Source organism: Olsenella sp. DNF00959, from assembly GCF_001553055.1.
In the GTDB taxonomy this organism is placed as follows: Bacteria; Actinomycetota; Coriobacteriia; order Coriobacteriales; family Atopobiaceae; genus Olsenella_I; species Olsenella_I phocaeensis.
Genome location: NZ_KQ960123.1, coordinates 1 through 115,343, shown reverse-complemented (window position 1 = coordinate 115,343; position 115,343 = coordinate 1). Strand labels below are relative to the sequence as shown.

The window sequence follows — 115,343 nt, the reverse complement described above, 5'->3', positions numbered from 1 at the left end:
AGACGGAGAAATACTCCGAACTGCTCGACGAGTACTGCGCGGAAATACGCGATGCCTCGGAAGCGATTGACGATGAAGATGCCAAGAAGGCGTTGGCAAGCGTCACCTCACTCGGTGACTTTCCCGCAGCGCATGAGGCTCTCGCCTCTTTCATCGAGAAGCGCAAGGAGCAGGTGAAGAAGACGGTCGACGCCGCGAAGCCACGTGAGCGCAAGCTCCTTCGCGAGAGCCTTGCGGAGGAAATCTCCCAGCTTGAGGAGCGTCTCACCGTCATAGACGAGGTCCTGTGGCTCACAGAGAAGTTCGGTGCGGGGACGTATGCAGACGTACCTGGCCTGTGCAAGATTGCCACGCAAGAGGAGATTGAGGAGAAGAACTGGAGCCTGACGCCCGGCGCGCACGTTGGGGTGCCGCCCCAAGAGGATGACGGCGTGGACTTTCACGAGCGCATGGGCGAGATTCACGTCGAGCTCAAGCAGCTTCAAGCAGAGAGCAACGAGCTCATGGATACTATCTCTCGCAACTTCGAGGAGTTTGGGCTATGAGTTGGTCACGGGTTGAGCTTGGAAAGGTTTGCTCCAAAATTGGCAGTGGTGCGACGCCAAAGGGCGGGAAGTCCGTCTACATCGATTTTGGTGTACACCAGATACGAAGTCAAAACATACATAACCTGCAGTTCGATTACGGTGGTTTAGCATGCATTACCAATGACGCGGCCAATAAATTGTCAAGCGTAACGGTAGAGCCCAGAGATGTTCTATTGAATATTACGGGTGACTCTGTTGCTCGCGTATGTCAAGTGCCAGAAAACGTATTGCCTGCACGCGTTAATCAGCACGTGGCAATTGTTAGGCCAGAGAATAATCAAATCAGACCCGAGTTTCTTGTTTACTATTTAGCTTCGCCCTTGATGCAGTCATGCATGCTTCAACTTGCTAATGGCAAGGGTGCATCAAGAAATGCATTGACAAAAGAAATGATAGCTGCCTTCGAGGTACCGTGCCCGCCTTTAGAAATCCAAGATGCAATTGTTGATGTCCTTTCCGTGTACGACAACCTCATCGAGAACAACCGAAGGCAGATAAAGCTGCTTGAGGAGGCCGCGCAGCGTCTCTACAGGGAATGGTTTGTTTTCAATAGCGAAGTTAACAGCTGGCCAACGAAGAGCTTGCTCAGTGTGACCGATATTGTACGTGGACGCTCCTATACCTCTGCGAATCTCGTTGATAATGGAAGTCTGCATCTCGTTAACCTCAATAACATACGTGCTTATGGTGGTTGGACTGATGGGGCAGATAAGCCTTATAACGGCGATTTCAAACCTGATCAGATCATTCATTCCGGCGACATTTTGATGGCCGTAACTGACATGACAAAGGAACGCAGACTTGTTGGCCACGTTGCCATTACGCCGAGCTCAGTTGATGGAGCCTTGATTTCCATGGACCTTATTAAACTTGTACCGAAAAAGATTTCAAACCTCTACCTTTACGCGACCTTGCGATTCTCAGGCTTGTCTCATTACGCTGCAATGCTTGCTAACGGAACAAACGTGCTGCATTTGAAGCCGGAAGCGCTTGTATCTGTCGATATCCCGATTCCTTCCGACGAGCTCCAGAATAAGTTTGCGGGAATTGCTGAAGCCATCCTTACCAAAGTTGAGACTCTGCGCAGTCAAATCAATATGGCTCAAGAGGCGCGCAATCGTCTCCTTCCCAAGCTCATGTCTGGCGAAATCGAGGCCTAAGTATGAATGCAACTAAGACTTTTCAGATACACCTCGACCCGGATCTTATTGAAGAGTTTAACGCGACACTGGATGCACACGAACACATCTCCGAACAGGTTTCGTTCGTAGAGAAGGCGTTTACTAACAAGAAGTATCGAGGGGTACCTGCATGGGACTGCATCTGCACTTGCGTGCACCGAATACGAGATACCGTAGGCTACCTAAATGACCAGACGCTTGGTGTAATGGAACATGGAAGTGCTTTCAACTTCATAAACTTCATCAACAACGCCTCCGTTGTGCTCAACAGCATCGACATGCTGGCAGATGTTTTTGGCGTGGATTTGAGCAAGGAGAACGCACGTACCGACGCCTTCCACATGCCTGGCAGCGATGGCAAAGGTACGGACAGGAAGTACTTTGAGTTCCTGCGCTCGCTCTGTGCCGTGCACCCCACGGAAACGAACCGCTACAAGGGCATGTACCATAATGCCGATATCGTCACTTGCCCCTACGTAACGTGGGTTAGAGGGCCCCTTCTTGAATTTGCATGGAACTGTGACTTGCATGGGCATGCATTCACCAACGACGCGAACAGCTGGGGCGAGGACATCTTCATCCACATGGATCAGGTGTTTGCGCATATCAAATACCGCTATAGCCTTCTCAACAAGATCGGCACGGCACTAGAGCGATTTCAGGAAAGCAAGATTCAGGAGTTCCGAGATACGCCCGTTCCTGATCGAGCGGAAGACGAACCAGAAGCCGAATTCATCGAACGTCTCAAGCAAGTCGAGGCGGAACGTTTCGGTACGAACAATGATTTCGTATACGACTTCGCAAAGAGGGCGGTTGCGTTCGAGCCATCCAACCCTGCAAACCATGGACCCGCAGAAAGGTATGCAAATGCCTGGAGATTTGCTCTGGGCTTGCAGTTGAACGTGCTGCGAGACATGTCCCGCGAGGGCCCAGAGCACGGGGGCATCGAAGATGACGATAGTGGTTGGGTGCTGTTTGAGAACCTCGGTTACGCAGACAGGCGTTGCAACGAACTCGACGGATTTGACTACCAACTTGAGAAAATCGGCTATCTGGATGGAACGAGCGGGCCAAGCGATGCTGCGTGGGGCAGGCTCAAGCTCAAAGAGATCGAGCCTGTATTCCGCCCGTATGTGACTATGGATTTGGCCAACGACAGCGATGAGGAGCTGTACATGCTCTCTCGCATTGCGCTATATGAGATTGCGCTCCGTCATGATGGCTGGATTAGCCAGATGATTCCGCAGGACAGGGCATATAGAGGAAGCGTTTAGGGTGCTGTCATGGGAAAGAATCGCTATTCAGAGGAAGAAGCCGTACAGAAGCCTGCCGGCGAGCTGCTCCACAAGATGGGTTGGGAGCTCGTCTATGCCTACGACAACGAGGAGCTGGGACAGTACGGCACGCTCGGGCGCAACAGCTACCACGAGGTGGTGCTGCGTCGCTATCTGGTCGATGCGCTCGTTGAGTTGAACGAGTGGCTCGAGGTCGAGGAATGTGAGCAAGCTGCCGATGCCCTCATGGCAACGCTTGCCACGGATACGCTGCTTCAGACCAACGAGAAGAAGTACACGCTCCTCCGCAACGGTATCCCCGTCGAACGCGAGATGCCAGATGGAACCAAACAGACTGAGTATGCAGCCATCTTCGACTTCGAGCACCCCGACGCCAACCGCTTCATCGCGGTTGAGGAGCTCTGGGTGGACGGGCCGCTGCACCGTCGCCGCTGCGACCTCGTGGGCTTCGTGAACGGTATTCCGCTCATGTTCATCGAGTTCAAGAGGCACGACAAGGACGTGCGTCGTGCCTTCGAGGACAACTACACCGACTACCAGGATACCATCCCCCAGATCTTCTACTTCAACGCGTTCGTGATGCTCTCGAACGGTCTCGAGGCGAAGGTCGGCACGCTCGGCAGCCCCTATGAGTTCTTCAACGAGTGGAAGCGCCTCGCAGAGGGCGAGCCGGGTAGCATCGACCTGGAGACCATGCTGCGCGGCATGTGCAACAAGGCAACCTTCATGGACCTGTTCGAGAACTTCATCCTGTTCGACCACTCGTCAAGTACGACGGACAAGATTCTTGCACGCAACCACCAGTACCTCGGCGTTAACCGGGCGGCGGAGGCCTATAGAAACCGCGAGCTCAAGGAAGGGAAGCTCGGCGTCTTCTGGCATACGCAGGGCTCCGGCAAGAGCTACTCCATGGTGTTTCTGGCGCGGAAGATTCTGCGCAAGTTCACGGGGTCTCCCACGTTCGTCGTGGTGACGGACCGTAACGAGCTCGACAAGCAGATCGCGGGCACCTTCGCCAACTGCGGCTGCATGGAGACGTCCGACCCGGGAAGCTACGTCGCCACGAGCAGCGAGGACCTGGTTCGCAAGCTCAAGGGCAACCCGAGCTTCATCTTCACCCTCATCCAGAAGTTCAACAACCCCGACGTCAAGCCCATAGCGCCTGACCACGACGTCGTGATCCTCTGCGACGAGGCTCACCGAACCAACAACGGGGTCCTCGCGGCGAACATGTGCCGCCTCTTGCCGACAGCATCCAGAATCGGGTTCACGGGCACGCCGCTCTTCGCCAACGACAACATCACGGCACGGACGTTCGGCGGGTACATCTCCGTATACGACTTCGCGACGGCGGTGGAGGACGGCGCAACGGTTCCCCTGTACTACGAGAACCGCAGTGACCTACTGCACATCGAGAACCCCGAGATAAACGAGGAACTGGCAAATGCCGTTGAGGCTGCCGACCTCGACGACGCGCAGCAAGACAAGCTCGAGCGCGATCTCTCCCGCGAGTACCACATCGTCACCAGCAGCAAGCGTTTGGACACCATCGCGAAGGACTTCGTCGAGCACTACTCGGGGCTCTGGGAGTCCGGCAAGGCGATGTTTATCAGCATCGACAAGGTGACGGCGGTGCGCATGCACGATCTCGTACAGAAGTACTGGTCGGAGGCTATCGAAAAGGAAAAACGAGCGCTTAAGGGAGACTCGCAGCAGGAGGCACTCGAGCGGCAGCGCAAGATTGACTGGATGCGCGAGACCGAGATGGCCGTGGTCGTGAGCCAGGAGCAGAACGAGATCGCCCGCTTTGAGAAATGGGGCATCGACATTAGACCCCATCGCGAGAAGATGGAGACGCGCGAGCTCGACAAGGACTTTCGCGACCCTGATAACCCGTTTCGCATCGTCTTTGTTTGCGCCATGTGGCTGACCGGCTTCGACGTGAAGCCGCTATCCATCATGTACTTCGACAAGCCTATGAAGGCGCATTCGCTCATGCAGGCAATCGCGCGTGCCAACCGCGTGGCAAAAGGCAAGAGCAACGGCCTCATTGTCGACTACATCGGCGTCGTGAAGGCGCTGCGGCAGGCGCTTGCCGACTACACGCGTGACCCGTGGGGTACGCTTGGGGATTCTCCCGTTCTGGACAAGAGCGAGCTTATTGAGAGCGTCTTACAGTTGCTTGCCGATATCGAGGGCTTCCTCGCCGAGTGCGGCTTCGAGCTCGAGTCTTTGCTGACGGCCGATGGCTTCGAAAAGCTCAACATGATAAAGTGCGCCGCCGATACAGTCTCCGCTGGAGACGAGATCAAGAAGCGCTTTGGGATCATGGCGCGATCGCTTTTCAAGTTCTTCAAGTTCATCGAGCGTGGCGATGTATCGCGCGATACATGGGCGCATCGCGATGCGATAGACGCCATCTACCGGGAAGTCATGAAGCGCCGCGACGTCGCGGATACGGGCGACGTGATGGTCCAGCTGCAGGCGATCATCGACGAGCACATAGAGGTGAACGAGGTCGACAAGTCTGAGCCAGCGAAGTTCGATATCAGCGCCATCGACTTCGACCTTCTACACCGCGAGTTCGAGAAGAAGACCGAGAAGAACCTCCTCTTGAGCGACATGCGCGCGGTGATAGAGCGCAGGCTCGAAATTGCGCTGCAGCAGAACCCTACCAGATCCGACTTCTTCAAACGGTACGAGAGCATCATCGATCAGTACAACAAGGAGCAAGACCGAGCGACTATCGAGGCAACGTTCGAGGCTCTGATGAAGCTCTCCCAGGACCTCGACGACGAGCAGAAGCGCTATGTGCGTGAAGGGTTCACCAGCGAGGAACAGCTTGCGGTGTTCGACATGCTCTACAAGGACACGCTTTCGAAAGAGGACATCAAGAAGGTGAAGAGCCTCTGCGTGGAGCTGGTCGAGAGCGTCCGGAAGCGTCTTTCTCAGATGTCGCATTGGACCGAGAAGCCCGAGACCTTGGCCGAGGTGGACACGCTCATACGCGACGAGCTCTATAAGCTTCCAGAACAAAGCTATCCGGACGACTCCATCACCGAATATCGTACGCGGATTTTCGATTACTTCTATTCAAGGGCGGCGTGATTGATATGGGAACAAATCTGACATGGGGTATCGCACTCAAGGGGTTTGGATTATTCGAGGAACAGTTGAATGCTGAGCTCAAGCTCAGTGCTTCAAAGGTTGCTATTTATGCAGGAAATGGTCAAGGCAAAACTTGTATCAGTCGACTATTTCGCATTGCAAATCAAGACTGCACAACCAGTGTTAGCGACACGATTATTAATCGTGCTGCCTCAAGTGGCGAGTTTGAGTTCTCATTTACCAGAAAAAACACCTCTGGATCACTGTGTATTAAGAAAACCCGTAGAACTAATCTATCTGTAAAGAATGGTACAGGATATATATTTCATGTTTTTAATACCGACTACGTTAGGGATAACCTTCAGTCCCAACATTACGCAATCAATGGTGATGCGTTTTCTGGCTATATTGTTGGCAGGGAAAATATCGATGTGTCAGACAAAAAGAAGCTCTTGAACGAGCTTGGCGAAGAGGACAAGCGCAAGCGAGATGCGATAGATAGCGCAGTTGTTCAAGTGCAGTCTGAACTCAAGGGTTATAAACTGTCCCGTCTAAGCGAATATAAGACACTGACGACAGAAAACATTCTCACCTTAGAGAACCGTGCCAATCGATATAACGATGCGCTTGCGAAATTTAACGCTCTGGCGAACCTACCCGATGACATCCCGACGCTTGCTGGGCTTGTTCTCGACGACAGTGCGATATCGTTTGATGCGCTTGAGGAAATTCTGGCGACTTCGTACACAAGGGAGAACTTCGCAGAAGATTTTGCTGACTCTATGCGTCGTAAGAGGGCTTTTATCGAACGGGGCCTGACATATATAAAAGAGGCTGAGGCGAATGATTGTCCATTTTGTGGCAGAAGCTTTAATGATAATGCCCTTCAGCTCATTCATACGTATGAGGAGTATTTGAAGGGCCAAGAAGCTAAGACTGTAGCTGCTATAGATGACCAAATTAATGCATTGAAAGAGTTCTTGGGCACCTATAAATCTTTCTTTCTCGACTATCAGGCGAGGGCGGCTAAATACGATTCTCTAAAGAGCGCGTTTGATGACGTTGCGCAAGTCTCACTAGAGAAACTTCCCGAATGCTCTGCTGTGGAGAATTCAATAAACACAATCAATGACGCTCTGAGCAAGAAGAAAGAGGATATCTCAATAGTTCTCTCATCGGACGGCGTAGCGTCCTTAAGAACTTTGCTCGACAGCATACGAGAGCACGTTTCGAATGCGGAAGAGGTTTTCAATTGGTTCGATGTGGCTGCAAGTAATCTCAAGAAAGAGATGTCTGATGCTAAAAATAAGCTATGCATCGAGGGAAAATATAAGGTACGCAATGAATGTGACAAGCTCATTTTGGAACGTGCGAAAATTCTAGACCAATACAAAGCACTTGACGCGGAAATAAAGGAAGCCGAGTCTAAAGGACGGCGCCCCAAAAGGCAGGTTGTCGCCGATATGCTCGCCAACCTTGTTCACAGCGTATTTGGCACAAGATATGTCTTCAATCCAGATGGCTTCACTATTTCTCTCGGCGACGCGGAGCTCGGGGATGACGCGGAAGACATAATGAGCGATGGCGAGAAGTTTGTTCTTGCGTTCTGCCACTATGTGGCCTCGACATGGAGCCTGCTTGAAAGCAATGATGACGCGAAGAAATTGTTCTTCGTAATCGACGACCCGATTTCGAGCCTCGACTATCGTTATGTTTATAGTGTTGTCCAGGTCATTAGAGATTTTAATGTGCTATTTGATAAATCCGGTAATCTGAGAGTGCGGTTCCTTCTGCTGACTCACAACAGCGCCTTCTTTAACATGCTGGCGAGGAATAAAATCGTCCAAGATCTCTATACACTACATGACGGCAAGATAAGCAAATGCGACAAGCGCTATATCACTCCTTATAGTGAGCATCTGCAAGATTTGTATGATGTCGCAATTGAAGGTAGCAGCCCGACACATACTACGGGCAATTCGATTCGGCAGGTTATCGAAACTCTTTGGCGTTTTGACAATCCCGCAGAGCCCGATTTGCTCCATTACCTCAATGCGAAAGAATGCAGCGACCTTCGTAAGTGTGAGTTTATCTATACGGTGTGCAATGACCAGTCACATGGTGCATCGATATTCGATAGAGATCAACCGCCCGACGATAAAGCAATAAAGCGCGCTTGTCTAGCTGTGCTGAACCATTTGCAGGATCGTTATCCTGGTCAGCTCATCGCTTCAGGCCTGGAGTTCAAGACGGGTAACAACAAGTAGAAGGACAGTCATCATAGCTTGCAACTTACCCTGCCCCGAGCCCGAAGACCCGGGGCAGCCGCTTTAGGCCCTACCTTCTGTCGTTGAGGACTTTCTTGTGATGGCGCAGAAATACCTTCTCGGAGCCGATTACTAGAAGGCTCACAATGTCGTAACGGATGCTGGTGAGGCCCTCCACCTCGCCGAGGCCGAGGTGGAGGGCCTCACCAGCAGTCGGACCTATAATTATATTCTTTTTTCTTCGCTTGCGGTCGTTGGGGCACGACATCAGATGCCCGACCTGGTCGCGTCGAAGGCGTACGCCATCTCACCCTGCTTGTCAGGGAAGGGGTGCACGTAGCGGAAGGTCACGTCCAAGCTCTCGTGGCTCAGTCGCTCGACTATGACCACGGCAGAGAAGCCTATCTCTATGAGAAATGATGCGTGGTTGTAGTGCAAGTCGTGGATACGGATGCGCTTGACGTGCGAGCTAGCAGTCGCGCTTGATCTTGTGCCGCGAGTCACCGTTGTAGTCGCGGCACCGCACCTGCGTCGTCCACGTTCCGTTGGGCTTCATCCTCACCGACATACGCCGCTCCTCATAATCATTCCATAGGAACAGCACATGTTCGTGCTGTCAATCGATTACGCACGGAAGCGTGCTGCAATATCCTGTACACATACGTTTTCAGGAGGAAAGATGACGATAGGCGCGCGCATACGCAGGTACCGCAACGAGGGCGGCATGACGCAGAGAGAGCTCGCTAACGAGATGGGCCTCACCGAGTCCGCCATACGCAACTACGAGCGGAACATCAGGACGCCCAGCGACCAGCAGATAGAGCGCATAGCCGAGGCCCTGGACGTCTCCGCCGACTCCATACGCGAGATAGGCGTGAGCGGCGCCCGTGGTGCCCTCGAGGTGCTGTTCCGCTACGAGAAGGAGCTGGGCCTCGTGCCCGTCGTCACCGAAGACGGAGTGGCCGTGGCGCCCGACCCCGCGAAGGAAGGCTCACGGAAGGCGGCGCAGGCCCTCAAAGCATGGAAGCGCATGAGGGACCAGCTTGCCGCCGGCGAGATAGACGAGGACGACTACGAGACCTGGAAAGCCCGTTTCATGGGCTAGGGCAGGGCATATAGCTCTTCAGGGGACGCTTCGACGTCCCTTTTCTTTGCCCGGAATCGTCACTCTCGCATTACTATTGCCGGTTTTTAGGGCCGAAAAAGGGCCCGAAATCGCCTATTGCACACGGTGTTGAGAGTGACAGACGGCCTTCCGAATACCCCGAAAGCGGCCCGGAATTGCCGGAAAACGCGGATTTTAGCGATTTGTCACTCTTCACTCCTACCTGCGGTTTTGCAAAAAGGAAGGCCGAAAAGGCGGGGTGCCTACAAAGTGACTACATGGGTCGGGTCAAAATAGGCTTGCGACTAAAAAACGCGATGAAAATACTCTTCTCGCTTTGGCATGTTTTTGCATCTAGTCGCTTCTCCTTGCAACGGGTCGCAACGTGTCACCCCTACGCGGTGGAGTGAAGAGTATTTCCGCAGGTAACCACACATGAGATAAGCCCCGAAATCCGAGGATTTCAGAGCTCATTTGCTTTTGTCACTCCCCGAAAGTCCCGGTGGCTTTGTCCAATACAAAGCACTAGTTGCAAGCCACTGCGACTAGACGCGCAGGATGAGACTAGATGAAATGGGCTATTTCCCTATTCCCACTCGATTGTTGCAGTTGTCCGTGCGGTCTTATCTGATTCCATCTCGTGTTACCTCGTCCGCCTCGTACCGCTTCGTCCAAATCATTCTCGAATCAGCCGTTGATCTGTACGAAAAAGAATAATTGCACCTTTGTTGGGAAAACGCGGTTCTCGGACTTGATTATTCCCCGAAATCCCAGCGAGAGAAATAACGTGTGGCTTAAAAACCGGCCTCTTTTCCCGAATCAACCTCTAGTCCGCCAGCGTGCGAATCGGGCGCAAGGGGCAATCCGCACTGCAGGCAGGAATCCGAGTCCCTAACTCTCGAAGGGCTTCCTCGCCGGCACGAAGCGGTACGCGCCCCTTCCACGCCCGTCTGCGCTATTCACGAGCCCTGTCTCCTTGAGCTTCTTGATAAGCTCGAAGGAAGATCGCCTCGACAGCCCTGTCGCCTTGGACACGTTGCCCCAGTTGAACTCCTGCTGGCCGAAGACCACCGAGTACAGCATCACGGCCCTTCGCTTTGTGACCGGGGCCAAGCCGGACTGGGCAAGCGCGCTTTCGAAGGGCAGCAACGCGTTTTCGTTAGAGTGCGAGTTGTCGGTCGAAAGTGTGGGTTTTTCCGGGCTATAGTGCGGGTTTCGACCTTCGGTGCGGCTTCTGCACTCCCTGGTGAGGCATTGCCCTCAGCGTCGACTCCGGTGAATGCGTTGTTGCGGTGGAACACGAGCGTGGTGCCGTTGGCCAATGAGCGCCTCGTACACGGCGTCGCGCGGTATCTCGGGGATCTCGTCGCGCGGCCCTGCCTTTTTGACGAAGCGCCTCCGCGTGTTGTTCAGGACGTAGAGCTCCGCCTTGCGAACGAGATCGAAGACAGTGCCCTGCTCCTGCTGAAGGTCGAGAATCTCAGCGCGCGTGGGTCGCGAGCACGCCCATCTTCAGCTGCACGTTCCTGGACGGGCAGAAGAGCACATCCGCCGCGTTCGTCATCCGTCCGCCCGCCATGAGCTCGAGCCTCTGGAGGACGTCTTCCACGTCGGTGAACTCGAGGGATATCCGCCCCGCGTCATTTTCGCGTTTCACGTATGCGCGAAGGGTGGGCTCGTCGACGTCGGCTATGTCGCGGCGGGACGAGCGCTCTCGTCCCAGGTGCCCCGCTTGTCTTCCTGCCTTCTAATCACGGAACGTACCTGGTCGGGGTCCATCTTCGTGTCCTCGTCAGCGACGCGGATGAAGAACACCTTGTTGGATGCATACGGGGCGTTGTCGCCCGAGAACTCGACTCTGACGCACGGTCTGCCGTCGAAAACGGCCTTGTCAACGGAAAGGTCGAACGAGGGGCTCACGCGCTCGCGTATGACCTGGCTGACCTTCCGCAGCGTCTTGTCGTTCACGTCCTGTCCGACCACGGTGCCGTCGGAGAGCGTTCCGAACCAGAGGACGCCATGCTTGTTGAGGATCGAGGCGACCGAGTCGGCGCCCGCCTTGAGCTCCGCGGTGGTTTCCCTGCGCTCGATGTATTCGTTCTCTGCTTCTAGCTTTAAAGCTGATCCGACCTCTTCCGGCCCGCTCTCGACCATATGTCTTACTATCGTATTATCCGCCATTGGACACGGCCTTCCAACGTGATGTTTTATGACGGATGCATTAGTTGTCTAGAATCCGCCTCTTTTCCTGAATCGACTATGCGAAGTCAGTCGAGGAGGCTATGCCTGCTGAGGCAGCTTGGGCACATAGCGGGGCCCTGTTCGCCTTTACCTCCCTCGACACCGCCGACGTGCTGACGCCTATCGCCCTGGCCATCGCCGCGAAGCTCTCCCCGGCTTCGAACCCCTGTTGAATCCCGATTCTGTCCTCGATATCCATGTGCTTGTTCTTTTCCCTTGGCATGACTTCCTCCTTCTCCCGCGCCTGGGGATGCTCGGAGAATATGCCATGGCCTCGGTCAGGAAAAGGCGGCAGCGAAACCGCTGCCGCTGAAGAGGCGAGCGCAAAGAGTGTTGCGTTCAGTTATTCAATTAACGCGGGGAATTCAGTGCGTAGGTGATTACTTCTTACCCGCGAGAAGCTGTCGTGAGAAAATTTGGGAAAGCCAACATCTTGATTGACCGTCTTGATCGAATCGGAGCATAGCAATGCCTATCGACTTCAATGAAAACCGAGCTGAATACTTTCCTGCGCCCGATCTTGCAGCGTCGTACTACTTCGAACGGGCTGGCGAGGTTCTGGAAAAGTGGACCATACGGGATATTGTGACCGTAAACGATGCCATAGAGGTGCATCAGTGCAAGTTAATTGTAGAGACATATGGTAATTTTCTTGAAAGCACGAATCCCACAGCACTAGTCGAGTCAGCTGGAAGGCTTTTTGCCATTGCTTGCGAAGTGGTTTCGGGCCTTATCGAAAGCAAGGGCCTTACGACAGTCTTTGATGGTGTTGAGTTGCAGTACACGGAACATTTCTGGGAGTTTCTCGCCGCGGCAAACCTATGGGGCAATGTGCCGGACAAGAGCTTTGGTATTCTGCTCAATGCTTTCCCGAATCAGATCCCACGTCTTCTGGGATATCAGCAGGTGGTGAATCGGTATGATGCATTGCTGACAGGGGCCATGCTAACCAATGCCCGCATTTCAGCAGAGGCCATCATCGGCGCTTTCGCCGTGAAAGACAATGAGGGCAAATGTCTCTACCTGCCGCAGTCGTTCTCAAACGCCGGAATTGACCAAATAATGCTGTCATATCTCGGCGGCACTCCTCCAGAGATAAACCTCAACCATGTTCGCGTCCTTGCCAGCTGGCCCTCAGGCGCAAACGGAAAATACAACCCATCTCCCGAGGTGAGAGTTACGGCGCAGAGGCGTGCCAGATCCTTGGAGAAGGAAATATTTCCCGACCCAAATGCCGGCGTGCACTTTGGTTCGGGGGTGCAGTTCTCGCCAGAACAGAGAGCGTGCAAGAAAGCGACGTACGAGGATGGCATTCTCAATCGCACGTTTGGTCTGGAATGGCTTCAGAAATATACAGACCATGCAACCGTGCTCAACAACTTCCTCTATGTCTTCGACTTCGTAGGAAGAGACGGCATACTGAATTGTTCTTCCCATAAGCGGACCGCATCCACACTGCAAAAGATCATGGGCCTGCATCCCCATGACGAGTACCAGATGACACTTGAGGCGAGAATGGAGAACATGGCCGTTCCAGGAGAGATCCTCTTGTACGAAAAGCTCTTGCTCGAAAATGAAACAAGGCTCGAAAACGCAATCGAGTGGTTCTTCAACGACTACATCAAGGACGAGTTCGAAGTCGAGGGCTTCAGCATCAGTCTTCCGACCGAGGAAACATCTTGGCTGGACAAGTGCAAAGCAATCGGCCCCGAAATCGAACGCGCGCTCAAGGCGTTTAAGTTATATGCTGAGAATGGGGCTATAGATACTGGCTATTTCCCGTACGTGACCATCAAAGACTTCAGGGAGGTTCCCTCGCTGCTTGACAGGAAATACCTTGTCGAAGGCGAGGAATTCGGGCGTCCCGCCAACTTACTCCTCAGCGACAAGTCGCCGCTCGCACACTCTCCCACGCATCCAAAAGATGGCAGCGGGTTCTACAGGCTGGTGACGCGTTCACACCTTACGGAAAATGATTTCCATGAGATTTATCATCCCCAACTAATGCATTTAATCAACAACGGATTCGCGGAAACCGACAACGACGGTGTGCTGCACCTGACCCTGCGGGCGCATCTTATCGCACTGATGTGGAGACGAGGGGCGGCAAGGCTTTGCGATTTCGCTCACTATTCTGAGCAGGTCGAGAAGCTGGCATCAGAAAAGGTTATAGCATACTCGGACACCCTGTTCTCGCCAGATGAAGCGGACTACCTGAGCTACCTGCTCAATAACGCGAAGTTTAGCAACGCCCTGGCACTGAGGAATAAATACGACCATGGGTCCGGCTCTGTATCAGACTTATCCGAGAAAGAGATGATATCAGACTACTGTCTCATGCTGGCAGCGTTGATAGGCCTTGTACTTAAAATCAATGAGGAGCTGTCGTATACAACCGGTAAGGGTGGTCTTGACACTCACGACCTGGTCGACTGGCCATTGCTAGAAGAATGAAGGTCGGACGAGGAAAGAAAGCCGCGCCGAAAACTAAACATAGGCCAGGGACGTGTTAGTCGGTGGCAACGCGTCGCATAGCCACTTGAAGTGAGTATTTTTGCAAGGCCGAAGGTAGATACATCTGAACAGCGGAAACCCTGAGCTCAACGTACTACTGACCATATGGTCACTGTCGCAGGCGTCTTCCTTGTGTTGTGGTTTGACACTTGCAGATTTGCAGTCTATATCTTCTATTGCCACCACACATTCTCTCATCGGTTGGGTAACCGCTACTGTCAACACACGGGCTCGACTACACACGAGCTGAAACGCTGTATTGAAGAAGCGGCTTTCACATGCCGATTTTCATTTGGGGGAAGCTCGAGGAGATGCGTCATCTCGAGTGATTTACTGGGTTATCGCCTAGTCTTTGCATGTTTTTCTACCGTTTTCACAATTCGCTTTGCACCGTCCAAGGACGAAAGCTATTTGCGGAGCGCTTGCACTCTTTCGATTTTTGCCCATATCTTTACACTGGTGCAAACAAAGAATTTCCAAATTATCTTGATCGCATATCCCCTTGGACCTTTAATACAAATGTGAATGCGTTTCTGGTTATTGACGAAGGTGGGATTTCCCCGCAACAACATATAAAAAGTCGGTACCGATGAAAAAGTCTCGTCACTCCTCTAAGCAGACTTCTTGTTGGACCCAATGTAGTCATCAATGTCATTTACGGTCAGACGAAGCAAATCGCCTTCTGCGATTCCATGCTTTAATCCCATGTCTTTTCTGAGTTGTATCAGGACTTTTTCCATTCCGAACAACAGATCATTGGGGTTGCTAGGCCCCTAGATGAAGCGACTCGCCAATTCCCCCAAACCTTAATCGCTTTGGAAGAGCCCCAAAGGGTCAACTCCTTAGTAAACTGATTAAATAAATTGATTAACTCTTCTTGGGTAAATTCTTTTCCTGTTTTGGTTTGGGTCTGGAAATCGTAGAACATCGAGATGAGTTGCATATAGGGTTTTTCACGATGCATGCGCAAATACTCATTTCTTTTCATGATGCTGTTTGCGATGCTGCCTGAGACATACGTGATCACGGACACCGTAGCCGTTATCAGCGCAACTACAATCGCAGAGTCGAGAGCCGAAAGAGACGAGAAAAAGGCTGTGACTCCAGGGGCTGCAAGGGAAATCAAGACCGCGATGCCACATACGACGATAAGCACAATTGCAAGTAGAACCAGCAGACCTTTTATTATCGGCAATACTTGGGAAGTCATATTTTTCCCGTCATCGACATGACTCATCCGCTTATTCCCACTCAATAGTCGCGGGCGGTTTGGGCGTCACGTCGTAGACGACCCTGTTCACACCGGCGACCTCTCCCACGATGCGGCTGCTAATCTTGCCCAGCACCTCGTAGGGCAGCTTCGCCCAGTCTGCGGTCATGGCGTCGCTGGACTCCACGGCACGCACGATGATCGGCCTCGCGTAGGTGCGCTCGTCTCCCATGACCCCGACGCTCTTGATGTCGGGCAGCACGGCGAAGTACTGCCAGCAGCTGTGCTCGCTGTTCCTCTCGCCCGTCTCCTCGAAGAGTCGTGCATTGTACGCGTCCAGCTCCTCGCGCACGATGGCGTCGGCCTCGCGCAGGATGTCCAGCTTCTCGGGCGTGACGTCGCCGATGATGCGGATGGCAAGGCCGGGGCCAGGGAACGGCTGCCGGTACACCATGCCCGCCGGCAGGCCCAGGCTCACGCCCAGCTCGCGGACCTCGTCCTTGAAGAAGTGGTCCAGGGGCTCGATGAGGTCGAAGTGCACGCCCTCGGGGAAGGGGATCAGGTTGTGGTGGCTCTTGATGGTCGAAGCCTTGCCGCCCGTCTTGCGCGCGCCGCTCTCGATGATGTCAGGGTAGATCGTACCCTGGGCCAGCATCTCAACGCCACCAATCTTCTGGGCCTCCTCGAAGAAGACCTTCCAGAACTCGGTGCCGATCAGGCGCCTCTTCTGCTCGGGCTCGGTGACGCCGGCCAGCATCCTGGCGTAGCGCTCCTCGGCGTGCACGTGCACCAGGGGCACGTTGAACTGCTCGCGGAACACCTGCTCCACCATCTCGGGCTCGCCCTTGCGCAGCAGGCCGTGGTTGACGAAGACGCAGGTGAGCTGGTCACCGATGGCGCGGTGCACGAGGGCCGCGACCACCGAGGAGTCGACGCCGCCAGAGAGCGCCAGGATCACCTTGCGCTCCCCCACCGCCTCGCGGATCTCTGCCATCTTCTGCTCGACGATGTTGTCCATGGTCCAGCTGGCCTCAAGCCCGCAGACGCCAAAGAGGAAGTTCCTCAGCATGTCCTGGCCGTGCTCGGTGTGGCGCACTTCGGGGTGGAACTGCGTGGCATAGAGGTTGCGCTCGGGGCACTCCATGGCGGCGATGGGGCAGGTCTCGGTGCTGGCGGTAACCACGAAGCCCTCGGGCACCTGGCTCACGGCGTCGCGGTGGCTCATCCACACGGTCTGCCCGCCCTCGGGCGTGCCGTCGAGGATGTGCGCCTCGCCCTTGCGCACCAGCGTCGCGGGACCATACTCGCCCTTCTCGGTGTGGCCGACCTTCCCACCCAGCTTGACGGCCATGATCTGCTGGCCGTAGCAAAAGCCCAGGATGGGGATGCCCAGCTCGAAGACGGCGGCGTCCATGTCAGGCGCGTCGTCCGCATACACGGAGGCGGGGCCACCGGACAGGATGATGGCGGAGGGGGCCATCTGTCTCAGCTCGTCGGCGGAGATGTCGCAGGGAACGATCTCTGAGTAGACGTGCAGGTCACGCACCCTACGTGCGATCAGCTGGCCGTACTGGGCGCCAAAGTCGAAGACCGCGACGAACTGTCCTGGCCTGGTAGCCTTCATTGCTGCTCCTGTTCTGTGCATGGGTTCGTGCCGCGACGCCGGACGGTGCGACGTCGCCATCGGTGCTGCTTTTTTCCGGTTCATTGTAGACCAGCGCAAAGGCCGCATAGGACGCCCGCGCGCGTTTGTGTGCTTCATGCGCGGGCAGGCCGCTGCGTCTATTATTAGGTGGTTACATGGAGGAATTCATACCCGGATTCCCTGCCCAAAGAAGCACGGTCAACGGTAAAGGAGCCCCCTTGGCCAAGAGCAGGAGTTCGCTGCCAGAGCAGCTTGGCGCCCAGGAGCTCTCGCGCGAGGGGTCTCTGGAGCACTACTCCCGGATGCGCCGCTCGCGTCGCCGCCATGCCGCCGTGCGCGTCGTGCTCGTGACCCTGCTCGTCGCCATGGTCGCGCTGGGAACCACTGCCTGGGCCTACGTCAGCAACATCAATGCCCAGCTCAACAAGGGCGTGAACAAGACCCTCTCGTCCGTGCTCAGCGACCACGAGGCCGGCGACCCCTTCTACATGCTGCTCCTGGGCATCGACAAGGACGAGTCGCGTGCCGGAGGCTCCGAGTATGGCAGCTCCGACAACGCGTATCGCTCCGACTCCATCATGCTGGTGCGCATCGACCCCCAGAACAAGAAGGTCACGCTCGTCTCCATCCACCGAGACACCCAGGTCAAGCTCGGCTCCAACGGCACCCAGAAGATCAACGCCGCCTACTCCATCGGCGGGGCGGCCTACGCCACCCAGGTCATATCGGACTTCGCGGGCGTGCCCATCTCGCACTACGCCGAGGTCGACATGGACGGCCTCGCTGCGGTCGTGGACCAGGTGGGTGGCGTCACCGTCGATCTGCCCGTGGACGTGAAGGACCCCGACTACACCGGCCTCGACCTCAAGGCAGGCCAGAACACCCTGGACGGCAGGACCGCGGCCCTTCTCTGTCGCGCCCGCCACGCCTACGACGTCTACGGCGACGGGGACCGCTATCGTGCCGCCAACCAGCGCATCGTGATCAGCGCCGTGGTCCAGAAGGTGCTGGCGAGCAACCCCCTGACGCTCGCGTCCACGGTGTCGACCCTCGCCGGCTACGTCACCACCGACATGGACGTGTCATCGATCGCCAGCCTCTCGACCCAGTTCCTTGGCATGGACGTCAACAGCGACATCATGAGCGGCATGGAACCCACGACGCCGGAGTACGTCAACGACACCTGGTACGAAATCTGCGACACTGCCGCCTGGAAGAAGATGATGGACCGCGTCAACAGGGGCCTCAGCCCCTACGAGGACGGCGACCAAGACCTGGCGAGCGACGCCTCGGCGCGGATCGGCGACAACAGCTCCAACGCAAGTTCGACCGCCGCGACCACCCAGGGTGATTCGACAGGCGAGAAGAACGCCTCTACATCCTCCGACGTCGAGCCCAGCTACTCGGGCGACGTGCTCGTGCTCAACGGCACCCACACCGACGGCCTTGCGGGCAAGACTGCGGATAAGCTGGACGGGGCGGGCTTTGGCGCCAGCTCCGGTAACGCCGGGGCGAGCGTTCAGACCACGACCATCACCTACACGACGGGCCACGAGGCAGAGGCGGCGGGAGTCGCGCGGACGCTCGGGCTCAAGGTCACATACAAGGAGAGCAACGACAGCCAGTACGACGGCTACGATGTCGTGGTCACCCTTGGGGTCGACTACGAGTAGATAGCGATGCGGAGCTAGCCCATGCGACATCTGAGGAACAGCGACCAGGAGCAGGCCGAGGGACGCGCCAGCAGGGGAAGGCGCTTCGCCGGCGGGCCTTCCGCAGACATCCTCTCGAGGCGCAACGCCCTTCCCTACTACGCCAAGAAGCGCGCCTCCGCCCGCAGAGGCAAGGTGCTGCGCGGCGTCCTCGCCAGCGTGGCCGTTCTGCTCGTGGCTGCCGCCGTCAGCGTCTGGGGCTACGTCATCAGCATCAACGGCAAGCTGGGCGCCGGCGTGACCAGCGAGCTTCGCTCCGTCCTCACCGAGACCAAGTACAACGAGCCCTTCTACATGCTGCTCCTGGGCGTCGACAAGGACGAGGAGCGCACCCAGGACTCGCAGTACGGGGCCGACAGCAGCAACTACCGCACCGACACGATCATCCTTGCCCGCGTGGACCCCCAAAACAAGAAGGTGACGCTGGTCTCCATTCCCCGCGACACCTACGTCGACCTGGGGGTCAACGGCAAGCAGAAGATCAACGCCGCCTACTCCTATGGCGGCGCGGCCTACGCGACGAAGGTCGTCTCCGAGTTCGCCGGAGTCTCGATCTCCCACTATGCCGAGGTGGACATGGACGGATTCGCGGCCATCGTCGACCAAGTGGGAGGCGTCACCGTCGACCTGCCCGTGGACGTCAAGGACCCCGACTACACCGGTCTCGACCTCCCCGCGGGCGAGAACACCCTGGACGGCCAGACGGCCGCCCTCCTGGGACGTACCCGCCACGCCTACGACAACTACGGGGGCGGCGACTTCTACCGCGCCGCCAACCAGCGCATGCTCATTGGCGCCGTCACCAAGAAGGTGCTCTCCAGCGACCCCATCACCATGGCCAACACGGTCTCGACCATGGCGGGATACGTCACCACCGACCTCGACGTCTCGTCCATCGCGGGCCTTGCCTCGCAGCTCATCGGCATGGACGTGGACGAGGACATCTACTCCGGACTCTGTCCCACGACCGCCAAGTACATGAACGACCTCTGGTACGAGATCTGCGACACTGCAGCATGGAAGGTGATGATGGACCGCGTCGACCAGGGTCTTCCACCCTACAGCGACGCCTCGCAGGACACCACCGCAGGCGTGGCGGGGTCGGTTGGCAAGAGCTCGGGCGGCGACTCCGTCACCGCCTCGAGCGCAAGCGAGGAGCCCGTCTACTCTGGGAACGTGAGCGTGCTCAACGCGAGCGGCAAGAACGGCGCTGCGGGCAACGCCGCCAACAAGCTCGTAGGCGCGGGCTTCTCGGCCATGGCGGGCAACGCGGACTCCAACTCGGACACCACGCGCGTCATCTACAACGCCTCGTCGTCGGCAAAGGCCCGTGGCGCGGCAAGGACGCTGGGCTTGGACGACTCCATCATCGAGGAGAACGACGGCAGCTGGAACAGCAGCGTCGACGTGGTCGTGGTGCTGGGAAGCGACTACAAGTCCTAGTGCCGCGGTCAAGGAGGACTGGTGCCCCCCAGGGATGGCGGTTCTCTTACCCGCTGTGACACGGGGAGTCTCTTGGTCTCCGCAGCAAGCTAGGACGAGCCGGGGGTTAGCCGGCTGGGGTCAGCTGCGGAGTTTTTCTCTTTCAGGGGCCGCGACCGATCCAGTCGCGGCCCCTCTCCACCGCCCAAGCGTCGAGTGCGCAGTCTGAAGGCTTCAGCTTGCGCACTCGGCTTCCGGCCACCTGGCCCTTCGTGGCGAGAGGGGCGGTCTTCGCCGTCGAGTGCGCAATTCCGGCCTTTAAGCTTGCGCACTCGCGAAGCAGGGACGAAGTACAGGCGAATCATAGGTCACTCTTTTTTATACTAATTGCCAGTTAGTATAAATAAGAGTGACTATCAGACGCCACTAGTTATACTCCCAACGTCCGGAGGCGCAGACCATGTCATACCGCTCCCTTGAGAAGATCTTCTATGCGGATGCTTCCTCCGACAGGTTCGCGCACAACGCGCGTCTTGCACGGGAGCGACTCGAAGCCGACTCGACCTTTCGCACAAGCTTGCTGACCCCGAACGGAGAACTGTTCCTTGTTACCCCGAGAGAGCTCTCCGTGCTCAACGAACGCGTCATGCGCAACGAGCGCGCCGTCTCGGCGGCCATGGGCGCACTGCCCCCCGTGGCAAGCGCCGCCCTCGTGCGCAGCCTCGTCATCGACGAGGTCGTCAGCACGAACGAGCTGGAGGGCGTTCACAGCACGCGCAGGCAGGTGAGCGATGCCCTCGACCTGGAACTTTCTATGGACGATCCGTCACGGGACCGCCGCTTCAGGGAATTCGCAAGGCTCTACCTGGACCTCAGCGACCATGACCGAGGGTACCCAAGCAGCCCAGAAGACGTGCGCAGAGTCTACGACCTCGTCATGAGGGGCGAAGATATGCATGGCGTCGTGCCTGACGGAAGGCTATTCCGAGCAGGTGGGGTTGAGATCATCGGAGCGAATCAGAAGGTCCTTCATGTGGGAATCGAGCCGGAGGAGAAGATCATCGAGGCCATTGCCCGCATGATCGAGCTCGCGGACAGGAAGGACATGCCCCAGACCTTCAGCGCGATCATCGCGCATTACTACTTCGAATACATCCACCCCTTTTACGACGGGAACGGACGCACGGGGCGCTATCTGCTCGCACTCTACCTCAGCCGGCCGCTCTCCACACTCACATCGCTCTCGCTTTCTAGGGTCATCGCAGAGAACCGAGCCGCTTATTACAAGTCGTTCAAGCAGGCAGAAAGCCCCCTCAACCACGGGGAGCTCACCTTCTTCGTCTGGAACCTCCTCGAGAACATCCTTGTCGCTCAAGAGCAGATCGTCGACGACCTAACCCAGAAGCGAACGGCGCTCGAAGAGGCCTCGAAGCTCCTATCGCAGGTCGTAAGCGAGCGGGGACTGTCCGAACAGGAGGCAAACGTCCTGTTTATGCTCATCCAGCTCCAACTCTTCGCCACGTTCCCCGGAACCAGCCTTGCCGAGGTCGCCTCGCATTCCAATGTCTCACAGCAGCAGGCACGCAAGTACACCAAAAGGCTCGAGGAACTCGGGCTGATGGTGACGACGCGCAGGCGTCCCCTCAGGTTCGAGCTGAGCGAGAAAGTAAAGAGCCTGCTGTAGACATCTTAGAACGAAGCCTCTCTCCCCCACAGACAAGCGTCGAGTGCGCAGTCTGAAGGCTTCAGCTTGCGCACTCGGCTTCCGGCCACCTGGCCCTTCGTGGCGAGAGGGGCGGTCTTCGCCGTCGAGTGCGCAATTCCGGCCTTTAAGCTTGCGCACTCGCGAAGCAGCAAGGCTTAAGCTTGCGCACTCGCGAAGTAGCAAGGCTTAAGCTTGCGCACTCGACGAGCAAATTCGCAGGGCGAGAGGGGTTGCGAGGGTCGCACGGCCCGCAGGCTCAGCAACCCAGCTCGCTACACGTTGAACATGAACTCCATCACGTCGCCGTCCTGGACGACGTAGTCCTTGCCCTCCATGCGTAGGCGGCCAGCCTCACGCGCGCCGGCCTCGCCGCCCAGCTCGACGTAGTCCTCGTAGCTGATGGTCTTGGCCTTGATGAAGCCGCGCTCGAAGTCGGAGTGGATCACGCCGGCGGCCTCGGGTGCCTTGGCACCGATGCGGACCGTCCAGGCCTTGACCTCCTTCTCGCCCGCCGTGAAGTAGCTCTGCAGTCCTAGCAGGTGATAGGCGGCCTGTGCCAGGGTCTCGAGCCCGCTGTGCTCCAAGCCCAGGGATTCGAGGTACTCGGCCGCCTCTTCGGCGTCGAGCTCGGCGAGCTCCGCCTCGACCTCAGCGCAGATGGGAATGGGCGTCTGGCCGTTGATGGGAGCGGGCACCTCGGAGACCTTGTCCTCGTCGACGTTGGCCACATAGAGCATGGGCTTCATGGTGAGGAGGAAGAGGTCGTGGGCCGCCGCGCGCTCGTCGTCGCTCATGTCGAGCTCGGCCGCACGCTTGCCCTCGTTGAGCCAGTCTTGGAGCCTCTTGGCGATGGCCAGGTTGGGGGCCTTCTCCTTGTCGCGCTTGGCCTCCTTCTCGAGCTTGGGGATGGCGCGCTCGAGCGTGCCGAGGTCCGCCAGGACGAGCTCGGTCTGGATGGTGTCGGCGTCGGAGCCAGGGTCGACGCGCCCGTCCACATGCACCACGTCGGGGTCGGAAAAGTAGCGCACGACCTCGCAGATAGCGTCGGTGTTACGAATGTTGGACAGGAACTGGTTGCCCAGCCCCTCTCCCTCGTTTGCGCCCTTCACCAGGCCGGCAATGTCCACGAACTCGACCGTCGCCGGAACGATGCGTGCGGGATGCACGATGTCTGTCAGCCTCTGCAAGCGTGCGTCCGGCACGTCCACGATGCCCACGTTGGGGTCGATCGTCGCGAAGGGGTAGTTGGCCGCGAGACCGCCCTTGCGCGTGAGCGCGGTGAACAGGGTCGACTTGCCCACGTTGGGAAGGCCCACGATGCCGATGGAAAGTGCCACGTCCTCAACTCCTATTCCATGCGAGGGACGCCCGCGTCCCCCGCCCTTGCTGGTCTCTAGTCGTCCGCCAGGCGCTCGAGGATGTCGAGACCGCGCTTGAGCTGCCTCTTGCCCTCCTCCTTGGCCTTCTGGACCTGTTCCCGCTGCTTGGCCGCCGCCCTGGCACGGCGCTCCGCCTCCTCGTCGCGCACCACGAGCTGTTGCGGGTCGCCCGCCACCATGGTCAGGGCCCCCTCGGGGCACACCTTCGCGCAGGCCCCACAGTTGAGGCAATAGGCTGCCTCAACGGAGAAGCGCCCTCCCGCGTCGAGGTCGCAGGCATGCACGGGACAGGCCTTGACGCAGTCCCCGCACATGGTGCAACGGCTTGGATCGCAGCTGGGGACGTCCAGGACGATGGGCCGCGCGAGACGGGGCCGGCCCTGGAGGGTGGTGAGCAGGGTCTTGCGCTTCTGCGTGAGCACGCGACGTCGGTTGGCCGTGGTCTTGTCGCCCACCATGTGCTCGAGCTCGCGCTGCATGCTGGTGATCTTGCGCGAGTGGTCCTGGATGCGCTGGGCCACCGCCTTGGCACCCAGGAGCGAGGGGTTACCGGCAAGGAGGGCCGTCTGGCCCGCCTGGACCATGCTGTTCACGAACTGGCCGCGCTTGTAGGCGCGCGTCTGCTCGTGGGTCATTTGTCCCTCGTCGACCTCAAGGCCCACCGAGCCGCCGCTCCACTCCTCGGCCTGCCCAATCTGGTCAACATACGCCGCTTCGCCCGTGGTGGTGCGGCAGCGGTCGCAGATGCCCAGGGGCAGGTAGACGCTCACGTTGTCGAACTCGCTCAGGAGGGCGTGCCAGACCTCGGTAGGCATGGCGCCCACGCAGGGCAGCACCACCTCGTTGTCCTTGGGCAGGCGACCGATGGCGCGGGTGCAGGTCACGTAGCATTGTTCGTAGGCGCTGGCCACGCGGACGATCTTGTCATAGAGCTGCTTGGCCATGATCCTCTGGACCAGGAATGCCTCGGTGGGGCAGGCCATGGTGCAGAGCCCGCATTTGCGGCAGCTGTCCAGCACCTTTATGGCAGCGCCCTTGATCTGGATGGCATCCACGGGGCACACGTCCAGGCAGCGGCTGCAGACGTCATCCCTGCCGGACGAGACGCGCAGGCAGAAGATCGAGTTGACGCGCGGCCGCTCCTTGAACTCGGAGGGGTCGAACTGCCTCACCTTGGACGGGTCGGCGGCAAGGGTGTCGGCGATGCCACCCAGGGGGTTCGAGACGCTTGCCCAGTCCTGCTGTATGTCGATGAGGTCATCGAGCAGGTCACGCTTCTCGGCCACGTCTAACCTCCCCCTCTAGCTGCGGCGTCCGCCTTTTGCAGTCTGGCATTTTACCACGGCAGAGAGGAGCGCGGCCCTCCCAGCGGAGGCGGCGAGCCAGGCACGGACGGCACGCAACCCGAGGCCAGCGGCTCCTCTCGCCCGTGACCACATTGAGCCTATAAACTGATGCTTAGTGGATTGGAGCCGCCATGATCACCGACAGGGAACGCCAGATCCTGGGATGGATACGAGAGAACCCCTCCATCACCCAGAAGGAGCTTGCCGAGAAGGCGCGCATCTCGCGCTCGTCGGTGGCCGTGCACGTGTCGAACCTCACACGCAAGGGCGCTATCCTTGGCAGGCGCTACATACTGCAGGAGAGTCCCTACATCGCCGTGGTGGGAGCCGCGTGCATCGACGTCATCGGCTGGCCCGAGCGCGATGCCGATGGCACGGAGCAGCTCGAAGGCACGGTGCGCAGCGTCGCCAGCGGATCGGCACGCAGCGTGGCACAGTTCCTGGCCCACCTGGACCGCCAGGTGAGGCTCGTGTCCGTCTTTGGCGATGACGCAAACGCCGAGCGACTCATGGATGGCTGCCGACGCGACGGGGTGGACATCAGCGACTCCCTCGTGTCGCGCGGACTCGAGACCGCATCCAACGTCTACATGACCCGTCCCAACGGAACCCGCCGACTCGTCTTGAGGGACGCCAAGGCCTTCGAGCTCCTGACGGCAGACTACCTGGCTGCGCACCTGGACGTGATTGACCGAGCGGCCGTCTGCGTCGTGGACTCCAGCGTCCCGCCCGAGTCGCGCTCCTTCCTCTGGCAGAACGTGCATGCGCCACTCTTCTTCGCGCCCTCCGCCACCGACAGGCGCCAGCCCCTGGAGGACGACCTACAGCGACCCGAGCTCGTCAAGTTGGACGTCAGGCTGCTGGGGGAGGTGCTGGACCGCGAGCTGCGCGACAGGGCATCGATTCGCACGGCAGCGGACGAGCTTCTCTCGCGCGGCCCACTCGCGCTGTTCATCCCTTTGGACGAGGGCGGAATGTACTGCGCCAGTCAGTCCGAGCGCGCCTTCCTGCCCTGGGCTGGTGGCCCCATCCCCCAGTCCAACGAGTTTTCGGACGCAATGACCGCAGGCATCGCCTGGGGTTGGGTGCAGGACCTGGGCGTGCGCCGCAGCGCACAAGCAGGCCTGGTGGCGGCATCGGCCTGCGCCAACGCCCGCGGAGCCACGCGCGTCTCGCTCAACGACCGCAGCATGAGGATGCGCCTGGGCATGTCCGTGCGGGAGCCAGGGGAGTAGGCGTTGCTTTTGCGAGCTTGAGACGGTGGAAAGTCTATCGTGCGAAAAGGTCATCTGCGTTTGTGCAGATAGGGTTTCTACAATGACTCGCAGGGCGACGTCCTGGCTCACGTGCGTCCGAAAACAGGCATTCTGCCCTAGGCATGTTCGCGAGGCGGGCCCCCAAGCCAGCCGGCCCTCGCCCATGGGCGACCCGGCATCAGGCCTTGGTCAGCCCAATAAGAACGCCGCCAAAGGTGACCAGAGCCATGCCCGTGACGACGAAGGCAAGGCCTCGGGCCGACCTGTGCTCGTGGAGCAGGACCAGGCCACCAACGGTCGACACGATGACGTTCATCTGGGCAAGGGTCCAACCCACGGCGAGGCCGTTCATCTGGTTGGACAGCAGAACACATGCGTTCGCGATGGCGAAAAGCGCTCCCGCGAGCATGTTCTCCCAAGTCTTGCGTCCGAGAACCGCCTCAGGGCTGCCGACCAGCCTGCCCTTGGATGAGACGAGCCCTACCGCGAACGAGCTTGCGACCATGAACAGTGACTGCGGCAGCAGGAGGTCCAGGGCATCGACGGCAAAGATGCTGCTCGTCGAGGCATAGGCGACGCTCAGACCGGCGGACAGCATGACGCAGGCCATGCCTCGTGCGTTCGCCGACCAGCCCTCGTGCCCAGGACGAGATGCGGCGGACTCGATGGCGGATGCGTCCTCGCGAGAGCAGAGAACCACGCCCGCAGCCACGAGCACGAGGGCGAGCAGGCCCAAGGCCAGCTGGGACTGCCCCCGCCACTCACCAAGGAACAGCACGCCAATCGCCGACGTGCCCAGGAGCTGGACGCCAGTAGACACGGGCACCGAGCGCGACACGCCCAGGATGCCAAAGCTATAGAGAAGCAGGGCCTCCGACGCGCTCCAGGCAATACCATCGATGGCGGCCGCCACGACAAGCCCCGACGACCAGGCGACCGGACGGACCAGCGACATGACAAGGGCGAGAGGCAGCGTAGGGAGGGCAAGCCCCAGTTGCTTGTTTGCGACGCTGCCGCCCACCAACTGCGAAACGCAGCCCATGAGGCCAAAGCCGAACGCGGGCACAAGACCCACCAGAATCGCCAGCATCCCTCTCCCCCGTCCATGTCGCAGACGACGCGCGACGACGTCGTGCAGCGGACCGCATGCGTACGGGGGACGCGACGGCATTCCCGCACCGCCCGCATCCCCCGTGCCCACAGAAATCGTCGTAACCCGGCAGGACTATCGCCTATGCATCCAAGCGCTCGACCCCGTCGCGCGTAACGCGCGCGTGGAACAGCGGGATGGCCGTGGGCTCCTCCGTGCGAATGTCCAGCGCGGAGAGAAGGATGCGCTCCCCCTCGTCGCACAGCGCCTCGTCGGCGGCATACAGCGTTGCGAGCAGGTCCCCCTCAGCGACGGCGTCACCACTCTTCTTGGCCAGGACGATGCCCGCGGAGTAGTCTATCGCGTCCTCCTTGCGCGCACGACCGGCACCCAGCGCCACCGACGCTATGCCACAGCGCTCGGTGTCCATCGCATAGAGCCAGCCAGAGCGCTGCGCGCACACCTCACGGGCCACGCGCGGCTGCACGAGACTGCCGAAGGCGTCGTCGAGCAGGGAGGCGTCACCGCCCTGGGCGGCAACCATCTCCTTGAGCTTCGCGAAGCCCTCTCCGTTGGAGATCTGCTCGCGCGCCAGGCGACGGCAGTCGTCCATCTGGCCCTTGCCCGCCAGGAAGAGCATGTTGCCCGCCAGCTCGACGCAGATGTCGGTCAGGTCCTTGGGACCCCTGCCCTGCAGAGTCGCCGCAGCCTCGGCCACCTCCAGGGCATTACCTATGCAGTTGCCCAGAGGCCTGCCCATGTCGGTGATCATCGCGACGGTGGTGCGGCCGACGTGCTCGCCGATCTCGACCATTGACCGAGCCAGCTCTATGGCGTCGTCGACGGTCTTCATGAACGCCCCGCTGCCGCACTTGACATCGAGGAGGATCTTGTCGGAACCAGCCGCTATCTTCTTGCTCATGATGCTGGAGGCAATGAGCGGCAGGCTGTCGACGGTGGCGGTAACGTCGCGCAGGGCATAGAGCTTCTTGTCAGCCGGGACGAGGTTGCCCGTCTGGCCGATGATGGCCACGCCGACCTCGCTCACGATCCTCACGAAGCGGTCGCGCTCAACCGAGGTGGAGAGGCCGGGAATGGACTCGAGCTTGTCAAGGGTGCCGCCCGTGTGTCCCAGCCCACGGCCGCTCATCTTGGCGGTCTTCACTCCAAGCGAGGCAACGATGGGCGCGACGACCAGCGAGGTCTTGTCGCCCACGCCACCGGTGGAATGCTTGTCTACCTTGATGCCGGGAATGGGAGAGAGGTCCACCACGTCGCCCGACGCGACCATGTCCATGGTGAGCGTCGCAGTCTCGCGAGCGCTCATCCCCCTGAAGTAGATGGCCATGCACAGGGCAGAGGCCTGATAGTCGGGTATCTGGCCCGAGACATAGCCGTCGACGAAGAACTTGATCTGCTCGTCGCTCAGCTCCCCGCCATTGCGCTTGGTCTCGATGACGTCGTACATCCTCATTGGCCATCAGCCTCCCTTTGCGCCGCCTCGAGGTCATGGGGGCCAAAGCCCAGCGGCAGCAGGTCTTCCAACAGATAGGTCCTGATCTGGCGCGGCGAGGCGGCCAGCACCACCCTGAAGCTCCGAGGGTCGCAGAACTCCTCCATCACCTGGCGGCACACGCCACAGGGCGCACACCAGTTGCTGATGGGAAGCCCCTCGGCCCCACCGACGATGGCGATGGCCTCGAATTCCCTCGCCCCCTCGCTCACCGCCTTGAAGAACGCGGTACGCTCCGCGCAGTTCGTGGGCGTGTAGGACGCATTTTCGATGTTGCAGCCACGCCACACCCTGCCCTCCGAGTCGAGAAGGGCGGCACCCACGGAGAAGTGCGAGTACGGGGCGTATGCCTCCTCTCGCGCGGCGATGGCCTCCCGAACGAGCGCTACCTCGTCCATCATGCCTCCCTTGACGGGGCGCTCGGCTGGCTGCGAGGTGCCCCGACGGTCTTCCTTCGGACTCCCGTAGCCCGAGAGGTCCCCGTACCGCACGACATGCTAGCGCGCACCCTTCCTGTAGGGCACGCCATCGGCCTTGGGTGCCACGGAGCGACCCACGAAGAGCACCAGCACGATGATGGTCAGGATGTAGGGCAGCATCGCCATGAGCTGGCTGGGGATTGCGATGTCACCACCGCCCAGTATCACGGTGAGGGCCTGGGCCAGGCCAAACAGCAGGCAGGCACCGTAGGCTCCATGCGGCCTCCACTTGCCGAAGATGACGGCGGCGAGCGCGATGAAGCCCTGGCCGCTGATGGCCGTCTGGGTGAACTGCGAGACGATGGCCAGCGTGACCGAAGCGCCGCCGAAACCCGCCAGCATGCCCGAGACGATCACGCAGACGTAGCGCGTGCGCTCGACGTTTATGCCCAGGGTGTCGGCGGCAGCAGGGTGCTCGCCCACGGCGCGGACGCGCAGGCCCCACTTGGTCTTGTAGAGGACGAACCACATGATCACCGCGGCAACTAGGCCCAGGGCAACCGTCACGTCCACGTTGAGGCTCGCGTACGGCGTGCCGGCAAGGGCCTTGTCGCCGAAGAGCTTGGGCAGCGTGGTGTAGACGGGTGTCATTGCCGCGTTGTCAAAGAGGCGGCGGCAGAAGAAGAGGGCGAGCCCGGGCGCCAGGAGGTTGATTGCGACGCCCGAGACCGTCTGGTCAGCCCTGAAGGTGATGGACGCGAAGGCATGGAGGAGGGCAATGATCGCACCGGTGAGGCCTGCGGCCAGAAAGCCCAGCCAAGGGTTCCCGGTGAAGTACGAGACGGCAGAGGCCGTGAAGGCTCCGACCATCATCATGCCCTCTATGCCGATGTTCACGACGCCCGAGCGCTCCGAGATGACGCCCGAGAGGGCGCCGAACACGAGCGGCGTCGAGTACATGAGGGTGATGCCGATGAGTAGAAACAGGCTGCTAGGCATTTGCGACCCCCTTCTCCCTGCGCTCAAGCCAATCGGCAACCATGGGAACAACCTGCGAGAGGGCCATGAGGAACACGATGGTGCCGATCATGATGTTGATGATGTCGGATGGCGCCCCCATGACCTGCTGGACGCTCTGCCCGCCATAGATGAGGCCGCTGAACAGGAACCCGGCGAAGATGCACCCTATGGGCGAGGAGCCGGCAATGAAGGCCACCGAGAGGCCGTTGAAGCCATTGTTCTCGAATGCGGCCAGGGTGGATATGTTATGCGGCTCCAAGCCGGTCACTGCCAGAGCGCCCGCCAGGCCGCAGAGGGAACCCGAGATGAGCATGCAGGTGACTATGTTGCGGTTCACGTTGATACCGGCGAACTGGGCCGCCTCGCGGTTGAGGCCCACGGCGCGCATCTCGTAGCCCATCTTGGTGCGCTTCAGCAGCACTGCGATGAGTATGGCACAGGCCACCGCGATGAGGATGCCCACGTTGACGTCAGTCTTCACGAGCACCTCGTAGAGCCAGGGGGTCCCCTTGAGGGTGGCGAGCCCCTCCTCCGAGAGCTTCCACTTGGGGAGGATCATGGTGTAGCTGGAAGGATTGACGGCATAGGTGCTCGTCGACTCCGGCTGGTGGAAGGCGGGCACGTTGACCACGAAGTTGCAGGCGTAGAGGCTGATCCAGTTGAGCATGATGCTGGTGATGACCTCGTTTATCCCGAACTTCGCCTTGAGCCAGCCAACGAGGGCGCCACATGCGGCCCCGCCGAGCGTCCCCGCGAGAATGACGAGGGGGACCTGCAAGACGGGCGGGAAGTCGCAGCTGATGCCAACGATCGCCGCGCAGATGGTGCCAGTCACGTACTGGCCTTCGGCACCGATGTTGAAGAGGCCCGTCTTGAAGGCGAAGGCCACGGCCGTGCCGGTCAGAATCAGGGGGGTTGCCTTGATGACGACGTTGGAGATGTACTTGGGCTTGCCGATCATGCCGTTAAACAGGGCCGCGAAGGACGGTCCGGGCGCATAGCCCGCGATCGCGAGCACTATGGCTGCGATCAGGAAGCCTACGGCGATTGCCAGTATCGATGCCGCGATGGGCTTCCTCAATAGCTTGACGATGGTTTTCATTTGCTCCCTCCTCCTGCCATCAGGAGGCCGATCTGCTCCTCGGTGACCGTTCCCTGCTCGAAGCTGCCAACGATCTGCCCGTCGTGTATGACGGCGATTGTGTCGGACACGTCCATGACCTCGTCGAGCTCGAGCGAGACGAGGAGGATGGCGGCGCCGCGGTCGCGCTCGCGAATCAACGACTTGTGCACGAACTCGATGGCGCCGACGTCCAGGCCTCGCGTGGGCTGGACGGCCACGAGCAGGTCAGGCTCACCAGAGACCTCGCGGGCGATGATGACCTTCTGCTGGTTGCCTCCAGACAGGCCTGCGGCCGGCTGGGACTCGCAGCCCTCGGGACGGATGTCATACTCCTCGATGAGGCCGCGAGCGAACTCCTCGACCTTTGCCAGGTCGAGCATGATGCCCTTGCCGAAGCGCTCTTCGTTGTGACGCTCGAGAACCGAGTTCTCGGCGACGCTGAAGGGCAGGACGAGACCCCAGCGATGGCGGTCTGAGGGCACGGTGGCCACGCCAGTCTCGATGGTGTTCCTGGGCGTGGTGTTCTGAATCTGCTTGCCCTTTACCTCGATCGTTCCCGACTCCGCATGCACGAGGTTGTCTATGGCGTCCACGAACTCGCGCTGTCCGTTGCCGTCGATGCCGGCGATGCCCACGATCTCGCCCGCATGCACGTCGAGCGAGAGGCCCTTCACGACCTCGATCCCACGGTCGTCCTTGACGTGCAGGTCGCGTATCGAGAGCACGGTCTCGCCCGGCCTGGCGGGCGACTTCTCGACGTGGAGGTTGACGTGGCGACCGACCATCTTGGAGGCGAGCTCCGCCTCGTTGGTCTGCGCCACGTCCACGGTTCCCATGTAGCGACCGCGGCGAATGATGGTGCACTCGTCGGCGGACGACATGATCTCCTTGAGCTTGTGCGTGATGATGATGATCGTCTTGCCCTTGCTGACGAGGTCGCGCATGATCTTGATCAGCTGGCCGATCTCCTGGGGCGTGAGGACTGCGGTCGGTTCGTCTAGGATGAGGGTGTCTGCCCCGCGGTAGAGTGCCTTGAGTATCTCGACGCGCTGCTGCATGCCCACGGTGATGTCCTCGATGAGCGCGTCCGGGTCTACCTCGAGGCCGTACTCCTCGACGATCTTGACGACCTCCTGTCGAGCCTTGGCCATGTCGAGGACGCCCGCCGTGCCGCACACCTCCTCCCCCAAGACGATGTTCTCGGTCACGGTGAAGTTCTCCACCAGCATGAAGTGCTGGTGGACCATGCCGATCCCATGTTTGATGGCCTCGGTCGGGCTGTTTATGCTTACCTTCTCGCCGTTGAGGAAGAGCTCTCCGCCGTCGGCCTGGTACAGACCGTACAGGACGTTCATGAGCGTGGACTTTCCCGCCCCGTTCTCGCCCAGGATGGCGTGGATGGACTGCTTCCTGACGTCGAGGTCAACCCCGTCAAGCGCTCGGAACGAGCCGAACGTCTTGACTATGCCATGCATCTGCACGGCGTATTCCGGACTGACTTCCATGTTTTCTGCTCCCCTGGCGTCGCATCCAAGGGATGAGGCACCCCGCCATCAGGCCAGGGCGCCCCATCCCTGCGTGCTTCTTGACTTGCGGACTAGAGGCTCGCCACGTACTTGTCGTAGGAGTCCTTGTTCATGGGTGGTACGATGCTGCCATCCTTGATCTTCTCGGAGAGCGCGAGCGCGGCCTGATAGACGTCATCGGCAATGAGGTCGTGCTTCTCGGGGATGCCGACGCAGTCCTCCTTGAAGCCCAGCTCGATGTTGGAGCCGCCCTTGAGGGTGCCCGCCTCGATCTGGGTCGAGACCTCGATGATGGCCTTGTCGACCCTCTTCAGGGCCGAGGTGATGACGTTGTCGGGAGCGAGGTAGTTCTGGTCACGGTCAACGCCGATCGCGTACTGGTTTGCCTCCTTGGCCGCCTCGATGACGCCCGCACCCGCACCACCGGCGGCATGGAACACGATGTCGCACCCGTCGGAGAACATCTTGGAAGCGATCGCCTTGCCCTTGGCCGCATCGGAGAAGCTGTCGGCGTACTGGCCCTGGACCTCGACGCTGGTGCCAGCCTCCTTGTTCGCGTAGTCGACGCCAGCCCGGTATCCGTAGTCGAACTGGTCGATGACCACGCCGGTGATGCCACCGACGAAGCCGATCTTGTTGGTCTTCGTGGTACGTGCGGCGATGTAGCCAACCAGGAAGGAGGGCTCCTGCGCACGGAAGGTCACGCCGGTGAGGTTGGACTGGGATTCATCGTATGCGTTGTCGATGATTGCGAACTGGACGTCGGGGTTGGTCTGGGCGGAGTGGGCGACGGCGTCGGCCATGTTGAAGCCAATGCCCCAGACGAGGTTGGCCTCGTCGTCGACGGCCTTGTCGAGGTTGGTCGCGTAGTCGGACTCCTGCTTCGACTCGATGTAGCTGACCTCCCAGCCCTTGTCGGACTCGAGCTGCTGCAGACCCTCCCAGGAGCTCTGGTTGAACGACTGGTCCGACACGCCACCGGTGTCGGTGACCATCTCGATCTTGTAGCTGGCGGCATCGGCTCCGGCACCGCCGGCGGACTCGGTGGTCGAGGCCGAGCCCCCACCGCAACCAGCAAGCCCTGCGGTCGCCGCTAGGGCCGCCGTGGCGCCCAGGAAGTTCCTGCGCGTGATTTCGGCTTTGAGCATAACGTGTCCCTTCTCCTTCTTCGAACTTCCCTGGGGGCCTTGCCCCGCTTGCATATGTCCATGGGGCCTGCGCCCCATGTGGTGCCGCACTCGCACGGAGGCGACTACTCCTCGGGCAGGGCCAAGGAGAGCGCGACCTCCATCATCTGTGTGAAGCTGGTCTGCCTCTCGTCGGCGGACAGCGACTCCCCCGTCATCGGGAGGTCCGAGATGGTGCAGAGGCAGAGCGCCTTCTTGTGGGCCTTCGCCGCATTGAGGTACAGGCCCGCAGACTCCATCTCGACCGCAAGGACACCCATTGAGGCCCAGCGCTCGTTGACCGTGGGGTCTGCGTTGTAGAAGGAGTCGGCCGAGAGCACGTTGCCGACTCGGGTGGGGACGCCCAGTTCCTCCGCCTTGCGGACGGCACGACGCAGGAGGCCGAAGTCGGCGATGGGCGCATAGGTCCCGGGCAGGTTGAACTGTGCGGCGTAGTTTGAGTCGGTGCACGCGCCCAGGCCCACGACCAGGTCGCGCAGGGCGACTCCCTCGGCGAGGCCGCCAGCGCTGCCGATGCGGATGATTGCGTCCACGTCATAGAAGTTGAAAAGCTCGTACGAGTAGATTCCTATCGAGGGGATGCCCATGCCGCCGCCCATGACCGACACGGGGTGACCCTGGTAGTTCCCCGTGAAGCCCAGCATGTTGCGGACGCTGTTGAAGCAGGTGACGTCCTCGAGGAAGTGATCGGCCACGTACTTGGCGCGCAGCGGGTCTCCCGGCATGAGGACGGTCTTGGCTATCTGGCCCTCGAGCGCGGCGTTGTGCGGGGTGGGGACGCTAGGCATTCTTTGTTACCTCCATGATCTGGTCGAGTCGGGACGTTCCGTGGTCGCCTGCCGGTGCGCCGAGATAGTCGAGGATGGTGGCCGAGATGTCGGCAAAGGTGCCACTGGTCTTGAGGTCTGTGCCGGCCTTCACGCGAGGCCCCGCGATGACCCAGGGAACGTACTCGCGCGAATGGTCGGTGGAGGGGGTCACGGGATCGCAGCCATGGTCGGCGGTGACCATGAAGAGGTCGTCCTCGCGCAGCTTGCCCAGGATGGTGGGCACGTGCTCGTCGAAGTAGGCAAGTGCCTTCGCATAGCCGTCCACGTCGTTGCGATGACCGTAGATCATGTCGGTGTCCACGAGGTTCACGAAGCAGAGGCCCTCGAAGTCCCTGTCAAGGAGCTCGATGGTGCGTTCGATGCCCTCGGGGTTACCCGAGGTGGGAATGGACTCCTTGATGCCACGGTGGGCAAAGATGTCAAAGATCTTCCCCACGGAGATGACGTCGGTCCCGTTGGCGCTCAGAATGTCGAGCATCGTCTGCCCCGTGGGCTCCAGCGAGAAGTCATGTCTATGCGACGTCCTCGTGTAGTTGCCGTCCTCGCCCACGAAGGGACGGGCGATGACGCGGGCGACGCCGTTCTTCCCAGTCAGGATCGAGCGGGCCATGCGGCAGTACTCATAGAGCTGCTCGCAGGGGACGACGTCCTCGTGCGCGGCGATCTGGAAGACGCTGTCCGCGGAGGTGTAGACGATGAGGGAGCCGGTCTCGACCATCTCCCTGCCATAGTCACGAATGACCTCGGTGCCCGAATAGGGCTTGTTGCACAGCACCTTGCGACCGGTCAGACGCTCAAACTCCTCGATGACGTCCGCGGGGAAACCGTTGGGATAGGTCGGAAAGCGCTCAGGCGAGATGACGCCCGCCATCTCCCAGTGGCCAACGGTGGTGTCCTTGCCCTTGGACGCCTCGCGCAACCTTCCAAAGGCACCCTTCGGGGCCTCGATGGGAGCGATGTCCACGTCGTAGACGGAGTCAAGCGCGCCCTCGATGTTGAAGAGCCCGAGGTCGCGGAGGTTGGGCATGTGGAAGAACGGACTCGTCGCACAGGCACAGAGGGTGTTGCTTCCCTCGTCGCCATACTCCGCCGCGTCGGGTTCCTCTCCGATTCCGAAGCTGTCCAATACGACGAGGAAGACCCTCTTGGCCATCAAATCACCTATCTCTCTGTGTGTGCCGTATGCTTGCGTGAAAGGGTCAGTGACCTCTCAGATAAACGTCTTGAATAGCATATGTTTATATTCATCAAGCATAAGAAAAACAGTTATGAGCGGTCGCTAGCTCGCCGCAAGTGGCATGTCTGATGAGTGTTCTCATGCATAGGTGATTGTGAGTTGCTAATCTTGTCTTCTTGTAGCTGCTTCTTTATAAAAATTACTGTCCTTATTTGTATTTTCATAATGTGATACATAGTTTGATACGAAACCATTTGTCCCATCAAACTATCTTGAGAATATGTTTAGTTTTATAAGCTACTGTTTAGTAGACGTGTCCAAGAACGAGCAATCCCGAGTCGGACTTGGCAAGCGCACAAGCCCGACCTGGGACGCAGGCAGGATATGGCAGACGGCAGGAGACTCCCGACGCCGAACGACTAGCTGACGATGGCGACGCTTGCGCTGGTGCCAAGGCGATCTGCGCCGGCCTCCACCATGGCAAGGGCCTCATCCTTGCTGTGGATTCCACCCGCCGCCTTGATCTTGCAGGCATTTCCAACGGTCTGGCGCATGAGGCGCACGTCCTCGACCGTGGCCCCTCCCGTGCTGAACCCAGTGCTCGTCTTGACGAAGGAGGCGCCGGCCTTCACGCAGTCCTTGCAGGCGCGAACGATTTGCTCGTCGTCAAGCAGGCAGCACTCGAGAATGACTTTGACGGGGTGGCCGTCGGCTGCCTTCACGACTTCCGCAACGTCGTTGACGACGTAGTCGTCGTCACCATCGATGAGCTTTCCGACGTTGATGACCATGTCAATCTCGGTCGTGCCGTCGATGACCGCCTGCCGAGCCTCGGCTGCCTTGCCCGCCGTGGTGGCCGCGCCCAGAGGGAAGCCGATGCAGGTGGTGACGCCGACACCGGAACCCTCGAGTCGCTTTGCGGCAAATGAGGTCCAGCAGCCATTGATCGAGACGGTCGCAAAGCCGTACTCGCGCGCCTCGTCGCAGAGCCTGGCGAGATCCTGCTCAGTAGCGTTCTGCTTGAGGTTGGTATGGTCGATTCGCTCGTGCAGTTCCATGTCTCCTCCTCCGCCCCGGGGCAGCGCGACGCCCTTTGCGTCATGCGCCTTATGCTGGCACCCCAATGAGTTGCACATACGCCAGGAATGGCATCGGCCATAAGAGCAAGTGATTTCCACATGCATGAGCAGTTGCTAATACATACAAGTGGATGCGTAGCCTAAGCTGTTATTTCTTTCTGGCGTTTGCGCGATTGTAGCGCCAGTTACAGAAATGGCGCCCAACGACCTTCCAACTCCCACACAATCCAAGGGCGCTTTTGTGCCAACGGTAGCCCTGGACCCGCAGGCGGACAGATCCCGAATGGCTACAGGCAAATCGGAAGGCTCTGTCCAAGGATGCAAGAAGGCGCCCCATGGTCGAAGCCATGGGGCGCCTATCACTGTCTGGCTCTGAGACCTGCGGCTTAGTACATGCCGCCACCCTGTCCGCCGGCAGCGGCGGCACGGGAGATCGCGTCCTCGATGGTGGTGTCCTTGGGCTCGTCCGAGACGGTGGCCTCGGTGATGAGGATCAGGGACGCCACGGAGGCAGCGTTCTGCAGGGTGGTGCGGGTGACCTTGACGGGGTCGAGGACGCCCATCTCGATCATGTCGCCCCACTCGCCGTTCGCAGAGTTCAGGCCCTCGCCCTCGGGCAGACTCTTGATCTTCTCGACCACGACGGAGCCCTCGAAGCCGGCGTTGGCAGCGATCGTGCGGACGGGGGCAGAGAGCGCCTTGCGGATAATCTCGACGCCGATGCGCTCGTCGTCATCAGCGACCTCGACGGTGTCGAGGGCCTTGGCGGCCTGCAGGAACGCGACACCGCCACCGGCGACGATGCCCTCCTCGACGGCCGCGCGGGTGGCCTGCAGCGCGTCCTCGATGCGGTGCTTGATCTCCTTCAGCTCGACCTCGGTGGCCGCGCCGACCTTGATGACGGCGACGCCGCCGGCCAGCTTGGCCTTACGCTCCTGGAGCTTCTCCTTGTCGAAGTCGGAGTCGGTGTGCTCGATCTCGGAGTTAATCTGGCCAATACGCTCCTGGATGGCCTCCTTGGAGCCCGCGCCGTCGACGATCGTGGTGTTGTCCTTGGTGATCTTGACGGACTTGGCGCGGCCCAGCATCTCGGCGGTGATGTCAGAGAGCTCGACGCCGAGCTCCTTCATGGCAACCTGGCCGCCGGTGACGATGGCGATGTCCTCGAGCATGCGCTTGCGACGGTCACCGTAGCCGGGGGCCTTCACGGCGGCGACGTTGAGGGTGCCGCGGAGCTTGTTGAGGATCAGGGTGGCCAGGGCCTCGCCGTCCACGTCCTCGGCGATGATCAGCAGCGGGGAGCCGCTCTTCTGAATCGCCTCGAGCACGGGCAGGATGTCCTGGATGTTGCTGACCTTCTGGTCGGTCATCAGGACGTAGGGGTTCTGGAGCTCCGCCGTCATGGTGTCGTTCTCGGTGGCGAAGTAGGGCGAGATGTAGCCCTTGTCGAACTGCATGCCCTCGACGGTGTCGATGTCGATGCCGAAGGTCTGGGACTCGTCGACGGTGATGACGCCGTCCTTGCCCACGACGTCCATGGCGTCAGAGATCTTGTTGCCAATCTGGGGGTCGCCGGCCGAGATGGTGCCGACGGCGGCGATCTGCTCCTTGGTCGAGACGTCCTGCGAGGCGACCTTCATCTGGTCGACGGCGGCGGCGACGGCCTTGTCGATGCCGCGGCGAATCGCGATGGGGTTGGCGCCGGCGGCGACGTTGCGCAGGCCCTCGTTGACGATGACCTGGGCGAGCAGGGTCGCGGTGGTGGTGCCGTCACCCACGGTGTCGTTGGTCTTGGTGGCGACCTCCTTCACCAGCTGGGCACCCATGTTCTCGACGGGGTCCTTGAGCTCGATCTCCTTGGCGACGGAGACGCCGTCGTTGGTGATCGTGGGAGCGCCGTAGGAGCGCTGAAGGGCGACGTAGCGGCCCTTGGGCCCGAGGGTGGTGGTGACGGCGTCAGCCAGCGTGTTCACGCCCTTGGCGAGCTTGGCGCGCGCGTCGGTGCCAAAAGAGATGTCCTTGGCCATTCTGTGTACCTCCAAAGTCTCGCTCGCGGGAGGCGAGCGTCCTGTGCCTGCCTGCTAAGAGCTACTCGCTGATGATGGCGTAGATGTCGTCGGCACGGAGGAGCAGGTAGTCCTCGCCGTCGAGCTTGACGTCGTTGCCGCCGAACTTGCCATAGAAGACCTGGTCGCCCACCTGGACGTCGACGGCGATGCGCTCGCCCTTGTCGTTGAGCTTGCCGGCGCCGACGGCGATGACCTCGCCGCGCTGGGGCTTCTCCTGCGCGCCGGAAGAGATGTAGAGACCGGTCGAGGTCTTCTCCTCCTTGGGGGCGGGCTTGACGAGGACGCGGTCGCCCAAAGGCTTAAGAGTCATGGTGAGTTCCTCCTTCTTGGGGGCATCGCAGATGCCCGATTCGCAGGCAGGGCCACCGCTGACCCTGTCGCTCAGCCAACGCTGTGAATAATACCCAGAACCGATTCCTTATACAACGAGAGAGAAAAAATCTTACAGACGGCACTTAGATTTTCTGCAACGGCAGAAGTCAGGGGAGAGGAGCCGCCAACGAGGGTCGTGGATCCTCTCCCCTGAGGGAATCTGTCGGGCCGTTGGCGCAGCTACAGGCCCTCGAGCTCGCTCAGCCAGAGGGCGGAGCTGGCGTCGCTGGGCATGCGCAGGTCGCCGCGGGGGCTCACCGCCACCGAGCCCACCTTGGGGCCGTCCGGCAGGCAGCTGCGCTTGAACTGCTGCGAGAAGAAGCGCCGGTAGAAGGTCTTGAGCCAACGCAGGATGGTCTGGTCGTCGTAGTCCTTGCCCAGGGCGTAGCGGGCGAGCCGGAACACCTTGCGCGGGCCGAAGCCACGCCTGAGCGCCTGGTAGAGGAAGAAGTCGTGCAGCTCGTAAGGACCCACCAGGTCCTCGGTGCGCTGGGCGATGCTGCCGTCCTCCTCGGCGGGGAGGAGCTCGGGCGAGACGGGCGTGTCCAGCACGTCCAGGAGCACGCGCCTCAGGGGCTCGGACTCCGTCGTGTCGGCCACGTGCCTCACGAGGTGGCGCACCAGCGTCTTGGGCACGCCGGCGTTGACGCCATACATGGACATGTGGTCGGCGTTGTAGGTGCACCAGCCCAGGGCGAGCTCGGAGAGGTCGCCCGTGCCCACGACGATGCCCCCCACCTGGTTGGCGATGTCCATGATGACCTGGGTGCGCTCGCGGGCCTGGGCGTTCTCGTAGGTCACGTCGCGCAGGGCCTCGTCGTGTCCGATGTCGGCGAAGTGCTGGCGGACGGCAGGCACGATGCCCACCTCGCGCAGGGTCGCCCCCAGCGCCCTCGACAGCTCGAGCGAGTTGTCGTGCGTGCGGTCGGTGGTGCCGAAGCCGGGCATGGTCACGGCGACGATGCCGGATCGGTCGAGGCCCAGGAGGTCGAAGGCACGCGCCATCACGAGCAGCGCAAGCGTCGAGTCGAGGCCACCAGACACGCCGATCACCGCGGACTTGGCATGGATGTGCCCGAGGCGGCGGGCCAGGCCGTGCGACTGGATGGCCAGCACGTCCTCGCAGCGCTGCGCGCGCGTCTGGGACGCATCGGGCACGAAGGGGTGCGGGTCGACCCAACGCGTGAGGGGCGTCTCGGCGGGCTCGAGCGAGAAGCTCGAGCGGACGTAGCCCGCAGCCTCGGGCGAGGCAGCCGTGGCAAAGGTCGAGAGGCGACGACGCTCGCCCACGAGGAGTTCGAGGTCGATCTCGGACGTGGCCTGCCGCTCGCCGAAGGGCCTGCCCTCCGCAAGGAGGGAGCCGTTCTCGGCCACCATGTCGTGGGCGGAGAAGACCACGTCCTGCGTGGACTCGCCCCAGCCGGCGCTGCAGTAGACGTAGGCACAGGCCAGGCGCGCGCTCTGCCCCACCACGAGGGAGCGGCGGTAGTCCGCCTTGCCCACCACGGCGTTGGAGGCGGAGAGGTTGCAGATGACCGTGGCCCCCGCCATGGCGTGCGCGATGGAGGGCGGGTTGGCTACCCAGAGGTCCTCGCAGACCTCAGCCGCGACCACGAGGTCGGGCAGGCTTTCGCAGCAGAAGAGCTGGCGCGCACCAAAGGGGACGCCAGACTGGCCGGCGAAGTCCACGAGCGTGACGTCGAGGGGACCTGCGACGAAGTGACGGCCCTCGTAGAACTCGTTGTAGGTGGGGATGCTGAGCTTGGGCACGATGCCCAAGACATGGCCGCACGCGACGGCGACCGCGCAGTTGTAGAGCTTGCCGGCGACGCTCACGGGGCAGCCCACGAAGACGAGGGCGTCCAGCGAGGCGGTCTCTTGGGCGAAGGAGGCGACGGCCCTCTCGGCCGCCTTGACGAGGGACTGCTGCCAGAAGAGGTCCTCGCAGGTGTAGCCCGTGACGCAGAGCTCGGGCAGGACCACCAAGCGCGCGCCCGAGCGCACGGCATCGGTCGTCTCGGCCACGCAGGCGCTCAGGTTGAAGTCGACGTCGGTCACGCGGACCTGGGGCGTGCGCGCCGCGACCTTGACGAATCCGTCTTGCATGGCAACCTCGCTTCTCTTGGCCTACCCGCAATCCTAGCAGCTCGAAGCTTGCGAGGCCGGGAGAGAGGGGCGGTCCGCCTCGGCGCTACGCCTCCCAGACCGCACGCCCGCCCAGGTAGGTGGCCATGGGGCGCGCCCGCTGGAACTCCTCGGCGGGGACCTCGAGGAGGTCCGCATCCCAGACGACGAAGTCGGCGAGCATGCCAGGCGCGATGGCCCCCAGCTCACGCCCGCGGCCCACCGCCGCCGCAGACCCCGCCGAGTAGGCACGAAGCGCCGCCGCGCGGCCCACCGCATGCCGCGGGTACCAGCCGCCTGTGGGGAGGTGGGTGTCCGGCGCGCTGCGCTCGAAGGCGCACCAGAGCACGTCAAGGCTGTTGGGGGGCACCACGGGGGCGTCGGTGCCAAAGGCCATCGTCACGCCCTGGCGGGCGAACTCGTCGAAGGGCCACATGCGCTCGGCGCGCCACTCCCCCAGGTCTCGAGCGGGCTGGTCGACGTCGATCGTCACGTGCGGAGGCTGCACGGAGGCGACCACGCCGGCACGGACGAGGCGGGCGACGTCTTCGGGGTGGATGTCCTCGATGTGCTCCAGTGTGTTAGCGCCCTGGCTCGGCGTGCCGAAGAGGCACCTCGCCTCCTCGAAGATGCCCACGGCGGCGTGGACGGCCTCGTCGCCGATGGTATGGATGCGCACGGCATGCCCACGCCCGGCTGCGGCCAGCACCAGCTCGCGCATGCGCTCGGGCGCCACGGTGGGACGCCCCACGTCGCCGGCAAAGCGGGGGTTGGCGTACTCGTCGCTCACCCAGGCAGTGTGCTGGCTGCTCACCCCGTCGAAGAACTGCTTGAAGCCGGGAGCGCGGAGCAGCGGACCTCGCCAGCGGGACTGCAGGCCCTCGAGAATCGACTGGTCGTCTCCCAGCGTGGGGAAGAGGTGCGCGCGCAGGCTGAGCTCGCCCGCCTGCAGCAGTGCCTCATAGACCTGCGGGTTGATGCCGTCGGCACCCGGCACCAAGGAGAGCGCCATGTCGCAGACGGAGGTGACGCCCATGGCGTTGAGCCTCCGGAAGTAGTCGCGGTAGATCTTGCGAAGCTCGCCCATGGAGAAGCTCCCCAGCACGCGGCCCACGTAGAGCATGCCCGCCGCTTCGCGGAGCACCCCCGTGAGCCTGCCATCGGCGTCGCGGTCGAAGGAACCTCCCGCGGGCGGCTCGGTCCCCTCGTCGATGCCCAAGGCGCGAAGGCCCGCCGAGTTGACCCAGAGGGTGTGGGCGTCGCCGGAGTACATGGCCACCGGGCGGTCGGGGAAGGCGGCGTCGAGCGACGCTCTGGTGGGGGACATGGGCGAATCCCAAAAGGTCTCGCGCCAGCCGTGGCCCAAGAGCCAGCCGTCAGCCGGCCTCGTCCTGGCGAATTCGACCATGTGAGAGACGCAGTCGGCCTCGCTCGTGCCCCGATACTCCGTGGCGAGCGCGGAGGGGAAGAGCGCCGCGTGCAGAACGTGCTGGTGGGCGTCGTGGAAGCCGGGGCAGACGAAGGCGTCGCCCAAGTCGAGGACGCGCGCGCCCGGACCGACAAGCTCGTCGGCCTGGTCGTAGTGGGCGACCTTCGTGATGTGGCCGTCCTCGACAGCGAACGAGAGAGGGTCGGCCTCATCCCCCAGCCCGTCGAAGACCCTTCGCGATGCGACGACCAGATCGGCTGCCATGGTCCTCTCCCCCAACCTCCCACGGACCCGGGTCTGGGACTTGGCCACGGCCGCGGACGCACGATTTTCTCGCTCATTCTATAGTCCAGTGCGGGACATCATGGCCCGGCAAGGGACGTCGGGGCCCTCGCCGGGGTGTCCCGATCAGAGCAGCGCCTCGCGGATGAGCCCGATGAGGAAGCGCACGCCCTGCAGGTAGGCGCGTCGCGTGATGCGCTCGTCGGTGCCGTGAACACCGCGCTCGACCTCCTCGTCATCCGCCACGAAGGGGGAGAATCGCAGGCACGAGTCACAAACGCAGTCGTACATCTGGGCGTCCGACGCGCCAACGACGATGGCGGGAATCAGCTTGAGCGGCTCTTCCGACTCAGGCTCCCTGAAATAGCGGGCGGCGACGCGCTCGAGGAATCTGAAGCCCGGACCGTCCGAACGCGACACCTGCGACGGGCTGTTGCTCACCTCGGCAAGCAGCTCGACCTCCACAGGCAGGTCTGCCAGGAGCTCCCTCACCCGCGCCACGACCGCCGCGCAGGTCACCCCGGGAAGCATGCGGAAGTTGACGACGGCGCTCATGTCCTGCGGGAGCACGTTTGCCTGCTTGGACCCGCCCTCGATCATGGTGGGCGCCACCGTGGTGGTGACGAGGGGGAAGAGCTCGCGCGAGCCGAGGAACAGCCGGGCGATGGCATCGGCGTTGCGGTCGATCGCGTCCCGCGTGCCCTCCCCCTCACCTGACCTCACCAGAGAGGCGAGCGGCTCCTGACTCACCCAGGGTGCCACGGCCTCGAGCGTCCTGCGGCTCAGCTCCGTCAGCTCGACGGGCCAAGGGTCCCTGGCCACGCGGGCGATCGCCTCGCCAAGCGTGGCCAGGGAGCTGCCCCCGAAGGGGTTCGATGAGTGGCCGCCGTGGCTCCTCACCGTAAGGCGCAGGTCGGCGTAGCCCTTCTCGGCGAGACTGACCCTCATGCCGTGGTGGCCTGGGGCCCCGTAGAGCCCGGTGTCCACGATGCGGTAGTCGCCCTCGTCCACCAGCCATGCCAGGCGAATCCCACGCCCGGCGAGCAGCGCGCCCATGCGCCGGGCTCCAGACTGCAGGGTCTCCTCGTCCTGCCCGAGGGCGACGAGGAGCGTGCGGCGAAGCGCCCAACCATGCGAGAGCGCGTACTCGATCGCCTCAAAGTACCCCACGACCTGGTCGGTCATGTCCAGCGCGCCGCGTCCCCACACGTACTCCCCGTCCACGTGCCCCGAGAACGCGTCGTGCGTCCAGTCGCCTTCCGTGCCGGGGACCACGGGAACCACGTCGACGTGACCCATGAACAGGGCCGGGTCGAGCGAGGGGTCGCTTCCCGGAAGCGTGAGCAGGAGGGAGTGGTCAACGCGCTCGGCTGTCGCCGCGGCGAAGGTCAGGGGAAAGGAGGCGTGCAGATGGCCCTCGAGACAGTCGAACGCCGCCCAGTCGGTCAGCTCCCGGGACGGGCCGTCCACCGTGGGTATGGCGAGCGCGTCACCGAGCCTGCGGCAGGCGGCGTCGCCGTCGAGGTCGGGGTAGTCGTCCTCGTGCGCGAAGTAGCGCCAGACCTCGGCCACGCCCTACTCCCCCGCCTTCGGCCCGTCGAGGTAGCGCGCGAGGAACTCGCGCGTGCGCGGCAGCTCTGGGGAGGAGAACATCTTCCCGGGGTCCCCGGACTCGGCGATGACGCCCTGGTCCATGAACACGACCTTGTCCGAGACGTTCTTGGCGAACTCCATCTCGTGGGTCACAACGACCATGGTCATCCCCTGGGCGGCCAGGTCGCGCATGACGGAGAGCACCTCTCCCACGATCTCGGGGTCGAGGGCAGAGGTGGGCTCATCGAACAGCATGAGGTCGGGCTTCATGCAGAGGGCGCGGGCAATGGCAACGCGCTGCTTCTGCCCGCCCGAGAGGGACGTGACGGCGGCATGCGCGAAGCCCGCGAGCCCAACGGACTCGAGGTTGCGCATCGCCTCGGCCTCGGCCTCCTCCCTGCCCATCTTGCCGAGCGTGACGGGAGCGAGGGTGCAGTTCTGGAGCACGTCCATGTTGTTGAAGAGGTTGAAGCCCTGGAAGACCATGCCAATCTTCTCGCGCAGGCGATTCACGTCCACGTGCCGGGAGGCAAGGTCCTCTCCATGGAACCAGACGTGGCCCGCGTCGGGCGTCTCGAGGAGGTTGATACAGCGCAGCAGGGTTGACTTGCCGGAACCGGAGGCCCCGATGATCGTCACGACCTCGCCGGGCATGACCTGGAAGTCGATGTCCCTCAGCACGACGTTGCTGCCAAACGACTTGCGCAGCCCCTCGACGCGGATGATTGGGTCCATGGGGCCTTCCTCCCTCTTTGCCATCATCGGAGTCACGACCTCTTGCTCGCGGAAGCCCATGTCCTACCTGCCTCCCATGTCGTTCTTCTCGGCGGGGTGCCTCGGGGAGAGCCTGACGCGGCTGGGGTCTGCCATGCCGCCGGCGGTGCCGTGCGTCGAGGTCATGTCCGACGTGGAGAGCACCGGCCCGGGGCTCTGCACCTCGAGGTGCCGCGCGAACATCGAGAGCAGCTTGGAGGCGACCATGGTGAGGACGAGGTAGCAGACCGCGGCGATGGCGTACACCTCGAGCTGGCGATAGTAGATGCCAGCCACCGTGGTCGTCGCGAACATCAGGTCGAAGACGCCGATGACCGAGAGGACGGAGGAGTCCTTGATGTTGACGACGAGCTCGTTGGACAGGGCGGGGATCGCGTTCTTTATGCCCTGGGGGAAGACGACCTTAGTCATCGCCTGCCACTGCGAGAGGCCCAGCGAGCGTGCAGCCTCGGCCTGGCCCGCGTCGACCGCCTCGATGCCGCCGCGCAGGACCTCCATCATGTAAGCGGTGGAGTTGAGCGAGATGGTCGTGAGGCCGGCGACGAAGGTGCTCCAGATCGCGCCGATCTGGGACGTGCTCATGCCGGTCCCGCGCAGGATGGCGAAGCCAGCGAAGTAGATCAGCAGGGACTGGACCATCATCGGGGTCCCGCGCACCACGGCGGAGTAGGCCTTGGCGAAGGTGGTGCCCACGACCTTGAGGAAGCGGACGAGGTCGTTGTCGGGGCGGTCAACCGTCTGTATGCGCAGGAAGACCAGGAGTATGGCGAGGAAGAAGGCGATGACCGTGCCGAAGGTGGCGAGCCCAATGGTGGTGGCGATGCCCTTCGCGAAGACGTCGCGGCCCTCGTAGAGCATGTAGATGGCTCCGCCCAGAAAGTCCGTCGGGTTCGAATCAGACGAGATGGCTGCCGACACCGCCGAGCATAGCCCCATCACGGCGCGGTCGACGAAGAGCACGGCAAAGATGGCCACGACTGCATACGAGAGGTACCTCTCCGCTCGCTTGGCGCCGGGACGCACGAACGGGGAGACCCGCATGTAGTCGCGCCACCTGGCGAGCTTGTTGGCGAGCGCGACGAGCGAGAGCGCGACCCACGCCACCAGGACGTAGTACAGGACGACTTCCACCGCGTAGGCGCCCCTGAGGAAGCTCCAGGGGGAGCGGGGCTGCATCGAAAGCCAGATGCCCGCAAGCGCGAGGACGCTCGTACCCAGGAATACGTATCGGTGGTCTGATGTCACGAAGCTGGCTAGGCGTCCGTGCGACCTTGGCGCGTCTGGCGCGCCAGCCTCGGCAGGCGATGTTTCGGTGGGTCCGGTAAGGCCCTCCCGGTCCGTGCCCATGAGCACAACCTCCTAGGAATTATTGGGGAGAGGAGCGGCGACGCACCTCGTCGCCCGACATGCGGGAGACGAGGTGCGCGTTCCGGGTTGGGAACGACTTGGCGTGGTTGGGAACAGCCTGGTGCGCTGCCCGGACTACGCCGGCTGGCGCTCGACGCAGGCGTCGAAGACGGACTGGCGCTCGTCGGTGGAGACGGTCGCGAGGGCGTCGTTGATCTTGGCGAGGACTGCGTCCTGACCCTTCGCGATGCCGGCGTTGGCAGGAACGGTCTCCGTGAAGCCCTTGCCCTCGGCGAACTGGACGGCGACCAGTCCGGGGTTGGCGCGGAGGAAGCCATCGGTGTTCTCGGTGTTGAAGGTGATGGCGTCGCAGGTGCCCTGGTTGAGCTGCGAGATCTGGGAGGGCACGGAGTCGACCGGCGTGAGGTGGTTGACGCCGGGGATGTCGTCGATCACGTCGTCGAGCATGGTGTCCTTCTGGCCCAGGACGGCGGCGCCCGAGAAGTCCTCGAGGCTGGTGGCGCTCGCGTACTGCGAGTCACTCTTCACCAGAAGGCCAAAGCCACCCTCGAAGTAGGGGTCGGAGAAGTCGATGGCCTGGCAGCGCTCTTCGGTGGCGCTCATGCCGGCCATGATGATGTCGATCTGGCCGTTGTTGAGGGCGTCGATGAGGCCGGTGAAGCTCATCTTCACGGCGACCGGCTCCATGCCGAGCGCGTTGGCGACCACCTTTGCCATCTGAACGTCGTAGCCGTCAGCGTACGCGCCGCTCACGTTCTGGATGGGAATGGTGTGGTCGCTCGCCTCGGACACCTGCCAATTGTAGGGGGCGTACGCCGCCTCCATGCCGATGCGCAGGGTCTTGCCATCGCCAAGGGTGCCATCGTTCGAGGCAGAGGCAGAGGATGCGGAGCTGTTGTCTGTGGTAGAGCTCTGGGCTGCGGGGCCGCAGGCAGTGAGGACGGTCATTCCGGCGATGCTCAGGGCGCTGATGCCCGAGAGCTTGAGGAAGTCACGACGCGAGACGTGCTGTCGCTTCTCGTCTTGGGTGGCGTTTGTGATGGCTGTGCGAGAGTCGGTGGTCATGGCGGTTCCTCTTTCTTCCTGACTGTCTGTTAAGACCCCTTCCGCGAGCGCAACCGGAGGGGACCCATTCCCCTCCCCCTTGCAACTTAATGCGAGAAAGTTACGTCGCTAGGCATAAGCTACGCCCCTCGGACGCGCGTGACGCAAACTTCGTGGGATATGAAACATCCAGGTAACGCGCGTGATTCTCACCTGCCACAGAGCGACGGCGCGCGGCACTGGCGCGGCTGCATGTGGCGAGGCGCCTCTGTCGCAGCGGCGCTACGGAGCTGGCGGCGCGGTGCGGCCCCCTCCAGCACAGCAGCGGCCCCCCAGCTCCGCAACCCCCGGCGCGGCAGCGGTCCCAGGCTTCGCAGCTCCTCAGAGTTGTATGCGGATTCCGCACACAACTCAAAATCGGCCCAATGCTTCTACCTGCGAAAACGTATTCTCCTGAAAATTTATATCAAATAGTGAAGAGAAAAACCGCACACAAATTTGGAAACTAACTTCCAGGGAGGCGCGGGGATGCCACAACGAGAGTTTGCAGCAGGTACGGGAGCCTCGCGACGGGCACGGGAGTCTCGCGGCAGACGTCCGGGCGACGACGCAGCAACTCCAGAGCCCAGACCCCCTAGTACACGAGCCGACCAGGAGAGCGAAGGAAGTCAAAGAGGCGCCTGCGGGCAAAGACGAGCGCCTCGTCCTCACATGCCAGGTCCTCTCCCAGATGCCCCGCAAGCCGACGCATCTGTCGGGCAAAGCTCTCGTAGCTGCCAAAGTGCAGGTTGGTGAAGGTGAGCACCGTGTAGCCAGCCGCGGAGAGGCCATCCGACCGGTCCCTGTCCAGACTCGGCTTCAGGCCCCCGCCATGCCACTGGTCGCTGTCGTATTCCACGACCACCCGCGCGTCCGGGAAGAGAAGGTCCGGGTACCGCCGGACCCCACCCACCAACGCCGCAAGCTCGCCCCCGAAGCTCAGCTCCCTGTTCATCTCGAAGCGTCCCAGCCCGTAGCCCCCGTCGCGTGCGGGCAGGCAGAACGCCATGGCCAGGTCCGTCTCGCGCGGGGAGGCGCTGCCCTCGTGCACCATCCCCAGGTCCTCGAGAGCCCTCGCCGCGCAGCGGCGGCAGGTCGAGCGTTCCAGGTAGCCCCTCAGCCGGTCGAGCGACGTGACCGGCGTCAGGCCACTCGCGAAACCGTTGGGAGAGGCAGGATCCAGCGCGTAGCTCCCCACGAGCTCGTGGGCCAGCGCGATTCGACGCAGCCCAGAGAGCTCGGGCGCAAGCAAAAGGTAGGTAAGCTCTGGGCTGGGCAGGTAGATGCCGTCGGCGACCATCCTGAGCGAGCCCGGAGGGAGCGCGCCGGCAAGGAGGTGGTGCCTGACGTTCCTCAGGCCGCTTATCGCCGCGCGGTCGCCCACGAGAAGGTCAAGACGGACGTCCCCGGACGTCGGGCCGACGAGCGCTACCTCCAGGTCGGCGCAACCCACGCGCGAGGAGACGGCAGGGGGAGAGAGGCTGATTCCGCAGTCGACGAGCTGCCGCTTGCGGCAGACGCAGCCGTCGAGACGGCCCAGGCGGGCGACGGGAGGCGTAACACCACGTATCCGCAGCCGCCTCCAGAGGCGCAGCGCCGTCCAATGTCCAAGAAACAGTTTCATAGTAGATAATCACCTCTCTCCATAACCCCTCCATTGGGAGACATGATATTGGCCGGTATCTCGCAATTCTCATCTTCACGGGAATTCGACCGCAGGCAGCTGCACGCAAGCAATGTGCAGACATGCGCTTTTTGGGTCGCCAGCCACCCGATACGGCAGCATTCAATCGCGCAATCGTCTGCCACGCGAGTTGTATGCGGATTCCGCATACAACTAGAAAACAACACATGTCATCTACCTGCGGAAATCTAAACAGCTGAAAATTTAAATCAATTAATAAATCAAAAAACAGCAAACAATTTTATTAACTTCTTTTTAAGCGAGAGGAGCTGGCGGCACGAGCAACGAGCAGCCGGCAGACGACGCGGTTCACAAGGCGGCCGGCAGACGGAGCGGGCCCCAAGGCGACAGGCGAGCGGTGCGGGGTCACGAGGTGCCAGCGAGACGCGAGCGACAGGCAGCACGAGGTCGTGGGGTGCCGGCGCGACCCGGCGCTCCGTCAGCACCGGGCCGCGAGCCGACGGGAGTGCCAGCCCCTCCTACTCGCCGACCTTCAGCCGTACGACTTCGAAGAGCTCGAAACCTAGCCTCGGGAGCGCCGGCCCCTCCTACTTGCCGGCCTTCTTCGGCGGCCAGCCCTCGCCAACGACGGGCGCCAGTTCGGACGACCAGCAGCCCAACTTGGCGTTGGGGTCCGCATCCAGGGTGAGGTCGGCCGTAACGCCGGCCTTCCAGTTGCGCAGCGCGGCCACGGCGATCATCGCACCGTTGTCCCCGCACACCACCATGGGCGGCACGGTCACGCGCACGCCACGCCGCGGGAGCTTCTTGCGGTACTCGGCCCTGAGCGCGGGGTTCGCCGCCACGCCACCACCCACGCAGAAGTCGCTGACGCCCGTCTCGCCCACCGCCGTGATGGCCTTCGACACCTGCACGTCGATGACCGCAGCCTCGAATGACGCCGCCAGGTCGGGCAGGTTGATGGGACGACCCGCCTTGTTCTCCCCCTCGATGTAGGTGATGACCGCCGTCTTGAGGCCACTCAGCGAGAAGCGGTAGTCGTGGCTGTGCATCATGGCGCGCGGGAAGTGGATGGCCTTCTTGTTGCCCTGCGCCCCGAGCTTCGAGATCACGGGGCCGCCGGGATAGCCCAGACCCAGTGCCTTGGCGACCTTGTCGAAGGCCTCTCCCACGGCGTCGTCGATCGTGGCTCCCAGGAGCTGGTAGTCTCCCCAGCCTCGCACGTGGACCAGCATGGTGTTGCCACCCGAGACCAGGCTAGCCACGAAGGGGGGCTGCAGGTCCGGGGTCTCGAAGAGGTTCGCCAGGAGGTGCCCCTCGAGGTGGTTCACCGGCGTGAGGGGCAGCCCCGCGGCGGCGCAGAGGCCCTTCGCGAAGGCGACCCCCACGACGAGGGCCCCCACCAGGCCGGGTCCGGCCGTGACGCCCACGCAGGCGAGGTCGGACGGTGCCAGCGTGTCGCAGCCGAAGTGCGCGCCCGCCTGAGCCATGACCTCCTCGAAGACGCCGACGACGGCCTCGACGTGCTTGCGGCTCGCTATCTCGGGCACCACGCCGCCAAAGCGGGCGTGGAAGTCGACGGAGGTCGCCACCACGTTGGCGCAGACCACGCCGTTGGAGTCGATGACGGCCATGGCCGTCTCGTCGCAGGACGACTCGATGGCCAGCACCAGGTCGCCCGCCTTGGCCAGCGCGTCGCGGGAGGCGACGTTGCGCTCGCCAGGCACGATGGGCCAGGGTCGGATGGAGGCGCTGGGCTGGGGTTGGTCCGCCACGAGCGACGCGTCCGCCCCAAGGGGCAGCTCGGCGCGCATCAGAAGCGCGTCGGCACCGGGGCCGTAGTAGCCCCGGCGGCGACCCGCCTCGACGAAGCCGAGACGCGCGTACAGCTCGCGGGCAGCGGCGTTGTCCTCCGCCACCTCCAGCGTCATGGCAGTGGCGTTGAGCGTCTGTCCGTCATAGGCAACGCGGCCCAGCAGCCTGGACGCGATTCCCTCGCGGCGGCGCCCCTCGGCCACCACGACCTCCAGCAGCTCGAAGTCGGATCCCGCGAGGCTCGCCCCTGCGAACCCCACGAGCTCGCCCTGGTCGTGAGCCACCCACCAGCTGCGCTGGGGAGCGAAGAGCTCCTCGTAGAACATCTGGCGCGTCCAGGCGCTGTGGTCGCTCACCTGGTACGTGCCAGCCTCGAGCGCCGCGACGGCATCGAGGTCGTTCACGGACATGGGGCGCAGCTGCAGGTGCCGGCCGGCCAGCGCGTCGGCAGTGCCGGTGACCCTCACGCTGGCAGGAGACCCAAGCCCCAGGCGTTTGCGCTCGTTCTCCTCCGCGTCCGAGAGGCGGGTGTAGACAGGCAGGACCAGCGCCGGATCCCCGTCTCCCACCGCCGGCACCCAGTCGGGCGAGAGGAACGACCTCAGGAGGCCCGAGGCGCTGGGGTGCCAGAGCGCCTCGTCGGCGACCCGCGCAAGCCCCGCCGCCTCGAAGCGCGCGCGATACTTCTTGAGCCCGTCGCCCGCAAGAAGCAGCTCGCCCGCGTCCGACCGAGCGGCGAGCTCGGACACGGCAACATCTGTGGCACAGACGCGCTCCACGTCGAAGCGGCGGTGCGCACCGGACTCGTCCAACCGGTACACGCCGGGATACAGCTCCCCGCGCATGGCGTCGCCCAGCACCGCCAGCATGCCGCGGACGCCAGACTCCCACACGCCCCAGGCGACGGCGTCGAGGGTAGAGGCCCCGTGCAGGGGAATCCCGCACCCGCAGGCCAGGCCCTTCGCGGTGGCGATACCAATGCGCACGCCGGTGAACGAGCCGGGGCCGCGGCCCACCAGCACGGAAGTGACGTCGCCCATGGAGAGTCCGGCACGCGCCAGCACGTCGAGCGCCGTCGTGGTGAGCTCGACGTTGGCGCGACGGCGGCAAAGGTGGTCGCCAGAGGCGAGGAGCTCCATCGAACCATCGGCAGCGACGCGCGCGACTGCGCAGGCCAGCATGTCGGTGGAGCTGTCGAGGGCAAGCACGATCTGGGAGCTGGGGTCACCCTGGGCCATGGGACATCACCCGCAATCCGTCGGCCGCGCACGCCGCGGTCGGCTCTTGGCTTTTGCAAAACGCGCACAGTGTAGCGCTACGAGGGGGCGGGCGCAGACACAGGCCACGCCAGCCGCCGTCGGCACATGCGCGGGCAAGCCCACCGCACCGCGGCAAGGACTCCGTCCGGCCTAGGCCTCCTGGGTCCTCTCGTCCGCATGGGCGTCCACGGCAGCGTCGAGCGCACGGACCAGCTCCCGCCCGCGCCCGTCGTGCGCCACGAAGCGGATGGAGCGCCTCGGCTCCTCCCCCGCCCGGGCCTCGTCGTCCCTGCGCGAGAGGAACACGTCCACGCGCTCCGGGCCGATCTGCCCCAGGAACTGTTCGCCCCACTCGATGAGGCAGGGCCCGTCAACGCCCATGGCGTCAAAGAGGCCGATGTCCTCGAGCTGGTCGGGGTCGTCCAGGCGGTAGAGGTCGAAGTGATAGAGCGGCATGCGTCCCCCGCCATAGACCATCTCGATGGTGAAGGTGGGGCTGGTCACGTCGTCCTTGATTCCCAGGCCGGAGGCGACCCCCTTGGTGAGCTGGGTCTTCCCCGCGCCGAGGTCGCCCGTCAGGACGAGGACGTCGGTGGGTTCGAGCAGGGCGCCCAGCAGTTCGCCCAGGGCGATAGTCTCTTCCTGCGAGGCGGAGTCGAACTCGCCCTCCCCCACGCGCCTGCAGGGCCTACTCATGCGCGGCCTCCTCGACCGGGTGCTCGCGCAGCCACTCGCCCACCATGCGCAGGTCGTTCTCGAGCAGGGGCTGCCAGTCGGAATGATAGATGCAGGCAGCGGGATGGAAGGTGGGCATCACCACGAAGTGGCCCGTCTGGTGGAAGCGGCCACGCAGCTTGGTCACGCCCAGCTCGGTCCTCAGCACCCATTGCGAGGCGAAGTTGCCCAGGCAGACGATAACGTCGGGCCAGACGGAGCGCACCTGCTCGCGCAGGAAGGGCGAGCAGGCCGCAATCTCTTCCGGACGCGGGTTGCGGTTCGAGGGCGGACGGCACTTCACCACGTTGGCGATGTAGATCTGGTCGCGGGTGAGGCCGGCGAGCGAGAGGAGCGCGTCGAGCTTCTTGCCGGCGGCACCCACGAAGGGCTCGCCCTGCAGGTCCTCGTTCCTTCCGGGCCCCTCGCCGATGAACATGACGCGGGCGCGGGGGTTGCCCACGCCAAACACGAGCTTGTTGCGCGTCTCTCCCAGGGGGCAGAGGTGGCAGTCGCCCAAGGTGGCACGGACCTCCTCGAGGGTCACCTCGCGGGGACGCTGGTTCTGGTGTCCTGGAATCTGAAGCATGGCATCGCCTTCCTAGACGAACACTTTTTCGAGGCGCATGCCAAAGTCGCAGGTTACCTCGTAGTTGATGGTCCCACGGCGTCGGGCCATCTCGTCCGCCGTGATCTCCTCGTCGCCGTCGACGCCCATGACCGTGACCAGGTCGCCGCGCTCCACGGGCTCGACAGGCCGGTATGCGCGCGCGTCGTTGACGTCCACGGCGAACATGAACTGGTCCATGCAGATGCGACCCACCTGGCGGGCACGCTGCCCGCGCACCAGGACGTCCATGTTGTTGGAGAGACTGCGAGAGAGGCCGTCCGCATACCCGATGGGCACCGTGGCGATCTGGATGCTGGGCTTGGGCACGCGGTAGGTGAGCCCATAGCCCACGCCCTCGCCCACGGCGGGACGCGCCACGCGGGTCACGCGGGCGCGCACGCTCATGGCGGGGATGAGCTGGATGCGGGGGACCGTGGTGTCTGCGGGGTGCAGGCCATAGAGGCCGATGCCCACACGGCACATGTCGTTGTGGAGCTCGGGATGGAGGACCGTCCCCGGCGTGTTGTCGCAGTGCACCAGACCGCAGTCCAGGCCGGCGTCGCGCAGCGCGCCCACCGTGTCCATGAAGCGCGTGCTCTGCTGGCGGAAGTCCCAGTCGCCCACCACGTCGGCGGTGGCAAAGTGGGTGAAGGTGCCCGCGCACTCGATGCCGCGGTGGAAGTCGATCATGCGGCGGAACTCCACCGCATCCTCCGGCATCACGCCGATGCGGCTCATGCCGGTGTCTATCGCCAGGTGGTACTTGCCGACCTTGTCCAGCGCCACGGCACGCTCGCCATAGGCGAGCGCGAAGTCCATGTCGTACACCGAGGGCATGATGTCGTACTCGAGAAGCACGTCGATGCTCTGGAGCGGCGACTCGTTGAGCATGAGGACGGGCCACTCGATGCCGGCCTTCCTGAGCTCGACGCCCTCGTCCACCGTGGCCACGGCGAACTGGCTCGCGCCCGAGGCGTGCATGGCGCGGGCGCACTCGACCGCCCCATGCCCATAGGCGTCCGCCTTCACGGCGCACATCATCTGGACGCCCGGGCGCAGGAGCGCCTTGAAGGCCCGCGTGTTCTTGCGCACGGCGTTGAGGTCGACCTCCACCCAGGCCGCGCGCGTCTGTGGTTCCCTGCTCACTGCCATCTTCGCGACTCCTTTTGAGGCTAGTTCTTCTCGCCCATGCCCGTGACCGCCGCGTTGACCTGCTCGAGGAGGGCGTCCTCCGCCAGGCCGATCGCGTCGATGAGGTCGTGGGCCATGACGGCGTTGGCCCCCACGCGCTGCGCCGCGATGGAGCCGGCGTAGCCGTGGACCTCGCAGGCGTAGGCGGCGAGCACGGGGAGGTCGTCGGCCTCCACGTTGGAGCGGGCCAGGTAGGCGGCAATTATGCCGCCCAGGACGTCACCGGAGCCCGCCGTCGCCAGCGCAGCGGGACCGGGCTTGGGCAGGAAGGCGGCGTCCACGCTCACGCAGGCGGTCGCGGACCCCTTCGAGACCACGCAGAGCTCGCTGCCCCCGTCGGACCACACGATGCGACGGGCGGCCTCCATTGCGGCGGTGAGGCTCGCGGGAGGGGTGTCCTGCAGGCCAACCAGGCGTCCCAGCTCCCCGCGGTGCGGGGTGAGCACCAGGGGGCTGTCCCTGCGCAGGAGCTCGGGGAAGTCGTCGAGCGCGTTGGAGGTCAGGCGAGAGATGCAGTTCAGGCCGTCCGCGTCGACCACCAGGGGGACGGGAGTGCCCAGGAGGGCGGACACGACCCCAACGGTGCCCGAGCTCACGCGCATGCCCGGGCCGACGACGGTAGCCGTGCGCTTCGCGGCGAGCTCCGCCACCGCCTCGGCAGCCTTTGCCGAGAAGGTCCCGTCCGCCTCGCAGGGCAGCGCGATGACCGGGATCTCGAGCATCTGGGACTGGACGACGGGCGCGATGGCCGCGGGTACGGCGAGGGTGACGTAGCCCGCACCGGCACGGGCAGCAGCCAGGGCCGCCATCATGGGGGCACCGGGGAAACGAGAGGAGCCTCCCACCACGAGCACCGAGCCGCGACGGAACTTGTCGTCGGCGCTCGAGGACGGGCGCAGGACGGAGTCGTAGTCGTCCAGGTCGGCCCTCCAGGCAACGGGATCTGCCTCGAGGACCAGACGCTCCGTCTGCTCGGCCAGGGGCGCCACCACGATGGCGCCGCAGGCGTCACGTCCGTCGTCCGAAAGCAGGCCCGGCTTGAGGGCGAGCATGGTCACGGTGAGGTCGGCCGCCACGCAGGCGTCCTCGGCAAGGCCCGTCTGGGCCGAAAGGCCGCTGGGCACGTCGACCGAGACCACCTGGACGTCGCTGCCGTTGAGGCGGTCGATCCAGATGTCGAAGGGTGCGCGGGGGACGCCGCGGAACCCCGTGCCCAGCATGGCGTCGATGGCCACGTCGGCGTCCGAGAGGAGCCCCTCGAGCAGCTCGCGCGGGGGAGCAACCACGACGGACACGCCCGCGACCTGCGCGCTCTTTGCCACCACGCGGGCGAGGTCACCCTTGATCTGGTCGGGCTCGACGGGAGTCACCGCATAGACCTCGACGCCCTTGGAGAGCAGCTCCTCGGCGGCGACCCAGCCGTCGCCCCCGTTGTTGCCCAGGCCGCAGAGCACGACCGCGCCCTGCGGATGCGCCAGGCGCAGCGCCTCGTTGGCGGCGGCGGTGCCGGCGCGGTGCATGAGCTCGGATATGCTCACGCCCACGTTGGTGAGCCCCGCCTCGACCCTCTTGATGTCCTCGATGTTGAGTACGGGCTGCATGTCAGCCTCCTATCGCGATGCCGGGGAGCGTTGGCGAGCCCGCGGCCTCCCCGGCAGCTTCCATCTGCACGTCCACCTCGTCCGTCACGTCGCCCGACTCCCCTGGCCCTGGGCCCGCAGGCTCGGAGAGGGGCAGCTCTCCCCCGCCGCCCTGGAGGAGCTCGAGCTCGTCAATGACCGACCGTGCCGCCTTGAACGAGGCCTGCATCTGCTTGGCGGCATCGGGCCCCTCGTCAGCGCGGGGGCGCACCGCATCGCTCACCGCGACGGCGTTTGCGGTGGCGATCTCCCTGGTGAGCGAGAGCGAGAGCGCAATCTCACTCACCCCCTGCTCGCGGGCCAGGGCGAGCGCCGTCCCCGCGAGCCTCGCCTGGGTCCTGCCCGCGGAGTCCAGCTCCACCTCGACGTCGTGCAGTCCCAGGAAGGGGCCGGAGTCCGTCACGCCCAGGGCACGGGCCACCGCCCCGCGCGCCGCGAAGCGGGCGGCGAGGTGTCCGACGGGGCGGGACGTCGCGGCGCAGTGCGATCGCTCGTCCTCGGAGAACACCCTTCCCGCGAAGGAGGGATGCCTCTCGAGCGCACGCTCCATGCGCGCGACCTCGAGCATGGAGAAGCCCACTCCCGCCGACGCCATGGCTACTCCACCGTGACCGACTTGGCCAGGTTGCGCGGCTTGTCCACGTCGCAGCCGCGCGCGCGGGCGACATAGCGGGCCAGAAGCTGGAGGTGGACGATGGCGACGATGGGCACGAGCTTCTCCTCGGGGACCTCGGGAATCCAGAGCGTGTCCTCGCAGAGGGCGCCCACGGCCTCGTCGCCGTCGGTGGCCACGGCGACGCAGGTGGCGCCGCGGGCCATGACCTCCTGGATGTTGGACACGGTCTTGTCGTGCACGTGGTCGGCGGGGACGATCGCCACCACGGGGAAGCCTGGCTCGAGCAGGGCGATGGGCCCGTGCTTCATCTCGCCGGCGGGGTAGGCCTCGGCGTGGAGGTAGCTGACCTCCTTGAGCTTGAGCGCTCCCTCGTAGGCGGTCGTGGCGTTGACCCCGCGCCCCAGGAAGAGGGCGGAGGCGGCCCGACGGAAGTGCCGGGCGGCGCACTTGTCCTGCCAGCGGCGCGCGATGACCTCGCGCACGAGGTCCGGCAGGGCCTCGAGGTTGTCGAAGTGCCGACGCACCTCGTCGAGGTCCATGGACCCGTTGGCGAGCGCGAGCCTCAGGGCGAGGAGCGCCGCCGCGACCATCTGCGCCGTGTAGGCCTTGGTCGAGCAGACGCAGATCTCTGGCCCGGCCTGCACGTAGAGGGTCCCGTCGCTCTCGCGCGCGGCGCTGGACCCCAGGACGTTGGTGATCGCGAAGACCTTGCAGCCCAAGGCCCTCATGCGGCGGGCGGCGGTGAGGGTGTCGGCCGTCTCCCCCGACTGGGTGATGACCACGCAGAGCGTGCGGTCGCTCACGAGCGGGTCCTTGTAGTTGAGCTCCGAGGCGTACTCGCAGAAGACGGGGACGTGCGCCCAGTCCTCGATCATGCTCCGGGCGATGAGCCCCACGTGGTAGGAGGTGCCGCAGGCGACGACGTACACGCGGTCTATGCCTGCGAGCTCCTCGGAGGTCATGCTGAGCTCGTCGAGCTCGATGCCGTGCTCGCCCAGGCGGCCCTTGAGGAGGCGCTCGATGGCCTCGGGCTGCTCGCTTATCTCCTTTGCCATGAAGTCGGCGTGTCCGCCCAAGGTGGCGGCGGAGGCGTCCCAGTCGATCCTGAGCGTGCTGGGATGGGCCACCAGCTCGCCCTCGTCGTCGAAGACCTCGACCGTCCCGTCCGCGCGCAGGAGGGCGAACTGGTCATCCTCGAGCTGGATGACGTCGGATGACACGGGCGAGAGGGGCATCACGTCCGACGCCGCGTAGGCGCCGTCTTCCGTCGAGGCGAGCACGAGCGGCGAGCCCTTGCGAGCCACGACCAGCTGGCCGGGGACGTCGGAGCACTCCACGACCAGGGCCCAAGAGCCCTGGAGGCGGCGGCACGCGTAGCGCACGGCGCGCAGCAAATCACCCTTGGCGGGACCCTTCCAGGCGTCCTCCACCAGGTGCGCCACGACCTCGGAGTCGGTGTCACTCGCAAACTGGTGGCCCGCAAGCCTGAGCTGGGAGCGAAGCTCACGGAAGTTCTCGATGATGCCGTTGTGGACGATGGCGATGCGCCCGTCGCAGTCGAGGTGCGGATGGGCGTTGCAGTCGGTGGGGGCACCGTGGGTCGCCCAACGCGTGTGGGCGATGCCGGTGGTGCCCGTGAGGTTGGCCGTCCTACAGCGCTCGACCAGAGTGGCCACGCGCCCGGCGCACTTCACGCCATGGAGCTCGCCGTCGGACGCCATCACGTCGATGCCGGCGGAATCGTAGCCACGGTACTCGAGGGCGGCAAGACCCGAGAGAAGGAACTCGGCAGCCTGCCTTCGTCCCGTGTAGCCGACGATTCCGCACATGTGACACCTCCGATTGCGTTGCGTTTCCGTGCTGTCTGCCTGTGCTGACTGGCAATTCTACCAGCATGCGGCACGAGACCCTCCCGCACCAAGAAATCCAGGCGAGAGGGGCACGGCCACGGGCCCGCCGGGCGGGTCCCTGGCGCAGATGTCTGGGCTAGGCCTTGAAGGGCTCCAGGGCCTTGAGCACGATGTCGTCCGCCTGGCGGCAGAGGGCGTCCTCCGGCGCCTCGGCAAGCACGCGCACCAGGGGCTCGGTGCCGCTTGCGCGCACGAGCACGCGACCGTTGCCCTCCAGGAAGCGCTCGGCCTCGGCCACCGCGGCCTTGACCTCGGGCGAGCCCATGGCGGCCTCCTTGTCGCTCACGCGCACGTTGACCAGGAGCTGTGGGTACAGCTTGACCGGCGCGCAGAGGACGGAGAGCCTCTCTCGCTCGGCGCGGATGACCTCCATCACGCGCAGGCTGGTCATGATGCCGTCGCCCGTGCGCTCGATGTCACCGAAGATGATGTGGCCGCTCTGCTCGCCGCCCAGCGAGTAGCCGTTCTGGCGCATGCAGGCATAGACGTTCTTGTCGCCCACGGCCGTGGTCTCGTACTGGAGGTTCGCCTCGTCGAAGGCGCGGAAGAGGCCGAAGTTGCTCATGACGGTGGGCACCACGGTGCCGCCCGCGAGGCGCCCGTGCTTGTGCAGGTACTTGCCGCAGACGTAGAGGATGAGGTCGCCGTCCACGACGCGTCCCCTCTCGTCCACCGCGATGCAGCGGTCCGCGTCCCCGTCGTAGGCGAAGCCCACGTCCAGCCCCTGCTCCACGACGTGGCGCTGCAGGCGCTCGATGTGGGTGCTCCCGCAGTCGACGTTGATGTTGAAGCCGTTGGGGGCGTTGTTGATCACGCGGACGTCGGCGCCCAGCGCATCGAACACGGGCTTGGCCACCGAGCTCGCGGCGCCGTTGGCGCAGTCCAGGCCCACCTTGACGCCCTGGAGCGAGAAGTTGGCGCTGGCGATGAGGTGGGCGATGTAGCGGTTGCGGCCCTGCATGTAGTCGACGGTGCAGCCGATGGCCTCGCCCGTGGCGAGGGGGAGCTCGAGCTCGCCGTCGATGTAGCGCTCGACCTCCTCGAGGACGTCCTCGTCCATCTTGAAGCCGTCGGCATTGACCAGCTTGATGCCGTTGTCGGTGAAGGGGTTGTGCGAGGCGGTAATCATGACGCCGCAGTCGAACTGCCCGTCCACGGTCTCGTAGCTGACGCCCGGCGTGGGAATGACGTGCAGCATGTAGGCGTCGGCTCCGGAGGCTACCAGGCCGGACACAAGGGCGCTCTCGAACATGTAGCTGGAGCGACGGGTGTCCTTGCCAATGACGATGCGAGCCTTGCGAGCCTGGCGTGCTCCGTAGTACCAACCCACGAAGCGGCCGATCTTGTATGCGTGCTCGACGTTGAGGCCCTCGTTCGCGCGGCCGCGGAAGCCGTCGGTGCCAAAGTACTTCATACACTCTCCCCTGCCTTTGGGCGCGGGACGGGCTGCCCGCCGACGCTGCCACGGAAGATACAAGGAGAATGGTAGCAGCACGCGGTCGCGCGATTGTGCACAGCGGGTGGTGCCAATCGCCGCAGACGCCGAGCACGCTCCTGCGCACGCCGATGGCATCCGCTACGCTACTACGCACACGCCCATTGACGTTTTCGCAGTTGGCGAGCCGCCCTTGTGTGCGTTCGTGCGTGATGGGTAAATGGGACGTGCGTCCGTGCGTGGGGAATGGGCGAGACGTGCGCTCGCGCGTGCCCGAGGACCTGTCGAATGCGAGGAAGAGAAGATGCTGTACTTGCTGAGCGCACCACAGCAAAGCGGCAAGACGCGGTGGCTGCAATCCCTGGTGGAGGGGCTGGAGGCGCGCGGCGTCGTCTGCAGCGGCGTCCTGGCGCCTGGTCGCTGGAGGCGCGAGCCGGACGGCAGCCTCTCCAAGCTGGGCATAGACAACCTGCTCCTCCCGCAGCACGAGCTTCTCGCCTTCGCGCACCCCGCCAATCCCGTCACGCATGGCCTGCGGGCCAACCGCATCGACGCCGCACACGCCCCACGAGGCGACCGTGACGGCTGCTCGCAGTCCAGGCGCGCGGGGCTCGGCTGGGACATATCGGACGTGGCGCTGGGGCGGGTCAACCGTCACTTTGAGTCGTTGGGTGGGCTCGCGCTCGAGGCAGACAGGCCGGGGCTCATGGTCGTGGACGAGCTTGGCCCCCTCGAACTCAGGCGCGGCGAGGGCCTCTACCAGGCACTCGCCTTGCTAGAGGAGGGGCCGCGTCCCGCCTGGCCGCACGCCGTCGTGGTCGTGCGCCCCTCGCTTCTTGACCTTGCCACGAAGAGGCTCCGGCCCGCCTGGGGCAGACCGGAGCCCATCGAGCCCACTTCGACGTGCCAGGAGAGGGTGCTGGGGGGATTCCCCCTTGGGTAGCGTGACGACCGGAGTAAGCGGCAGCTCTACACCCTGGGAAGCGAGCCCGCGAGAAGGTCCTCAAGCTCGGAGTCGCTCAGGTCGTGGCCGTAGAAGGTCTTGAAGTAGTCCTTCGCCACGTCCTCGACGCCGGTCTGGAACTTCTGGGGATAGCACACGCGGGCGAGCCACTGCATGCCCAGCACCTCGTTGGCCGCCGGAGGCGAGGAGAGCCAGTTGTAGGGCTCGCCAGGCACCTGGTAATAGTTGGCGCCCTTGATGGCGGCGAGCTCGGACCAGGCGGGGTCCTTGCCCGCGCTCGCATATATGCTTCCCGGCCCGAAGACGATCAGCTGCGGGTCGAAGGAGGCAATCTGCTCCAGGCTGACCTCCTGGCCCTTTCCGGAACCGGACGCCTTCTCGGTCACGATGGCGTTGCTTGCCACGAAGTCGACGACTGCGCCCTGGAAGCTGCCCTTTGCAATCGCGTTGAGGCCAGCGTCGCCCATGAGGTATGCGACGGCGGGCCGCTCGGACTCGGGAATCGTCGAGACGACGCCATCGACCTCGTCGTAGGCCTTCTTGCAGTAGCTCGAGAGCTCTGCCGCACGGCCCTCCTTGCCCAGCAGGATTCCCAGGGTCCTATACACCTCGTCATAGCTGTCCAGCGAGGTCTCGATGTGCACGCAGGGGATGCCGAGCTGTTCCTGCAGCTGGTCCATGTCCTCCTTAATCGTCTTCTTTGCCTCGCCCAGGTCGATAACCAGCTGCGGCGCAGCGTCCGCGACCGCCTCCTTGTTGAAGTCGCCCTTGCCGCCGTAAATCTGGCCGAAGACGGGAAGCTGGGCCACGGAGTCGTCAAAGAGGGCGGCCTGTCCGTCAGTCAGCTTCGTGGCCAGACCCACCATGTCCTCGGGTGCGATGGTGAGGAGTATCTGCTGGGCCACCGGGCCAGAGGCCGCCACCTTCGTGATGTTGGAGGGCAGCTCGACCTCTCGGCCGCAGGAATCGGTGAAGCTCCTCGTGGTCGCCTGTTGCTGTGTCTGGTCGCTCCCGCCGCCAGCCTGCTGGCCCGCGCACGCCGCGAGCCCGCCCGTGAGGGCGAGGGCCAAGGCCCCAGCCGCCAGCGCGGCGAACGCCCTCCTGCCTAACTGCGTCACTCTCACTTTTGCTCCCTTCTGACGCCGTGCGTCGCGGCCCTCCCGCGAGCTAGCACACGACAAAGAATCACCTCATCGTCGTTCGTTGTTCCCGCACTGCCTCGGCCCCCAGGCGCTCGCTGGGCACGCAGGCGCGCGCCGCGTCGCCAAAGAGCGAGCTCACCGTGACGCCCATGCCATAGAGGCTGCTCATGCGCTCGCTCGTCACCACCTCCTGTGGACTGCCAACCCCCACGACGCCCCCCTCGCCCATGGCAATGACCAGGTCCGAGTACAGGTAGGCCTGCTCGGGCCGGTGGGTCGACACAATCACCGACCTCCCCTCCCTGGCCAGGGACTGGGCAAGCGAGAGGACCTTGTCCGCGTTGGCGAAGTCCAGCGCGCTCGTGGGCTCGTCCAGAATCATGGCGCGTGCGTCCTGGGCTATGGCCCGGGCAAAGAGGACGAGCTGGAGCTGGCCGCCCGAGAGCCGGTTGACGCTGCGATGCGCCAGGTCGGCGATGCCCACGCGCTCCAAGGCCGCCATGGCCCTGTCCTCGTGGCGGCGGGTGGGGGTCCTGAGCATGCCTAAGTCTGTGCCGCAGGCCATGAGCACCATGTCCACGACCTCGTAGTCGAAGACGTTCACGTGGGCCTGGGGAATGTAGGCCATCTGGCGGGCGCGCTCCCTCACGCTGAGCTCGCGCACGTCATGACCGTTGGCGAGCACCGTGCCCTCGTAGCCACGGATGCCCAGCATGCAGCGGAAGAGTGTCGTCTTGCCCACGCCGTTGGGACCCAGCACACAGGCAAGGCTGCCGTCGGGCACCCCGAAGCTGAGGTCGCGCAGCACGCGACGATTCCCGTACGAGAAGCTGAGGCCACTCACCTCGAGGCTCATCGACGCCGCCCCCTCGTGATTAGGCGCATGAAGAAGGGCGCGCCGATGAAGGCGGTGAGGATGCCTATGGGAATCTCTGCCGTGGTGGCCAGACGGGCGACGTCGTCCACCACCAACAGGAAGCCGGCGCCCAGCAGCATGCTGGCGGGCAGGAGGTGGCGGTAGTCGACGCCCACGATGCCGCGGGCGAGGTGCGGGACCACGAGCCCCACCCAGCCGATGATGCCCGTGACCGAGACGCTCGCAGCCGTGACCAGCGTGGAGCAGACGATCACCGCACGGCGGACGCGCGGGGCGTCGACGCCCATGCTCAGCGCCTCGTCGTCCCCCATCGTGAGCGCGTTGACCTGCCAGCGCAGGGCAAGGAGCCCCGCGTTGCCCACGAGCATGGGAATGGCGACGAAGGCAAGGTCGCGCGGGCTGGCGCTGGTGAGCGAGCCCATGAGCCAGAAGGTGATGGCCTGGAGCTGGGCGTTGGGGTCTGCCACGAGCTTGGTGTACGAGACGCCGGCCTGGAAGACCGAGCTTACCATGACGCCTGAGAGCACGGTGACCAGGATGCGGTTCCCTTTGGCGCGGCCGCTGAGCCAGAGGACGATCGCCACCGACGCCATGGAGGTCACGAACGCTGCGATGGAGGTGCCCATGCTTCCAAGCGAGAGGAGCAGGGCCACGCAGGCACCGAAGGCCGCTCCCTGTGAGGCGCCCAGGAAGTCAGGAGACACCAGGGGGTTCTGGAAGACGCCCTGGAAGGCGGCGCCGGAAGCGGAGAGAGAGCAGCCCACCATGAGCGCCAGGAGCACGCGGGGAAGGCGGACGTTGAAGAAGAGGGTCTCTTGCTGGGGCGTCCAGCCGGGCGTCACCGGAAGCACCCGTCCGACGAGCATGCCCAGCACCTCCCCCACGCCCATGTGATACCGGCCCAGCATAAGGGAGGCGAGCGCGACGACGGCGACGCCGAGGGCGAGCAGGAGGAGCTGCGTGGGATGGCTGGCGCGACGCAGGCGCCTGCCCAATGCGTACGCGACGTTCTCCATGTCCCTCGCCCCCTCTCGTCTCTCCTACGTTATAGCTAGACGAGTATATCGAAGGATTACGAATCACAATGACGATTTGACAAATTAATCGTTTGAATGTCAGACTTTTCGTCTTGAGCGGAGGTCCCTGCCGCAGGCACAGGCACAGGGTGCACTATCGATTGCGGGCGCCACGGACTTGGCTGCGCCATCTCGTCCAACGCGCACCGCTCTTTGATGAAAACGCCCGACGCGTGCCAAATTCTCTCGAAAACGTCCAACACGCCTCTCGCTTCCGCGTTTGCCCAGTTGGCAGGAAGGAGAAAGACGCGTTGGACGCCGTCGGCGCCCTCTCGCACGCGTTGGACGTCGTCGAGCAGGACACGCGCCAAGCGCCCCCCGACGACGCGACCCCGCACGCGAGCCGTCATCCCCGTCATTCCATGAGCAACAAAAAAGGACCCGCCGAAGCGGGTCCCAGATTCGCGAAAGGCCAGAGGAGACTAGCGCTTGGAGAACTGCGGGCGCTTGCGGGCCTTCTTCAGGCCGTACTTCTTGCGCTCGACGGCGCGGGCGTCACGGGTGAGGAAGCCGGCCTTCTTGAGATCGGCACGATACTCGCCAGCCTCGAGGAGAGCGCGGGCGATGCCCAGGCGCAGGGCGCCGGACTGGCCGTTGATGCCGCCGCCATCGCAGTTGGCGAAGACGTCGAAGCGGTCGACGGTGTCGGTCACGCGGAAGGGAGCGGTCGCGTTGTCGACGAGCTGCTGGCGGCCAAAGTAGTTGGCGGCGTCGCGGCCGTTGACGGTGACCTTGCCGGTGCCGGGAACCAGACGGACGCGGGCGACGGCCTCCTTGCGACGGCCGGTGCCGGTGTAAACAGCGGTGTTGTCAGCCATCGGTTAAGCCTCCAGATCGATCTTGACGGGGTTCTGAGCGGTGTGCGGGTGCTCGGGACCAGCGTAAACCTTGAGCTTCATGCCCTGCTGGCGACCAAGGGTCGTCTTGGGGAGCATGCCCTTGATGGCGTGCTCGACGACGCGCTCGGGGTGCTTGGCCATGGCCTCCTTGAAGGACTCGGTCTTGAGGCCGCCCAGCCAGCCGGAATAGCGCCAGTAGGACTTGTGCTCGGCCTTGACGCCGGTAAGCTGGACCTTATCGGCGTTGATGACGACCACGAAGTCGCCGGTGTCGGTGTTGGGGGTGTACTGGGGCTTGTTCTTGCCACGAAGGATCATGGCAGCCTTGGTGGCAAGGCGTCCCAGCGTGGCGCCATCGGCGTCGATGAGCACCCAGTTGCGCTCGACCTCGCCAGGCTTGGCGTAATGAGTCGACTTCATTTGACTCCTCCATGTACTACGTATCGGTACGCTTTTTCCTATGAGGTTACGGGGCTCAGTGGAAAAGCCTTAAAAGTATACAGCAGCATTCCAATGCCCCGAGCGCTCAAAATAAGCACACAAGTGGAGGCGAGAGGGGCGGCGCGCACCACCCGGCGCACGCCCAGGACGTCCTATGCGACGTCCAGGTGGACGACCTTCCTCACCGGCCCCTTCGTGACCACGAAGCCGTATTCACCCGGCTCCAACGTGGGAATGTACTGGTAGTCATACGGCTGTGGAAACGTCGCCTCGAACATCGTCGACGCGAAGGGCACATGGATCACGTACTCGGTCTTCGGCCTGATTGAGAGCTTGTAGGAGCCATTGATCTGGGGGACGGAGCAGGAGAACAGCATGGATTGCACCCTGATCCAATACGCCGGCGTCTCAGGGCACTTGACGGACCACCCGATGGAGTCGAGGTAGCCCCTCTCGTCCTCCGCCCCCTTCTCGTTCTTCATCGTTATGTCGGCGACCAGCAGCGTCTTGGCATCCAGGTCCGTCCCCTCTTGGGCGAGCCGCTCCATCTGCACGCGTGCGGCATCGTCGTCCTTGCTGAACTCGGCCAGGTATTCCCTGACGGACATGCGGCGCGCGTCCGTCACACAGATCGAATACCCCCTCGTGTTCTCGTACCTGTATTCGGCAAAGGCACCTTCCAGGGGAACGTCCTCGTTGGCCTGGAACCACTCCTCGGGGATGACGGGAGCCCTCGCGTTCACCACCCAGATGCGCGCCGCCAGGGCAACGGCGACTGCGCAGGCGACCAGCGCCAAGGTCAACGCGCTCCAAGCACGACCACGCCTCATGGCTGCCTCAGCTCCTCGTGCCCGTCGATCCGCCCCTCCGCAATGTGGTAGACCTCGTGGGAAAGCTCCCGGAGGATGTCTGCCGCATGGCACGCCAGGACAATCGTCGCACCACGCCGCTGCTCGCGCCTCACCAGCCTCTTCAGCATCTCCACACCATCCGCGTCGAGAGCGTTCGTGGGCTCGTCGAGCAGCAGGAGCGAGGGCCGCTCGAAAAGCGCCCCGGCAATGCCGAGCCGTTGCTTCATTCCCAGCGAGTACTTGCGATACGGACGCCTGTCGTCTGGATCAAGCCCGACGTCACGCAGGGCGGCCAGGCAGTCATCCTCATTTGCCAGCCCCTTGATGGAGGCGAGGAGCCTCAGGTTGTCCCTCCCGCTGCGGTCAGCCAGGAAGGCGGGGCCCTCCAGCAGGAGGCCCACGCTGGGAGGGAAGGGGATGTCCTTCCACAGCTCCTTGCCGTCGATGGTCACCCTTCCGGCATTCGGCCTGATCAACCCCGCGATGGCGCGCATGAGCATCGTCTTTCCCGAGCCGTTCTGTCCGGAAAGGCCAACCGTTTCGCCAGCGTCCGCGCACAGGCTGACGTCGTCTAGGACGCTCACGCCCCTCAGCCGCTTGGACAACCCACTGACCTCTACGGCACAGCCGGAGCATGCATCGCCAGACGCGACGCCGGTGCCAGGATCTGTCACGACCAGACTTCCCCTCATATCGAGAGCTCCTTGTCTATGCAATCCATCCGCGAAAAGTGAAGACCTCCAACCAGCACGCTTGCCGCCGCTATGACCAGGGCATAGCTGGCACCGCTCCTCAGGCTCATGCCATTTGGAATCGACAGGTCAAGCCGTGCGATCATGAGGTATTCGCCCGGCAGAAGGGGGTGGAACAGATACGCCGACGCCAGGAGGACGACCGAGGTGGACGCAAATGCCAGAGTCGGGCCCAGCGCGAGGGACAGCGCTAGCTGGAGCAGGCAGACGGCAACGACCATCAAGGGAAACACAAGGACGAAGGGCCTGAGGTCATAGGGGCCAGCAAGCTCCGAGCCAAGTCCCGCGCATTCCAGGAAGCCATCGGGGACCAAAAGGGAAGGCTCTCCTCCCCACAACAGGGAGACGATGGCACAGGCGACAACGAGCAGGGCGCAGCCAAGCAGGGCGACAAGCGTCACCCACAGGCACTTGGAGAGCCACCACGACCACCTGCTACCTGACGCAACGAGGACTTCCCTCCCATACCCCATGAGATCCCTGTACGGATAGCTCAGGGGTATGTACGCGACGAGCATGAGCATTAGCATCCACCCAGCCGGAAACCGGAAAGCCACCTCATGATCAGGGTCAAAGACGCTCATCCCACCCATGGCCGCCACAATGGCCTCGCCGAAGGTGAAGGGGGGATCCCAATAGTCTATTGCCATGGTGAAGAGAAGCTGCAGAAACGATAGGCAGCCGCCCCCCACGGCCAGCAGGGCCACCCGCCCTCGCGTCGAGCGAAGGCCTTCCGAAAGGTCAGACCTCACAAGGTTTGCGAAGGTCACAGGACGTCACCGTCCCTTCGAAGACGCAGGGTCGCAAGGGAGACCGCGAGCATGAGCAGCGCCATTGCCGCCATTGCGACACCGCTGCGCAACGGTCCCTCGCATACGCCCTCCAGCACGGAAATCATGTCGAAGCGGAATCCACCCACTCTCGCGATGTAGAAGATGACTTTGCCCAGCTGCAGCGAGCCGAGGGTGAGCAGATACGAGCCCGCAAGCAATATGACGCGGTTCTTGATGACCAAGGAGGCGGCGAGCACCAGAACGGACCAGATTCCGCATAGCGCGGCATCAACAACAAGGTTGACCACAAGGTACAAAAGGGGCCGTGAGTACAGGAGCCAAGAGAGGGTCTCCTGTGCCGAAAGCCCGATGTACAGGTTGTCGAGCACCTCGGGCGCATAGCCTGGGAGCGCACAGGAAAGGACAAGGAAGTTCAGCGCCAGAGGCACGCCCACGACCAAGGCGCCCGAACAGAATACCGCGATGCACTTGGACGCAAGATAGCGACTCCTCGACGCGCGCACGAGCATCTGGTTCGCGACCCCACAGTCAAGCTCAGACCTCAGCGAGCATGAGCCAGCAAGGGCCGCCAGGAGGGCCACAAGCTGAAAGAACGCCTCGCGCGGCAGGTTACTGTGCAACAGAAGGCTCCTGCCATAGCTCCCCCGTTTGGATGTGACGATGTACTCGCGGACACCTCCTTCCTTGAGGCTCTCCCATTCACGCACGCTCGCGATCCCACAAACGGCAGAGGCAACGGCAAGCGCCACGGCAACGAGCAAGGCCGTGGCAAACCATTTGCTCCTCAGAACCTTGTTGAGCTCCAGCGCCAGCAATGTCCTCATGACTGCCCCCTCAGATCCCTGGGAGCCAATGGCACCTCGTAGCCGCCGTAGCCCCAACTCCCCGCAGTAAATGACCCCTTGTCCGCATCATCTCTTCTCACCACGTATCCAAAGACGTAATCTCCCTCGCTGCCAGGGACGATGCCAAAGTAGCCGCGCTCGGCATCCTTGGTTGCCGTCCCAGGCCCATCCAGATAGGCATGCTCTATGCATGGGCGCAACCCGGCCACGCCCTCGATCATGAACAGCTGGTTGCCCAGCTTTGTCGCGTGCCGTGGCTCTGCGTCGACATTCGAGACGTGGATGCGAAACAACACCAAGTCGAAGTCCTCCCCCTGCCTTCCCTCGCTGAAGTAGTTTCCCGCGTAGAATGCGTCCTCCACCCAACCGTCGAACTCCTTGCGGGCCTGGTCGGGTCCGTCAAAGACGACGGCATCCTCCACGCGCACGCGCATCGTTCCGCGGAATGGAGAGTCTTCGCGATCGTCCTTGGTCCCAATCGTGACCTCGTCCCCCTCCTGCGCCTTCGTTCGACTCTTCTCCTCCTCTTGAATCTCGTGGCAAACTTGGGCATCTAAATGGGACTCGTAGCCCTTGTATGCAAGCGCCGCCAAAAGACAGGCCGCGAGCAACACTGCGGCGGCGATGCGCTCATTCCTCTTCACGTAGCCTCCCAGTGGTGGCCTGGCGGAGTCGCCCGCCGGGCCATCTCCGTCCCTATCTGTTCATCCGCGATGGGGCCCTTTGCGGAAGCGTCCTCCTGGACGGCAGCCTCTTCGGTGGCATCCCCCGCAACGGCACCAGCTTCGAAGGCCCCCTCAAGTTTGGCGGTCGCCTCGACGGCATGCCCCGTGGCAGAATCTTCCTCAAGGGACCCTGCATGCGCGACCGTGGGATTGACAGCTAGGCAACAGGCAAGTGCAATGGCAAACAGACTCAGATGGGACATGTGTTCGAGCCTCATCTTGCTTCCTTTCGTCTGACCGACCAAAGGTGGTGGCGCGCCACCACAAACGATGGCCCGCCAAACGCGACGGGTCTGTAGTCAGCCGATATGAAAGTGGAAAACGGGGTGTTTACAGGCGGATAAGCTGCAGCAACAGATTTACGAGCTGCGACCTGCCATGTACGCCGAGCGAGGAGTAGACGGCACGCCTGGCAGTGTTGACCGTTCCCCTGGAGACGAACCGGCGCTCACAGATCTTCTGCGAGGAGTACCCATAGGCGATGTCGCTCGCAACCTCCGCCTCGGTCTGTCCGAAGCCGAGGCCAAGCAGGAGGTGCTCGGTCCTCTCGCGCGTGAGGCCCGATCGGTCAAGGCTGCCCCTCAGGCGCTCTGCCACCTCGACGCTCCGGCAGAGGCACGCAAACGTCGTCCCGGCACACAGCGCAAGGAGGAGGGACGAGCTCAGGAAGATCCCCCCAAACGCCCCATGCCCCCCAAAGGGTCGGGTGAGCACCTCGTTGCCAACCATCAGGAAGCCAACGCGGTTGACCAGGACGTCAGCTGCAACCACGCCGAGCCCAAATGCGACAAGCGGCAGGGACGGACCAGGTGTCGCCGACTTCGCACGCGCAAACCTTCGCCCTAGCAATGCGCAGGAAGCCGCCGCGAGTGCGAACAGGGAACCTCTGACATTCGACAACAGCGAGACGGCAAGCAAGGCAAGCGCGAGGGCCATCCGCAAGTACTGACGCTCGCTTGCCAGCAGATACAAGCCCCCTGCCGTCACCAGAAGCAGGAAAACCGTAGTTTGCAGCGAGGCTGCGAACCACGGCCCCACGCGCCAGGTCTCCTCCCATGCGGCGCCCATGCAAAGGGATGTCAGCAGCATGGCCCATCCCGCCAGGCTATCCCAGCGCCCCCAGCCACCCGGCACCGCCTCCGTCTGCTGCTGCAACAACAGCTCAATCAGCATGGCGGTGCCAAGAAGGGAACCGGTCAGCTCGAAGGGAATCCAATACCCGCCCACCCCTACCGCAAACCGAGCCATGCCGAGCGACAGCATCGAAGCGAGGGCAAGGGCGACACGGGAGGCGCGACGGCCTTCCGAAGGATGGCAACCCGCCAAAGAGGCCCCGCCTGTCATGAGGCACGCGAGCGCGGCCCCATAGACAAGCGGTCGCCCCGCGCCCCACGCAGGCAGAGTGATGCCCCAGGGAAGCAGGAGCGCGGTCGCGACAGCCGCTTCGAGCGGGCGTGAGGCAGCCGACGCAGGCACCCTCCGTGCGCCCGTCGAGCCCTCGGCCGCCAATCGCCCCGATTCCTCGCCGTCCGAATGGCCATAGGCGGCGGGTTGGCGATCTGACATCCCGATGAGCTCGAGGAGCGCCTTCCTACCCGTCACACTGGCCTTTTTGTAGACGCGTGCCATGGTGCTGCGAACCGTTGCGGGCTTCACCCCCAGAAGCTCGCCCACCTCCCTGGAGCTCCCCCCGCACACGACCCCGACCGCCACCTCGAGCTCGCGGGGAGCGAGCCCGAGGCCTAGCAGGGCCTCCCTGGTCTCCTCGTCCGGCCTCACATACCCGTCTCCGAACGAGGGCTCAGGCTCTGCCGAATGACTCCGTCGTCCCTCGGCCCCATGTGCGGAGAGGGCAAAGAGGCAACGAGCGCGAGGCAGCCAGCACGCCGCGGCAATGAGGGAGAGCAGTGCATACGGCCACGAGACCGCCTGACCAAGGGGAATCACCCTCGTAAGGGACCACCAGGCAAAGGATCCGACGCCCACGCGCATGGGCATCGGGTCCAGCTTGCCGTCAGGGGTCGCACTCATCCCCAGGAGGATCAGCGACGCCACGGGAATCACGACAAGGTTCACGGGAGAGAAGCCAGTCGTCCAGAGCCTGCCGGGCGCCATACGACCGTCGACGACGGCCGTGACGGCATATGACAGCCCCCTGACGAGAAAACCCGCCGCGATCGCGGCGAGACCCCCTCCGCCGCTTGGCTTCTTCTCGTCAAGGCCGCACGAGGCGCCGCGAGGGGGACGCGTCTCCTCCCCGGACGGGCATGAGGAGGGGGCGAGCGCGGAGGCGAACGCAAGCACGGGAGTCGCCAGGAGCCAGGCGTGCCGGAAGGAGGCGAACCAATCCATGTCGAAGGGCCATGCGTATCGTGACATTCTCGCAAGCGAGAGGCAGAGCGCCCACTCCACGGAAGCCAGCGACGCAAGGGCAACGACGCCAGCGGCTCGGAGCCGTCGCGCGAGGCCATCCGGAACAACGCGAGCGAGGACGAATCCCGCACAAAGCCCGAGCGCCACCAGCGCCTGGTTGCCGGACAACGCTGGGTTCGGTGCCGTCAACGCATAGAACGGCATCGTCGTGAGGAGGGCGAGCCCCACAAGGCGGACCAGAGGTCCACGGCCTTCCGCAAAGCGCGCTTCCATCGGATGGACTCCTCCCCCTCTCTAGACACACACATCATAGGAGCTCGCCCTGCACGGCAGGAAAACCACTCGCACGACGCGGGTGCCGCTCGCCGCCGCCTGGCATACTATGAAATCGTTCTCAGATAAGATTATAAGCAGATATGCAGACGTGCTGGCAGGGTCCGTGCACGCCTCGGCACACCCAGGGAAGGGGCATTTCATGAGCGACGAATCCTGGCGTCCCAAACTCCACCTTGCACCCCAGAAAGGCTCCCTCAGCGACCCCAACGGACTGTGCCAGTTCCGCGGCACCTATCACATCTGCTGCCAGAACGCCCCCGAGTACCCCGGCAACTTCGACAGCCCCCACGGCTGGGGCCACTACGTCAGCCGCGACCTGACCAACTGGGTCTTCCTGGGCTGCCAGGTCATGCCCGACTGCCCCTCCGACAAGGACGGCTCCTACTCTGGAGGCGCCTACCTCGCCACCCCCGAGGACGGCGCCGACCACGGCGGCGAGGTCTGGTACTACTACACGGGCAATGTCCGCCTGCCCGAGGGTGACGGCACGCTCGCCGGCCGCCTTGCCAACCAGACGCGCATGCGCAGCTACAACGGCATCCACCTGGGCCCCAAGGAGGTCGTGCTCGACAACTCCGGATACCCCGCCTACTGCTCCAACCACGTGCGCGACCCCAAGGTCTGGAAGCAGGACGGCGCCTTCCACATGCTGCTGGGCGCGAGGACGCGCGAGGACAGCCGCGGCGCGGTTCTGTGCTATCGCTCCGAGGACGGCGAGGCCTGGGAGCTCGAGGGCTCGGTCACCAACACCGACCCCACGCCCTTCGGCTACATGTGGGAGTGCCCCGACCGCATCGTCCTCGCAGACGAGAAGGGCGCGCCCCACGAGTTCCTTGCCACCTGCCCCCAGGGCACGGACGAGCTCGGCCTCCCCTACATGCTCCAGAACGTGCACGGCAACGGCTACTTCCCCATCGAGGGGACCCTTCTGGACCTCCTCCACCAGGACCATGAGCTCATGGACGCCAAGGCCCCGCACACCGCCATCGACCAGACGACCTTCGTCGAGTGGGACCACGGCTTCGACTTCTATGCCTGCCAGACCCTCGTAGACGAGAGGGGCCGCACGCTCCTCGTGGGCTGGATGAGCCTGCCCCACGACAAGAACGACGTGCGACCCTACGACAATCCCACCAGCACCTGGCGCGGCTGCCTCACGGTCCCGCGCGAGCTCGCGCTAGGTCCGGACGGACACATCCTTCAGAACCCCGTGGCAGAGATCGACGCGCTCCGCGGGAAGGCGGTCGCCTTCGAGGGCAGCGCCAGCATCCCCAAGGTGTCGGACCTCGTGGTCTCTGGCATCGAGGGAGAGGGCACCCTACGCTTCGACGACGCCCTCGAGCTGCGCTTCCACGACGGGGTGGCAGAGTTGGAGTTCATCGACGACGAGGCGGGCCAGGGCAGGAAGGTCCGCCGCGCCAGGGTCGATGCCGCGCGCGACGTCCGCGTCGTCATGGACACCTCCGTCCTCGAGATCTTCGTCAACGGCGGCGAGACCGTCTTCGGCACCCGCTACTACAGTGACCCCGAAGACATCAGGGTGTACCTCGACTTCCCCAAGGCCACTGCCGTCTGGTACCCCATGTCGCCCATCAGCGTCAACTACGTCGTCGACCGCTAGTCAGCACCCGACACCGCAAGACAGCCACCACGGAGAGGCACACATGCAGAGCATCAACTTCCACACGCATCGGGGCTGGATGAACGACCCCAACGGGTTCATCTACTACAAGGGCGAGTACCACCTCTTCTACCAGTACTTCCCCCATGCCACACAATGGGGGACCATCTGCTGGGGACACGCCATCAGCCCCGACCTCGTCAACTGGCAGCAGGAGGACATCGCGCTGTTCCCCTCCAAGCCCGCCGACCAGAACGGTTGCTTCTCGGGCAGCGCCATCGAGAGCGGGGGCAGGCTCCGCCTCTTCTACACGGGCGTCCACTACGACGAGTTCGACCCCGACGACATCAACAAGTGCATTCCCGGCCACTTCACCTCGGCGCAGCTCACCATCGAGTCACCCGATGGCCGCAGCTTCAACAACTTCGAGGACAAGCGCGTCATCATCCCACCCATCGAGGACCCCGAGCTGGGCGACGCCACCCACACGCGTGACCCGAAGGTATGGCAGGGTTCCGATGGCTGGTACCTGGTCCTGGGCAGCAACATCCACCGCAGGCAGGGAGAGGTCCTCTTTTACAGGAGCCAGGACCTCGTCAACTGGGAGTACGTCAACCGCACCGTCCTCGATCCCGAGCTTGGCTGGATGTGCGAGTGCCCCGACCTCTTTAGGGTCGACGGGAGCACCGTGCTCCTCGCCTCGCTGATGGGCTATGAGGGCGGCAGCGACCAAAGCGTCTGCTTCGTCGTCGACTACGACGAAGCGGGCTGCTCCATCGAGTTCACTGGCGAGCGGCGCCTCACCGACTACGGCCACGACTTCTATGCGCCGCAGACCACGACCGATGCCGAGGGTCGTCGCGTCATGGTGGGCTGGATGCGCATGCCCGAGCCCGTCGACGACAAGTGGATCGGCATGTTCACCGCACCGCGCATAATCGAGGTCGTCAACGGGCACACCTACTTCCGCCTGCATCCCAACGTACGCCATGCCATCGCCCACCGCACCAATGCGTCAGCGCACCACCGTCCCTATCTCTTCGGGACCACCTTGCACGAAGGCGACCACATCGACATCGGCGGTCTGCGCGTGTGGCAGGACAAGAACCGCGTCCACGTCGACCGCAGCAAGGTCTACCGTCCGCGCGAGGGCTTCACGCATATGCACTCCATGACGCCCGAGGTGGCAGACGAGAACAAAATCGAGATGCTCGTGCACGGGCACATCGTCGAGGTCTACGTCAATGACGGCGAGTACGTCATCAGCAACATGGTCTATGGCCTGGGCAACTCGATGTCCACCAACTCGTCAGCGGACTTCACCATCCTCGGCCTCTAGGCCACGCACGGAGGCACGACATCCACAGCACCCACCAGCCGCAGGGAGAGTCACATGAGGTTCGAGAACAAGATCATGCTCATCACCTACGCCGACAGCCTGGGGAAGAACCTCCGGGACCTCGACCAGGTGCTTGCCAGGCACTTCGACAAGGCCGTGGGCGGGGTGCACATACTGCCCTTCTTTCCTAGCTCGGCAGACCGCGGCTTCGCCCCCATGCGCTATGACATCGTCGACCCCGCCCTTGGCAGCTGGGATGACGTGCGTCGCATAGGCGAGAGGCGCTATCTGATGTTCGACTTCATGATCAACCACATCTCGCGCCAATCTCCCTACTTCCAGGACTTCCTGGCCAAGAAGGACGAATCCGAGTTCGCCGACTTCTTCATCAGGTACAAGGACTTCTGGCCGGGAGGGGCCCCGACCCAGGAGCAGGTGGACGCCATCTACAAGCGCAAGCCCAAGGCGCCGAGCGTCGTGGCGGAGTTCGCGGATGGCAGCCGCGAGGACGTGTGGTGCACCTTCGGGGAGGAGCAGATCGACATCAACATCAGGTCCGATCGCGCGCAGCGCTTCTTCCGCGAGACGCTGACCCACATGGCCGAGAACAACGCCTCCATCATTCGCCTCGACGCCTTCGCCTACGCCGCCAAGCGCGCGGGCAGCAGCTGCTTCTTCGTGGAGCCGGATACGACCGAGCTCCTGCGCGACATGCAGGAGGTGCTTGACCCCTACGACGTCATGGTGCTCCCCGAGATTCACGAGCACTACACCATCCAGATGCAGGTCGCGGACAAGGGCTACTGGGTCTACGACTTCGCCCTGCCCGTGCTGACCCTGCATGCCCTCTATTCGGGCGAGGGCAGCTACCTCGCAAACTGGCTCATGATGAGCCCCAAGCATCAGTTCACCACCCTCGACACCCACGACGGCCTGGGCATCGTCGACGTGAAGGACCTGCTGCCCGACGAGGCCGTCGACTACACCAAGGACAAGATGTTCTCGGAGGGGGCCAACGTCAAGAAGGTCTACAACACCGAGGCATACAACAACCTCGACATCTACCAGGTCAACACCACCTACTACTCCGCACTCGGCAATGACGATGACGCCTACCTGCTCGCCCGCGCCATCCAGTTCTTCGCCCGCGGCGTGCCCATGGTCTACTACGTCGGCCTTCTCGCTGGCAGCAACGACATAGAGCTGCTCGAGTCCACCAAGGAGGGCCGCAACATCAACCGCCACTACTACAGCGTCGACGAGATAGACCGCGAGGTCGAGCGCCCCGTCGTGAGGGACCTCGTCAGGCTGATGGAGCTGCGGAACAGCCATCCCGCGTTCGACATCGAGGGCGAGCTCGAGGCAGACGCCCAGGGCAGCAGGCTTCGCATCCGCCGCACCGCAGGCGAAGCCTGGGCGCAGCTCGACGCGGACCTCTCGTCGCATTCCTTCGAGGTAACACACTCGTAGGGACATGGCCACCGACGGGCACGGCGCCCTCCAACCCAGCCGGAGCCCGAACACGAAGGAGCACCCCTTGCTACCCGCAAACACGCACTTCCCCCAAGGCATCGGCGCGGCATTCTATGACCTGGACGGCACCATCCTCGACCTGACCCGCGTCTCCGAGCGCACGGTCGCCGCCCTGGAGGCCGTGCATGCGGCGGGCTGCGCCAACGTCATCTCGACCGGCCGCAACCTGCCCATCGTGCCCGACGCCATCAGGCTGCCCTGCATCGACTACTACATCACCGTCAACGGCGGGCAAATCCTCGACGGAGAAGGCCGTCACCTGGCGAGCAAGGCCATCCCCCGCGACATGGCGCTCGACATGGCTCGTTGGCTGCACTCCCGCGGCGCCGGCCTCAACGTGCTCACCTCGAGGGGAGCCTACTTCGAGAAGCGACTCGTGTCCTACATGACCCAGGCCGTGCATCGACTGGACGACAGCAGCACCCTGAGCGACGAGGACCTCGACGAAGAGATCTCGAGCATCCCCAACCGCTTCACCGTCGACGACGTCGAACCCGAGATTCTCGCGGTCGACGAGGTGACGAGCTTCGTCGAGAAGATGGGTGCCTGCTTCGACACCGCAGACGACCTGGCGCGCGATGCCGCAGAGTTGGAAGGGCGAGGAGACCTGCAGATTGCCGTCGTCACCCCCACCGAGATAGAGATCACCCTCAAGGGGGTCGAGAAGGGCTCGGGCATCGAATGGGTGCGGGAGCGGCTGGGGCTGGACAGGGAGCAGCTCGTGGCCTTCGGCGACTCGGGCAACGACCTGCCCATGGTGCCGCACGTCGGCGTGTTCGTGGCCGTGGGCAACGCCTCCGAGGCAATCATGGAGCAGGCGTCGTGCGTCGTCGACACGATGTGGGAGGACGGCGTCGCCAAGTGGCTCGAGCACGCCCTCGAGGGTGAGTGGTACGAGGCGTAGCCACTGACTTGTCCGCCGCAGCGGAGGTTTGGGACAATGCGCGGCTGGCCCACCCCGTAGGGAGAGAGCCAGCCGCGCACTCCATTCGCAAACTGCGCGTGACTTCACGATGACCTGCAGCTTCGCACAGGCGCGCGCAAACTACGGCTAATCTGCGCGCGCCCGTGGCCACGTGCAATGCCACGCGTCACGCGGGCGTGCTACGCCCCTAGCCCACGTTGTTGAAGACAAAGGCGCCCATCTCCCACGCGCCATGCAATGCCTGGAGGTCGGACGTCACGTGCAAGTCGGTGACCTCCAGGGGATACCAGCGCGTGGTCATGGTCTTCTCTCCCCCGTTTACGTAAATCTCTATGACAGAGGTGTCCACCAGGATGCGCAGGTCGGTCACGCGTCCCGCGCTCAAGGCCGAAAGGGGCAGGCGGCGGTTGGTGCGCCAGCGTCCCGAGGGACTCTGAAAGTCGAGCTCGAGCATGTCCCCATGGAGGAGGAGCTCGAGGTCGGAGCCAATGATGACGCGCCCCTCTCCCTTGATGTCCTTGATGAGCACGTCCGCCGTCCCGTTGGGGAAACGGGCCGACTTCGCCCCCGTGACGTCGAACATGTCGCAGGTCGTCTGCGACCCCACATAGCCCGTGGCGCCCGGCGCGGCGCCCTCGCTAAACTCGACTTCCGTGCCGCGCAGGGAGTCCACCTCCTCGACGGGCCAGAAGCACACCTGGCCGGACTTATTGAGGGAGAGCTCGCGCGGCAGGGTCAGCGTGTGCATCCACTCGCGTGTCGGTGTCTCGTACTGGAACTCCACGTCCGGCAGGCCGATCCATCCCACGCAGAGCACGCGGCCGCGCTCATCTTCGAAGACCTGGGGGCAGTAGAAGTCGAAGCCGTAGTCGGTCTCGACGAAGTCCCCCTCGTCGAAGCAGGCATAGGGCCCCTCGCCGTCCATTCCCTTCAGGTCCCGCCCAAGCAGGTCGATGACCTTCCCCTCCACCGGGAAGTAGCCGCAGTTGTGGATGTTCTGGTACTTGAACGGCTGCTTGGGGACCCCTTGGGGACACACGAAGAGGAACTCCCGACCGTCCAGTCGAACGGCGTTGGGGCATTCCCACATATAGCCGAAGCCCCTTCTGCCGCGCGACGTCGCCGACCCCTCGAACTCCCAGGCGAGCCCATCGCCCGAGCGATATAGGAGCACGGCGCCACGACTGTCCGACGTACGGGCGCCCAGCAGCATGTGGAAGGCCCCGTCCTGCTCCCACACCTTGGGGTCGCGCACGTGGTTGGAGCAGTATGCGGGATATCCCTCGTTGTCGAGGACGCAGACCTTCTCGCTGAACGTGTTGCCGTCCTCGGAGGTCACGAGTATCTCGTTTGCACGACGCCCCTCGAAGTCATAGTCATGCTCGCCGGGGTCGAGCACGTTGCCCGTGTAGTAGCACCACAGCCTGTCATCCTTGACCAGCGCGGACCCCGAGTAGGAGCCGTTGCGGTCAAGCTCGCAATCGGGCCGGATCACCTCGCCATGGAAGGTCCAGCTCACGAGGTCCTCGCTCGTCCAGTGCCCCCAGCCATGCCCCACGGCGGGCCACTTGGGCGTGTACTGGTGAAACCAGTGGTAGACCCCGTTGAGCTGGGACAGGCCGTTGGGGTCGGTCAGGCCGCCCGTGGGCGTCTGCAGGTGGAAGCGCAGTCGCCAGTTGTGCTTGGGGTTCCAGTTGATGTCGACGGCCATGGGGCTTCCTCGATTCGGGAGGGTTGACGTGGGTGCGCGCGAGGGGCAGGCGTCGGCTGGCTACGCCAGGACCCCAAGCACTTCGGCACGCTCGGGCATCGCGGGGATGCCGCCACGCTTGCGGACGCAGAGCGACGCCACGGCATTGCCCATGCGAGCCATCCCCACTGCCTCATCAAGTGCCACCTCTGCGGGGGCCAGACCGCTTTCGAGAAAGGCGGCAAGGAACCCGCCCCAGAAGGAGTCGCCGGCACCCGTGGTGTCCACCGCCTCGGTCTTGAACGGCGGAACTGCCGTGACGCCATCTTTGGTGCATACCAGGGCGCCTTCGGAGCCCAGGGTGACGCAGCAGACCTTCACTCCACCAGAGACCAGCGCCCTCGCCGCTTCGGCGGGGTCGCGGCGACCGGTCAGCAGCTCGCACTCGTTGTCACTCATCTTCATGATGTCCATGTAAGGCACCACGGCGCGCATCTGCTCCATGGCCGCCTCCACGCCCGGCCAGAGGTTGGCGCGGTAATTGGGGTCATAGCTCATAACGCAGCCGGCGGACCTTGCCACGTCCAGCGCAGCGAAGGTCGCGGAGCGTGCAGGTTCGTCGGTGAGGGAGAGGGAGCCGATGTGGAAGACCCTGCTCTCGGCGATGAGCCTCGTGTCGAGCTCGTCGGTGGTGATCTGGGTGTCGGCCCCAGGCTTGCGCGCGAACGAGAAGGAACGGTCTCCCTGCTCGTCGAGCGCCACGAAGGCCAGGGTCGTGAAGTAGCTCGGATCCGTCAGCAACCCTCGCACGTCGATGTTGTTGGCCTCCATCGTGGCACGCAGGAACCTGCCGTGCATGTCGTCACCGACCTTGCCCAGAAAGGCAGTCTGGTGACCCAGGCGCTGGAGGGCGACCAGCACGTTTGCCGGTGCACCCCCAGGGTTTCGCTCGAAGAGCTTCTGGCCGGCGTCAGATATACCCGCGTCCGTAAAGTCTACGAGCACCTCACCCATGGCAGTAACGTCAATCATGCCGAGCTCCCTTTCAAACGATGGGTCGGCCCACAAGGGCCCTCATTCCAACGGGGGGCAGCCGCTCGTGGCAGCCGCCCCCCACACGCGCATGTCTGGCGCAAGCGCCCTATCCGAGTTCGATGAGCGCGGCTCCGGCCTTCACCGCGCCGCCAATGTGGGTGTTGACGGTCCCGTACTCGTCAGTGTTGGTGACGATGACCATGGTCGTCGGATCGAGATTGGCGGCCTTGATGGCACCGAGGTCGACCTCCATGAGCAGGTCACCCTTCTTGACTACCGCACCCACGGTGGTGTGAGGCGTGAAGGGCGCGCCCTTGAGGTTGACGGTGTCGATGCCGATGTGGATCAGAATCTCGGCACCCTCGTCAGAGAGCAGGCCGATGGCGTGGCCGGTCTCGGCCAGGACCGTGACGGTGCCCGTGACGGGGGCGTACATCTTGCCGTCGCTGGGAACCACGGCGGCGCCGTCACCCATCGCCTTGCTGGCGAAGACGGGGTCGTCCACCTGATCGAGGCCGATCGCCTGACCGGCGCAGGGCGCGAAGATGACCTCGGCGTCGGTGGGGGCGGTGACGCCCTGGTTGGACTGGGCGACGCTCGCGGCGACCGCAGCGGTCTGGTTGGCAGCCGCCTGGGTGGAGGCAACGGCCTGCTCGGGCAGGGACTTGCCCTGCCTCTTGGCGTCGGCCTCGTCGGAGTAGAGGGTCCAGGTGATACCGAAGGCGACCGCAAAGGCGGCGGCGAACATGATGACATAGCCAACGGCATTGTCGATGCAGAGCAAGATGCCGAAGATGCCGGTCACGCCGGTGCCGGTGGCAGAGAGGTTGGTGAAGTAGCAGATCACGCAGCCGACGGCAGAGCCGACCATGCCAGCGACGAAGGGCTTAACCTTGGGCAGGTTGACACCGAAGATTGCGGGCTCGGTGATGCCAAGCAGGCAGGAGATGCCGGAGGGCACCGCGAGGGCCTTGGTCTTGTCAGACCTGGTCTTGAGGGCAACGGCCAGGCAGGCACCGCCCTGCGCGATGTTTGCGGCAGAGGCCAGGGGCAGCCAGTAGGTGACGCCGTGCTGGGCGATCATCGAGACGTCGATGGCGGTGTACATCTGGTGCAGGCCAGTGACGACCGACGGGCTGTAGATCAGGCCGATGACCGCGTTGCCAAGGCCGAAGGGAACGGAGAGCAAGGCCATGAGCAGGCCAAGGATGGCGTTCTCGAGGAAGACGAAGATGGGGCCGATGAAGAGGATCGTCACGTAGGCCGCGATCGAGACGGACAGGAGCGGCGTCAGGAAGAGGTCGAACATCTCGGGGACGATCTTGTGCAGGCGCTTCTCGAAGAAGCAGAGAATCCAGACTCCCACGAGGATGGGAATGACATGCCCCTGGTAGCCCACCCAGTCGATGCTATAGAGACCGGGGATGACGTTGAAGGTGACCATCGTGCCGTCGGCGATGGCGGTGGAGGCGTTGTATGCATTGATGAAGTCACCGCTGATGAGCAAGGCACCCAGTGACGCGCCGAGGTAGGGGTTGCCGCCGAAGACGGTTGCGGCGGAGAAGCCCAGGAGGATCTGGAGGTTCGCAAGCGCGCAGGCGTTGATCAGGCCCGCGATCTTCCAGTACACGTTGTTGGAGAGGTCGACGTTCGGGAAGAGGAAGGGGATGGCCCCCATGATGCCCATGAGCATGCCGGAGGCGACGATTGCCGGGATGATGGGGACGAAGACGTCAGAGAGGACCTTGATGGCCGCCATGAACTTGTTCTGGTTCTTGGCGGCAGCCTCCTTGACCTCGGCCTTGCTCGCCGCGCTGATGTTGCCCTGGCCGATGAACTCGTCGTAGACCTTGTCGACCGTGCCCGTGCCAAAGATGATCTGCAGCTGGCCCGAGGCCTCGAAGTTGCCCTTCGCGCCGGGGATGTCCTCGAGCTTATCCTTGTCGATCTTGCCGTTGTCGGCAATCACGAGGCGTAGTCGGGTCGCGCAATGAGCGGCGGACACGACGTTTGACGCGCCTCCGATCGCCTCCAGCGTGGCCCTTGCGGCCTCTTTGTAATCCAGCGCCATTCTTCCTCCCTTGTCCTGCTACCACCTGCAGTCTTAGGTCTGTGTGAAATCGTTCTCACACCTTTGAATAAGATTAGGAGGACGCCTTCACAAAAGGAACACCTTTTGCCGAGCGCATGCGAACGGTAGGTTTTTGTCGACAAACGGGGAACTTTGCAGGCGGGCGAACCTGCCGCTCCCTCGCCGACGGAGGCGAAGGACTATGCAGGACTGTGCGTCGAGCCTCCCAGGACGAGCTTGTAGCCCATCTTGACCTCATGCGGGGCTGCCTCGCTCTGCTCCATCAGCTCGAGGAGCATGCGTGCCGCCTCCGCGCCGCTGGTGCGATAGTAGTAGTGGGCGGTGGTGAGGCTGGGGCTCACCACCTTGGCGAGCATGGAGTCGCCTAGCCCCGTGAGGCGCACGTCCCCCGGCACGACGCGTCCGCTGTCGTGGAGGTACAGCAGGGCACCCGCCGCGATCTCGTCGGTGGCGCAGACGATGGCGTCTGTCTGAGGATGGGCCTCCATGATCCTTGCCGCGCAGTCGAAGCCCGACTGCGCGTTGAACCTGCCTTCCTCGATGGGTGCCGCGTCCACGTCGAACCCCTGGTGCCCGATGGCGTCGACGAAGGCCTTGCGACGAAGGAAGCCCGTCGCGTAGTCCCTCTCGGGCACGGCTATGAAGGCAGGATGGCTGCTGCCCACGGTACAGCAGAGCGCGAGGTCATACATGCTGTCATAGTCGTTGAAGTAGACGCAGTTGACGCCTTTGACATGCTGGCCCAGCACCACGAGGGGCAGGGGAAGGCTCCTGAAGAGTCGCTCGTGCTCTTCCGTTATCTCAGTCCCGATGAGGATGATGCCGTCGCTCCGGCCCTGGTCGGCCAAGGACTTGATGTATGAGATCTCTGCCGATCCGTCGCCGTCCGTGTTGGCGAGCACGGTGCTGTAACCCGAGGCGCCAAGGACTGAGGTGATGCCCGCAACCTCCCGCGCGATGGACTCGGAACTGATCTTGGGGATGATGACCCCAACGAACTGCGTCTTGCCCGTGCGCAGGGTGCGCGCCTGCTGGGACGGCACGTAACCCGTCTGCTCGATCACGCGGGCGATGCGCTTGCGCTTCTCCTCGCTGACATACCCGTCGTTGAGGTAGCGCGACACGGTGGCCCGCGACACGTTCGCCATCTGGGCGATTTCGTTGATGGTCATGCCCTGTCCCCCCAAGACGCGCCCGACCGTCCCGCGAGGAAGGCACGGACCTCGTCCAGGCGCTTGGTCGCCTGCTCCCTGCCCTGCAGGTAGAGGTCCAGCAGCTTCCCCCCGTCATGCTCGTTGGTCGAGACCTCGACGGGCTGCGCGGGCGCTATCACCAGGACCGGGCTCGACTCCTCGGCCTCGAGGGCGAAGAGCCTCTCGCGCTTGGCGTTGTACGAGGAGGCACGCACGGAAAGGGCCTCCTCGTAGTAGGGGAAGCCGTCGTAGCAATGGCTCCGCACCGTGATGCGCTCGTTGAGGCCGGACTTCTGGTAGTCGCGGTCCTGCGTGATCACCACCAGGGCGCGCTCGGCCGGTTCGTAGCCCTTGACCTTCGCCGCGCCCTCACGCCCCAACGCCACCTCGAAGGGGATGGAGTCCGTGGTGCCGCCATCCAGGTAGCGGTGCCCGTCGATCTGCACCATGCTGGAGACCAGCGGAAGCGAAGCCGAGGCGCGCACCTTGACCACGTCCTCGGGAAAGCTCGCACACTCCAGGTAGGCGGGAGTGCCAAACACCACGTCGCTCGCCACGGCAAACATGCGCGTGGCATTGGCGTTGAAGGCCACGTCGTCACCTGGGTCCAGGTGGTTCTGGATCTCCTCGTACATGAACTCGCCACCAGCGAGGTTGCCCGTCGTGGCAAAGGACCAGAGCGACATGAAGCGCCGGTCGTCCCGGAAGGCGAGCATGATGCGCATCGTGCGCCCGATCTGGCGCGACTTGTAGCTCGCCGCGTTGATGGCACCCGCCGAGACTCCCCAGACGCTTGCGAAGTCGTAGACGCCCCTCTCTTGCAGCACGTCCAGGACGCCAGCCGTGAACATGCCCCTGAAGCCGCCGCCCTCGAGGACGAGCGCGTTGCCTCGTGCCATGCAATCCCCCTCCCGTCAGTGCCGCCACCCAACGCCAACGGGCCGCTGGCATTGGGCGTCCGAGCCATTCTCATCATGGATGATATAGTGCAGCAAAAGGGAGAGGAGCGCCTGCCACGACTAGGCGCGCACGGGGAAGAGGGCAAGATGGACGCTACTGCGTTATTCAAGTTCTCATCTGGTCTGTATGTCGTGTCCGCAAGGGCGGACGACGGTGACGTGGGCGCCTGCGTCATCAACACCGGACTCCAGCTCACGAGCAAGCCCCTGCAGGTCGCAGTCGTGGTGAACAAGCAGAACCACACGGAGCAGGTGATCGAGAAGGCCGGTCACTTCGCGCTCGCGCCCCTGACCCAGACGGCAGACATGCCCTTCGTCGGCCGCTTTGGCTTCCGCAGCTCAACCGACTTCGACAAGTTCGAGGGCATCCAGAGCGACGTGACCGGCAACGGCGACCCCTATCCCACCGAGCACGTCGCGGCAATGGTCTCGTGCAAGGTGGTGCAGAGCCTGGACGTCGGCACCCACATGCTCTTCGTCGGAGAACTGGACGACGCGCGGAACCTCCTTGCGGAGGAGCCCCTCACCTATGCCTATTACCATGCGGTCCTCAAGGGAAAGACGCCTCCGAAGGCCTCGTCCTACGTTCCCGAGTAGGCCAGGAAGCAACAGGCACGTGCCTCGCACGTCGGCGTCATCCTTTCGGGACGGCGCTTTGGCAGCGCCTTTTTAGGGATAGCGCAAAGGCTGACACCACGCGTCGCATGTCACACAAGCCCCCTCCCGCACAAGGCGGGAGGGGGCTGACGTCATCATGGTGGAGGTGCGGAGAATCGAACTCCGGTCCAAAGCAATCCCCTGGCAGGTGTCTCCAAGCTCAGTCGTTGGTTGGCTCTCGGACGCCTCGCACCCAACGACACGCGTTCGGCATCCCAGTTGATTCGGTCTTAGCCTGCGGCATACCAACCACGTCCGCAGGAGCATCTCCCTAGAATGACGTCACCCCGAAGACGGGAGCGATCCCCGGTTAGACGGCTGCTAGTAAATTAAGCAGCGAGGGCGTAAGAGCCCTGATAAGAGTTGTCGTCAATTCAATTTGACGGTACCCCTGTTTAACGTGGCGAGGAGACCACGGCTTGCTGCCCACCTCAGAACCACCCTGTCGAAACCAGTCACCCCCATGAGGTTGTGGGGCTGCTGCCACCATGCGCGCTGTCAAGGTTCAAGAACGGGCGATGTGCGTCGAAGGACGACGCGTCCGGTGTCCGTATTCTACCCAAGGGCGACAAGGGGCGAGGCGGGATTCGGTGAAAGTGCAAGCCCACCACCCGTGCCCCACCCCAGGCTGGTCCTCGGGCACCCGACGTCACGACGAGATGCAGACGGACGCCGTGCTACAGCTCGGCCATTCCCCTGCTACGTCCCACGACGAGCGCCACGAGGAGAATGGCAAGCGCATAGACCAGAAGGCCCAGGACCGAGAGCGTCACGAGAGCCGGCGACTCCAACAGGCTCTGCCTTGCAAAGAGGACGACGCCCAGAAGCGAGGTAAGCGCCCACGCGAAGAGGCCGACCGTCAGACATACGGCATAGAGCCGCAGGTTGCGCCTGCGGGCGGTGGTCGGCGCACCCATCCTGCGCTCGCGTATGGCCCGCCCGTTGAGCCTGGTCATCAGGATGGCAATGCAGACGGTGACGCTCGCGAACAGGGGATAGGTGGCGAACATGCAGTAGGTCTGAAACGACTTCGGCAGGGACGTCGTAGCCTGGGGAATCAGGCTTGCCTCGACCTCGCTTTTCATGGCCTCGTTCACGTGCGCCACGATTCCGTCCTGGTCGAAGCCGGTCGTGGCGGCATAGCCATAGAGCCCGCTTGCATAGGACGTGACGCTGGCCTGCATGAGCGCTCCGGCGCCGGACTTGTAGGAGACGTAGGCCTCGAGGCCAGGCGCTGAGGCCCCAGCCCTGGCCGCGGCGACGAGCTTCTCGCCCCAGCCCTCGGGAATCACGAGGATGTAGCTCACCGTGTCCCTGGCAACGGCGTCCTGGATGTCCCGAACGTCATCGGCCAGCTCTCGGTGGTCCCCTTGGGCTAGGACCGCGTCCTTGAGACCCCGAGAGAGCCTGGAGCCATCCCTGTCGATGACCGCAACGCGCGTGGGGTCATACGAGAACGCGGACGCCGGTTGGTCGTTGGAGGCGCTCGCCCCTATGAGGACGCCCATGAGGTTCATGAGAACGAGGTAGATGGCTATGTAGGCCTTATGACCCCAGATGATCTTGAGCAGAGACCTAAAGGTGGGCATAGGAGAGCCTCCTCATGCGAAGGACGGCGACGGCAAAGAACGCGGTTGCCATGGCGAGCAGGACGAGACAGCTCTCGAAGAATGGCCCCAGAGTGTCGTAATACAACAGGGCGTAGAAGCGGTTCGCCATATGCCACAGCGGGTTAGCGTGAGAGAGAGCGGGGGACGCCAGCTCGACGGCGTCCGCCAGACCCTGTGCCGTCGGTCCATAGAGTCCCGTGAAGAGCGAAAGCAGGCAGCTGATTCCCGAGACCGCACCCGTCTCAATACGGGTGGTGCCAAGCGCGGCGCCCAGCGCACAGCTCATCAGGGATGAAACCGCGAGGGCAACGAAGGCATAGCCTGCCTCGCCACCAAAGCCGACTCCCACGACCAGCCACATGAAGAGGTAGGTCGTGCAAAGGCATGCCAGCTCGCAGACTCAGGCCGCCAGCAGCGTCGCCAGGAGAATGCGCCAGCGCGGCGTTCCTGCCATGGCGCTGCGCACGCCAAGGGCCGAAATGCCCGGCTGCGTCCTCTTGACGGCAAGGACGGCCAGCATCATGCCCATTCCGGCGGACATGGCCAGCAGGGAGTAGTAGTAGCGCGCGTCGGGGTCGGGGGCGACCTTGGTGACCTGCAGCTCTTGCGTGTCAACGCCTCGAGAGAAGGTGGTCGTCAAATCACCACCGGCAAGAAGCTGGGGGGCCTGCCTTGCGACGTCGGCAATCTCCATCCGCGTGCGCAGGTAGGAGTTGAGCGCCACCCGCATCGCCGCGGGGCTCAGCTTGCCGTTCAGGGACGCGTCGACGTGCAGCCGGGGAACGCCTTCGCCGTCAACCGTGACGTAGCCGTCTATCGCACCATCGCGCGCCGCCGCAATGGCGTCTGCCTCGCTGCCAAAGCGGCTGAGGGACGCAAGCCCCCCCATCGTCGCCGGATATGAGGTCGAGCATCTGGCCAAGGCCATATGCCCTCTCGTAGTCCCCATCCTCCACGACGCCGAGGCACTCAGGTCAGTGATGGCCGGCCAGAGCGTCCTGGAGGGAGAGGTCCTGGAGAGGGCGACGACGCTGGGCGGGAGCGTTGTGACAGGCGACGAGTCCGCCCTGGCGCCGCTCTCCCAGCGCGAGCGAGAGGTGGTCAGACTCGTCTCGGAGGGCCTCGACAACTCCCAGATCGCCGCGCGCCTATTTCTCTCGGAGGGGACGGTGCGCAATCACATCAGCGCGATCCTTGCCAAGCTCGCCCTGAGGAACCGCACCCAGATAGCCGTCTTCTACTACAAAAGGTGCCAATAGGCAGAACGCCGCCAAGGGCAGGAGGAAGGCGGCCTACGACTTCTGGCTCGCCCTGCCCTCTCGGTCATGGAACATGAGGGTGATGGCCAAGGCGAGAAGCACGCAGCTCACGCGGATGGCAGACAGTTCGAGGGGCGCCAACAGCCAGTTCCCCAACACTGCACCCACGACGAAGCAGGCGATCACGCCGTAGTAGAGCGCCGCCGTCCTGAGGTGGACGCGGCCGCGACCGTGCGCGTACGAGACCAGCGCCTGCGTGCCGCTACGAAGGTTCCCTATGCACATGGTGGTGGCGAATGGCCTGCCGTGGAGCTTTCGAAACGCCTGGACCTGCATGCCACATGCAAGCGAGGTGAGGCTGTTGGCGAGCAGGTTGAGCTCGTCCGGCATGAACGAGACCGCAAGGAGCAGGAGCACCTCGACGACGAGGACGTACTGCCTCCAGTGAAGCCCGCGCGGCATGCGGAGCTTGAGCTCGTGCGCGAGGACGCAGCCCACGGCGAAGCCCAGGACGGGGCAGGCGTAGCGCGTGGCCGCGGCGAAGTCTCCGGCAGAGAGGTGCACCCCCAGGAGCAGCAGGTTTCCCGTCTGGGCGTTGGCGAAGACCTTGCCGCGCCCAAGGTAGGAGTAGGCGTCCATGAGCCCGCCCGAGAGGGCGAGGATGAGGGCGAGCTCTATTGATTCGGATGTCTGCGAAGCGCGCTTGCGCAAGGCTGGGCCTCCCTTGATTCGACCGCCCCCTACCCTACTACGCGTGAGCGAGCCCGTTCGACGCCACACCTGCCCGACACATTCCGTCCCGCGTCAAAAGGGACGGCTGGTTGCCCAGCCGTCCCAAAAGGTCACGCTATGTGGTTCAGGCTACTCCTCGACGAGCTCGAACATGTCGGCACCGACGCCGCACATGGGACAGGTGTAGTCCTCGGGAAGCTCGGGGGTGTCGACCTCGACCTCGAAGCCACAGACGGTGCACACGAACTTGTAGGTCTTCTCGTCAGCCATGGGTGTTTCCTCTCTCCGTTGGCCGCCCGTTCCCCGCGGGCGCGCCAGTTTGTTACCCGAATGGGCGCAATTATCATACCCCACGCAAAGTACCTGCGGCAACGCCGTCTGCCGAGAAGCCATGGCAAACCATGGCCCCAGATGCCCAACTCTCTTGCTAGCGGCTGCGCTCCTTGAGGGCGCGCTGTATGTCGCGGTCCGTCTGCTTCTTGGCGAGGTCGACCCTCTTGTCATAGAGCTTCTTGCCGCGCCCTAGGCCGAGCTGCAGCTTGACCCGATTGTGCTCGTCGAAGTAGAGCTCCAGGGGCACGATGGCCTGGCCCTTGGTGCGGAGCTTGCCGTCCAGGAAGTCAATCTGCCTGCGGTGCATGAGCAGGCGCCTCCTGCGATCGGGGTCCACGTTCCACACCCCCCCGTTGGAGTAGGGGTGGATGTGCATCCCCACCAGGAAGAGCTCTCCCCCACGGATGATGCAGAAGGAGTCCGTGATCTGGGCCGAGCGCTCGCGCAGGCTCTTGACCTCGGTGCCCGTGAGCTCGACGCCGGCCTCCCAAGTCTGGTCGATGAAGTAGTCATGCCAGGCGGTGCGGTTCTTCGAGATGGTCTTCTTCTGGCGCCTAGTAGGAGCTGGCATTGCCGTCGCCCCCCTCCTCGTCCTCGGCGCGGATCAGCCTGAACAGCTCCATGGCGGCCTCCTCGCCCACCAAATCGCGGGCGCGGAGGGTGAGCTGGGCCGCCGTGTCGCGCTGGCCGAGGTCCGCCGCGTCGGTGGCGCACATGAGCAGGCAGACTGCCACCTCCGCGTTGGCGCCGTCGGGCAGACCCTCGGCGGAGAGGAGCTCCCCGGCCTGCTCGTCGCTTACCAGGTCGGGGTCGTGGTCGGTGCCGGCAGCCTGGTCGAGGGCGGCGTCAAGCGAGTCGTCCCGCACGTCGAGCCTGCGTGCGGCGCGCAAGGCGGACGCGGCAGCGAGGGGCTTGTCCTGCGCCACGAAGTAGCCCACGAAGTTGAGGAAGGCCCGTGCGAGGTGGCGCGCGTCACTCGCGCGCTCGAAGACAGAGTAGCTCAGGGCGAGGAACTCCTGGACGTTACCGTCTATGCGGAAGAGGTCCGCCAGGTTGAGGCGGTACTCGCAGCCCATGGGGTTCCAGCGAACCGCATGCTTGAGGGCCTCCGTCGCCATGGCGTAGTCGCCCTCGTGGATGCAGGCGAGGGCGAGGTCCGCGTACAGGCGGTCGAGGGGCTCGCCCACGTCGCGCAGCTCGCGCGGGTCGTCCTCCACGCGACGGTACGCGAGACGCTCGAAGAGCGTGGGGAAGCTGAACCATTGCAGCTCGTCGGTGGTGGGGCAGTTGCGGTCGATGTACTCCTCCGCGTCTTCCGCAAGGCGCGCGAGCAGCTCCTGCGCCTGCCCTGCCTGTCCCTGCACCAGCAGGCCCTCAGCCCGCAGCAGCTCGTCGGTCATGCTCGTCTGGCTCACGTCGGCTCCTTCTTGGGGAAGGCCCCCTCGTCCCGTGTCTAGGGTCATAGACTACCCGTTAGCGCCCCTCCGTTGCACGCGGCCCGCCGCCGGCCAGGGCGAAGTCGATCTGCCCTCGCGAGGGCTTCGTCCCCGTCACGGTGACGGCAACGCGCATGCCGGGCCTCCAGACGCGCCCGCTCTCCTCGCCCGTGAGCGTGAGCAGCTCCTGGTCGAACGAGAACCACTCGTCGCCCAGCTCCCGCGCGGGCAGCAGTCCCTCCGCGCAGCTCTGGTCCAGCATCACGAAGAGCCCGTAGCGCTCGCAGCCCACCACGACGCCCGAGAAGTCCTGGCCCACCTTGTCGGAGAACAGCTGGGCCATCTTGACCTTCTGGGAGTCGCGCTCCGCGGCGTCCGCCACGCGTTCCCGCTCGGAGCAGCTCCGGCAGATCTGGGGGAGCTCGCGCTCCATCTGTGCGACGTCGAGGCCCGCCCTCGCCCCAGCGAGGAGGGCCTTGAGGCTGCGATGTACCACGAGGTCGGGATAACGCCTGATGGGAGAGGTGAAGTGGCAGTACGCGGGGGCGCCCAGGGCGTAGTGGCCGTCATTGTGAGGAAGGTACACGGCCCTGCGCTGCGCGCGAAGGAGCACCGCGTTGGCCAGCACCTCCGCCGTAGTGCCACGCGCCGCGTCCAGCACCACCTGGATAGCGTGCGGGTCTGCGGCAAGGAGCCCGGCGACCTCCTCGGCATGCACCAGGCCGAGCTCGCGCAGGATGGGCAGGGCGGCGGCGAGGTCCTCGTGGGTGGGTTGCTCGTGCACGCGATATGCCGTCGCAATGCCACCTGAAGAGAGCATGTCCGCCACGGCCTCGTTGGCGAGGAGCATGGCCTCCTCCACCAGGGCCGTGGCACGCGTGCGGGCGCGCACGCGGACGCCGGTGGGATGCCCCCCCTGGTCGAGGGTCACCTTCGCCTCGCGCGTCTGGAAGTCGATGGCACCGCGCTCGCGCCTCCGCTCGACCCTTAGGCGGGCAATCTGGTCGAGCACCCCGAGGGATTCGACTATGGCCACCTGGTCCCCCCGTACAGCAGGGAGGTCATCCGCAGAGATCCTCCCCTCCAGGAGGGCGTCGACCTCGTCGTAGCTCAACCGTGCCCTGGAGCGGACGGCGGAGCAGCAGGCCTCTGTCGCACGAGGCTCTCCCCTCTCGTCAAGCGAGACGAACACGCTCATGGCGAGCCGGTCCTCGTCTGGGCGCAGGGAGCAGAAGCCGTTGCAGAGGCGCTCCGGAAGCATGGGGAGGACTCGGTCGGCGAGGTAGCAGGAGCAGCCCCGCTGCCTCGCCTCCACGTCCATGGAACTGTTCCACCGCACGTAGTGGGACACGTCGGCGATGTGGACCTCGAGCTCGAAGCCATCGGGCGTCCTGCGCGCTCCGACGGCGTCGTCGAAGTCGCGTGCGTCCGCCGGGTCAATAGTCACGGTGACGTGCGAGCGCAGGTCCCGCCTGCGGCGGTCGGACGCAAGCGCGCCGTCGACGTCCAGGGAGAGCGACTCGGCCTCGCGCAGTGCGACTTCGGGGAAGCTCGTCGCCAGGCCGTGCGAGGCGATCACCGCCTCCATGTCCAGGTCGAGCTCCTGGGCGGAGCCAACCCTGCGGGCTATGGTCACGACCCCGGCGGCATGGCGACTGGGATACTCGAGTATGCGCGCCTCGACCACGTCCCCCTGCCCCACGCCCAGCCGACGCGCGCTCTGGTCCTGCGGGAGGACGAAGAAGTCGTGGGTGATGCGCCCGTCCAGGGGAAGGACGACGCCCAGGGGGTCGGCCTCCTCGTAGCTGCCCAGGAACTCGTTGCGCGCGCGGGCAACGACGCCCTGCACGTACGCCACGCGCTCTTTGCTCCCGTGCCCGCGGGCCAGGCTCAGCCGGACCTCGTCCCCGTCCATGCCCTCGCGGAGTCCTCCCCTCGCCACGACGAAGTCCCCCTCTGCGGTATGCACGGTGGCGAGCCCGGGGCGCACCACCCTGAGCGTGCCGGTGAGAAGGGCCTTCGGCTTGCGGACGCCGGTGCCTCTCCCCCGCCGCCCGGAACCATGCGAATGCCTGACGGACATGGAACCTCCCTATGAGACGGGCGGCGCAACCCGAAGGCCACGCCGCCCAGACGAGCTCATGCGCGGACAGCGCCCGCGGTTCGATTGCCGGCTAGACCCTGAGGAAGCGCCTCATGGCGATGGCCGAGCCAAAGAGGCCCAGCACCAGCCCGGCGACGAGCAAGGCCCCGTAGGTGGTGAGCATCACGTTGAGGGGCAGGTTGAACGAGAGGAACTGCAGGCTGTTCTGGAGCTTGGGGAGCACGACCTGGGACCCCAGCTGCAGGACGGCGATGGCCAGGAGGGAACCGATGAGCGCCTCGAGCATGCCCTCTGCCAGGAAGGGCCCGCGGATGAAGCCGTTGGAGGCGCCAACCAGACGCATGATGGCAATCTCGCGCCTGCGGGCGGCGATGGCCAGACGAATGGTGTTGTTGATGAACACGAAGGCGATGAACGCCAGCAGCAGAACCAGGACCGCCACGCCGACGCGCAGGTAGTAGGTCACGCTGAAGAGGCGTTCGACCGTCTCGCGGCCGTACTGCACGGAGGACGAAGGGTCGTTGGCGTCGTCCGCCACGCCCTTGAAGTCAGCGTCGCCCGAGAGCTGGGTGGCCACGGACTCGACCTCCTGGGGGTTGGTGAGGGTGATGACCAACGAGGCGGGGACGGGGTTCTCGCCGTCGAGGGCCGCAACGGCATCGCTGGCGTTGCGATTGCTCATGGTCTGCTTGTATTCCTCCAGCGCCTGGTCCTTGCTCTTGTACGAGACGGACTCGACGTTGTCCCAGCCCTGGACCTTCCTCTGCAGGGCGTCCACCGCCGACTTGTCGGCGGAGTCGTTGAGGAAAGCCTGGATGGTGACCTGGTCCTCGACGCTGCCCACGAGGTTGTTGATGAGCGCTGAGCCCATCACGAACAGCCCGATGACGAAGAGCGAGAGGAAGATGGTGACGATGGCCCCCAGCACGGTGGACCAGTTCCTACGGAAGTGCCTTCCCGCCTCGCGCAGGGAGTAGCCGATGTTAGATGGCGCCATAGTAGCCGTAGCCTCCCCTCTCCTGGTCGCGCACGACGTGGCCGGCCTCAAGGGCCAGGACGCGCTTGCGCATGGAATCGACCATCTCGCGGTCATGGGTCGCCATGACGACGGTGGTTCCGGTGCGGTTGATGCGGTCGAGCAGCTTCATGATGCCCAGCGAGATGGCGGGGTCCAGGTTGCCCGTGGGCTCGTCGCAGACGAGCAGGGGAGGCCTGTTGACCATGGCACGGGCGACGGAGACGCGCTGCTGCTCTCCGCCCGAGAGCTGGTCGGGGTAGTTGTCCATCTTCTCGGCCAGTCCGACGAGGCGAAGCACCTCGGGCACCTGGGCCTTGATGACGGAGCGGGGCTTGCCGATGCACTCCAGCGCGAACGAGACGTTCTCGTACACGGTCTTGTCGGGCAGGAGCTTGAAGTCCTGGTACACCGTGCCGATCTGGCGGCGGAGGTACGGGACCTTGCCGTTGCGCATGCGCGTGAGCTCCTGACCGGCGACCATGACCTTGCCCTTGGTGGCGCGAAGCTCGCGCGTGAGGAGCTTGAGGAAGGTGGACTTGCCGGAGCCGGAGTGACCCACGACGAAGACGAACTCGCCAGGATAGATGTCCAGGCTGACGTCATCGAGGGCGGGCTTGTTGGGCTGGGCGGGGTAGATCAGTGTGACGTTTCTGAGCGAGATGGTGGGGGTCCCCGTACGCGCGACCACGGGGGCGTTGGAACCATCAATGGGGGCGAACACGCTGGTGAAGCCAGGCTGGGCGGGAGCCTGCGCCTCGTCCTCGCGCACGGTCAGGCCGGCGGCGGAAGCCCCTGCCTGCTGAGGCTCGGGTGCTCGGGGCGCCTCGGCTACCGACTGCTCGGGCATGGTGTTCTGGTCCTCTTCGGGAGCCGGCGCCACGTGGCGCGGCTCCGGCTGGGGGGCGGCGTCCTGCGCGGGCTCCTCGCCCGTCACGTCCGCACCCACCTCAGGGACCTGCGAGTCGGCGGGAGCCTGCTGCTCCAGCTCCTCGTCCCCCTGTCGCTCGCTGCTGCGAAAGTGGTTGGCCACAAGAGCTCCTTTTTCTACGTAGCGAAAACTGACAGATTCCGGTGCATTTTAGCAAATGGCCCCAAAGCCGCAGCTTAGGGGCCAGCCACCGCACATATAAAGCACGCTGTGGCCCCGACCCCTAGGGGCGCGGGACTACAGCCATGCCCATATGGCAGTCAGCTCCTAGTGGAGGAACTCCTCGACCTCGGCCTGGATGCCCCTTGCGTCCAGGCCATACTTGGCCAGCAGGTCCAACGCGGGTCCGGACTCGCCGAAGACGTCACGCACGCCGACCTTACGGACGGGCGTGGGGCAGCTCTCGCCGAGCGCGTCGCAGACGGCGCTGCCCAGCCCGCCGATGACGGAGTGCTCCTCCACGGTGACGACCCTGCCAGTCTTCCTGGCCGAGGCGATGACGGTCTCCTCGTCGAGGGGCTTGATGGTGTGGATGTTCACGACCTCGGCGCTGACGCCCCTCTCCGCGAGCGCCTCGGCCGCCTCGAGCGAGGCGGCGACCATGAGGCCGCAGGCGACGATGGTGACGTCCGTCCCCTCTCGCTCGACGATGCCCTTCCCCAGCTCGAACTCGTAGCTGGCGGGGTCGTGGAAGACGGGGCCGGCGAGGCGCCCGAAGCGCATGTAGACGGGACCGTCCAGCTCGTAGGCGGCGCGGACGACCGCGCGCGCCTCGACGTCGTCGGAGGGGACGACCACAGTCATGCCGGGGATGGTGCGCATGAGGGCGATGTCCTCGTTGCACTGATGCGTGGCACCATCCTCGCCCACCGAGATGCCGGCGTGCGTGGCGCCGATCTTGACGTTGAGGTGGGGGTAGCCGATGGAGTTGCGCACCTGCTCGAAGGCGCGGCCGGCGGCGAACATCGCGAAGGTGCTCGCGAAGGCGACGCGCCCGGTGGTGGCGATGCCGGCCGACACGCCCATGAGGTTGCCCTCGGCGATGCCCACGTCGAAGAAGCGGTCGGGGTAGGCCGCCTTGAACTTGCCCGTCTGGGTGGCGGCCGCGAGGTCCGCGTCCAGGACCACGAAGTCGTCGTGCTCCGCGCCCAGCTCGACGAGGGCCTCGCCGTAGCTCTGGCGCGTGGCGATCATCTTGGTGTCTGCCATCTGCTATGCCTCCTCGAGTTCTGCCATGGCCTGCGCGTACTGCTCGTCGTTGGGGGCCTTGCCGTGCCAGCCCACCTGGTTCTCCATGAACGAGACACCCTTGCCCTTCACGGTGTGGGCGACGACGCAGCTGGGAGAGCCCTTGGTCTGGCGTGCCTCGGCGAAGGCGGCGCGCAGCTGGTCGAAGTCGTTGCCGTCGGAGACCTCGATCACGTGGAAGTTGAAGGCGCGGAACTTGTCGGCGATGGGCTGGGCGGAGTTGACCTCCTCGATGGTCCCGTCGATCTGGAGCCCGTTGTTGTCGACGACCAGGCAGAGGTTGTCGAGCTGGTGGTTGCCGGCGAACATCGCGGCCTCCCAGACCTGGCCCTCCTCGATCTCTCCGTCACCCAGCAGGCAGTAGGTGCGGTAGGAGTCGCCCCAGTGCTTCGCCGCCAGCGCCATGCCCACCGCGGCCGAGACGCCCTGGCCCAGCGAGCCGGTGGTCATGTCGACGCCGGGGGTGTCGTTCATGTTGGGATGGCCCTGCAGGTGGGAACCGATGTGGCGCAGGGTCTCGAGGTCCCCCGTGGGGAAGAAGCCCCTCTGCGCGAGCGTGGCATAGAGGCCCGGCGCGCAGTGGCCCTTGGAGAGGACGAAGCGGTCGCGGCTGGCCTTGCGGGGGTCGGCGGGGTCGACGTCCATCTCCTCGAAGTAGAGGTAGGTGAAGATCTCGGTCGCGGAGAGCGACCCACCGGGGTGGCCCGACTTGGCGGCGTGCGTGCCGGTCAGGATCCCCTTGCGGACCTCCCTGGCTATGGTCTTGAGCTCGTCATTGCCCATGGCGTCTCCTTCTGTCGTCTTGTCTTGCCAAGGGGGGTGCGCCCCTCTCGGCTAAAAAAGTCCCGGCCGGCAGAGACGCCGACCGGGACCTGCTGGTGCTTTCCTACGCCTCTGCGGTGACCTTGGCCCAGTCTGCGGCAAAGAGCTCGAGGCCGCGGTCGGTGAGCGGGTGGTGCACGCACTTCTTGAGCGCGCCGAAGGGCACCGTGGCGATGTCGGCGCCAAGGAGCGCCGCCTGGGTCACGTGGTGCGGGGTGCGCACGGACGCGGTGATGATCTCTGGGCCGTCCTCCTCGTCCCAGTAGCCGTAGCTGTAGTTGTGGACGGCGTCGATCATCTCCTCCAAGTGGTCGAGGCCCTCGTCACCGATGTCGTCGAAACGGCCGACGAAGGGGCTGATGTAGCGGGCGCCGGCACGAGCCGCGAGCAGCGCCTGGGGAGCGGAGAAGACCAGGGTGCAGTTGACGCGAATCCCCTCCTTGGCCAGGGTGTGCATGGCGGGCAAGCTTGCCTCGCAGATGGGGAGCTTGACCACGATGTTGGGTGCGAGAGAGGCAAGGCGACGACCCTCGGCGATCATGTCCTCGGTGGTCTCGGCGGTGGACTCTGCCGAGACGGGCAGGCCCTCGCAGATCTGGCAGATCTTGACCATGTGGCCCTCGAAGTCGGCGAGCTTTCCGCCGGTCTTGGCATAGAGGCTCGGGTTGGTGGTCACGCCAGAGAGGCAACCCCAGGACTCCGCCTCCTTGATCTCATCGAGGTCCGCGGTATCGACGAAGAACTTCATGAAGAGCTCCTTTCGACGCGCCCGCCAACGGGCGACTTCCACCGTACTTGAGCGAAGTGGCCAGATGGCACCATATTACAAGGGATAGCCTATCCCAGCTCTGCCATCGCGGCGTCGATCTTTTCGCGGACGAACTCGGATGCATGGGCCACGTCGTCCCTCCAGGCATCGGAGCCGAGGTACCACATCTCGCAGACGTAGCGACGAACCCCCTGGGGGACGAGCTGGGAGAGGGCGCCCTCGTAGTCGGTCGTACCCTGCCCGAAGAGCATGTCACGATACTTGCCCGCCTCGGTCGCCTTCATGTGAGCCGCGAAGATGTGCCCGGCGCCAGTCGCGATGTCATCCGCGACCGACTTGCCATAGATCAGCGAGGCATTGGTCAGGTTGCCCGCGTCGGGATAGACGCCCAGGAAGGGGCTGCCCACGAGGTCGACGTAGCACATGGCCTTCTCGACCGTGTCCATGAAGGGAGTCTCCATGGTCTCGAAGCCCATCACGACGCCCGCGCTGGCCGCCATCTCGGTTGCCTTGGCCAGGTTCTCGGCGAAGTACCTCTCGGAGTCGGCGTGAGCGTCCTCCTCGTAGTAGGCGTCGTAACCGGCCAGCTGGATGATGTGCAGGCCGAGGTCGCAGGCGAGGTCGAGCGCCTTGTCCATCATGACCAGGGCGTACTCGCGCTTCTTGGGGTCCTTTGCCCCGAGGGGCCACTTGCGGTGGCCCGAGAGGCACATGGAGCCCAGGGGCACGCCCGTGTTGCGCATGGCCTCGACCACCGCGCCCCTCTCCGCAGCAGTCCAGTCCAGGCGTGCCTGGCGGGCGTCGGACTCGTCGACCGAGATCTCCATGTAGTCGAACCCGGCCTCGGCAGTCACCTGGAGACGCTCCTCCCAGCTCAGGTCCTGGGGGGTCGCCTTCTCGTACAGTCCCAGCTCGTAGCTCTTGCCCATGGGGCTCCCTTCGTAGCGCCGCGGGACGGAGGCCCAGCCCCGCGGCCGGATGACATGCCCTTGCGCGACGCCCTACTTCCCCTGGCCGTAGTAGGCGTTGGGGCCGTGCTTGCGCATGTAGTGCTTGTCGAGCAGATACTGCGGGGCCTCTGCCTCCTTGACCGGCTTGCCCATCACGCCGCAGAGGGTCTCGGTGCGCAGGCCCATGAGCGCCGTCTCTTCCATCACCTTGGCGTGGTAGACAGCCTGCGCCGCGTCCTTGCCCCAGCTGAAGGGTCCATGGTTGCGCACGAGGCAGCCAGGCTGGGCGATGGGGTCCAGGGCCTCGAAGCCCTCGGCGATGACCTTGCCGGTGTTGAGCTCGTAGGCCTCCTCGATCTCTTCCTTGGTGAGGCCCCTCATGCAGGGGATGGAGCCATAGAAGTAGTCGGCCTGCGTGGTGCCGTAGCAGGGGATGGAACGACCGGCCTGGGCCCAGGCCACGGCGCAGTTTGAGTGGGTGTGGACGATGCCACCGACCTTGTCTCCCCAGGCCCTGTAGAGGTAGGCGTGAGTGGGCGTGTCGGAGGAGGGGTTGAGCTCGCCCTCCACCACCTTGCCGTCGAGGTCACAGATCACGAGCTTGTCGGGCGAGAGCTCGTCGTAGTCGACGCCGGAGGGCTTGATGACGAACAGGCCGCTCTCGCGGTCGAGCTCGGAGGCGTTGCCCCAGGTGAACACGACCAGTCCATACTTGGGAAGGTCCATGTTGGCCTCGTAGACCTTCTCGCGCAGTTCCTTGAGCATCATAGTGACCCCTCTCGTCGTGTTCCATGCTTCCGGCCGTCGCGACGACGGCCCTCGTGGATGACTCAATTCTAGCGCGGGGAGACCTGCAGCCGCGAAGCTTCCCGAGCCGCGCCATGGGCCGCGGACGTCAGCCGGACCATTCCTAAGACGAGGGCCCCGGACGCGGCTCGCGCACGTCCGGGGCCCAACGTCATGGCTTGTCGCCTACGCTGCCATGCCTACAGGACCGAGCGGAACGGCACGTTGGGCTCGTGGTCGAAGCAGTCGTGGAAGCCGCGATCGTACATGTACTCCTTCTTGTCCTTGTCGAGGGGGTACGTGTAGTCACCGCCGACCCGCCAGTAGTAGGGATGGAAGGTATAGTTCAGGCGATCCTTGCGCATCTGGTACAGGACCTCGATCTCGCGCTGGTCGGCCATGAAGTTGGTCCAGACGTCCCAGTGGATGGGAATGACGACCTTGGCCTGCAGGGCCTCGGCCATGCGCAGGATGTCGGAGGCCTCCATCTTGTCCTGCATGCCGAGCGGGTTGCAGCCAAAGGACCCAAAGGCCACGTCGACGCCACCGTACTCCTTCATGATGTCCTTGCCGTGCTTGGCGAAGTAGATGGAGTAGTGGGAGTCGCCGCTGTGGTAGATGTTGCCACCGGGGGTCACGAGCAGGTAGTTGACGGCTTTCTCGTCCATGTCCATCGGGCACTTGCCCCAGAGGTCCTCGCGGTCGGGGCCAGTGGAGTCGGTCGTGGTGATGCAGGTGCGATCGAAGGAGTCCATGACGACGATCTCGAGGTCCTTGATCTTGATCTTGTCGCCGGGCTTGACGACGGTGATGCGGTCCTCGGGGACGCCCCACTTGCGCCAGAAGTCAGCGGACTTCTCGGGCCCGATGAACGGCACGGGAATCTCGTTGCCGTTCTCGTCCGTGGTGGTCATGCCGGACTGGATGACATGCGCGGCCCACTCCTTGGACATGTGGTCCTGGTGGTAATGGGTGGCCAAGACGGCGTCCACGTGGTGGAAGCCGAAGGGGTCGAAGACATAGGGGATGTTGCGCAGGTTGGGCTGCATGGCACGGCAGCCGGCCATGTTGGCCATCTGGTGGCCGACCTTCATCTTGCCGTCGCCGTGGGTGCGCTTGCCGTTGCCCGTCCACAGGTCAATGGTGATGTTGGCGTTACCGGGGGTCTTGACCCACATGCCGGTGCAGCCGAGCCACCACATCTTGACGTTGCCCTCGGGAACGACTGCGTTCTCGATGTCCTCGTTGAGCCAGGTCCCCCACTCGGGGAAGGTGCTCATGATCCAACCCTCGCGAGTGACGTCGTCGATTGCGGACATTCTTACCTCCTTGTTGTGTGTATGCCACCCAGCGATTGGCCGGGTGGCATGGTTGGGCGTGACGCTAGGCGCGCACGGTGTAGAGCGCGGCCTCGTCCGTCTCGCGGTTGGTGGAGATGATGTGGTCCACGCCCTCGGAGTCCCTGAAGACCCAGCAGTTCGCGGGCCCACGGTCGTGGTCGATGACTTCGACCTCGTACTCGCCGTCCTCGAAGTGGAGCCTGAGGAGGTCGCGCTCGTCCTTGCGGTTGCCGATGACGGCGCACTTGCTACCGCAGAGGTCACCCGACCAGATGGCGTGGAGGAAGCCGCGCTTCTGGGGGTCAGTCCACACGAGCTCGTACTTGTCCTCGACGTCGGTCTCGTGCCACACGGAGAGCGCGTCTCCATGGAACTTCGAGATCGTCACGATCTCGTCCTTGCCATCACCGTCCAGGTCGATGGGAGTCATGTCGCTCGTGGGTTGGACGACGAGGCACCTGACCGTCCAGTCCTCGCCGTCGCTCGCGGGCGGAACGTAGCGAAACACGCCGGCGGCAGTGCCGACGAGCGCGAAGGAGCCGTCAGGGGCGGAGTAGAAGCCGTGGTTCTGCAGCTGGTAGTCGGCGAGGCAAGTCAGCTCAAGCTGGTGCTCTTCGTCGTAGTCCTCCAGGCGCTCGGGCAGCTTCGCGACATACACGGCGCCAGGAACGAGCCAGTCGTCCTTCACCCCGTTACGACAGGCGCTCTTGATGGTGCAGGCGAAGAGCCACTTCTGGCCATCGGCACCCGTGAGCACGCCAAAGCGGTGGACGTAGGGCAGGTCGCAGATTACGGAGCGCTTCCAGCTGCCGTCAACCTGCTTGGTGTAGCTGACGATCTTGGCGTCATCGGCGCCGAAGTTGGGCGAGAAGAACTGGTAGGTCGCCATGAGCTGGTCACCGCGGCCGGGGGTCTGCATGACGGTCATGACCCCTCCAGGGCCGTCGCACACGTTCTCGTGCGCATTGCCGTCCAGGTCGAAGCGACGGATGGGGCCGTCCTTCTCGGTCGCGACCACGAAGCCCTCGAAGTCGTCGGCGTCAAACATGCCGATGGCGTAGCACTTGGGCATGTCGGTTGCCAGAATCTTCTTTTCGTAGTTCATACTGTGCAGCTCCCAGCTGTTTGGATTGGGCGAGGCGTCCTACTTGGCGAACTTCTTGTCGAGGCCGTTCTCGACGAACTTCTCCTCGACCTCCTTGTCAGAGAGGACGTTCTTCAGGGGGATGCAGACGACCTTGCCAGAAGCCTTCACGGCATCGAACATGTTCTCGAAGTTGCGGGGGAAGCAGACGACATCGAAGTTCTTGGCGGTCGAGGTGCCCTCGGCGAGGGCGCAGTGATGGACCTGAGTCACGTCCATGCCGAGCTTGTTGGCAACGCGCTCGACGGTGAGCTGCATCATCAGGGAAGTGCCGGAGCCGTTCGCGCATGCGCAGAGAATCTTTGCACCCATCGTAAAGTTCCTTTCTGTTGGTCCCACTCTTTGGATGTTGCCCCACGTGCCTGATGGCACGCGGGGCAAGGTTCCGGTCCGGCGGTTCGGCCCGTCGGACCGGAGTGAAGCCTTATGCAGAGACGGACTCGCCCTTGGCCTTGTCGCGGAGCTCGACATACTTGTCGTAGTCCTCGACCTCGAGGAAGTACGCGCTCTTGCCGTTCTCGTCCTTGGGGGCGAAGTGGTACTGGAGCTGCGGGATGGCGATGAGGATGAGAGCCACGACCGCGACGCCGGCCCAGCTGAGGTAGTGCATGATGACCGTGAACGCAGGCCACACGACCGCCCAGTCGAACATGCCCAGGTAGCCGCCGAACTGGTACATCTGGACCCAGGAGGCGATGGCGGCGGAGCCGAAGACCTGGCAGAGGCCGCAGATGAACGGAATGATCAGGCAGGCCTTCAGGCCACCCTTGTTGTTGGCATAGACGCCCAAGGTGGCGTTGTCGAAGAACAGGGGCACGAAGCCTGCGATGACCAGCACGGGGCTCTTGGCCAGGATCAGCACCGCGATGGCGATGAACTGACCGACGGCGCCGGCCATGAAGCCCAGGGTCACGGCGTTGGTGGAGCCGAAGCCAAAGGTGACGGCGCAATCGACGCCGGGCACGGAGCCCTTGATGAGCTTCTGGGTGATGCCCTGGAAGGAGGCGGTGAGCTCGGCAACGAAGGTGCGGACGCCCAGCTGCAGGATGGTCAGGTACACCGCGAACTGGAAGCAGTTGTAGAGGACGTAGAAGAAGAAGTCCTTGCCGGGCTTGAGGGCGGCGTTACCGGTGAGCAGGAAGGCCTTGTCGGTCTGTGCGGGGTCGGAGAGCTTGATCAGGAACTCGGGCCCGATGACGCACAGGATGATGCCGAAGAAGAGCGTCATGAGGATGGCGGTCGAGACCATGTTCTCGTTGAACATGGAAAGCCAGCCGGGAAGCTCGATGTCCTCGAGCTTCTTGTCGAAGACGGACTCCTTGCCAGGGTTCTTGGCACGACGAGCATCGTCACGCTTCGCCATCCAGCCGGCAGCCTTGGAGGCCAGGAAGATGCCGAACATCTGCTGGTGGCCGATGGAGAAGCCGGCGCCCTCGGTAAGCTCCTGGGTCGGGCCGATGGTGATGTTGGAGCCGACGGCCCAGTAGAGGCCGAGGAGAATCGTCATGACGACCAGCGCGGGACCACTCATGAGCTGCGGGAAGCAGAACATGATGAGCCAGAGGGCGGTCGCCGCCTGCTGCACCTGGACGTTGCCAGTGGTGAAGATGGCGCGCATCTTCGTGTACTTCTTCAGGGCCACGAGGGTGATGTTGAGGATGTACGCGAAGAGAAGGAGCAGCATGTACTGTGAGATGTTGGCACCCATCAGGAAGCTGACGGAGGCGTTGCCCTCGGCAGCGGCCTTGACGCCCGCGTCGACGGCATTGTTGCCGAAGTAGGGGTCGATGACCATGGCCTGCAGGCCAAAGCGCTGGCCAAGGCCGACGGTGACGGGGCGGAACGCCGACACGAGGCCGCCAGAGCCAACCTGGAGGATCATGTAGCCGACGGAGGCCTTGATGAAGCCCGCGAGGACCTCATACCACTTCTTGCCCAGCAGGGCATAGCCCACGATGACGATGAGACCGATGATCCAGGCAGGCTGAGACAGAATGGTGCTGGCGAACCAGTTGACCGCTGCCATCAATATGTCCATTTCCTCTCCTAACTAAAAACCGGTGTTGCCTTGGGGCGTGGGGAGAATTACTCGTCCCCGGCAAGCGCGTCGATCTCGAGAAGCTCCTCGGGGCTCTGGATGTTCTTGAGCCTCTCGACCACCTCTTCGTTCGACATGATCACGGCGAGATGCTGCATGTTCTGCAGGTGGGACTCGGCATCGACGTCGCTGAGCGTAAAGAACGCCTGGGCAGTGGTGTCTGGGTCGTCCTCCGCGCCGAAGTGCACGGGCTCCTTGACGCGCATGAAGCCAATGGCGGAGCGGTTGGTTCCGACGGCGCCCTCCATGGCGTGCGGCATCGCGAGACCGGGAAGGAGGACGATGTAGGGACCATGGTCCTCGACGTTCTTGATCAGGCAGTCCGCGTACTCGGGCTCGACGCTGCCATCCGCGATCAGGGGCTTCACGCCCTCACGAAGGGCGTCCCTCCACTCGAGGGGGCCGTCGACGAGGGTGTAGCGCTTGAGCTCGTAAAGCTGGCGAAGTAGCATTTCTTGCACCCCCCTTCAGAGCACTCGTAGCTGCGCAAACGAGGGGTGGACATGGCATGCCCCTCTGCTGTCAGGAGAATTATATGCCTTTTCTGAATTTTGCCGTACCTGAATTTATGTTTTGAACGATTTTATCTTTCTTTTTTATCGTTTAAATGTTCTAATCGTTCATATATAAGGACTCCAAAGCATGTAGCTGCGATTTACCTATTTGAGAAGCTGGGACACATCCTTTGGGGGCGGGGGTAAGGCAATGGCGAGCGGCTTGTTTTTTGGGTGTGAGCGGCAACTTGAAATCTTTCGAATTACCCTTGTTTAACTGGTATTTCGCGATGATTGACCAAGCTCTTCCCTTGCACGGCATCCAATCACAGGCAGACTTCCTCGTCCAGCCTGCACTTTTTCTCGGCTTGTAGGATACTTTGATTGATTTGAACGCTTTAAGCAGTCTGAGGAGATGAGAAGATGAGCAGGAGTGGCTCCCTGGTAGACCACCGCCGCAAGGCAATCATCGACTATCTGACGGTCACCGGCAGGTGCCGCATCGCTGACCTCGCCGTGCGCTTTGGCGTCTCGCCTCTCACCATCAGGCGCGATCTCGACGAACTCGAAGGCCAGGGTGTCGTGCACCGTAGCTATGGCATCGCAGAGATCGCAGACCCCTTGGGAAGCCCCATCAGCTCGCGCATGGTCATGGCGAAGCGCAGCATTGCTCGGGCGGCAGCCCAGCTTGTGGAGGATGGCGACACGGTCTTTGTGAACACCAGCTCCACCGCGCTGGCAGTGCTCGAGCACATCAGGGCCGAGAACGTCACCATCGTCACGAACAATGGCAAAGCCCTGCAGGCACGGCCGTCCTCGTCCATCTCCGTCATCCTCACCGGCGGGGAGATTCGCCTCCCCAAATGGTCGATGGCGGGTGAGTTTGCCCTCGACAGCATCTCGAAGGTGAGCGCGGCAAAGGCGATTCTTGGCTGTTCGGGCCTCTCCGCCGAGGAGGGCCTGACGACCTTGGTTTCCCATGAGACCAGCATCAACGCCCTCATGCTCGAGAGGTCGGAGCGACACATCATCGTGGCGGACAGCGGCAAGCTAGGGGCCAACTCGAGCTTCTGCTACGGCAGCCCCTCGCAGGTCGACACTCTTGTGACGGACGCGTCCGCCAATCCTTCGCTGTTGGAGTCCCTCCTGGATGCCGGCGTTGGCACCATGATGCGCGTCGAGGTGCAGAACGACTAGGCGCCACTCCTCGTCGCACTCCTCTTGACCCCTCAACATAGGGCAGGGTCCCGATCGCAAGCAATGCGACCGGGACCCTGCGTCCACAACAAGGTTGGCCAACGGTGAAGTTACGCCTCGACGGCCTCGAGGAAGGCCTCGAGCTGCTCCTTGATCTCCTTCTTGTCCACGATGTTGCGAATACCGGCGACATGCGCGATCTTGGCGTCGGCCAAGAGCTCCTCCGCGAGGTCGCTCATGGTGATGACCAGATCCCCGTCGAAGTCCTGGATGGCATCGAGGTTGCCGGCCTCGGTCGCGATGGAATAGCCCTCCTCGTTAATGACCTGGTCGCACTTGATCTTGAGCATGGCGGAGGACCCCATGCCGGCACGGCAGCAGACCAGGGCACGATACTTGGCAGAAGACATTAGTTGCTCCTTTCCGCGTTGCGGACGGCGTCCACAACTTCCTTTGGAGAAGACGCCTCGTCGAGCACGGCGAAGAAGTCCTCGTCTGACAACAGCTCCACGAGCGACGCCAGCGCGTCCAGATGCCCGCTCGCGCTGGTGGCGCTCAGGGGGAACAGGTAGCGGACCGGGTCGTTGTCGGCACTGCCAAACTCGACCGGTTCGTCCAGGACCGTTACCCCCAGGGCGTCTTCCAGCGCACCGCACTCGGGGCGAGCGTGCGGCAGCGCGACCCGTGGCGTGACGACGAAGTAGGGACCATGTTGCTCGGCGCCCGTGATTACGTCGTCCACATACTCCTGCGTGACCGCGCCGGACTCCAGGAGGGGGGCAAGTGAGAGACGCGTCGCCTCTCGCCAGTCGGACGCCTTGACGCCCAACCTCACGTACTTCTCCTTGAGCAGGTCGAGCAGCATGGGAACACCCGCCTCATCGAATCCGAAGCAATCTTATTCATGATACCGAATGCGGGAGCACGCATCACGCGCCGTGACAGATCACCAACACCTCATGCAACCCCTCGCCCGAGAGGTGAAGGGCCCAGCTACTCCCTGAGGCTCCCAAACCCCTCGCCAAAGGCCTCGTGCACCTCGGAGACGAAGACGATCGCCTCGGGATCGATGGAGGCGACGATCTCCTTCAGCCGCATGGTCTCGGTACGGCCAAGCACGCACATGAGGACGGGGCGGTCGTTGCCGCTCCACACGCCACGTGCCTGCAGCTCGGTGCAGCCGCGACCCATGGAGTAGAGAATCTCGTTCGCAATCTTCCCGTGCAGGTCGGAGATGATGTACGCGACGCGGGCCATGTTGGGGCCGTCCACCACCACGTCCACCAACCTGCCGCCAATGTACATGGCCACGCCCGCATAGAGCGCGTTCCTGATGGAGAATACGGGGGCCGACGCGAGCACGATGGCACCGTCCACGATCACTATGAGCGTGCCCAGGGGCATGCCCGTCCTCCTGGCGATGAGCTGGGCGATGATGTCCGTTCCACCCGTGTTGCCCCCCGAGAGGAACACGATCCCCACGCCGACGCCCACGAGAACTCCGCCCCAGATTGCCGAAAGCAGGAGCTCCCCCTCCGCGAGCACGGGCAGCAGCGGCGCCAGGAGGTCGGTGAAGAAGCCCGAGACCAGCATTCCGGCGACGCTCTGTGCCACGTAGCCCTTGTCCTTCGTGGTGAGGTAGACATATCCAAGGAGCAGCGCGTTCATCACGATGGTCTGGATGCCCACGGGCAGATGGAAGCCGGCCTTGGCGGCAAGGGCCGAGGTGATGGTGGCGAGGCCCGTGAGCCCACCTGCGGCGAGGCCGTTGGGGACCTCGAAGCAGTCGATGCCGACGGCATAGACGAGGGAGCCCAGCACTATCAGCCAGGACTTCCGGAAGACGGACCTCCAGGGCGGCAGCGCGCTCATCGCCCCTCTCCCCCGCCGACGGACCAGCGGTGGTAGCCCACGACGAACTTGTCCAGGTCCCCGTCCGAGAGGACGGAGTCCACGTTGCCCGTCTCGACCCCCGTACGCAGGTCCTTGACCAGCTGATAGGGATACAGGACGTAGCTCCTGATCTGGTTGCCGAAGCCGATCTCTCGCTTGGGGCCCCTCAGCTCCTCCAGCTCCGCATCCCGCTTCGCCTTCTCCAGCTCGTAGAGACGGCTGCGCAGGATGTTCATGGCGAAGGCCTTGTTCTGGAGCTGGCTGCGCTCGTTCTGGCAGGTCACCACGGTACCGGTGGGAAGGTGCGTGATGCGCACCGCGGAGTCGGTCGTGTTCACGCCCTGGCCGCCGTGCCCAGAAGCGTGGTAGACGTCAATGCGCAGGTCGTTGGGGTCTATGTCAACCTGGACGTCCTCGGGCAGGACGGGGAGCACCTCGACGCCGGCAAAGGTGGTCTGACGGCGCTTCTTGACGTCAGTGGGAGAGATGCGCACGAGGCGATGGACGCCCTGCTCGGCGCGAAGCATCCCATAGGCATTGGTTCCGGAGACCGTGAAGGTCGCGCGGTCGAGGCCGATGACCTCCGCGTCGCTGACGTCGTTGAGCGTGACCTTCCATCCCCTGCGACCGCAGTACGCGAGGTACATGCGGAAGAGCATCCCGCACCAGTCCTGGGCCTCGAGTCCGCCCTGGCCAGGTGTCACCGTGACGATGGCGTCGCCATGGTCGAGCTCGTCAGTGAACCAGCTCGAGAGCTCGAGCTCGGACAGGTCGGCCTCGAGGGAGTCCCTGAGGCTCGCGGCCTCCTCGAACAGCTCGTCCTCGCCGGTCTCCTCGCCCAACTCGAAGGCGGCGAGCACGTCGTCGAGGCGCTCGCGGGCGCCTGCCATGCGGTCGATGTCGTCACGCAGCCGCGTGAGGCGCGTCATGGTGCCGCCCGCCCCATCCGCGTCGTCCCAGAACCCGGGCTCCGCGCTCCTCTTCTGGAGCTCGTCGGCCTCGGCCCGCTTCTGATCGAGGTGGAGGTAGCCTTCCACCTCGTCAAGCCTGGCGGAGAGCCCTTCTATGTCGGCACGCGTAAGGTCCGCCATCTAGCGGTTCCTACCATGGCAGTTCTTGAACTTCTTGCCGCTGCCGCAGGGGCAGGGGTCGTTACGGCCCACGCCCACGTAAGGGTCGGGGTCATCCTCCTTGCGGTAGGTGCCGGGCTTTGTAGCCGCCGGAGTCGCACCATGCCTGCCGTCGGAGGCACGGGCGACGACGCTGCCGCTGCGGTCGCCGTCGACCTCGGCGGGACCCGAGAAGCTTGCCCCACGAAGGCCGTCGTCCTCGCGGGGCTCGGGCGCATGCGCGAGCTCGATGCGCAGGATGGTGCGCAGGAAGTCCTCGTACATGGTGTTCACGAGCTCGGTGAAGGCAGCGTAGGCCTCGGTCTTGTACTCCACCAGAGGGTCTCGCTGGCCAAAGCCACGCAGGCCGATACCGGTCTTGAGGTAGTCCATCTCCTGCAGGTAGGCCATCCAGCGCGTGTCGATGACGCGCAGCATCACCTGGGCGGAGAGCTCCTGCATGATGGCGTCCGACAGGCGCTCGGACTTCTGGGCATAGCATCCCGAGACGTAGTCGCACACGGCCTCGAGGACGTCCGCCCGCTCCATGTCCTCGTCGAGCTCGGGAAGGTCACTCCTCCCCGTAAGCCCCGCAACCCACTTGAGAAGCCCCTCGAAGTCCCAGTCGCTGGCGTTGATGTCCTCCGAGCAGTACAGGTCGACGTTGTGCTCCACGGTGTCCCGCAGTACCTCGGCGATATGGCCCACGAGGTCCTTGCCGTCGAGGATCTTGTTCCTCTCCTCATAGATGACCTGGCGCTGCTTGTTCATGACGTCGTCGTAGTCGAGGACGTTCTTACGCATCGAGAAGTTGATCTCCTCGACCTTGCGCTGTGCGCTCTCGACCGCCTTGGTGACCATCTTCGACTCGATGGGCATGTCGGCAGGCATGTCATACTTGGCCATCAGGGCCGCGACGTGGTCCATGCGGTCACCGCCGAAGAGGCGCATGAGGTCATCGTCAAGCGAGAGGTAGAACACGGTCTCGCCGGGATCTCCCTGACGGCCCGAACGTCCTCGCAGCTGGTTGTCGATGCGCCGGCTCTCGTGCCGCTCGGTGCCGATGACGCAGAGTCCGCCGGCCGCGACGACATGCTCGCGCTCGGTGGCGCAGATCTTCCTCGCGCGCTCGAGGGCGTCGGCACGCTGCTCCTCGGTGACCTCCTCATCGGACACGCCCTCTTGGGCGAGGAGGTCCTCGGCGAGTGCGGTGGGATTGCCTCCCAGAAGGATGTCCGTTCCTCGTCCGGCCATGTTCGTGGCGATGGTCACGGCTCCCTCTCGGCCAGCCTGGGCCACGATCTGCGCCTCGCGCTCGTGATACTTGGCGTTGAGCACCTCGTGTCTGATGCCGCGCTTGTCCAAGATGCGGGATAGACGCTCGGAGCTCTCGATGGAAACCGTGCCGACCAGGCAGGGCTGGCCCTTTGCATGGCGTTGTGCCACGTCCTCGGCAACCGCCCTGAACTTGGCGTCGATGGTCTGGTAGACGAGGTCGTTGCCATCCACGCGAATGACGGGCTTGTTGGGCGGTATGGCCTGGACCGGCAGCTTGTAGATCTCGCGGAACTCCGCATCCTCCGTCATGGCGGTGCCCGTCATGCCCGAGAGCTTGTCATAGAGACGGAAGTAGTTCTGCAGGGTGATGGTCGCGAGAGTCTGGTTCTCCTCGCGAATCAGCACCCCCTCCTTCGCCTCGATCGCCTGGTGCAGGCCCTCCGAGTAGCGCCTGCCCTCCATGATGCGGCCGGTGAACTCGTCGACGATCTTGACCTCGCCATCGACCACGACGTACTGCTGGTCGCGATGGAACATGTACTGCGCCTTGAGCGCCTGCTGCAGGTGGTTTACCAGCTGGCCGCTCATGTCGCCATAGATGTCGTCCACGCCCAGGGCGGCCTCGACCTTCCTGAGTCCGCCTTCGGTGGTCGCGATGGTGTGCTTCGCCTCGTCCATCTCGAAGTCGACGTCCTGGACGAGCCCTCGCACGGCGCGCGCGAAGTCCTTGTAGGTGCTGGCCGACTTCGTTCCGGCACCAGAGATGATGAGCGGCGTGCGCGCCTCGTCAATCAGGATGGAGTCGACCTCGTCGACGATGGCGAAGTGGTGTCCCCGCTGCACGCGCATGCCGGGGCGGGTGACCATGTTGTCGCGCAGGTAGTCGAAGCCAAACTCCGAGTTGGTGCCATAAGTCACGTCCGCCTCGTAGGCAGGCTTCTTCAGGTCGAGCTTCATGCCGTTCTGTAGCAGGCCGACCTTCATGCCCAGGAAGCGATAGATCTGCCCCATCCACTCGCTGTCGCGCTTGGCAAGGTAGTCGTTGACCGTGACAACGTGGACGCCCTCGCCCGAGATTGCGTTGAGATAGCCCGCCAATGTCGAAACGAGCGTCTTGCCCTCGCCTGTCTTCATCTCGGCGATCATCCCGCGATGCAGGGCGATGCCGCCGATGACCTGGACATCGAAGTGGCGAAGCCCCAGGGTTCGCCCGGAGGCCTCTCTCACCGTGGCAAAGGCCTCGGGTAGCAGGTCGTCCAAGCTCTCGCCGTTGGCGTAACGCTCCCTGAAGAGCACGGTCTGACCTGCAAGCTCCTCGTCTGACAACGCGGAGACTTCTGCCTCCCTGTCATTGACCTCTCGGGCGACCTTCTCGAATTCCCTGAGCTGCTTGTCGGCGCCTCGGGAAAGGAGGCGCGAGAAAAGGTTGGGCATGGCGCTCCTTTTCGTGCGTGGAACCTTAGTTCCAAGGAAGAGTCTTCAGCTCTTTAACTTTATCAATAGCATCCGTCACGCCCGTGCCCGTTGCGTCCTCTCACCAAAACGGCACCGCACTGACAGTACAACCGCAAGGCGTCGCAACTCTCATTTGTCAGGCTGGCGGTCCCCTTCTGTCTCGTCGTCGCCCCGCGATTCGAGCGCCTCGCGGAAGATCCTGTCAAACGTCGATGCGGCTTCGGCCGCTGCCCCTCCCCTGCGGCCAGAGCGGGCGTACTCGTCCCACATCTCCCGAATCTCCTCGAAGCGACCCATCATCGCCAGCGCCTTGACAAGGGCCTCCGTGGCGTCCTCGCTGCGCCCGCCCTCCTGGATTGCCGACCTGGCAAAGAGGGAGGACATGTAGGGCCTCCCCTCCCTGAGCGCCGCGGAGGCGGCGCTCACCATGGCGTCGCTATACGTCCTCCGCAGCTTTCTGGCCTGCCGCCCGTATGCCCCGGTGACGTCAGGCACCGCCCCGACGACCGCCCCGCCCCCGTAGAGCCTGCGCGCCCGCGCCGCGTGGGCCAGGAGGAAGCGATCGCTGCCCTCCTGTTCGAATACGCCGTCGAGATCCGCCCTCAACTCGTCTATGTCAACCGAGACGAGCTCCTCGTTGAGCTCCAGGCTCCCGTTCGTCCTGTTGCTGACGAGAGGGTCCATCCCATCGTGCCGACCGCCCAGGATCGACCTGAGCGTAGACACGCACTCGTAGAGCTTTTGCATGCCACGAACGTAATCCCGGTCTCCCCAAATCGCCTCGAGGGCCTCGTGCTTTCGAAGCCTATGGCCCCTTGCCATGGCGAGGAGACAGAGGAGCTCACCCGCATGCCTCCTGCCCAGCCGGGAGATGGGCACGGCAATCCCGTCCACGCTCACGTTGAGCCCGCCCAGCAGCCTCACGCTCGCTCTGCGCGCGGGAGGTCGATAGAACCCCGCGGCGTCGAGGGCGATCTCCCCTTCCAGATTATCGCCCCCGCATCGCTCGCCCATGCAAACGGGAGGGGTTGGAATGGCCTCGAGTGCGCGACTCCAGCTGTCGGGAAGGCTCAGGCGCAGGGCCGCGGAAGCAGGGCCACAGCGCGTCGCGACCAAGCCTAACGCCCACAACAGCTCGCGCGGGAAGCTCTTTGACGAGAGGCCACGCATGCTCCCGACGCGCACGCGCTCGCCATGACTCGCCTTCACCAGCATCACCCCAAGCTGGTCAAGCGGCGTCAGGTCCACGATCTTTCGCTGGACTGGCGGCTTTTCGCCCATCGCTATGCGCGCGGCGAGCAGAACCAACCGGGCTGCCGAGGCGAGGTATTTCGAATTCGCGGCATCAGCAAGCTCGATTGCGCGCGTGGCGCGCACGTGCGCCCTCGAGCAAGAGTCGGCCCCCAGGTCTCCCACGGCGCCAGAGACGAGCAACGCTGCCTCAACGAGCAGGTCCCCGTACTCTCCAGCCCGGGCGATGGCGAGCTCGAGCCCCTCTATGGACTCCCTCCTGCCCATGAGGATGCTGGCGGAGGACTCCAGCGCCTTGCGATAGATCGACAGCCTCTTAGGCGAGCAGCGCTCGATGACCTCCCGGGCCACAACGAGCTCCCCTTCCTCCTCTGCGGTGGCGGCCTCGCCCATGAGACATCTTAGAAATGAGAAGTCGAGGCACGCCAGGGCGGACGGCAAATCCTTCGGGCTTCTTCTTCTTGGCTCGTCGAGCAGCAGCGCGAATGCAGAGGTCAGCTCTCCTCCTGCGCAAAGTCCGAGCACCGTCGCATGGAGGCGCAGGAGACGTGACCACTCGTCATCGTCCGCGCTTTTCGCACAGAGAGGGCGTGACACCCTGCCAGAGAGCACGTCCCTAACGTTTCCCAGCAAGCTCACGTACCTTGTCGCGGGACCATACCCCTGCGCCAGCTCGGTACGCGCGTAGCCCATCGCGAGTCTTCCCCGCGCATACTCCGACGTGGTGCCCGATAGCTCCAGCATTGCCTGACGAGTCACCACTGCGGGCATGCAAAGGTCCTGCCCTATGGGAGTGCCGGCATTTTGAAGGCCCTCGCATTCGGCCAAGCGGCCCGACAGGATATACCCCACTCCATACGACGCCGCCAGGGCAAGGGCATCCTCGTCCACGCAGAGCCGAGCGAGCATGGCGGAGCGCACGTATTCACCTCTGCGCGCAAGCAATTCCGCACAGCTCTTACAGAGTTCGGACGCAATGGCTCCATACTCCCCTAGCACGGAAGCAAGCCCAGGGAAAATCTCCTGGTCATCCGCTCCAACAACAGAGAATCCGTCGGCCACAAAGTCGATTCCCAGCGCAGGAGCGCACTCATGCATCCAAAGGAGGGTCTCGCCATCAGGTCGCAGCCCCAGTTCACCAAGGTCGTCAAAGCTGCCTCTACCAAGGAGGATCATCGCAAGACGAAGCATAAGATCCTCGTCGGACAGGCTCGATCGTAAGTGCGAGATGATCAGGCGCTTGAGCGCGTCAAGATATCTAACGGATGAGAATCGCCCCTCCAGCAGACCTCCAGACACAAGAGCGGCACAAAGGGAGGGCACACCATGCGACAGGTGCAACGCCTGGTCCTCGTCGGGGAATTCGCTAAAGTCGCGGATGCAAAGATCCTGGCCAGTGAACCTGATGGCGTCATCCAAGCTCTCGAACAAGACCGCCGAATCAGGACTGATGGTCATCGCCACCAGCGCTCCGGCACCTAGCATCTTGCGTATGGCACGGAGCTCGCGACCCACGTCCGACTCGTCTCCGGGAGGCACGCCCTCAAGGAGCACGGCCACTCGTTTGCCGGCCCTGCGGGAGGCAACGACCTCGCGGGCAATGCGAACGATTCTCCCCGGCGCCGAACTGGCGTCCTCTGGCACGAAAAGCGAGTATTTGACGCAAGAGCCCGCGCGGGTCTCAATGGACAGAATTGACTTGAGAAGTCTCGTCTTTCCCATTCCGCACTCAGAACAAAACACGACGCAACGAGCCTCGTCGTCACTGCGTCGTCTGCATGAGCGCAGTAAGTCCTTACGCAGAAAGGAATCCCAAATCGCATCCTGAGAAGAACTGGCTGGCAGCATCTTGTCATTCACCACGAACTCACTCCCTAGGAACACGGTACAGCGAATTTTGCACACCTTCTATATATGGCTTATTAGCAGGAAAAATAAAAGGCAGAGTGCGTGTCGCATGGCAAACGGTAGGTTTATGATTGATTTATTTAAGATGCATAATGCAATTTCAAATTATTTTAAACATTCAAGCTATTAAGCATGAAGCCTACGCGACGTTTAGCATAATTAGGCGAACGGCAGATATGCCAAAAAAATGGTTGATAAAGGTGCCAGAGTCGCAAAACACTGCCTCCCCGCGCGGGCCGGGGCCCCGGAAACGCGA

General features: G+C 63.6%; 98 protein-coding genes and 1 other RNA gene (1 of these 99 running past the window's edge). 19 read left to right on the top strand and 80 right to left on the bottom strand.

Translation table 11 applies throughout. The features are described from left to right. The 5 genes in view from HMPREF1868_RS00500 to HMPREF1868_RS09460 are tightly spaced (at most 9 nt apart) and all read left to right on the top strand, a layout consistent with a single transcriptional unit that may run on beyond the window. On the top strand, window positions 1-545 hold the final stretch of the coding sequence (locus HMPREF1868_RS00500) for a type I restriction-modification system subunit M (RefSeq protein ID WP_062529438.1). It extends 1,294 nt beyond the left edge of the window; 545 of the gene's 1,839 nt are visible here — the last part of the coding sequence; the start codon falls outside the window, past its left edge; it ends in the stop codon at window positions 543-545. Then, window positions 542-1,747, top strand: coding sequence for a restriction endonuclease subunit S (locus tag HMPREF1868_RS09465; RefSeq protein WP_082719446.1), 1,206 nt, complete (start codon window positions 542-544; stop codon window positions 1,745-1,747). The genes HMPREF1868_RS00500 and HMPREF1868_RS09465 overlap by 4 nt, the downstream gene beginning before the upstream one ends. Before the next feature lie 2 nt (window positions 1,748-1,749). Beyond that, entirely contained in the window at window positions 1,750-3,042 is a 1,293-nt protein-coding gene (locus HMPREF1868_RS00485) for a hypothetical protein (RefSeq protein WP_062529432.1), read from the top strand. A 9-nt stretch (window positions 3,043-3,051) separates the two neighbouring features. Next, a complete protein-coding gene (locus tag HMPREF1868_RS00480) occupies window positions 3,052-6,171 on the top strand; it encodes a type I restriction endonuclease subunit R (protein ID WP_062529430.1) in 3,120 nt (1,039 codons plus the stop codon). A gap of 5 nt (window positions 6,172-6,176) precedes the next feature. Then, window positions 6,177-8,438, top strand: coding sequence for an AAA family ATPase (locus HMPREF1868_RS09460; protein WP_231782242.1), 2,262 nt, complete (start codon window positions 6,177-6,179; stop codon window positions 8,436-8,438). Between the two features lie 267 nt (window positions 8,439-8,705). Here the strand turns inward: HMPREF1868_RS09460 and HMPREF1868_RS09635 are convergent, their stop codons facing one another. Further along, a complete protein-coding gene (locus HMPREF1868_RS09635) occupies window positions 8,706-8,876 on the bottom strand; it encodes a hypothetical protein (RefSeq protein ID WP_156439362.1) in 171 nt (56 codons plus the stop codon). A 241-nt stretch (window positions 8,877-9,117) separates the two neighbouring features. Between HMPREF1868_RS09635 and HMPREF1868_RS00470 the strand changes: the two genes are divergently transcribed. Beyond that, a complete protein-coding gene (locus HMPREF1868_RS00470) occupies window positions 9,118-9,543 on the top strand; it encodes a helix-turn-helix domain-containing protein (RefSeq protein WP_062529426.1) in 426 nt (141 codons plus the stop codon). An 891-nt stretch (window positions 9,544-10,434) separates the two neighbouring features. On the opposite strand, the gene HMPREF1868_RS00465 is transcribed toward HMPREF1868_RS00470, so the two are convergent. The 4 genes from HMPREF1868_RS00465 to HMPREF1868_RS00455 form a co-directional block, all read right to left on the bottom strand. After that, the gene (locus HMPREF1868_RS00465) at window positions 10,435-10,626 is read right to left on the bottom strand and encodes a helix-turn-helix domain-containing protein (protein ID WP_062529424.1); all 192 of its coding nucleotides are present in this window, start codon (window positions 10,624-10,626) and stop codon (window positions 10,435-10,437) included. Window positions 10,627-11,023: 397 nt separating this feature from the next. Continuing rightward, the gene (locus HMPREF1868_RS10080) at window positions 11,024-11,152 is read right to left on the bottom strand and encodes a hypothetical protein (protein WP_255353927.1); all 129 of its coding nucleotides are present in this window, start codon (window positions 11,150-11,152) and stop codon (window positions 11,024-11,026) included. A gap of 80 nt (window positions 11,153-11,232) precedes the next feature. Beyond that, on the bottom strand, window positions 11,233-11,724 hold the full coding sequence (locus HMPREF1868_RS00460; RefSeq protein ID WP_062529422.1) for an AlbA family DNA-binding domain-containing protein: 492 nt from the start codon (window positions 11,722-11,724) through the stop codon (window positions 11,233-11,235). Between the two features lie 76 nt (window positions 11,725-11,800). After that, window positions 11,801-12,007, bottom strand: coding sequence for a helix-turn-helix domain-containing protein (locus HMPREF1868_RS00455; RefSeq protein WP_062529420.1), 207 nt, complete (start codon window positions 12,005-12,007; stop codon window positions 11,801-11,803). 245 nt (window positions 12,008-12,252) lie between these two features. On the opposite strand from HMPREF1868_RS00455, the gene HMPREF1868_RS00450 reads away from it, so the two are divergent. Next, window positions 12,253-14,238, top strand: a complete 1,986-nt coding sequence (locus HMPREF1868_RS00450) for a hypothetical protein (RefSeq protein ID WP_156439361.1) — start codon at window positions 12,253-12,255, stop codon at window positions 14,236-14,238. 784 nt (window positions 14,239-15,022) lie between these two features. On the opposite strand, the gene HMPREF1868_RS09450 is transcribed toward HMPREF1868_RS00450, so the two are convergent. Both HMPREF1868_RS09450 and guaA read right to left on the bottom strand, forming a co-directional pair. After that, a complete protein-coding gene (locus HMPREF1868_RS09450) occupies window positions 15,023-15,535 on the bottom strand; it encodes a hypothetical protein (protein WP_231782219.1) in 513 nt (170 codons plus the stop codon). A 4-nt stretch (window positions 15,536-15,539) separates the two neighbouring features. Then, complete coding sequence (gene guaA, locus HMPREF1868_RS00445) at window positions 15,540-17,132, bottom strand: glutamine-hydrolyzing GMP synthase (protein ID WP_062529416.1); 1,593 nt, start codon at window positions 17,130-17,132, stop codon at window positions 15,540-15,542. Window positions 17,133-17,371: 239 nt separating this feature from the next. Between guaA and HMPREF1868_RS00440 the strand changes: the two genes are divergently transcribed. From HMPREF1868_RS00440 to HMPREF1868_RS00430, 3 genes are all read left to right on the top strand, one after another. Then, window positions 17,372-18,826 carry an LCP family protein gene (locus HMPREF1868_RS00440; RefSeq protein WP_231782218.1) on the top strand — a complete coding sequence of 485 codons (1,455 nt, stop codon included), beginning with the start codon at window positions 17,372-17,374 and terminating at the stop codon, window positions 18,824-18,826. Between the two features lie 21 nt (window positions 18,827-18,847). Beyond that, complete coding sequence (locus tag HMPREF1868_RS00435; RefSeq protein ID WP_062529413.1) at window positions 18,848-20,308, top strand: LCP family protein; 1,461 nt, start codon at window positions 18,848-18,850, stop codon at window positions 20,306-20,308. A gap of 439 nt (window positions 20,309-20,747) precedes the next feature. Beyond that, window positions 20,748-21,971: a Fic family protein gene (locus HMPREF1868_RS00430; RefSeq protein WP_062529411.1), complete on the top strand. Its 1,224-nt coding sequence runs from the start codon at window positions 20,748-20,750 to the stop codon at window positions 21,969-21,971. Between the two features lie 293 nt (window positions 21,972-22,264). Here the strand turns inward: HMPREF1868_RS00430 and ychF are convergent, their stop codons facing one another. Together ychF and HMPREF1868_RS00420 are read right to left on the bottom strand one after the other, a co-directional pair. Further along, window positions 22,265-23,329 (bottom strand): redox-regulated ATPase YchF, encoded by a 1,065-nt coding sequence (gene ychF / locus HMPREF1868_RS00425; RefSeq protein WP_062529409.1) that lies wholly within the window; start codon window positions 23,327-23,329, stop codon window positions 22,265-22,267. A 56-nt stretch (window positions 23,330-23,385) separates the two neighbouring features. Further along, the gene (locus HMPREF1868_RS00420; RefSeq protein WP_062529407.1) at window positions 23,386-24,657 is read right to left on the bottom strand and encodes a 4Fe-4S binding protein; all 1,272 of its coding nucleotides are present in this window, start codon (window positions 24,655-24,657) and stop codon (window positions 23,386-23,388) included. A 191-nt stretch (window positions 24,658-24,848) separates the two neighbouring features. Here HMPREF1868_RS00420 and HMPREF1868_RS00415 point away from each other — a divergent pair, with 191 nt between their 5' ends. Further along, window positions 24,849-25,952 (top strand): PfkB family carbohydrate kinase, encoded by a 1,104-nt coding sequence (locus tag HMPREF1868_RS00415; RefSeq protein WP_009278097.1) that lies wholly within the window; start codon window positions 24,849-24,851, stop codon window positions 25,950-25,952. Window positions 25,953-26,151: 199 nt separating this feature from the next. On the opposite strand, the gene HMPREF1868_RS00410 is transcribed toward HMPREF1868_RS00415, so the two are convergent. From HMPREF1868_RS00410 to glmM, 27 genes are all read right to left on the bottom strand, one after another. Next, complete coding sequence (locus HMPREF1868_RS00410) at window positions 26,152-27,063, bottom strand: GRP family sugar transporter (protein ID WP_062529405.1); 912 nt, start codon at window positions 27,061-27,063, stop codon at window positions 26,152-26,154. A gap of 142 nt (window positions 27,064-27,205) precedes the next feature. Then, the gene (locus HMPREF1868_RS00405) at window positions 27,206-28,537 is read right to left on the bottom strand and encodes a pyrimidine-nucleoside phosphorylase (protein WP_062529403.1); all 1,332 of its coding nucleotides are present in this window, start codon (window positions 28,535-28,537) and stop codon (window positions 27,206-27,208) included. After that, the gene (locus HMPREF1868_RS00400) at window positions 28,534-28,974 is read right to left on the bottom strand and encodes a cytidine deaminase (RefSeq protein ID WP_062529401.1); all 441 of its coding nucleotides are present in this window, start codon (window positions 28,972-28,974) and stop codon (window positions 28,534-28,536) included. Before HMPREF1868_RS00400 ends, HMPREF1868_RS00405 begins: the two co-directional genes overlap by 4 nt. Before the next feature lie 99 nt (window positions 28,975-29,073). Continuing rightward, window positions 29,074-29,994: an ABC transporter permease gene (locus HMPREF1868_RS00395; protein ID WP_062529399.1), complete on the bottom strand. Its 921-nt coding sequence runs from the start codon at window positions 29,992-29,994 to the stop codon at window positions 29,074-29,076. After that, the gene (locus HMPREF1868_RS00390) at window positions 29,987-31,117 is read right to left on the bottom strand and encodes an ABC transporter permease (protein WP_062529397.1); all 1,131 of its coding nucleotides are present in this window, start codon (window positions 31,115-31,117) and stop codon (window positions 29,987-29,989) included. The genes HMPREF1868_RS00395 and HMPREF1868_RS00390 overlap by 8 nt, the downstream gene beginning before the upstream one ends. Then, window positions 31,114-32,643, bottom strand: a complete 1,530-nt coding sequence (locus HMPREF1868_RS00385; protein WP_062529395.1) for an ABC transporter ATP-binding protein — start codon at window positions 32,641-32,643, stop codon at window positions 31,114-31,116. The genes HMPREF1868_RS00390 and HMPREF1868_RS00385 overlap by 4 nt, the downstream gene beginning before the upstream one ends. A 92-nt stretch (window positions 32,644-32,735) precedes the next feature. Beyond that, on the bottom strand, window positions 32,736-33,812 hold the full coding sequence (locus tag HMPREF1868_RS00380) for a BMP family lipoprotein (RefSeq protein ID WP_062529393.1): 1,077 nt from the start codon (window positions 33,810-33,812) through the stop codon (window positions 32,736-32,738). A gap of 104 nt (window positions 33,813-33,916) precedes the next feature. After that, window positions 33,917-34,639, bottom strand: coding sequence for a purine-nucleoside phosphorylase (deoD, locus tag HMPREF1868_RS00375; protein WP_009278105.1), 723 nt, complete (start codon window positions 34,637-34,639; stop codon window positions 33,917-33,919). Then, entirely contained in the window at window positions 34,632-35,834 is a 1,203-nt protein-coding gene (locus tag HMPREF1868_RS00370) for a phosphopentomutase (protein WP_009278106.1), read from the bottom strand. The genes deoD and HMPREF1868_RS00370 overlap by 8 nt, the downstream gene beginning before the upstream one ends. 443 nt (window positions 35,835-36,277) lie before the next feature. Continuing rightward, window positions 36,278-36,916: a deoxyribose-phosphate aldolase gene (gene deoC / locus HMPREF1868_RS00365; RefSeq protein WP_009278107.1), complete on the bottom strand. Its 639-nt coding sequence runs from the start codon at window positions 36,914-36,916 to the stop codon at window positions 36,278-36,280. Between the two features lie 407 nt (window positions 36,917-37,323). Then, window positions 37,324-38,964, bottom strand: coding sequence for a chaperonin GroEL (groL, locus tag HMPREF1868_RS00360; protein ID WP_009278108.1), 1,641 nt, complete (start codon window positions 38,962-38,964; stop codon window positions 37,324-37,326). Window positions 38,965-39,025: 61 nt separating this feature from the next. Then, window positions 39,026-39,316: a co-chaperone GroES gene (gene groES / locus HMPREF1868_RS00355; RefSeq protein ID WP_009278109.1), complete on the bottom strand. Its 291-nt coding sequence runs from the start codon at window positions 39,314-39,316 to the stop codon at window positions 39,026-39,028. A gap of 242 nt (window positions 39,317-39,558) precedes the next feature. Continuing rightward, window positions 39,559-41,484, bottom strand: a complete 1,926-nt coding sequence (locus tag HMPREF1868_RS00350) for an NAD(+) synthase (protein ID WP_062529392.1) — start codon at window positions 41,482-41,484, stop codon at window positions 39,559-39,561. Between the two features lie 85 nt (window positions 41,485-41,569). Continuing rightward, window positions 41,570-43,195, bottom strand: a complete 1,626-nt coding sequence (locus tag HMPREF1868_RS00345) for an amidohydrolase (protein WP_062529390.1) — start codon at window positions 43,193-43,195, stop codon at window positions 41,570-41,572. A gap of 144 nt (window positions 43,196-43,339) precedes the next feature. Continuing rightward, a complete protein-coding gene (locus HMPREF1868_RS00340; RefSeq protein ID WP_062529388.1) occupies window positions 43,340-44,785 on the bottom strand; it encodes a M20/M25/M40 family metallo-hydrolase in 1,446 nt (481 codons plus the stop codon). Window positions 44,786-44,788: 3 nt separating this feature from the next. Continuing rightward, window positions 44,789-45,541, bottom strand: a complete 753-nt coding sequence (locus tag HMPREF1868_RS00335; protein WP_304437890.1) for an amino acid ABC transporter ATP-binding protein — start codon at window positions 45,539-45,541, stop codon at window positions 44,789-44,791. 63 nt (window positions 45,542-45,604) lie between these two features. Further along, window positions 45,605-46,927: an amino acid ABC transporter permease gene (locus HMPREF1868_RS00330; RefSeq protein WP_062529386.1), complete on the bottom strand. Its 1,323-nt coding sequence runs from the start codon at window positions 46,925-46,927 to the stop codon at window positions 45,605-45,607. 135 nt (window positions 46,928-47,062) lie between these two features. Continuing rightward, complete coding sequence (locus tag HMPREF1868_RS00325; protein ID WP_062529384.1) at window positions 47,063-48,013, bottom strand: transporter substrate-binding domain-containing protein; 951 nt, start codon at window positions 48,011-48,013, stop codon at window positions 47,063-47,065. A gap of 613 nt (window positions 48,014-48,626) precedes the next feature. Then, window positions 48,627-49,655 carry a PDDEXK family nuclease gene (locus tag HMPREF1868_RS00320; RefSeq protein ID WP_062529382.1) on the bottom strand — a complete coding sequence of 343 codons (1,029 nt, stop codon included), beginning with the start codon at window positions 49,653-49,655 and terminating at the stop codon, window positions 48,627-48,629. Window positions 49,656-50,263: 608 nt separating this feature from the next. Next, window positions 50,264-52,729 carry a tRNA (adenosine(37)-N6)-threonylcarbamoyltransferase complex transferase subunit TsaD gene (gene tsaD / locus HMPREF1868_RS00315; protein WP_062529380.1) on the bottom strand — a complete coding sequence of 822 codons (2,466 nt, stop codon included), beginning with the start codon at window positions 52,727-52,729 and terminating at the stop codon, window positions 50,264-50,266. A 171-nt stretch (window positions 52,730-52,900) separates the two neighbouring features. Beyond that, window positions 52,901-53,446 carry a tRNA (adenosine(37)-N6)-threonylcarbamoyltransferase complex ATPase subunit type 1 TsaE gene (tsaE, locus tag HMPREF1868_RS00310; RefSeq protein WP_062529378.1) on the bottom strand — a complete coding sequence of 182 codons (546 nt, stop codon included), beginning with the start codon at window positions 53,444-53,446 and terminating at the stop codon, window positions 52,901-52,903. Beyond that, window positions 53,439-54,053 (bottom strand): uracil-DNA glycosylase, encoded by a 615-nt coding sequence (locus HMPREF1868_RS00305; protein ID WP_062529376.1) that lies wholly within the window; start codon window positions 54,051-54,053, stop codon window positions 53,439-53,441. The genes tsaE and HMPREF1868_RS00305 overlap by 8 nt, the downstream gene beginning before the upstream one ends. Before the next feature lie 12 nt (window positions 54,054-54,065). Further along, entirely contained in the window at window positions 54,066-55,226 is a 1,161-nt protein-coding gene (alr, locus tag HMPREF1868_RS00300) for an alanine racemase (protein ID WP_062529373.1), read from the bottom strand. 20 nt (window positions 55,227-55,246) lie between these two features. Then, window positions 55,247-56,866: a bifunctional ADP-dependent NAD(P)H-hydrate dehydratase/NAD(P)H-hydrate epimerase gene (locus HMPREF1868_RS00295; protein ID WP_062529371.1), complete on the bottom strand. Its 1,620-nt coding sequence runs from the start codon at window positions 56,864-56,866 to the stop codon at window positions 55,247-55,249. 1 nt (window position 56,867) lies between these two features. Further along, window positions 56,868-57,500: a holo-ACP synthase gene (locus HMPREF1868_RS00290; RefSeq protein WP_062529369.1), complete on the bottom strand. Its 633-nt coding sequence runs from the start codon at window positions 57,498-57,500 to the stop codon at window positions 56,868-56,870. Between the two features lie 2 nt (window positions 57,501-57,502). Further along, complete coding sequence (gene glmS / locus HMPREF1868_RS00285) at window positions 57,503-59,350, bottom strand: glutamine--fructose-6-phosphate transaminase (isomerizing) (RefSeq protein WP_062529367.1); 1,848 nt, start codon at window positions 59,348-59,350, stop codon at window positions 57,503-57,505. A gap of 157 nt (window positions 59,351-59,507) precedes the next feature. After that, on the bottom strand, window positions 59,508-60,845 hold the full coding sequence (gene glmM / locus HMPREF1868_RS00280; RefSeq protein ID WP_062529365.1) for a phosphoglucosamine mutase: 1,338 nt from the start codon (window positions 60,843-60,845) through the stop codon (window positions 59,508-59,510). Window positions 60,846-61,170: 325 nt separating this feature from the next. On the opposite strand from glmM, the gene HMPREF1868_RS00275 reads away from it, so the two are divergent. Further along, window positions 61,171-61,809 carry a hypothetical protein gene (locus tag HMPREF1868_RS00275; RefSeq protein ID WP_062529363.1) on the top strand — a complete coding sequence of 213 codons (639 nt, stop codon included), beginning with the start codon at window positions 61,171-61,173 and terminating at the stop codon, window positions 61,807-61,809. A 26-nt stretch (window positions 61,810-61,835) separates the two neighbouring features. On the opposite strand, the gene HMPREF1868_RS00270 is transcribed toward HMPREF1868_RS00275, so the two are convergent. From HMPREF1868_RS00270 to HMPREF1868_RS00215, 12 genes are all read right to left on the bottom strand, one after another. Continuing rightward, window positions 61,836-62,948 carry an ABC transporter substrate-binding protein gene (locus HMPREF1868_RS00270; protein ID WP_231782217.1) on the bottom strand — a complete coding sequence of 371 codons (1,113 nt, stop codon included), beginning with the start codon at window positions 62,946-62,948 and terminating at the stop codon, window positions 61,836-61,838. A 67-nt stretch (window positions 62,949-63,015) separates the two neighbouring features. Then, window positions 63,016-63,828, bottom strand: coding sequence for an ABC transporter ATP-binding protein (locus HMPREF1868_RS00265; protein WP_062529359.1), 813 nt, complete (start codon window positions 63,826-63,828; stop codon window positions 63,016-63,018). Further along, window positions 63,825-64,865 carry a FecCD family ABC transporter permease gene (locus HMPREF1868_RS00260; protein ID WP_156439360.1) on the bottom strand — a complete coding sequence of 347 codons (1,041 nt, stop codon included), beginning with the start codon at window positions 64,863-64,865 and terminating at the stop codon, window positions 63,825-63,827. Before HMPREF1868_RS00260 ends, HMPREF1868_RS00265 begins: the two co-directional genes overlap by 4 nt. A gap of 482 nt (window positions 64,866-65,347) precedes the next feature. Next, the gene (rpsI, locus tag HMPREF1868_RS00255; protein ID WP_009278129.1) at window positions 65,348-65,743 is read right to left on the bottom strand and encodes a 30S ribosomal protein S9; all 396 of its coding nucleotides are present in this window, start codon (window positions 65,741-65,743) and stop codon (window positions 65,348-65,350) included. A 3-nt stretch (window positions 65,744-65,746) separates the two neighbouring features. Beyond that, window positions 65,747-66,184: a 50S ribosomal protein L13 gene (gene rplM, locus HMPREF1868_RS00250; RefSeq protein WP_009278130.1), complete on the bottom strand. Its 438-nt coding sequence runs from the start codon at window positions 66,182-66,184 to the stop codon at window positions 65,747-65,749. Between the two features lie 173 nt (window positions 66,185-66,357). Next, on the bottom strand, window positions 66,358-67,002 hold the full coding sequence (locus HMPREF1868_RS00245) for a DUF5028 domain-containing protein (RefSeq protein WP_062529357.1): 645 nt from the start codon (window positions 67,000-67,002) through the stop codon (window positions 66,358-66,360). Between the two features lie 29 nt (window positions 67,003-67,031). Continuing rightward, the gene (locus HMPREF1868_RS00240) at window positions 67,032-67,661 is read right to left on the bottom strand and encodes an ATP-binding cassette domain-containing protein (RefSeq protein WP_062529355.1); all 630 of its coding nucleotides are present in this window, start codon (window positions 67,659-67,661) and stop codon (window positions 67,032-67,034) included. Between the two features lie 83 nt (window positions 67,662-67,744). Next, on the bottom strand, window positions 67,745-68,515 hold the full coding sequence (locus HMPREF1868_RS00235; protein ID WP_040656691.1) for a hypothetical protein: 771 nt from the start codon (window positions 68,513-68,515) through the stop codon (window positions 67,745-67,747). 59 nt (window positions 68,516-68,574) lie between these two features. Beyond that, complete coding sequence (locus tag HMPREF1868_RS00230) at window positions 68,575-69,426, bottom strand: hypothetical protein (protein ID WP_009278135.1); 852 nt, start codon at window positions 69,424-69,426, stop codon at window positions 68,575-68,577. Next, window positions 69,423-70,091, bottom strand: coding sequence for a hypothetical protein (locus tag HMPREF1868_RS00225; protein ID WP_062529353.1), 669 nt, complete (start codon window positions 70,089-70,091; stop codon window positions 69,423-69,425). The genes HMPREF1868_RS00230 and HMPREF1868_RS00225 overlap by 4 nt, the downstream gene beginning before the upstream one ends. Further along, complete coding sequence (locus HMPREF1868_RS00220; RefSeq protein ID WP_062529351.1) at window positions 70,088-70,390, bottom strand: hypothetical protein; 303 nt, start codon at window positions 70,388-70,390, stop codon at window positions 70,088-70,090. The genes HMPREF1868_RS00225 and HMPREF1868_RS00220 overlap by 4 nt, the downstream gene beginning before the upstream one ends. Before the next feature lie 112 nt (window positions 70,391-70,502). Next, complete coding sequence (locus HMPREF1868_RS00215; RefSeq protein WP_062529349.1) at window positions 70,503-72,818, bottom strand: LuxR C-terminal-related transcriptional regulator; 2,316 nt, start codon at window positions 72,816-72,818, stop codon at window positions 70,503-70,505. A 202-nt stretch (window positions 72,819-73,020) separates the two neighbouring features. On the opposite strand from HMPREF1868_RS00215, the gene HMPREF1868_RS00210 reads away from it, so the two are divergent. From HMPREF1868_RS00210 to HMPREF1868_RS00195, 4 genes are all read left to right on the top strand, one after another. Next, the gene (locus tag HMPREF1868_RS00210; RefSeq protein ID WP_062529347.1) at window positions 73,021-74,502 is read left to right on the top strand and encodes a glycoside hydrolase family 32 protein; all 1,482 of its coding nucleotides are present in this window, start codon (window positions 73,021-73,023) and stop codon (window positions 74,500-74,502) included. Between the two features lie 43 nt (window positions 74,503-74,545). Further along, complete coding sequence (locus HMPREF1868_RS00205) at window positions 74,546-75,841, top strand: glycoside hydrolase family 32 protein (RefSeq protein ID WP_062529345.1); 1,296 nt, start codon at window positions 74,546-74,548, stop codon at window positions 75,839-75,841. Window positions 75,842-75,895: 54 nt separating this feature from the next. Then, window positions 75,896-77,311, top strand: coding sequence for a sucrose phosphorylase (gtfA, locus tag HMPREF1868_RS00200; protein ID WP_062529343.1), 1,416 nt, complete (start codon window positions 75,896-75,898; stop codon window positions 77,309-77,311). Window positions 77,312-77,378: 67 nt separating this feature from the next. Beyond that, window positions 77,379-78,278, top strand: coding sequence for an HAD-IIB family hydrolase (locus tag HMPREF1868_RS00195; protein ID WP_062529340.1), 900 nt, complete (start codon window positions 77,379-77,381; stop codon window positions 78,276-78,278). Between the two features lie 208 nt (window positions 78,279-78,486). Here the strand turns inward: HMPREF1868_RS00195 and HMPREF1868_RS00190 are convergent, their stop codons facing one another. The 5 genes from HMPREF1868_RS00190 to HMPREF1868_RS00170 all read right to left on the bottom strand — a co-directional run bounded on the left by HMPREF1868_RS00190 (window position 78,487) and on the right by HMPREF1868_RS00170 (window position 85,208). Next, window positions 78,487-80,010, bottom strand: a complete 1,524-nt coding sequence (locus HMPREF1868_RS00190) for a glycoside hydrolase family 32 protein (protein ID WP_062529338.1) — start codon at window positions 80,008-80,010, stop codon at window positions 78,487-78,489. 60 nt (window positions 80,011-80,070) lie between these two features. After that, window positions 80,071-81,021 carry a carbohydrate kinase family protein gene (locus HMPREF1868_RS00185; protein WP_062529337.1) on the bottom strand — a complete coding sequence of 317 codons (951 nt, stop codon included), beginning with the start codon at window positions 81,019-81,021 and terminating at the stop codon, window positions 80,071-80,073. 109 nt (window positions 81,022-81,130) lie between these two features. Continuing rightward, on the bottom strand, window positions 81,131-83,095 hold the full coding sequence (locus HMPREF1868_RS00180; protein WP_062529333.1) for a PTS sucrose transporter subunit IIABC: 1,965 nt from the start codon (window positions 83,093-83,095) through the stop codon (window positions 81,131-81,133). Window positions 83,096-83,295: 200 nt separating this feature from the next. After that, window positions 83,296-84,288: a LacI family DNA-binding transcriptional regulator gene (locus HMPREF1868_RS00175; protein WP_062529331.1), complete on the bottom strand. Its 993-nt coding sequence runs from the start codon at window positions 84,286-84,288 to the stop codon at window positions 83,296-83,298. After that, window positions 84,285-85,208: a patatin-like phospholipase family protein gene (locus HMPREF1868_RS00170; protein ID WP_062529329.1), complete on the bottom strand. Its 924-nt coding sequence runs from the start codon at window positions 85,206-85,208 to the stop codon at window positions 84,285-84,287. The genes HMPREF1868_RS00175 and HMPREF1868_RS00170 overlap by 4 nt, the downstream gene beginning before the upstream one ends. A gap of 147 nt (window positions 85,209-85,355) precedes the next feature. Between HMPREF1868_RS00170 and HMPREF1868_RS00165 the strand changes: the two genes are divergently transcribed. Further along, window positions 85,356-85,865: a flavin reductase family protein gene (locus tag HMPREF1868_RS00165; RefSeq protein WP_062529327.1), complete on the top strand. Its 510-nt coding sequence runs from the start codon at window positions 85,356-85,358 to the stop codon at window positions 85,863-85,865. Window positions 85,866-86,023: 158 nt separating this feature from the next. Here HMPREF1868_RS00165 and ssrA read toward each other — a convergent pair. From ssrA to HMPREF1868_RS00145, 4 genes are all read right to left on the bottom strand, one after another. Continuing rightward, window positions 86,024-86,388: a transfer-messenger RNA gene (ssrA, locus tag HMPREF1868_RS00160) on the bottom strand. A 214-nt stretch (window positions 86,389-86,602) separates the two neighbouring features. Then, window positions 86,603-87,514 carry an ABC transporter permease gene (locus HMPREF1868_RS00155; protein ID WP_062529324.1) on the bottom strand — a complete coding sequence of 304 codons (912 nt, stop codon included), beginning with the start codon at window positions 87,512-87,514 and terminating at the stop codon, window positions 86,603-86,605. Then, window positions 87,501-87,926, bottom strand: a complete 426-nt coding sequence (locus HMPREF1868_RS00150; protein ID WP_368501964.1) for an ABC transporter permease — start codon at window positions 87,924-87,926, stop codon at window positions 87,501-87,503. The genes HMPREF1868_RS00155 and HMPREF1868_RS00150 overlap by 14 nt, the downstream gene beginning before the upstream one ends. A gap of 9 nt (window positions 87,927-87,935) precedes the next feature. Then, complete coding sequence (locus HMPREF1868_RS00145) at window positions 87,936-88,463, bottom strand: hypothetical protein (protein WP_231782216.1); 528 nt, start codon at window positions 88,461-88,463, stop codon at window positions 87,936-87,938. A gap of 52 nt (window positions 88,464-88,515) precedes the next feature. Between HMPREF1868_RS00145 and HMPREF1868_RS00140 the strand changes: the two genes are divergently transcribed. Next, window positions 88,516-88,794, top strand: a complete 279-nt coding sequence (locus HMPREF1868_RS00140; protein ID WP_231782215.1) for a response regulator transcription factor — start codon at window positions 88,516-88,518, stop codon at window positions 88,792-88,794. Window positions 88,795-88,827: 33 nt separating this feature from the next. Here HMPREF1868_RS00140 and HMPREF1868_RS00135 read toward each other — a convergent pair whose 3' ends face one another. From HMPREF1868_RS00135 to HMPREF1868_RS00055, 17 genes are all read right to left on the bottom strand, one after another. Beyond that, window positions 88,828-89,505 carry a YoaK family protein gene (locus tag HMPREF1868_RS00135; RefSeq protein WP_062529319.1) on the bottom strand — a complete coding sequence of 226 codons (678 nt, stop codon included), beginning with the start codon at window positions 89,503-89,505 and terminating at the stop codon, window positions 88,828-88,830. A 150-nt stretch (window positions 89,506-89,655) separates the two neighbouring features. After that, a complete protein-coding gene (locus tag HMPREF1868_RS00130; protein ID WP_009278154.1) occupies window positions 89,656-89,796 on the bottom strand; it encodes a rubredoxin-like domain-containing protein in 141 nt (46 codons plus the stop codon). A 157-nt stretch (window positions 89,797-89,953) separates the two neighbouring features. Then, window positions 89,954-90,430, bottom strand: coding sequence for an SsrA-binding protein SmpB (smpB, locus tag HMPREF1868_RS00125; protein WP_062529317.1), 477 nt, complete (start codon window positions 90,428-90,430; stop codon window positions 89,954-89,956). Further along, window positions 90,414-91,274, bottom strand: coding sequence for a hypothetical protein (locus HMPREF1868_RS00120; RefSeq protein WP_082719439.1), 861 nt, complete (start codon window positions 91,272-91,274; stop codon window positions 90,414-90,416). Before HMPREF1868_RS00120 ends, smpB begins: the two co-directional genes overlap by 17 nt. A gap of 58 nt (window positions 91,275-91,332) precedes the next feature. Further along, the gene (locus tag HMPREF1868_RS00115) at window positions 91,333-93,378 is read right to left on the bottom strand and encodes a ribonuclease R family protein (protein WP_062529312.1); all 2,046 of its coding nucleotides are present in this window, start codon (window positions 93,376-93,378) and stop codon (window positions 91,333-91,335) included. A 91-nt stretch (window positions 93,379-93,469) separates the two neighbouring features. Then, window positions 93,470-94,396, bottom strand: coding sequence for a permease-like cell division protein FtsX (gene ftsX / locus HMPREF1868_RS00110; protein WP_009278158.1), 927 nt, complete (start codon window positions 94,394-94,396; stop codon window positions 93,470-93,472). Next, window positions 94,383-95,447, bottom strand: a complete 1,065-nt coding sequence (ftsE, locus tag HMPREF1868_RS00105) for a cell division ATP-binding protein FtsE (protein ID WP_062529309.1) — start codon at window positions 95,445-95,447, stop codon at window positions 94,383-94,385. The genes ftsX and ftsE overlap by 14 nt, the downstream gene beginning before the upstream one ends. Window positions 95,448-95,612: 165 nt before the next feature. After that, on the bottom strand, window positions 95,613-96,554 hold the full coding sequence (locus HMPREF1868_RS00100; protein WP_062529307.1) for a transketolase family protein: 942 nt from the start codon (window positions 96,552-96,554) through the stop codon (window positions 95,613-95,615). Window positions 96,555-96,557: 3 nt separating this feature from the next. Next, the gene (locus HMPREF1868_RS00095; RefSeq protein ID WP_009278161.1) at window positions 96,558-97,376 is read right to left on the bottom strand and encodes a transketolase; all 819 of its coding nucleotides are present in this window, start codon (window positions 97,374-97,376) and stop codon (window positions 96,558-96,560) included. 103 nt (window positions 97,377-97,479) lie between these two features. Beyond that, entirely contained in the window at window positions 97,480-98,163 is a 684-nt protein-coding gene (locus HMPREF1868_RS00090; protein ID WP_009278162.1) for a transaldolase family protein, read from the bottom strand. 89 nt (window positions 98,164-98,252) lie between these two features. Beyond that, window positions 98,253-99,113: an L-ribulose-5-phosphate 3-epimerase gene (locus HMPREF1868_RS00085; RefSeq protein WP_062529305.1), complete on the bottom strand. Its 861-nt coding sequence runs from the start codon at window positions 99,111-99,113 to the stop codon at window positions 98,253-98,255. 72 nt (window positions 99,114-99,185) lie between these two features. Next, window positions 99,186-99,902 (bottom strand): L-ribulose-5-phosphate 4-epimerase, encoded by a 717-nt coding sequence (locus tag HMPREF1868_RS00080; RefSeq protein ID WP_197414893.1) that lies wholly within the window; start codon window positions 99,900-99,902, stop codon window positions 99,186-99,188. 218 nt (window positions 99,903-100,120) lie between these two features. Next, on the bottom strand, window positions 100,121-101,239 hold the full coding sequence (gene ulaG, locus HMPREF1868_RS00075) for an L-ascorbate 6-phosphate lactonase (protein ID WP_062529303.1): 1,119 nt from the start codon (window positions 101,237-101,239) through the stop codon (window positions 100,121-100,123). Window positions 101,240-101,303: 64 nt separating this feature from the next. Next, complete coding sequence (locus HMPREF1868_RS00070; RefSeq protein WP_062529301.1) at window positions 101,304-102,365, bottom strand: hypothetical protein; 1,062 nt, start codon at window positions 102,363-102,365, stop codon at window positions 101,304-101,306. A gap of 39 nt (window positions 102,366-102,404) precedes the next feature. Then, window positions 102,405-102,716 (bottom strand): PTS sugar transporter subunit IIB, encoded by a 312-nt coding sequence (locus HMPREF1868_RS00065; protein WP_062529299.1) that lies wholly within the window; start codon window positions 102,714-102,716, stop codon window positions 102,405-102,407. A 112-nt stretch (window positions 102,717-102,828) separates the two neighbouring features. Next, the gene (locus HMPREF1868_RS00060) at window positions 102,829-104,442 is read right to left on the bottom strand and encodes a PTS ascorbate transporter subunit IIC (RefSeq protein ID WP_062529298.1); all 1,614 of its coding nucleotides are present in this window, start codon (window positions 104,440-104,442) and stop codon (window positions 102,829-102,831) included. Between the two features lie 47 nt (window positions 104,443-104,489). Next, window positions 104,490-104,954, bottom strand: coding sequence for a PTS sugar transporter subunit IIA (locus HMPREF1868_RS00055; RefSeq protein WP_062529296.1), 465 nt, complete (start codon window positions 104,952-104,954; stop codon window positions 104,490-104,492). A gap of 465 nt (window positions 104,955-105,419) precedes the next feature. Between HMPREF1868_RS00055 and HMPREF1868_RS00050 the strand changes: the two genes are divergently transcribed. Further along, on the top strand, window positions 105,420-106,193 hold the full coding sequence (locus tag HMPREF1868_RS00050) for a DeoR/GlpR family DNA-binding transcription regulator (protein ID WP_062529294.1): 774 nt from the start codon (window positions 105,420-105,422) through the stop codon (window positions 106,191-106,193). A gap of 110 nt (window positions 106,194-106,303) precedes the next feature. On the opposite strand, the gene HMPREF1868_RS00045 is transcribed toward HMPREF1868_RS00050, so the two are convergent. The 6 genes from HMPREF1868_RS00045 to HMPREF1868_RS00020 form a co-directional block, all read right to left on the bottom strand. Continuing rightward, window positions 106,304-106,603: a PTS sugar transporter subunit IIB gene (locus HMPREF1868_RS00045; RefSeq protein WP_062529292.1), complete on the bottom strand. Its 300-nt coding sequence runs from the start codon at window positions 106,601-106,603 to the stop codon at window positions 106,304-106,306. Continuing rightward, on the bottom strand, window positions 106,603-107,058 hold the full coding sequence (locus HMPREF1868_RS00040; protein WP_009278167.1) for a PTS sugar transporter subunit IIA: 456 nt from the start codon (window positions 107,056-107,058) through the stop codon (window positions 106,603-106,605). The genes HMPREF1868_RS00045 and HMPREF1868_RS00040 overlap by 1 nt, the downstream gene beginning before the upstream one ends. 128 nt (window positions 107,059-107,186) lie before the next feature. Continuing rightward, the gene (locus HMPREF1868_RS00035) at window positions 107,187-108,065 is read right to left on the bottom strand and encodes a YitT family protein (protein WP_062529290.1); all 879 of its coding nucleotides are present in this window, start codon (window positions 108,063-108,065) and stop codon (window positions 107,187-107,189) included. Further along, the gene (gene prfB / locus HMPREF1868_RS00030) at window positions 108,062-109,177 is read right to left on the bottom strand and encodes a peptide chain release factor 2 (RefSeq protein ID WP_062529288.1); all 1,116 of its coding nucleotides are present in this window, start codon (window positions 109,175-109,177) and stop codon (window positions 108,062-108,064) included. Before prfB ends, HMPREF1868_RS00035 begins: the two co-directional genes overlap by 4 nt. Beyond that, window positions 109,178-111,907 carry a preprotein translocase subunit SecA gene (secA, locus tag HMPREF1868_RS00025; RefSeq protein WP_062529286.1) on the bottom strand — a complete coding sequence of 910 codons (2,730 nt, stop codon included), beginning with the start codon at window positions 111,905-111,907 and terminating at the stop codon, window positions 109,178-109,180. It abuts the gene before it with no gap. Window positions 111,908-112,057: 150 nt separating this feature from the next. After that, window positions 112,058-115,042: an AfsR/SARP family transcriptional regulator gene (locus HMPREF1868_RS00020; RefSeq protein ID WP_156439357.1), complete on the bottom strand. Its 2,985-nt coding sequence runs from the start codon at window positions 115,040-115,042 to the stop codon at window positions 112,058-112,060. Between the last annotated feature and the right edge of the window lie 301 nt (window positions 115,043-115,343).

Excerpts from the sequence above, each read along its gene's own strand:
- HMPREF1868_RS00465 (WP_062529424.1), bottom strand. The coding sequence starts at position 10,626 with ATGCTGTACTCGGTGGTCTTCGGCCAGCAGGAGTTCAACTGGGGCAAC.
- rplM (WP_009278130.1), bottom strand. The coding sequence starts at position 66,184 with ATGAAGTCGACTCATTACGCCAAGCCTGGCGAGGTCGAGCGCAACTGG.
- HMPREF1868_RS00325 (WP_062529384.1), bottom strand. The coding sequence starts at position 48,013 with ATGACCACCGACTCTCGCACAGCCATCACAAACGCCACCCAAGACGAG.
- HMPREF1868_RS00275 (WP_062529363.1), top strand. The coding sequence starts at position 61,171 with ATGCTGTACTTGCTGAGCGCACCACAGCAAAGCGGCAAGACGCGGTGG.
- HMPREF1868_RS00155 (WP_062529324.1), bottom strand. The coding sequence starts at position 87,514 with ATGCCCACCTTTAGGTCTCTGCTCAAGATCATCTGGGGTCATAAGGCC.
- HMPREF1868_RS00185 (WP_062529337.1), bottom strand. The coding sequence starts at position 81,021 with ATGATTGACGTTACTGCCATGGGTGAGGTGCTCGTAGACTTTACGGAC.
- HMPREF1868_RS00390 (WP_062529397.1), bottom strand. The coding sequence starts at position 31,117 with ATGAAAACCATCGTCAAGCTATTGAGGAAGCCCATCGCGGCATCGATA.
- HMPREF1868_RS00055 (WP_062529296.1), bottom strand. The coding sequence starts at position 104,954 with ATGCTACTTCGCCAGCTTTACGAGCTCAAGCGCTACACCCTCGTCGAC.
- HMPREF1868_RS00065 (WP_062529299.1), bottom strand. The coding sequence starts at position 102,716 with ATGGGTGCAAAGATTCTCTGCGCATGCGCGAACGGCTCCGGCACTTCC.
- smpB (WP_062529317.1), bottom strand. The coding sequence starts at position 90,430 with ATGCCAGCTCCTACTAGGCGCCAGAAGAAGACCATCTCGAAGAACCGC.
- HMPREF1868_RS00100 (WP_062529307.1), bottom strand. The coding sequence starts at position 96,554 with ATGGCAGACACCAAGATGATCGCCACGCGCCAGAGCTACGGCGAGGCC.
- HMPREF1868_RS00415 (WP_009278097.1), top strand. The coding sequence starts at position 24,849 with ATGATCACCGACAGGGAACGCCAGATCCTGGGATGGATACGAGAGAAC.
- guaA (WP_062529416.1), bottom strand. The coding sequence starts at position 17,132 with ATGAAGGCTACCAGGCCAGGACAGTTCGTCGCGGTCTTCGACTTTGGC.
- HMPREF1868_RS00090 (WP_009278162.1), bottom strand. The coding sequence starts at position 98,163 with ATGAAGTTCTTCGTCGATACCGCGGACCTCGATGAGATCAAGGAGGCG.
- HMPREF1868_RS00290 (WP_062529369.1), bottom strand. The coding sequence starts at position 57,500 with ATGGCGTCGGCGGGAGTGGGCTTCTCCATGCTCGAGGTCGCGCGCATG.
- HMPREF1868_RS00070 (WP_062529301.1), bottom strand. The coding sequence starts at position 102,365 with ATGAACTACGAAAAGAAGATTCTGGCAACCGACATGCCCAAGTGCTAC.
- HMPREF1868_RS00335 (WP_304437890.1), bottom strand. The coding sequence starts at position 45,541 with ATGGACCCAATCATCCGCGTCGAGGGGCTGCGCAAGTCGTTTGGCAGC.
- HMPREF1868_RS00115 (WP_062529312.1), bottom strand. The coding sequence starts at position 93,378 with ATGTCCGTCAGGCATTCGCATGGTTCCGGGCGGCGGGGGAGAGGCACC.
- groES (WP_009278109.1), bottom strand. The coding sequence starts at position 39,316 with ATGACTCTTAAGCCTTTGGGCGACCGCGTCCTCGTCAAGCCCGCCCCC.
- HMPREF1868_RS00400 (WP_062529401.1), bottom strand. The coding sequence starts at position 28,974 with ATGGACGAGGTAGCGCTCGTTCGGGAGGCCATCGCCGCGCGAGAGGAG.
- HMPREF1868_RS00480 (WP_062529430.1), top strand. The coding sequence starts at position 3,052 with ATGGGAAAGAATCGCTATTCAGAGGAAGAAGCCGTACAGAAGCCTGCC.
- ulaG (WP_062529303.1), bottom strand. The coding sequence starts at position 101,239 with ATGTCCGCAATCGACGACGTCACTCGCGAGGGTTGGATCATGAGCACC.
- HMPREF1868_RS00175 (WP_062529331.1), bottom strand. The coding sequence starts at position 84,288 with ATGACCATCAACGAAATCGCCCAGATGGCGAACGTGTCGCGGGCCACC.
- HMPREF1868_RS00450 (WP_156439361.1), top strand. The coding sequence starts at position 12,253 with ATGCCTATCGACTTCAATGAAAACCGAGCTGAATACTTTCCTGCGCCC.
- HMPREF1868_RS00215 (WP_062529349.1), bottom strand. The coding sequence starts at position 72,818 with ATGGAAGCGCGCTTTGCGGAAGGCCGTGGACCTCTGGTCCGCCTTGTG.
- HMPREF1868_RS00140 (WP_231782215.1), top strand. The coding sequence starts at position 88,516 with ATGGCCGGCCAGAGCGTCCTGGAGGGAGAGGTCCTGGAGAGGGCGACG.
- HMPREF1868_RS00410 (WP_062529405.1), bottom strand. The coding sequence starts at position 27,063 with ATGCTGGCGATTCTGGTGGGTCTTGTGCCCGCGTTCGGCTTTGGCCTC.
- HMPREF1868_RS00095 (WP_009278161.1), bottom strand. The coding sequence starts at position 97,376 with ATGGGCAATGACGAGCTCAAGACCATAGCCAGGGAGGTCCGCAAGGGG.
- glmM (WP_062529365.1), bottom strand. The coding sequence starts at position 60,845 with ATGAAGTACTTTGGCACCGACGGCTTCCGCGGCCGCGCGAACGAGGGC.
- HMPREF1868_RS00165 (WP_062529327.1), top strand. The coding sequence starts at position 85,356 with ATGGACGCTACTGCGTTATTCAAGTTCTCATCTGGTCTGTATGTCGTG.
- glmS (WP_062529367.1), bottom strand. The coding sequence starts at position 59,350 with ATGTGCGGAATCGTCGGCTACACGGGACGAAGGCAGGCTGCCGAGTTC.
- tsaE (WP_062529378.1), bottom strand. The coding sequence starts at position 53,446 with ATGAGTAGGCCCTGCAGGCGCGTGGGGGAGGGCGAGTTCGACTCCGCC.
- HMPREF1868_RS00060 (WP_062529298.1), bottom strand. The coding sequence starts at position 104,442 with ATGGACATATTGATGGCAGCGGTCAACTGGTTCGCCAGCACCATTCTG.
- HMPREF1868_RS00210 (WP_062529347.1), top strand. The coding sequence starts at position 73,021 with ATGAGCGACGAATCCTGGCGTCCCAAACTCCACCTTGCACCCCAGAAA.
- HMPREF1868_RS00385 (WP_062529395.1), bottom strand. The coding sequence starts at position 32,643 with ATGGAAGTCAGTCCGGAATACGCCGTGCAGATGCATGGCATAGTCAAG.
- HMPREF1868_RS00305 (WP_062529376.1), bottom strand. The coding sequence starts at position 54,053 with ATGCTTCAGATTCCAGGACACCAGAACCAGCGTCCCCGCGAGGTGACC.
- HMPREF1868_RS00330 (WP_062529386.1), bottom strand. The coding sequence starts at position 46,927 with ATGGGCACGGACCGGGAGGGCCTTACCGGACCCACCGAAACATCGCCT.
- HMPREF1868_RS00430 (WP_062529411.1), top strand. The coding sequence starts at position 20,748 with ATGTCATACCGCTCCCTTGAGAAGATCTTCTATGCGGATGCTTCCTCC.
- HMPREF1868_RS00395 (WP_062529399.1), bottom strand. The coding sequence starts at position 29,994 with ATGCCTAGCAGCCTGTTTCTACTCATCGGCATCACCCTCATGTACTCG.
- tsaD (WP_062529380.1), bottom strand. The coding sequence starts at position 52,729 with ATGGCCCAGGGTGACCCCAGCTCCCAGATCGTGCTTGCCCTCGACAGC.
- gtfA (WP_062529343.1), top strand. The coding sequence starts at position 75,896 with ATGAGGTTCGAGAACAAGATCATGCTCATCACCTACGCCGACAGCCTG.
- HMPREF1868_RS00345 (WP_062529390.1), bottom strand. The coding sequence starts at position 43,195 with ATGGCAGCCGATCTGGTCGTCGCATCGCGAAGGGTCTTCGACGGGCTG.
- HMPREF1868_RS00220 (WP_062529351.1), bottom strand. The coding sequence starts at position 70,390 with ATGAGGCTCGAACACATGTCCCATCTGAGTCTGTTTGCCATTGCACTT.
- HMPREF1868_RS00265 (WP_062529359.1), bottom strand. The coding sequence starts at position 63,828 with ATGAGCCTCGAGGTGAGTGGCCTCAGCTTCTCGTACGGGAATCGTCGC.
- secA (WP_062529286.1), bottom strand. The coding sequence starts at position 111,907 with ATGCCCAACCTTTTCTCGCGCCTCCTTTCCCGAGGCGCCGACAAGCAG.
- deoC (WP_009278107.1), bottom strand. The coding sequence starts at position 36,916 with ATGGAACTGCACGAGCGAATCGACCATACCAACCTCAAGCAGAACGCT.
- HMPREF1868_RS00435 (WP_062529413.1), top strand. The coding sequence starts at position 18,848 with ATGCGACATCTGAGGAACAGCGACCAGGAGCAGGCCGAGGGACGCGCC.
- HMPREF1868_RS00035 (WP_062529290.1), bottom strand. The coding sequence starts at position 108,065 with ATGAGCGCGCTGCCGCCCTGGAGGTCCGTCTTCCGGAAGTCCTGGCTG.
- HMPREF1868_RS00045 (WP_062529292.1), bottom strand. The coding sequence starts at position 106,603 with ATGTCTTCTGCCAAGTATCGTGCCCTGGTCTGCTGCCGTGCCGGCATG.
- deoD (WP_009278105.1), bottom strand. The coding sequence starts at position 34,639 with ATGCCTAGCGTCCCCACCCCGCACAACGCCGCGCTCGAGGGCCAGATA.
- HMPREF1868_RS00370 (WP_009278106.1), bottom strand. The coding sequence starts at position 35,834 with ATGGCCAAGAGGGTCTTCCTCGTCGTATTGGACAGCTTCGGAATCGGA.
- HMPREF1868_RS00145 (WP_231782216.1), bottom strand. The coding sequence starts at position 88,463 with ATGGCCTTGGCCAGATGCTCGACCTCATATCCGGCGACGATGGGGGGG.
- HMPREF1868_RS00230 (WP_009278135.1), bottom strand. The coding sequence starts at position 69,426 with ATGAGGACATTGCTGGCGCTGGAGCTCAACAAGGTTCTGAGGAGCAAA.
- HMPREF1868_RS00170 (WP_062529329.1), bottom strand. The coding sequence starts at position 85,208 with ATGGCACGAGGCAACGCGCTCGTCCTCGAGGGCGGCGGCTTCAGGGGC.
- alr (WP_062529373.1), bottom strand. The coding sequence starts at position 55,226 with ATGGCAGTGAGCAGGGAACCACAGACGCGCGCGGCCTGGGTGGAGGTC.
- rpsI (WP_009278129.1), bottom strand. The coding sequence starts at position 65,743 with ATGGCTGACAACACCGCTGTTTACACCGGCACCGGCCGTCGCAAGGAG.
- HMPREF1868_RS00190 (WP_062529338.1), bottom strand. The coding sequence starts at position 80,010 with ATGGCCGTCGACATCAACTGGAACCCCAAGCACAACTGGCGACTGCGC.
- HMPREF1868_RS00085 (WP_062529305.1), bottom strand. The coding sequence starts at position 99,113 with ATGGGCAAGAGCTACGAGCTGGGACTGTACGAGAAGGCGACCCCCCAG.
- HMPREF1868_RS00080 (WP_197414893.1), bottom strand. The coding sequence starts at position 99,902 with ATGATGCTCAAGGAACTGCGCGAGAAGGTCTACGAGGCCAACATGGAC.
- HMPREF1868_RS00470 (WP_062529426.1), top strand. The coding sequence starts at position 9,118 with ATGACGATAGGCGCGCGCATACGCAGGTACCGCAACGAGGGCGGCATG.
- HMPREF1868_RS00460 (WP_062529422.1), bottom strand. The coding sequence starts at position 11,724 with ATGGCGGATAATACGATAGTAAGACATATGGTCGAGAGCGGGCCGGAA.
- HMPREF1868_RS00205 (WP_062529345.1), top strand. The coding sequence starts at position 74,546 with ATGCAGAGCATCAACTTCCACACGCATCGGGGCTGGATGAACGACCCC.
- ftsX (WP_009278158.1), bottom strand. The coding sequence starts at position 94,396 with ATGGCGCCATCTAACATCGGCTACTCCCTGCGCGAGGCGGGAAGGCAC.
- prfB (WP_062529288.1), bottom strand. The coding sequence starts at position 109,177 with ATGGCGGACCTTACGCGTGCCGACATAGAAGGGCTCTCCGCCAGGCTT.
- HMPREF1868_RS09465 (WP_082719446.1), top strand. The coding sequence starts at position 542 with ATGAGTTGGTCACGGGTTGAGCTTGGAAAGGTTTGCTCCAAAATTGGC.
- HMPREF1868_RS00180 (WP_062529333.1), bottom strand. The coding sequence starts at position 83,095 with ATGGCGCTGGATTACAAAGAGGCCGCAAGGGCCACGCTGGAGGCGATC.
- HMPREF1868_RS00455 (WP_062529420.1), bottom strand. The coding sequence starts at position 12,007 with ATGCCAAGGGAAAAGAACAAGCACATGGATATCGAGGACAGAATCGGG.
- HMPREF1868_RS00350 (WP_062529392.1), bottom strand. The coding sequence starts at position 41,484 with ATGCAAGACGGATTCGTCAAGGTCGCGGCGCGCACGCCCCAGGTCCGC.
- HMPREF1868_RS00050 (WP_062529294.1), top strand. The coding sequence starts at position 105,420 with ATGAGCAGGAGTGGCTCCCTGGTAGACCACCGCCGCAAGGCAATCATC.
- HMPREF1868_RS00260 (WP_156439360.1), bottom strand. The coding sequence starts at position 64,865 with ATGGAGAACGTCGCGTACGCATTGGGCAGGCGCCTGCGTCGCGCCAGC.
- HMPREF1868_RS00405 (WP_062529403.1), bottom strand. The coding sequence starts at position 28,537 with ATGAGGATGTACGACGTCATCGAGACCAAGCGCAATGGCGGGGAGCTG.
- HMPREF1868_RS00320 (WP_062529382.1), bottom strand. The coding sequence starts at position 49,655 with ATGAAACTGTTTCTTGGACATTGGACGGCGCTGCGCCTCTGGAGGCGG.
- HMPREF1868_RS00040 (WP_009278167.1), bottom strand. The coding sequence starts at position 107,058 with ATGCTGCTCGACCTGCTCAAGGAGAAGTACGTGAGGTTGGGCGTCAAG.
- HMPREF1868_RS00130 (WP_009278154.1), bottom strand. The coding sequence starts at position 89,796 with ATGGCTGACGAGAAGACCTACAAGTTCGTGTGCACCGTCTGTGGCTTC.
- HMPREF1868_RS00485 (WP_062529432.1), top strand. The coding sequence starts at position 1,750 with ATGAATGCAACTAAGACTTTTCAGATACACCTCGACCCGGATCTTATT.
- HMPREF1868_RS00295 (WP_062529371.1), bottom strand. The coding sequence starts at position 56,866 with ATGCAGCCCGTACTCAACATCGAGGACATCAAGAGGGTCGAGGCGGGG.
- HMPREF1868_RS09460 (WP_231782242.1), top strand. The coding sequence starts at position 6,177 with ATGGGAACAAATCTGACATGGGGTATCGCACTCAAGGGGTTTGGATTA.
- HMPREF1868_RS09450 (WP_231782219.1), bottom strand. The coding sequence starts at position 15,535 with ATGAGTCATGTCGATGACGGGAAAAATATGACTTCCCAAGTATTGCCG.
- HMPREF1868_RS00380 (WP_062529393.1), bottom strand. The coding sequence starts at position 33,812 with ATGCTCAAAGCCGAAATCACGCGCAGGAACTTCCTGGGCGCCACGGCG.
- groL (WP_009278108.1), bottom strand. The coding sequence starts at position 38,964 with ATGGCCAAGGACATCTCTTTTGGCACCGACGCGCGCGCCAAGCTCGCC.